Source organism: Cytobacillus sp. IB215665 (assembly GCF_033963835.1).
In the GTDB taxonomy this organism is placed as follows: domain Bacteria; phylum Bacillota; class Bacilli; order Bacillales; family SM2101; genus Nanhaiella.
The window spans coordinates 115,344-196,165 of sequence record NZ_JAXBME010000010.1 but is presented as its reverse complement, the minus strand read 5'-3'; the positions used below and the strand labels follow the sequence as shown (position 1 = coordinate 196,165).

At 33.0% G+C, this 80,822-nt stretch carries 68 protein-coding genes (1 of these 68 only partly in view); 20 read left to right on the top strand and 48 right to left on the bottom strand.

Annotated elements, in window-relative coordinates:
• Positions 1-297: 297 nt before the first annotated feature.
• The 3 genes from SLH52_RS13575 to SLH52_RS13565 all read right to left on the bottom strand — a co-directional run bounded on the left by SLH52_RS13575 (position 298) and on the right by SLH52_RS13565 (position 1,654).
• Complete coding sequence (locus tag SLH52_RS13575; RefSeq protein WP_320209812.1) at positions 298-615, bottom strand: DUF3221 domain-containing protein; 318 nt, start codon at positions 613-615, stop codon at positions 298-300.
• 31 nt (positions 616-646) lie between these two features.
• Positions 647-1,081: a dUTP diphosphatase gene (locus SLH52_RS13570; RefSeq protein ID WP_320209811.1), complete on the bottom strand. Its 435-nt coding sequence runs from the start codon at positions 1,079-1,081 to the stop codon at positions 647-649.
• A 186-nt stretch (positions 1,082-1,267) separates the two neighbouring features.
• Positions 1,268-1,654: a YbaN family protein gene (locus tag SLH52_RS13565; RefSeq protein ID WP_320209810.1), complete on the bottom strand. Its 387-nt coding sequence runs from the start codon at positions 1,652-1,654 to the stop codon at positions 1,268-1,270.
• Positions 1,655-2,410: 756 nt separating this feature from the next.
• On the opposite strand from SLH52_RS13565, the gene SLH52_RS13560 reads away from it, so the two are divergent.
• Both SLH52_RS13560 and SLH52_RS13555 read left to right on the top strand, forming a co-directional pair.
• On the top strand, positions 2,411-3,136 hold the full coding sequence (locus SLH52_RS13560) for a sulfite exporter TauE/SafE family protein (protein WP_320209809.1): 726 nt from the start codon (positions 2,411-2,413) through the stop codon (positions 3,134-3,136).
• A 256-nt stretch (positions 3,137-3,392) separates the two neighbouring features.
• Positions 3,393-4,586: a PLP-dependent aminotransferase family protein gene (locus SLH52_RS13555; RefSeq protein ID WP_320209808.1), complete on the top strand. Its 1,194-nt coding sequence runs from the start codon at positions 3,393-3,395 to the stop codon at positions 4,584-4,586.
• Positions 4,587-6,540: 1,954 nt separating this feature from the next.
• Here the strand turns inward: SLH52_RS13555 and spoIIP are convergent.
• The 9 genes from spoIIP to SLH52_RS13510 all read right to left on the bottom strand — a co-directional run bounded on the left by spoIIP (position 6,541) and on the right by SLH52_RS13510 (position 17,152).
• Complete coding sequence (gene spoIIP, locus SLH52_RS13550; protein WP_320209807.1) at positions 6,541-7,686, bottom strand: stage II sporulation protein P; 1,146 nt, start codon at positions 7,684-7,686, stop codon at positions 6,541-6,543.
• A gap of 1,247 nt (positions 7,687-8,933) precedes the next feature.
• Positions 8,934-9,914, bottom strand: a complete 981-nt coding sequence (locus SLH52_RS13545; protein WP_320209806.1) for an NADPH:quinone oxidoreductase family protein — start codon at positions 9,912-9,914, stop codon at positions 8,934-8,936.
• A gap of 17 nt (positions 9,915-9,931) precedes the next feature.
• On the bottom strand, positions 9,932-10,711 hold the full coding sequence (locus SLH52_RS13540; RefSeq protein ID WP_320209805.1) for an enoyl-CoA hydratase: 780 nt from the start codon (positions 10,709-10,711) through the stop codon (positions 9,932-9,934).
• Positions 10,712-10,745: 34 nt separating this feature from the next.
• Positions 10,746-11,525 (bottom strand): SDR family oxidoreductase, encoded by a 780-nt coding sequence (locus tag SLH52_RS13535; protein ID WP_320209804.1) that lies wholly within the window; start codon positions 11,523-11,525, stop codon positions 10,746-10,748.
• 234 nt (positions 11,526-11,759) lie between these two features.
• Positions 11,760-12,539 (bottom strand): enoyl-CoA hydratase, encoded by a 780-nt coding sequence (locus SLH52_RS13530; RefSeq protein WP_320209803.1) that lies wholly within the window; start codon positions 12,537-12,539, stop codon positions 11,760-11,762.
• Complete coding sequence (locus SLH52_RS13525) at positions 12,539-13,423, bottom strand: 3-hydroxyacyl-CoA dehydrogenase family protein (RefSeq protein WP_320209802.1); 885 nt, start codon at positions 13,421-13,423, stop codon at positions 12,539-12,541. The genes SLH52_RS13530 and SLH52_RS13525 overlap by 1 nt, the downstream gene beginning before the upstream one ends.
• A gap of 76 nt (positions 13,424-13,499) precedes the next feature.
• Entirely contained in the window at positions 13,500-14,066 is a 567-nt protein-coding gene (locus SLH52_RS13520) for a TetR/AcrR family transcriptional regulator (protein ID WP_320209801.1), read from the bottom strand.
• A gap of 447 nt (positions 14,067-14,513) precedes the next feature.
• Positions 14,514-16,124, bottom strand: coding sequence for a long-chain fatty acid--CoA ligase (locus SLH52_RS13515; protein ID WP_320209800.1), 1,611 nt, complete (start codon positions 16,122-16,124; stop codon positions 14,514-14,516).
• A gap of 569 nt (positions 16,125-16,693) precedes the next feature.
• Complete coding sequence (locus SLH52_RS13510) at positions 16,694-17,152, bottom strand: SRPBCC family protein (RefSeq protein ID WP_320209799.1); 459 nt, start codon at positions 17,150-17,152, stop codon at positions 16,694-16,696.
• A 507-nt stretch (positions 17,153-17,659) separates the two neighbouring features.
• Here SLH52_RS13510 and SLH52_RS13505 point away from each other — a divergent pair.
• The gene (locus tag SLH52_RS13505; protein ID WP_320209798.1) at positions 17,660-18,055 is read left to right on the top strand and encodes an RDD family protein; all 396 of its coding nucleotides are present in this window, start codon (positions 17,660-17,662) and stop codon (positions 18,053-18,055) included.
• 351 nt (positions 18,056-18,406) lie between these two features.
• On the opposite strand, the gene SLH52_RS13500 is transcribed toward SLH52_RS13505, so the two are convergent.
• The 3 genes from SLH52_RS13500 to SLH52_RS13490 form a co-directional block, all read right to left on the bottom strand.
• Complete coding sequence (locus SLH52_RS13500; RefSeq protein ID WP_320209797.1) at positions 18,407-18,985, bottom strand: DUF6944 family repetitive protein; 579 nt, start codon at positions 18,983-18,985, stop codon at positions 18,407-18,409.
• 283 nt (positions 18,986-19,268) lie between these two features.
• The gene (locus SLH52_RS13495) at positions 19,269-20,606 is read right to left on the bottom strand and encodes a lipase (protein ID WP_320209796.1); all 1,338 of its coding nucleotides are present in this window, start codon (positions 20,604-20,606) and stop codon (positions 19,269-19,271) included.
• Positions 20,607-20,930: 324 nt separating this feature from the next.
• Positions 20,931-22,322, bottom strand: coding sequence for a hypothetical protein (locus SLH52_RS13490; protein ID WP_320209795.1), 1,392 nt, complete (start codon positions 22,320-22,322; stop codon positions 20,931-20,933).
• A 752-nt stretch (positions 22,323-23,074) separates the two neighbouring features.
• Here SLH52_RS13490 and SLH52_RS13485 point away from each other — a divergent pair.
• A complete protein-coding gene (locus SLH52_RS13485; protein WP_320209794.1) occupies positions 23,075-23,974 on the top strand; it encodes an ABC transporter substrate-binding protein in 900 nt (299 codons plus the stop codon).
• A 34-nt stretch (positions 23,975-24,008) separates the two neighbouring features.
• Here SLH52_RS13485 and SLH52_RS13480 read toward each other — a convergent pair whose 3' ends face one another.
• The 4 genes from SLH52_RS13480 to SLH52_RS13465 form a co-directional block, all read right to left on the bottom strand.
• The gene (locus SLH52_RS13480) at positions 24,009-24,233 is read right to left on the bottom strand and encodes a hypothetical protein (protein WP_320209793.1); all 225 of its coding nucleotides are present in this window, start codon (positions 24,231-24,233) and stop codon (positions 24,009-24,011) included.
• A gap of 616 nt (positions 24,234-24,849) precedes the next feature.
• A complete protein-coding gene (locus tag SLH52_RS13475) occupies positions 24,850-25,017 on the bottom strand; it encodes a hypothetical protein (protein WP_320209792.1) in 168 nt (55 codons plus the stop codon).
• Positions 25,018-25,062: 45 nt separating this feature from the next.
• Positions 25,063-25,695: a phosphoribosylglycinamide formyltransferase gene (gene purN / locus SLH52_RS13470; RefSeq protein ID WP_320209791.1), complete on the bottom strand. Its 633-nt coding sequence runs from the start codon at positions 25,693-25,695 to the stop codon at positions 25,063-25,065.
• 499 nt (positions 25,696-26,194) lie between these two features.
• Positions 26,195-26,917, bottom strand: a complete 723-nt coding sequence (locus tag SLH52_RS13465; RefSeq protein ID WP_320209790.1) for an AAA family ATPase — start codon at positions 26,915-26,917, stop codon at positions 26,195-26,197.
• A gap of 426 nt (positions 26,918-27,343) precedes the next feature.
• Here SLH52_RS13465 and SLH52_RS13460 point away from each other — a divergent pair, with 426 nt between their 5' ends.
• Positions 27,344-28,786 carry a flavin monoamine oxidase family protein gene (locus tag SLH52_RS13460; RefSeq protein ID WP_320209789.1) on the top strand — a complete coding sequence of 481 codons (1,443 nt, stop codon included), beginning with the start codon at positions 27,344-27,346 and terminating at the stop codon, positions 28,784-28,786.
• Positions 28,787-29,131: 345 nt separating this feature from the next.
• Here the strand turns inward: SLH52_RS13460 and SLH52_RS13455 are convergent, their stop codons facing one another.
• Entirely contained in the window at positions 29,132-30,712 is a 1,581-nt protein-coding gene (locus tag SLH52_RS13455; protein ID WP_413785527.1) for an FAD-dependent oxidoreductase, read from the bottom strand.
• A 198-nt stretch (positions 30,713-30,910) separates the two neighbouring features.
• Between SLH52_RS13455 and SLH52_RS13450 the strand changes: the two genes are divergently transcribed.
• On the top strand, positions 30,911-32,137 hold the full coding sequence (locus SLH52_RS13450; protein ID WP_413785526.1) for an MFS transporter: 1,227 nt from the start codon (positions 30,911-30,913) through the stop codon (positions 32,135-32,137).
• A gap of 102 nt (positions 32,138-32,239) precedes the next feature.
• Here SLH52_RS13450 and SLH52_RS13445 read toward each other — a convergent pair whose 3' ends face one another.
• Complete coding sequence (locus SLH52_RS13445; protein ID WP_320209788.1) at positions 32,240-32,698, bottom strand: SRPBCC family protein; 459 nt, start codon at positions 32,696-32,698, stop codon at positions 32,240-32,242.
• Between the two features lie 130 nt (positions 32,699-32,828).
• Here SLH52_RS13445 and SLH52_RS13440 point away from each other — a divergent pair, with 130 nt between their 5' ends.
• The 3 genes from SLH52_RS13440 to SLH52_RS13430 all read left to right on the top strand — a co-directional run bounded on the left by SLH52_RS13440 (position 32,829) and on the right by SLH52_RS13430 (position 36,340).
• On the top strand, positions 32,829-33,629 hold the full coding sequence (locus tag SLH52_RS13440) for a helix-turn-helix domain-containing protein (RefSeq protein WP_320209787.1): 801 nt from the start codon (positions 32,829-32,831) through the stop codon (positions 33,627-33,629).
• Positions 33,630-33,811: 182 nt separating this feature from the next.
• On the top strand, positions 33,812-34,018 hold the full coding sequence (locus SLH52_RS13435; RefSeq protein ID WP_214482319.1) for a zinc ribbon domain-containing protein: 207 nt from the start codon (positions 33,812-33,814) through the stop codon (positions 34,016-34,018).
• Positions 34,019-34,213: 195 nt separating this feature from the next.
• Positions 34,214-36,340, top strand: coding sequence for a HelD family protein (locus tag SLH52_RS13430; protein ID WP_320209786.1), 2,127 nt, complete (start codon positions 34,214-34,216; stop codon positions 36,338-36,340).
• Between the two features lie 452 nt (positions 36,341-36,792).
• On the opposite strand, the gene SLH52_RS13425 is transcribed toward SLH52_RS13430, so the two are convergent.
• Positions 36,793-37,503, bottom strand: a complete 711-nt coding sequence (locus SLH52_RS13425) for a DNA alkylation repair protein (protein WP_320209818.1) — start codon at positions 37,501-37,503, stop codon at positions 36,793-36,795.
• Between the two features lie 232 nt (positions 37,504-37,735).
• Between SLH52_RS13425 and SLH52_RS13420 the strand changes: the two genes are divergently transcribed.
• Complete coding sequence (locus SLH52_RS13420) at positions 37,736-37,906, top strand: aspartyl-phosphate phosphatase Spo0E family protein (protein ID WP_320209785.1); 171 nt, start codon at positions 37,736-37,738, stop codon at positions 37,904-37,906.
• A gap of 137 nt (positions 37,907-38,043) precedes the next feature.
• Here the strand turns inward: SLH52_RS13420 and SLH52_RS13415 are convergent, their stop codons facing one another.
• The 6 genes from SLH52_RS13415 to SLH52_RS13390 form a co-directional block, all read right to left on the bottom strand.
• On the bottom strand, positions 38,044-38,208 hold the full coding sequence (locus SLH52_RS13415) for a hypothetical protein (RefSeq protein ID WP_320209784.1): 165 nt from the start codon (positions 38,206-38,208) through the stop codon (positions 38,044-38,046).
• A 333-nt stretch (positions 38,209-38,541) separates the two neighbouring features.
• Complete coding sequence (locus SLH52_RS13410) at positions 38,542-39,120, bottom strand: DUF6944 family repetitive protein (protein WP_320209783.1); 579 nt, start codon at positions 39,118-39,120, stop codon at positions 38,542-38,544.
• 559 nt (positions 39,121-39,679) lie between these two features.
• A complete protein-coding gene (locus SLH52_RS13405) occupies positions 39,680-39,883 on the bottom strand; it encodes a hypothetical protein (protein WP_320209782.1) in 204 nt (67 codons plus the stop codon).
• Positions 39,884-39,949: 66 nt separating this feature from the next.
• Positions 39,950-40,102 carry a hypothetical protein gene (locus SLH52_RS13400; RefSeq protein WP_320209781.1) on the bottom strand — a complete coding sequence of 51 codons (153 nt, stop codon included), beginning with the start codon at positions 40,100-40,102 and terminating at the stop codon, positions 39,950-39,952.
• Positions 40,103-40,620: 518 nt separating this feature from the next.
• Complete coding sequence (locus tag SLH52_RS13395; protein WP_320209780.1) at positions 40,621-41,052, bottom strand: hypothetical protein; 432 nt, start codon at positions 41,050-41,052, stop codon at positions 40,621-40,623.
• Between the two features lie 1,067 nt (positions 41,053-42,119).
• Positions 42,120-42,992: a LysR family transcriptional regulator gene (locus SLH52_RS13390; RefSeq protein ID WP_320209779.1), complete on the bottom strand. Its 873-nt coding sequence runs from the start codon at positions 42,990-42,992 to the stop codon at positions 42,120-42,122.
• Between the two features lie 106 nt (positions 42,993-43,098).
• Between SLH52_RS13390 and SLH52_RS13385 the strand changes: the two genes are divergently transcribed.
• The 5 genes from SLH52_RS13385 (at position 43,099) to SLH52_RS13365 (ending at position 47,272) form a co-directional block, all read left to right on the top strand.
• On the top strand, positions 43,099-44,019 hold the full coding sequence (locus SLH52_RS13385) for a PhzF family phenazine biosynthesis protein (RefSeq protein ID WP_320209778.1): 921 nt from the start codon (positions 43,099-43,101) through the stop codon (positions 44,017-44,019).
• Positions 44,020-44,265: 246 nt separating this feature from the next.
• Positions 44,266-44,709, top strand: a complete 444-nt coding sequence (locus SLH52_RS13380) for a DinB family protein (RefSeq protein WP_320209777.1) — start codon at positions 44,266-44,268, stop codon at positions 44,707-44,709.
• 199 nt (positions 44,710-44,908) lie between these two features.
• Positions 44,909-45,826, top strand: coding sequence for a DMT family transporter (locus tag SLH52_RS13375; RefSeq protein WP_320209776.1), 918 nt, complete (start codon positions 44,909-44,911; stop codon positions 45,824-45,826).
• A 258-nt stretch (positions 45,827-46,084) separates the two neighbouring features.
• Positions 46,085-46,558, top strand: coding sequence for a GNAT family N-acetyltransferase (locus SLH52_RS13370; protein WP_413785525.1), 474 nt, complete (start codon positions 46,085-46,087; stop codon positions 46,556-46,558).
• A gap of 282 nt (positions 46,559-46,840) precedes the next feature.
• Entirely contained in the window at positions 46,841-47,272 is a 432-nt protein-coding gene (locus tag SLH52_RS13365; protein WP_320209775.1) for a hypothetical protein, read from the top strand.
• 47 nt (positions 47,273-47,319) lie between these two features.
• Here SLH52_RS13365 and SLH52_RS13360 read toward each other — a convergent pair whose 3' ends face one another.
• The 11 genes from SLH52_RS13360 to tagD form a co-directional block, all read right to left on the bottom strand.
• Entirely contained in the window at positions 47,320-49,254 is a 1,935-nt protein-coding gene (locus SLH52_RS13360) for an endonuclease MutS2 (protein WP_320209774.1), read from the bottom strand.
• 1,294 nt (positions 49,255-50,548) lie between these two features.
• A complete protein-coding gene (gene helD, locus SLH52_RS13355; RefSeq protein ID WP_320209773.1) occupies positions 50,549-52,903 on the bottom strand; it encodes an RNA polymerase recycling motor HelD in 2,355 nt (784 codons plus the stop codon).
• Positions 52,904-53,293: 390 nt separating this feature from the next.
• Positions 53,294-54,115 (bottom strand): teichoic acids export ABC transporter ATP-binding subunit TagH, encoded by an 822-nt coding sequence (tagH, locus tag SLH52_RS13350; RefSeq protein WP_320209772.1) that lies wholly within the window; start codon positions 54,113-54,115, stop codon positions 53,294-53,296.
• A 203-nt stretch (positions 54,116-54,318) separates the two neighbouring features.
• Positions 54,319-54,594: a hypothetical protein gene (locus SLH52_RS13345; RefSeq protein WP_320209771.1), complete on the bottom strand. Its 276-nt coding sequence runs from the start codon at positions 54,592-54,594 to the stop codon at positions 54,319-54,321.
• A 485-nt stretch (positions 54,595-55,079) separates the two neighbouring features.
• The gene (locus SLH52_RS13340) at positions 55,080-57,173 is read right to left on the bottom strand and encodes a CDP-glycerol glycerophosphotransferase family protein (RefSeq protein WP_320209770.1); all 2,094 of its coding nucleotides are present in this window, start codon (positions 57,171-57,173) and stop codon (positions 55,080-55,082) included.
• Between the two features lie 28 nt (positions 57,174-57,201).
• On the bottom strand, positions 57,202-58,380 hold the full coding sequence (locus SLH52_RS13335; protein ID WP_320209769.1) for a CDP-glycerol glycerophosphotransferase family protein: 1,179 nt from the start codon (positions 58,378-58,380) through the stop codon (positions 57,202-57,204).
• Between the two features lie 29 nt (positions 58,381-58,409).
• Positions 58,410-59,435, bottom strand: coding sequence for a ribitol-5-phosphate dehydrogenase (locus SLH52_RS13330; protein ID WP_320209768.1), 1,026 nt, complete (start codon positions 59,433-59,435; stop codon positions 58,410-58,412).
• Entirely contained in the window at positions 59,428-60,144 is a 717-nt protein-coding gene (locus SLH52_RS13325) for a 2-C-methyl-D-erythritol 4-phosphate cytidylyltransferase (protein ID WP_320209767.1), read from the bottom strand. The genes SLH52_RS13330 and SLH52_RS13325 overlap by 8 nt, the downstream gene beginning before the upstream one ends.
• Positions 60,145-60,382: 238 nt before the next feature.
• On the bottom strand, positions 60,383-61,189 hold the full coding sequence (locus SLH52_RS13320; protein WP_320209766.1) for an ABC transporter permease: 807 nt from the start codon (positions 61,187-61,189) through the stop codon (positions 60,383-60,385).
• 70 nt (positions 61,190-61,259) lie between these two features.
• Positions 61,260-62,432: a CDP-glycerol glycerophosphotransferase family protein gene (locus SLH52_RS13315; RefSeq protein ID WP_320209765.1), complete on the bottom strand. Its 1,173-nt coding sequence runs from the start codon at positions 62,430-62,432 to the stop codon at positions 61,260-61,262.
• Positions 62,432-62,827 carry a glycerol-3-phosphate cytidylyltransferase gene (gene tagD, locus SLH52_RS13310; RefSeq protein WP_320209764.1) on the bottom strand — a complete coding sequence of 132 codons (396 nt, stop codon included), beginning with the start codon at positions 62,825-62,827 and terminating at the stop codon, positions 62,432-62,434. The genes SLH52_RS13315 and tagD overlap by 1 nt, the downstream gene beginning before the upstream one ends.
• A 771-nt stretch (positions 62,828-63,598) precedes the next feature.
• Between tagD and SLH52_RS13305 the strand changes: the two genes are divergently transcribed.
• A complete protein-coding gene (locus SLH52_RS13305; RefSeq protein ID WP_320209763.1) occupies positions 63,599-64,330 on the top strand; it encodes a WecB/TagA/CpsF family glycosyltransferase in 732 nt (243 codons plus the stop codon).
• 91 nt (positions 64,331-64,421) lie between these two features.
• Here SLH52_RS13305 and SLH52_RS13300 read toward each other — a convergent pair whose 3' ends face one another.
• The 3 genes from SLH52_RS13300 to SLH52_RS13290 all read right to left on the bottom strand — a co-directional run bounded on the left by SLH52_RS13300 (position 64,422) and on the right by SLH52_RS13290 (position 68,143).
• Entirely contained in the window at positions 64,422-64,640 is a 219-nt protein-coding gene (locus tag SLH52_RS13300; RefSeq protein ID WP_320209762.1) for a DUF1272 domain-containing protein, read from the bottom strand.
• Positions 64,641-65,086: 446 nt separating this feature from the next.
• Positions 65,087-66,025 (bottom strand): S8 family peptidase, encoded by a 939-nt coding sequence (locus SLH52_RS13295; protein ID WP_320209761.1) that lies wholly within the window; start codon positions 66,023-66,025, stop codon positions 65,087-65,089.
• A gap of 684 nt (positions 66,026-66,709) precedes the next feature.
• Positions 66,710-68,143: an alanine/glycine:cation symporter family protein gene (locus tag SLH52_RS13290; RefSeq protein ID WP_320209760.1), complete on the bottom strand. Its 1,434-nt coding sequence runs from the start codon at positions 68,141-68,143 to the stop codon at positions 66,710-66,712.
• A 287-nt stretch (positions 68,144-68,430) separates the two neighbouring features.
• Here SLH52_RS13290 and SLH52_RS13285 point away from each other — a divergent pair, with 287 nt between their 5' ends.
• The 3 genes from SLH52_RS13285 to SLH52_RS13275 all read left to right on the top strand — a co-directional run bounded on the left by SLH52_RS13285 (position 68,431) and on the right by SLH52_RS13275 (position 71,099).
• Entirely contained in the window at positions 68,431-69,069 is a 639-nt protein-coding gene (locus SLH52_RS13285; RefSeq protein WP_320209759.1) for a pyridoxamine 5'-phosphate oxidase family protein, read from the top strand.
• Positions 69,070-69,844: 775 nt separating this feature from the next.
• Positions 69,845-70,285: an SRPBCC family protein gene (locus SLH52_RS13280; protein WP_320209758.1), complete on the top strand. Its 441-nt coding sequence runs from the start codon at positions 69,845-69,847 to the stop codon at positions 70,283-70,285.
• Positions 70,286-70,655: 370 nt separating this feature from the next.
• Complete coding sequence (locus SLH52_RS13275; RefSeq protein ID WP_320209757.1) at positions 70,656-71,099, top strand: YtoQ family protein; 444 nt, start codon at positions 70,656-70,658, stop codon at positions 71,097-71,099.
• Positions 71,100-71,227: 128 nt separating this feature from the next.
• Here the strand turns inward: SLH52_RS13275 and SLH52_RS13270 are convergent, their stop codons facing one another.
• Together SLH52_RS13270 and SLH52_RS13265 are read right to left on the bottom strand one after the other, a co-directional pair.
• Positions 71,228-72,016 carry a GNAT family N-acetyltransferase gene (locus SLH52_RS13270; protein WP_320209756.1) on the bottom strand — a complete coding sequence of 263 codons (789 nt, stop codon included), beginning with the start codon at positions 72,014-72,016 and terminating at the stop codon, positions 71,228-71,230.
• Between the two features lie 450 nt (positions 72,017-72,466).
• Entirely contained in the window at positions 72,467-74,158 is a 1,692-nt protein-coding gene (locus SLH52_RS13265) for a phage head spike fiber domain-containing protein (RefSeq protein WP_320209755.1), read from the bottom strand.
• A gap of 516 nt (positions 74,159-74,674) precedes the next feature.
• On the opposite strand from SLH52_RS13265, the gene SLH52_RS13260 reads away from it, so the two are divergent.
• Entirely contained in the window at positions 74,675-74,848 is a 174-nt protein-coding gene (locus tag SLH52_RS13260) for a hypothetical protein (protein WP_214482290.1), read from the top strand.
• A gap of 565 nt (positions 74,849-75,413) precedes the next feature.
• Here SLH52_RS13260 and SLH52_RS13255 read toward each other — a convergent pair.
• The 4 genes in view from SLH52_RS13255 to SLH52_RS13240 are tightly spaced (at most 31 nt apart) and all read right to left on the bottom strand, a layout consistent with a single transcriptional unit that may run on beyond the window.
• Entirely contained in the window at positions 75,414-77,555 is a 2,142-nt protein-coding gene (locus SLH52_RS13255; RefSeq protein ID WP_320209754.1) for a beta-galactosidase, read from the bottom strand.
• A 16-nt stretch (positions 77,556-77,571) separates the two neighbouring features.
• Positions 77,572-78,189 carry a YesL family protein gene (locus SLH52_RS13250; protein ID WP_320209753.1) on the bottom strand — a complete coding sequence of 206 codons (618 nt, stop codon included), beginning with the start codon at positions 78,187-78,189 and terminating at the stop codon, positions 77,572-77,574.
• Between the two features lie 29 nt (positions 78,190-78,218).
• Positions 78,219-80,159, bottom strand: a complete 1,941-nt coding sequence (locus SLH52_RS13245; protein ID WP_320209752.1) for a glycoside hydrolase family 2 TIM barrel-domain containing protein — start codon at positions 80,157-80,159, stop codon at positions 78,219-78,221.
• Positions 80,160-80,190: 31 nt separating this feature from the next.
• Positions 80,191-80,822, bottom strand: partial view of a carbohydrate ABC transporter permease gene (locus tag SLH52_RS13240; RefSeq protein ID WP_320209751.1) — the 3' portion only. 217 nt of this gene lie beyond the right edge of the window; 632 of the gene's 849 nt are visible here — the last part of the coding sequence; its start codon lies beyond the right edge, outside the window — the gene reads right to left on this strand; it ends in the stop codon at positions 80,191-80,193.

Genomic DNA, 80,822 nt, shown 5'->3' with positions numbered 1-80,822 from the left:
GCAATTGCAGGACCGGTTCCAATAGCATATAAGATGAAATCGAACACTAAATCACTTACTTTAACAATGCTACCATCCTCGTTTATTAGATATTAGAAAATAAACTACCTTTTCCTCCTATAGTAAAAAGTTAGTTTGCATTATCAAATCCACTAATAATTTCATTCATATTATTTGTTTGAGGCGACTTATTTTCTCATCCACCACTTGCATGGGAAGTTTGCTTCTACCACATTCCATGAGTTTTATGTAGAACTAATCTAACTTAATATTCATTGTCTTATTAGACCAAGTATGTTAATCATAAACTTCAATCTTTCCAATAGTTGCTTGCATTGGGCTACTATCTAAAACTTCACCATCTATCCATACTTTAAACTTCTTACCCTTTTCCAAGTTGCTTTTATCAACCGACTTTCCATAGCTTAGAATAATATTTCCAGTGTTTCCTTGTTCAAAAAAAACACCTTGTTTAACTTCCATTTCTATTGTTTGATTATTAAACTTTATTATTTCCCCGATAAAGTCTGATTCGGCTGCATATTCTTCATTACTGTTACACCCTGAAAGCAACATAAAAATAGTAAATATCAATAGTGATATCCTTAATGTCATTATTGGACACCCACCTATATATTCAATCTATTTAACTCGTTCCAGTAGATCCGTGGCCACCTCTATTTTCATTATTTAGAACGGCTACTTCCTTAAAAGTCACATGCTTCATTTTTTTTATCATTCTAAACTGACATATTCGATCGCCAAATTCAATCTTTGTATCTCTCAGAGCATACGCTGGAAAAAACCATTGATCATTATCACCTTTATACGACTCATCAATTATACCCATAGAGTTTGTTTGGATGATACCAAAATTTTTAAATGTACTTGATCTAGGTACTACATGCGCTTCATGCCCATCAGGGAGTTCCATCGCAACACCAAGAGGAATCAAACAGAATTCTTCTTTTTGTATTTCAACAGTTTCAGCTGCACGCAAATCAATCCAATCCCCAACTTCTATTTTATTGATTTTTGGCAATTGTTTATTAAAATATTTTATTTTTATCGTTAATGACATTTATGTCTTCTCCTCTACCATGGATTAATTTATAGTAAAAATAAAGATGCTCTCAAATTATTGACCATACTCTAATAAGTAAAAACAGTTTTAGAATACGAATGCTGTCTGAATTATTCATTGAAAGTATTTATCATTATGCGATATTGTAACAACCAACAAAAAAGATGCATAAATGCACCCTCTCTAAGCTGTTATGTCACGTTTCAACGTTTTAATTGATAAAATCAAATAAGTGATTACAACTGCACCAATAAAGAATATAACTTTAAGATATATTCCGGCTGACAAAAAGAAAAATGTATAAAATACTGAGCTCCAAATAATCAAAATCCCTATTATTTTGGGTTTCATAGGGATCGCTTTATGCTCTCGATAGTTTTTTATATACTCCCCAAGTATTTTATTATTCATTAACTTATCATATAATTTTTTCGATGATTTAGCATAACAAAAACCCGCTAGTAATAAAAAAGGTGTAGTCGGTATTAAGGGTAATATGATACCTATGACACCACATATTAAAGCAACTGTTCCTAATCCAATCAATACGGTTCTTTGAAGTGTTTTCATAACCGAACTCCTTGCTGCTAGATTAATTAATTATATTTATCCACAAAATATCTAAGTATTTTTAATTAAATTGTCTAGAGATAACATTAGCAACATTATAACACCGTAGATAAGGAAAAGCTAACCGTCGATAGTATGCAAACTAAAATTATCTTACATTGTTTCCATTAAATATTTATCTAGACTCTTATTCCTTGTTGATATGTTACTACTGCTATTAGAGTTTTAAACTGCTAGTCATTGTAATTAATAAAAATTCCCATGAAATATCGTTGTTTTTCTCATTATTTTTGATCTCGTTGAGCGTATATACAATCGTATTATTTGGATTTATTTCATTATTTTCGTAAGGTGGTTTTTTCTAACTACTTGTAGTTACATTGTTCTTTTCCTCTTGGAATACATTTATTTCATCATTTAACCTCCAGCCAAATAATTTTCTACCAAACTGTCTATTAAAATAGCTTTCTCTAAAGTTGTTGCCACAAGTTTCACCCTATCTTTTATAAAGGATCATTACATATACTTTGTTGCTATACCACGCTAAGAAATTTTATTCAATTTTCATTTTACATAAGAGAAAATGCCACGAATTCTAGTTGTGTAGTGTTTATTTCTAACAACAGATATTAAAGACAGCCTCTATAGCACATAAAAACAATAAGTTTTACTTATGTTAAGTAAGCGTTTATTCATATTTTAATTATAAACAAATGGGTTATATGATAAAAGATATGAAAGGAGGAATTTATATTTATGATGATTATACTAATATTAATAGGATTCTGTGCATCGTTTATTGGTACGTTAGCCGGTAGCGGTGGACTTATCAGTATGCCAGCTCTACTTTTGCTTGGTGTACCTATTCATTCAGCTATCGCTGCCGCTAAATTTTCAAACATATTTAGTTCATTTTCTAGTTTTTATACGCTGTTTAGGAAAAAAGAGGTTACTTTCTCTTCAGTAGTGGTTATTGTTCCTTTGGCCCTACTTGGAGGAATTACAGGGGCACTTTGTGCATCTGTATTATCAGAGCAACAAATGACGATGATTGCAATTGTATTACTCAGTTTTGCGTTAGTCGTAAATATCCTAAAAAAACTACCAAAAGAAGAAGTAGTAAATAACATCATTCCTAAAAATACACGCCCTCTGTTATTCTTCAATGGAGTGTATGACGGTTTATTTGGCCCAGGACAGGCTACCATATTAATGTATACCCACTTATACAACGGATTGTCTTATATTAAAGCAATGGCTTTTACACGTTTTCAGACCTTTGTGAGCTGTATCGGCGCATTTTTCACCTATTTCTTTGCTGGTTATTTTGATTGGCAAATCTCGATATTGCTAGCTACAGGTTCACTAATTGGTGGTCTCATTGCTGTAAAAGTTGCTACAAAGCTCTCAACAAATCACTTAAAGAACCTTCTGAGAATAGTAACTTCCATACTAATTATTCAACTAATAATAGGTATATGACCACCTGAATTTGAGACTATCCTTATATTAAAACACGAAAAACGTGGCTACACTTCCATTATTGAGAATTAACTAACAATGTAAATATTAAAAGGTTATAGACCGTGTTCAGATGCTACCCCTATGAAAATATCGTTCATCAACTATTTTTATAAAAAACAATAAACTTTTGTTAATCCTATTGACAATTTAAATTATCGTACTATGATTAATCATAAGTTTTTGAAAATTCGATAATTTATAAGGTGGCTACAATATGAAATATGGATTTGCTAAACGAGTTCAACATTTACAAGGCTCAGAAGTTCGAGAGCTATTAAAAATCATTGAGAGCGGTAGTGTAATTTCTTTTGCTGGTGGTTTACCTGATGAGAGTTTATTTCCTATAAAAGCTGTTGAAGATGCTTTCGAAAAAACATTTTTATCAGGAAAAAAAGCTCTTCAATATGGTGTTACTGAAGGCTTTACACCACTACGTGACTTGATTGTTGAGCTTATGAAAAAACAAGAAATAGTAACAACTACTAATGAATTACTGTTAACGACTGGTTCGCAACAAGCGATTGACCTTTTTTCAAGGATAATGTTTAACCCTGGTGACATCATACTAACTGAAAATCCAACATACTTAGCAGCTCTTCAAGTATTCAAATCCTGTGAGGCTAAAATTTTACCTGTTTCAAGTGATGAGCACGGCATGTTACCTGATGATCTTGAATATAAAATTAGAAAATATAAGCCGAAATGTATTTATGTTGTGCCAACATTTTCAAACCCTACAGGTAGAGTATGGTCTATGGAACGTAGACAAAAGTTACTAGAATATGCGAAAAGGAAAAACGTCATTATATTTGAAGATGACCCTTACGGACAAATAAAGTTCGATGACCAAAAATACTTACCTATTGCAGCACTAGACCAGAGCGGGACTCAAGTTGTTTATACAAGTACGTTTTCTAAAACCGTTGTACCAGCACTACGCACAGGATGGATTAAAGGTCCTCACCAAATTATCAGGATGATGACACAGGCAAAACAAGCTGCAGATCTTCATTCCAATTCTTTATCACAACAAGCACTCTATCACCTTTGTACAGACTTTAATCTTGATAATCATATTAAAGAAATTCGAGCTGTATACCATAATAGGATGAAAATCATGCTGGAGTTGTTGGATTCAGCTAATATACCAAACATTTCTTACAATATCCCGAAAGGTGGCATGTTCTTTTGGGTAACTCTCCCTGAAAACATTGATGCTACTAAATTATTGACAGCTTGTATCCAAAAAGGAGTTGCCTACGTACCAGGCAAACCATTTTATGTTAGCTCTCCTGAACTAAATACTCTACGCTTAAACTTTTCTCACTCAACTCCCGACAAGCTTAGAGAAGGAATGAGCACATTAGTCGACGTGTTCGCAGCTGAAAGCAAGCTTCAAAATGTTTAAATAAACATCTTACCTGTACCTGCAAAAGTTTATTTGTTCTTTACCCGTTTGACTTTCAATCCAATGAATGATTTATAATGTTTAAAAAGGATTAGAGATAAAGACTTGTGATGAATATTTAATTAGTTTGCATTCCTGAACGATTTATTTCCTCTACAATGGCACTAACATAAAGCTTTATCGCCATTTTTCAACGAATGAAAATAAAGTTTGTATAATATATCATCACCATAATTGCAACAGTATCCTATCTTCTCATCGTCCAAGATGGTAATCCTTCTGCAGTCATCACTAGCACATTTGTTAGTGATGACACAGGAGTATTACAAAACCTTTATTTCAGTAATAGCTAAAGCAATTAAGTATGAATGGAGACTAAGCCCTTGTTGAATAGTTCATCTTAACCGATTTTTCTTATAATTACAGCTTTTCAGCATTGTAATAATTAGGAAAAATTTATTGAGCTATAACATAACAGCTAGTTAATACGAACAGCTCTTGTTATTTCAATGAAGTAGCCATTGGGAACATTCCAGCAATGAACATAATCTGAATATGTATATAAATATTCATTAAATCTTCAACCATTGCTACCACTACAGTTGGAATCTATTAAAACAATGCACTCAGAGCTTTATCTTCACTAAAGGCAGCTGTTAACTCCTTTCCATAACCCCAATCATGATGATACCAGCTTTTTCCTTTGTCATCACCATCCCTATGAATCAAATAAGCATCTACTATGTTAAATAGATCATTCCAAATTAATTGAGAATGCTTTTATCCCACGTAATTTTGATAAATATAGAAGGTAATATCACCTACACTAAATATGCACATAAACGATGGTAAAGAAGTTTAGTGGTATAGTATTGCATTACACTTGCGGCCTTCCTTTTTTTAAACTTTTAATCTTCAGACTAATAAATCTCGGTCGTTCTTCACACTCAACCCACTTCAATACCTATAGGCTAAAGTGTGATTTACACTAAATGAATAATCAGGTTTAGAAGTATAAAGGATCTAATCGCTACTTGGTTGAAAAATAATAAGTTCGTTCATGAAGATTGTGTAATAAAGCTCTCTGAAATTAGATTTGGTAATCGTTGTGTAATCCAAAAATGTTGTGAGCGTTTATCTCAATTGGAGTGACTTAATAAGATGACAAAGGGCCACGAATGACAGACTTATATGTGGACATATATGATAGTAAGTTTGTAAGAAAATTTTTGTATTTTATTACAACTTTTTTGTAATCTTATTCGTCTGTATATATAAAGGCTAAAAAGGAGGGCATTTTTAATGAAAATACAAATCAAAAAAATTTTAGCAACACTTATAATAGTTCTTGTTTTTATTGAGTTAAGTAGCATAGCATTCACGGATCATATATTTACACCTTTCCTTATTATAGATGGAAATATTAGTCTTTTATATTTTATTTTTTCTTACGCAATCATTACGTGCATAATTTTACTTGGCTGTATGTTATTCATAAATATTATGATATCTACTTTTTCTCTGAAAAAGTAAATCTAGCTACTCTACTAAATTTGCTTAACTAAGGAAAAAAAGCCTGAGTATAGTATTTTCTTGATTATATTTCCTATAATTGATTAGAAATTATAATTTTTAGTATTCATATGATCGTTAAAATGCCTTTGTTTTTTTCACTACATATTTGAGATAAAAAATAACAAAAAGATACTCCATGTATTAAGTAGATAAAAACCAAACCATCAAAACTAAACGGTTTGGTTTATTGGTAAGTAGCTTATCTATTCATTCTTCCGTTTATTGAAAACTTTCCTACTTTCTTTGTATTATAGTTTGAAAATATTTTATCTGGGAGCTAATGTTTAACGGAGGAATCCTAGTTAGTTATTTTAGCACTAGCATATAGTCTCATTGGAATAATGTAACATGCTATGCTAACTAGTAATTTTTTGACTCCTTATCCATTTACCTCTATCGTTTCACGATCTGCCCAATATAGCTCTGAAAAAATTTCTGAGAAAGCGTCAACACTTCTTTCAAGTTCTTCAAATGTATTGTCTACACCGCCTATTTCTAGCGTGATAGCTTTACTAGAAATATCCTGATTATATATTCCATTTCCATCTTTTTTTGATTTTTGATATATTCCTCTACTAATACCAGGGTACCTTTTATTAAGCTCTGTATTCAGTTTATCGACAAATTGTTTATTTTGCTCATAATTTTCATTATCTGTTCCTAATACAAAATATAATGTTGCATATTCAATTCCATTAATCACCTTAGTTGTAACATCTCTACGTGCCGAATCCCGATGTATATCAATATAGTACTCTATATGATTATTGTTATTTGTGTTGACCTCTAAAATCTCACGAGACAAGTTATATGACATTGTTGTTTTCCATTCTTTCTCATGCAACTTTGCTGTCATATTCGTTTGATCGTGATGTGCTCCGATCCCTTCTTTAAGAAGATTAGCTGATAAGCGCTTACCTAGTGCAACGACATTCACTCGATTATCATTACTGATTGCATGATTCGGACTGCTAGCATCTTTTATATATGGTAGGAAAGATTCCCAACTATGCGTCTGATAGATATATACAGTCTTATTTGGAATTTGATTATCGAGATTATTTTCATCTAATGTTATATTTTCATCTTGTTTTAGTTTTTCTGTTGCAACTTCTCTTTCTTTTAATAAAACTTCAATTGGTGGTGCCGATTCAAATACGTACGCCGTTTCTTCGGATATACTCGTTTTGTTTATGGAGGAAGTTATGCCTGGTAATTCTCCGCCAAAAAATGTTGTTGTATCACTTAGAATAATATTTGTTCCAAATTGTAGTATAGATTCTGTTATATTCTTAATAGAAAATAAATCATTCTCACTTTCTTCTTGAGAAAAATGTTGATTTTCTGCCTTCAGAAAATGAATTAGTAGATCTTCTGATTCTACATTTCCTAACGCAGTATCAATAAAGCTAGATTCATATTTTATGTTTAAGCCAACGATTAGTGTTGATATGAAGAAGATGAAAAATACTAGCATTGGGATACTAGAAATGAGCAATAACCTCTTGTTTCTATACAGCTTCATATATATAATCCCCCCTATGTTAATCTATATGCATAGACAGGACAGAATATATTTATTTAACAAAATAATATAAAGAATAGTAGATTATACTCCTTATTCTCATTAACACTATTTAGTACAGGTGGTCGGACCAAGTGACTGTACATTACATATTTTATAAAGAAATAGCTTCCTAATTGGAAACTTATATATTGCGTATAAATTCAGTTTAGCAATAAAAATAGGACAAATCGGAGGAGATCATACCTTAAACTTTTCATAGTAGAATGTGACTACTGTGGATATTTTAATTGTTAATGCAGTAATACGAAGGATTTCCTGTTGCCGAGGATCTTTAGCATTTTGAAACAAATGACCTTAAGATTTTACTTTAGTAGTTTTAGCGAAAAAAAAGACATTGTAAAGTTGATCAACCAATTGAAAACAACAGTAGTAACAACTAGTGAAAGTTCGAGGAGCAACAAGAAGGTTATTAGACATTTGAAGCAGTTCTCGGTAAGAAGCCATTGTTTTGACTCGTTTATGAATGTGAAGAAAAAAAATAACCCTTTCAATTTATGTTGTTAATGAACCCTTTTCCATTAGCAACTCATTTATAAATTCACTATAACAAACAAGTTGTTTTATATCCAAGTACTTGCTATGTTAAACTTTTCATTCTTATAATGTTTTTCACATGCCTAATATGAGTTTTCTTAGGTATTTTAATCAATTTTTTGTTTTCTTGTCATTTTCCTACACAACTTAAAACCATTAGCATAAAATATTCTATCTTACTATATAGTATGATTTACCCTTTTAGCAGAACAATTGACTTTTTGCAAAGATCATCGTTGGAATTTACTATTTTGACATCCAGTGATAAAAAGCTAATGTTATGATAATAAGCTTAACAACAAAATATGGATTATATAATCAACCCCAAATACAGGAAAGCATCCTGTAATCGAGAAACAGCTGAATTGCTATTACACTAATAATCTTCCTTCTTATAAAGTTTAACAGAGTGGTCAGAGCCACTCTGTTTTTTATTTTCACTCTATTCGTAAACGTTGTTGCTATAGTTCTTAAACTTGAAGATAAAAATGTCGTTTACTTAACATTCACCGTTTTATAGAAGATACTTCGAAATCTAGTTGTTTTCGTGTTTAATGTTTAGTACGAAGTTCAACAACCTGTGAATATAGCTTTTATTTATACATTAGCGTAAACCTTTATTACCACTTTCCCACATTAACGCATTGGGGTCAGGTCCCCGGCACTAAAACAATTTTTCCAGTTGTTTTTCTTGCTTGTAATAGTGTATGTACGTTTGCTGCTTCTGCTAGTGGGTATACCCCTCCGACTGTTAATTTCAATTGGCCTGTTTGTACGTATTGGAGTAATTCAATTAAGCTGGATTGGAGGAGCTGTGGTTTACGCATAATCTGTGGTAAAAAGAAACCGATAACCGATTGGTTACGTCTCATTAACTCTGCTGGTTGCATAGTGCTCATTTCTCCACTAGCTACACCATATATGATTAGTCTACCAAATGGTGCTAAACAACGTACTGTTTTATTAAATATATCTCCTCCAGCCATTTCAAGTGCTACATCAACACCTTTACCTTCTGTCGCTTTCTTTACTTCTTTATCCCAGCCGTCAAGAGTGTAGTTTACAGTTACGCCAGCTCCCATCTCTTGGGCGAGTGCTAACTTCTCATCAGTACTAGCTGTTGCTATTACTTTACCTGCACCAAATAACTTAGCGAGCTGAACGGCAAGTAAACCGACTCCACCAGCAGCCGCATGAACAAGGACTGTTTCACCTTCTTCAAGGCGCCCCATTGTTTTTATAATATGATAGGCACTTAATCCTTGTATTGGTAGAATAACAGCATGGTTAAAATCAACCCCATCAGGTATCGGTATGACTGATCTTTCATCGACCATCGCAAACTCTGCATATCCACCTGATTCCATAATTGTCACAACTTTTGAACCTATACTAACAGAAGTAACATCTTCCCCAACTGCAACTACAATACCAGCAACTTCGCCTCCTAAAACATATGGTAATGTTGTCTCAACTACATATTGTCCTTCTCGTCTCGCTGTATCAGCATAATTTACTCCGATGGCTTTTACTTCAATTAATACTTCATTTCCTTTAGGCATTGGTTTATTTAAATCAACATATTGTAAAACTTCTGGTCCACCAAATTTTTCTATTTGTACTGCTTTCATAGTCATATTCCCCTTTTCTATTTACCTTTAAATTGTGGTTTTCTTTTTTCTTTAAATGCGTTAACGCCTTCTAAGTGGTCTTCAGTATGAATCATCAGCGTTTGTGTAATTCGTTCTTGCTCCAAAATATCATCTAATGATGACTCATAAGACCGATCAATGATCTTCTTCATCATTCCATAAGCTTTACTTGGTCCATGGGCAATCTTCATCGCTAGCTTTGTAGTTTCAGATTCTAGGCTTTCAAGTGGAACAACTCGACTTAATATACCTAGTTCCCTAGCTTGGTCAGCAGATACTGTTTCTCCACTAAAGAATAATTCTTTAGCACGATATGGTCCTACTAATCTTGGAAAAAAATAGGATCCTCCTCCGTCTGAAATTAGTCCTACTTGTGAAAAACTAAAGACAAATTTACTGTTGTCAGCTGCTATAATAAGATCACAAGCCAATGCCAAATTAAACCCTGCCCCCGCTGCAAAACCATGTACTGCTGCAATAATTGGTTTAGGTAAATCTTTCATTAGTTTTATACATTCATTTAGCTTACCAATATGATCGTAAATTTCTTGTGACGAGGATTCGCCCATGGATTTTACATCTCCACCTGCACTGAATGCTCTACCCGCCCCTCTAATGACCACCGCTCGAATATCATCATTTTCTCTAGCTAATTCCATTGCCTCTAATAAACCTAGTATCATATGTGAACTAAACGGATTAAGGCTTTCTGGACGATTTAACGTTAAAACCATTATAGGGCCTTCGATATTAACAATTAGGTGCTCATTTTCCATTTCTATCAGTCCCCCTTATTACAAATTTCACAGCTTATGAAATAAGCCAGCCACCGTCTACAACGATATCTGATCCAGTCATATATGAAGCTTCAGATGATGCCATGAAAGCTATTACATTGGCTATTTCTTCTGCTTCGCCTACTCGACCCATAGCTGTACTTCGCTCAATTGTTTTCATAAATCGTTCACTTTCAAGACTTATTTCAGTCATAGGTGTTTTAATAAAGCCTGGTGATACTGAGTTCACGCGAATTCCAAATTGTGACAGTTCATGAGCAAGTGTTTTAGATAAATTTACTACAGCTGCTTTTGCAGCACTGTAATGAGGTAAAGTTGGCGCAGCTTTATGCCCTGATAATGACGCGACATTGACAATTGTTCTGTCTTTTCGCTTTCCTTCATCCTTTTCACTACTTTCCGCCATCAGTTGCCCTAAATATTTGGAAACGAGAAACACACTTTTTAAATTTGTTTCTTGAACAAAATCCCAGTCTTCTGCTGATGTATTAAATAATCTAGAAACGGGGGATCCTCCTGCATTATTTATTAAAACATCTAAGTGACCATAGTTTTTTTGTACAAAAGTAGCTAACTCTGTAATACGTTCTTCATTTGTTACATCTGCCACAAAATATTGAACAGCATTTCTATTCACCTCTTCATTAATTTGTTTTGCTACTGTTTCTAATTTAGATTGAGTCCTTCCTACTATTAGTACATCAGCGCCCTCTTTTGCTATTCTATGAGCTACTGCCTCACCTATTCCACTACCTCCACCGGTGATAGCTACGACTGTGTCAGAAAATCTCATACATATTCCACTCCTTTTTTATTTTCGCTCTTTTCGAAAAGATTGTTGCTATTGTAAGCAGCTTAGTACTATAAAAAGTAGTTTATTATTGTTTGTCATCGCTGTATAGAAGATGGATGCAACGAATTCTAGCTGTATATTATGTGTTTACTTCTCAATGCAAAAAGCACGATTTTACATAAAGTTTCAAATAATCAAAATATTTTAAGTTCACTTTTGCAATGATACTTTCAGTTATTTATGTGTAAATTTTGGTTTGCGTTTTTCTAAAAATGCTCTTACACCTTCTTTTATATCCTCAGTTTGAAACATTTCTTCAAATAATTCCGCTTCCCTTTTTAGACCATCTTCAAGCGTTAATTGTACACCTTCTTGAATGGCTTGTTTACTTCGTGATATTGCAGCTAGTGAATATTGACAAATGGTCATTGCCATCTCCTGTGCAGCTAATAATCCCTTCCCACTTGCCACTACTTTATTTACAAGACCAATGCGCCAAGCTTCTTCCGCATAAATAGGTTCCCCAGTGAAAATCATTTCCTTTGCTTTAGCTTCCCCTATCAATTTAGGGAGTCGTTGAGTACCTCCTCCACCGGGAAAAAGACCTAGCTTTATTTCTGGTAATCCTATTTGCACGTGATTTTCAGCAATTCTAATATCACATGCTAGTGCTAACTCACACCCTCCACCAAATGTTATGCCATTAAGAACAGCAATCGTGGGCTTTCTAAATGTATCAATATAGTTCAGCACGTGATGACTTTCCAAAAATTTGCTTTTCAATTCAGTTTTTCCTATTAAATTAGGAAACTCACGAATATCTGCTCCAGCCATAAATGCCTTTGAACCAGCACCAGTCAAAATAACAGCAACCACTTCAGAATCATCTTCAAGCAATAAAAATGTTTCAAATAATTCTTTACTTACTGAGCTATTCATAACGTTTAACGGTGGGTTATTAATGGTTACTGTCGCTACACCATTTACTTTTTCACATCCCACGTATGGCTCCATTATTGCTTCACCTTTTTGCTTGAATAATCATAAAAGCCTTTTCCTGTTTTTCTTCCTAACAAACCTGCCTTTACCCTTTCTTCAATAAAAGCTGGTGGTTTATCTTTTGGGTTACCAGTTTCAGCGAAGCGCTGCTGCATAACATAATAACCTACATCTAATCCCGATAAATCCATTAATTCAAACGGACCAATAGGATGTTTCAACGCTTGTTTTACAATCAAGTCGATGTCTTTATAATCAGCGATACCTTGTTCATATAAATACATCGCTTCTTTTTGAAGAGCAATGAGAATTCTATTTGCAACAAACCCAGAAATTTCTTTACGTAGTAGAATTCCTTTACGGTTAATTTTTTCGCAAACATCTAAAGTAATTTGTGCAGTTTCTTCTGAAGTTTGCTCACTCATTACTACTTCAACACAATCCATAACAAGAGGCGGGAAAAAGAAATGCATGTTACAAACCTTTTCAGGACGTTTTGTTGCACCTGCGATAAGTGAGTTGACGATTGTCGAACTGTTCGTAGCTAAAATAGCATGTGGTGGTGTATACTCATCTAACTTTTTAAATACTTCGCGTTTTATTTCAAGTTTTTCTACAATTGCTTCAATGACAAAGTCCGCTTTCGAACTTGCCTCTTCTAAACTTTCAGTAAATGACAACCTTTTAAGGGCTGCTTCTTTTTGATCCTCAGCTATTTTACCTTTCATTACCCATTGTTCCATAATCGACTCAAGACTTGTCTTAGCTTTTGTTAATGATTGTGAATTCACATCTTGAATTGTTGTTGCAAACCCACCTAATGCGCATAACATTCCTATTTGATGCCCCATTTGTCCTGAGCCGACTACACAAATATTCTTAACATCTTGAATATTCATAATATAATCTCCTTTATACTGACTAGTTAGTATGTTAATCTTATTCAAACCCTAGCAAAACTAGAGTAGACTTAACTTATTCTATTTGTATACCACGTAAAATCATGTCAATATATATTTCTGCAACATCATGATCGGATTTTGTACCTGTTGGATCGAACCATTGATACGTCCAATTGGTTACACCTAATATACCAAAAGTAATAATGTCTATTTCAAGGTCCTTACGAAATTCTTCCTTCGCGACACCATCTGCTAGTAGTTGCTCGATATTCAGTCTGAATTTGTCACGTTTCGTAAGAATTTTTTGAAGATGTTCATTAGTTAAATTTCTTAGCTCTCGTAAGAACACTCGTGCACTAGGCCCTTGTTCTTTTATATCCGTAATAAGCAATAACACAACATCTCTAAGCTTTTCCTTACAACTTTTTTTATTATCTACTAAAATTTCAAGTTGATGTTGTAGCAGGTCGTCGATGTAATGTAGATGAATATCCATTAATAGTTGTTCCTTACTTGAAAAATAATAATAGAAAGTTCCTTTTGTTACTCCTAGAGCATCAACAATATCTTGAATAGAAGTCTCAGTAAATCCTTTTTTCTCAAACAGAAGGATGCTCTGCTCTTTAATACGTTGTTTCAAAGTTATATCCTCACATTCTATATTTTTTAATGGAATTATAACACAAAATATCACCCCCAATTTCTTTATTAGATTAATCTAGGTTTGATTAATATAGTTTCATTAGGCTGCATTCGCAATGATTGTTGCTTTTCGTTCTAAGGTATAAGCATGTATACAACTAGTGTTCTTAACATCTTCATACTTTTTAATTATTGAGTTCCTTTAAAACTTATCACACAAACCATTATTAGTAATAAAAACAAGTTTACGAAAGAATATTTTATTTATATACTGTGCCCGGTGGTATTTTAGAATTCTGTTGTTATAATATCGGAAAAACATTATATACAAAAAACTCTTTTATCGGTGTTTCTATGATAAAAAAGAACGGAAACATATCTTTAGACAATATGTATCTTAGTGAATATGCTCCCTGTTCGTCTTGAATCATCTTTCAAAAAGATTTTACGTAACATTATTCTCCCGCAAAGCACGCCTTAATATTTTACCAACCGTCGTTTTCGGTAATTCACCCTTGAATTCTACAATTGTTGGTACTTTGTATGAAGCCATATGATCTTTGCAATAGTTAATAATATCTTGTTCATTCGTTTGTTCCCCTTGCTTAAGAACGATAAATGCTTTTACTGTTTCACCCCTATATGCATCCTGTACTCCAACCACTACAGCTTCTTGTATAGAAGGGTGTTCATAGAGAACTTCCTCTATATCACGCGGATAAATATTGAAACCGCTTGCAATAATCATGTCTTTTTTTCGATCAACGATATACAAGTATCCATCCTCATCCATTCGAGCAATGTCCCCTGTATATAACCAACCATCACGGAGAGTGTGCATCGTTTCATCAGTCATGTTCCAATATCCTTTCATGATCTGAGGTCCTGAAACGATCAGTTCACCAACTTCCCCTACTGGTACCTCTAGCTTGCCATCTGCAATGTCAACGATTTTAAAATCAGTTGAAGGGTATGGAATACCAACACTTCCTGTTTTTCGCTCAGCGAATAGTGGATTAGAATGTGTAACTGGACCTGATTCAGACATGCCGAACCCTTCAACTATTTTAGAGCCAGTTTTTTCTTCAAATGCTTTTAGTACTTCCACAGGCATTGGTGCTCCTCCACTATTACAAACCTTAATACAATCAATTTCAAAGTCAGTGGCATTAGGATGGTTTAAAATAGCAATAAACATTGTCGGTACTCCTGGGAAAATCGTTGGTTTTTCAGCTTTTATCGTATGCAATACTTCCTCAACATCAAATCTTGGTAGAAGGACCATTGAAGCAGCATTAAAAATTGAAAAATTCATACATGCCGACATACCGAAAACATGAAAAAATGGTAGAACTATTAAGCAACGCTCTTTACCCTTTTCTACATCATTTTTGAAAAACTCTTGTGCTTGAACATTATTTGCAATTAAATTACGGTGTGTTAGCATAGCTCCTTTTGGTCTACCAGTCGTTCCTCCAGTATACTGTAGGACTGCTATATCATGCTCAGGATCTGTGTCAACTGGACTAACAATTCCGTTTCCAACTTTTATAAACTCATAGAAAGATAAATCTGGTTTGTATGATTGATCGTTTGGTTGCAGACTAACAACTATAATATTTTTTAATCCTGTATTTTGTTGAATCGCTTTCACTCGAGGGTATAACATATCTAGGACAACAACAGTTTGCGCCCCAGAATCTGCTAAAATATATTGTAGTTCTCGCTCTACCAGCATCGGATTAATTTGTGTAACGATTGCACCTGCAGCCAACACCCCATAAAATGAAATCACGTATTGAGGACAATTAGGTAGCATAATTGCAACACGATCACCTTTATTAATTCCTGACTGTTGTATTGATGAGGCAAAAGCTTGAACAGACATATTTAATTCTTTATATGACATCTTTTGTTGGTAGAATAAAATAGCATCATTTTGTGGGTATTCCTCTGAAGTATTTTGTAAGATTTGTGGTAATGTTGTGTTAGGAATTTCAACATCTGTTGAGATATCATCTGGATAATGGTTTAACCAAACATGCTTATCAGTCACGAAACAACCCCCAAGTTATTATTTTTTCTAAGTTAACCCTCAGATGTAAGACAATTTATTCTCACGTATCTAACAACTTACTTTTATGAAAAATAATTTTGATAGGGTATTTGCTGCATTTCATCCATTAACGAAAGATAATATATTGTTTTGATGATTTTTTGTTTTTACAATTTATGCGTAGTTTTCAATATTCATGATAGATTCACATTTTTATACTATCACCTCCAATACGATAACGATTGATAAATGTCTAGTCATTTGTCATTTAATAACCATACAGAACTTTAAAAAATATTCTATAATGACTATGTTATTAATAATTATATAATTGGCCTATGACATAGACATGTAATCAACTAGCCTTCGTGTAAGCTTGTCAAAATTGGTAATTTATATAAAATAACTTCTAACTATTCTAACTAGAGAAATAACAACAAAGCTTAGGAAATGTGTTTTACAACTGTATGAAAGTTTTAGAAACCTCACATAGATATAGATTCTTTAGTTATATAGAAAAGAATGTCCTTTAACGAATTCAAGTTCATTTAAAGGAGTTCAATTGTAAATTAAGATGACTTTTCAAGCTCTTGTTTAAGCTTCAACATACCCTTTTCTGCTCGATTTTTAATTATTATTTTTGCTAGTGGCATAAAGAAAATATTGGCTAACCTCGAATGGTTTCTACTTTCCATTTTCCAAGTTACAAGGGTACTATCTATTGCTTTAGCCGAAAAAGTAACTGTCATTCTTTCCATCAAAGGTGGAAAATCACCATCAGTTACGAACTTTGAATTATGTGCTGATTCAATGACAGTGATTGGTATTGATTTTTTTATATTGAAGGGTAGTCTCGTTTGCTCAGTATATTTTTTCCCTATTTCACCGTGAGCTAGCTTATTATTAGAGGTCATTTCTATTACATTAGGAAACCATTTACCGAAATTCTCCATATTAATTACATAATTATATACATCTTCTATTGGTCTGTTAATTTCTTCTTGTTTTTCTGCTAGGAATATCAACATAACTCCCCCTCATTCTTGTCCTATGTATATTTGAACTAACCGGTTGGTATGTTTGATAATTCTATCATATTATGTAAATCATAGATACGCAAGTTTTTTCACTGAATATTTATACAATATTAAACTACGTAAAAATACACATAAGTCTGTTTTCGTTTTAGCAAATAAACACATACAAAACGAGCGTTCGGATCATCTCTTCTTCTGTAACATGATAACTAGCATTTAAAGCCACTTCTTTAAGTACAAAACTCGTGATAATTGCAATAATATTTACGAAAATATCCTTCAATTATAAGTGGAGTCTTAAACTATACTTGTATTTTTCAGATACTCCCTAAATGTATGCTTGCCTTATGGCATAAGCGAGAGGACAGACTATGATTTACATATGTGACAAAATATAAACATTTGGATATTAAATTTACTCTCCTTATACACCAAGCAGTTATAACTGTAATATGCTATAAAGATGCTGTGACTGTAATAATATTGGGGTGAAGTTAAATGTCCGAAAACTCAGCAGGCTTTAGTATACGTCTTGCCGCATTATTATTTGATTGGTTACTTATTGGTTTACCAATTACCTTTATCGCATATTACATTTTCAATGAACAGAGTTTCCTACTAAACCAATTCGAAGTAATATACGGGACCTTACTTCCTGTTTTTTGGAAGGGATACACAGTCGGAAAAAAAATAGTAGGTATCCGAATTGTTAAAATAGATGGTACGAATGTTCACCTAGTGACTATGGTTTTGCGTGTCATAATTGCAGGAATCGTATATGGTTTAACACTTGGTATAGGCATTATTGTCAGTATATTTATGGTTCTGTTGCGTGAAGATAATCGCGCGATACATGATTTTGTAGCAAACACATACGTGACTTATGATAATTAGCTTATAAATCATCTCAATGATAAAGAGTTTGAACATCGTGGATCAAAAGAATAGACTACATTTACTGTGTGGCTCTATTGAGGAACCTGACTACTAAAAATTTTTGATAAGCCGGAGTGCATTTTCTTTTACTCCGGTTGATTTTATATATACTGTTTACTGTTTTAGCACTAATTGTTGTTTTTTCTAGTAAAGAAAAACACGTACACAACTAAAATTCGGAGAATCATTTCAATATTCACCAGGAGCAACGAAGAATACGAAAAGAGTCAAAGAGGGTTTTATGAAACTTTTTCTTGTTATAAGCAAACTTTATCGATCTCATAAAAATTAGCTAGCTATATAAAGAAATTAACGATTATTGTTTAACGTTTTAGTAAGTGCAATCGCTGTAATAGATGCTCCAATAGCTTGAAGCCAACTACCTAAACTTGACAAAATTCTTCCCATTTTCTCTTTCCCATTTATTATGTAAAGAATACCAATTGCTAACAATGCCGCACCTAAAGATTGAATGCTGTTTCCTAGAGCCAACAGATCTGATGACCTAACAACAGCACCCACTGCGCCGAATGAAGCCCCTAGTGATTGTACACTATTACCAATCACTCCAATTTGCAAACCTTCATCTTCATTTTGTGCCTCCATTATTCCAGCACCTACAGCACTTGCAGCAGACCCTCCTGCTAGTAACCAATTCCCAAAAATAATCAAATCATTACCTTTATTATTTTCAGCTAGTTGTTGTTGTTCTCTTCCTATAGCTCTAAAAGAGTTCCCTACAGCTTTTAAAGAATTTCCTAGCACAATAAGTTGGTCATTAACGGCTTGTTCATCAACCCGTCCAGATTGCCCAATTGCAGCTATGACACTCCCAACAACTTGAATCCACGCTCCAAGAACTTCTAATTCTTTCCCCTCAGTCACCACCCGCCTTGCACCACCGTTCTAAAAACATTGATACATTCATTGTATTCAAGTGATATAAATTGTTATGGAGCAAGGCCTACACCGATCGTATAATTTTTTCATTATGTTTCCTATTATTAATTTTTCTTGTATTTTCACCATAATTGACAGCTAGATGGTAAGTTTATACGACTTCTATCGTTTCACAGACCCAAAAAATCCTTAAGACATATTTTATACGATGATCAACAATCAAGGACATCCTTGGTTAATTAATAAAAGTCTCATTGCTTGGGCATTCTTACTATTGTAATGAGCCTAACAAATCAGCAACAGAACGATACCAACTACGTACATCATATAAGCCAATGCCAACAATATCAATATGATCTGTTGAATTGAATTCACCTAAATAATTCCATATTCCTTTTTCTGGTAATCCTTCGTAAAATACTATCTCGTCTGTTGATCCTAATGTTGGTCCATCCATAGAATTTGTATTGACTACCCCATCATTCTTCCACCAGTCACTATTAATAGTAATACTTCCGTTTTCTGTATATTTCCCAAGAAAATCACTAAGAACGTATAATATTGGGTTCATAAATAATTCAGGTTTATGATTTCCTGACCATATAGATGGGTAAGTTTGTTCCGTGGAAACTGAAAAATAATATGTACTAGGTTGTGCTGAAACCCAGCTGTTTATTTCACTTGCACCTTCTGGGCTGGCATCCCATTCTGCAGTATCTTTCGTATCATTCCAAATAGAACTGTTATATACGCGATTAGCATAGCTTTCAAATGTTTCTCCTTCTCTTCTTTTTAGTCCCCATTGATCTAGCTTAAAATCATATAAAATATTGTCAGTTTTCCCTGTTAAACTAGCAGCTAAAGCTATTATCTCCTTTGTCATTGGAAAGAAACTGTCTACTAACCTTGTAGCCGTAGATCCATCATGTGGTGATGAGATAGTAAACACACTACTAACCATTGAAGCATTCTCTTTCTTAAAAAGAGACGATATGTCGTTTGAATCAGTTAAAGCTAATTCATTTTCGTCACCATGTTCCAAAAGCTGTGTTAATAAACGAATCGTTTGACCACCTAAACTATGACCAACTAAATGTATTTTATTCACCGTTCCGGTAGTGGAATTCACCTCTCCCCATTCAGGATAAAAACCACTATATGTTCTACCGTACCGATCATGACCGTGCTCAAGTGAATGTGCCTCACCGTAATCAACTGTTCCTCCTTTGATTTGAGCATACAACTCACTGGCTCTATCCCAGTTGCTTGAAAATGGCCCAACTGCTGCACTGTATGTTTCATAACCATAGGAATTTAGATCTTTTTCAATATCTGTTAATCCACCCCAATATCGAAAACCTAGTAGCTCATCACGTCCCCATCCTACTAATCCATGAACTAGTACAATTGGGTAATGATTTATCCTAGCTAAGCTTTTTTCACTTGGTAATAGATTTTGAGGAAATGGTTCTGGGTCAGTTAATTGATCACTAAGAGTTGCAAAATTACTATTCTTAAATGAAGAAATTTGCTCAGCACCAACGTTGTAAGGGCTTACAAAAAGAACCAAACTAATAACACAAAAGCCAATCATTCCATATATTTTCATCGCACACCTCTATTGTTTGAATTTTTTTAAAATTTAACATCTTTGAAATTTATAGTCAATAATTACATTAAAATTTCCCTTTATAGAATCGATAGTTCTAGTATTTCTTCTTAAACCAGTAGTCCTATACAACTATGATTATGAATATTTTTACATTAATTATATATTTTTACTGTAACTATTGTGTATATAATGTTGCGTTTGTCTAATTTTCACTACAATTGAAAATATCGTTGTAAGAAGTCAAACATTATTTCGAATTAGTAGTTGTTATGTAAGACTAGAATTGTTAAATACTAGTCTAAGATATCATTAATTAGAAATTTATATTTTCCTATACTGGTCTAACTTGAATGTGATAGGTCCTATGACTTGTGCTTGTGTATTAGCTTCAATGTTTTCAACTGTGAGTATATATGATACTTTCCCTAGCGTCGGTTTTGTATCTACATGAGTAAAGCTATCTATCGCAAAATCATTACCATCCTCATCTAGTTCACTTTTAGCACTGAAGATAAGATTAGAAGCAACGATAGAATTCCTATACACCTTATATAACAAATCAGGATTACCTCCACCTTCTGAAACTTTTGCTCCAACAGTAGCATTTATTACGATCAAGTCGCTCGGTCTTATTTTTTCAAAAGATGAACGTGCCAATTCCAGCGGGCCCATACCTATGTCCATCAAAATACTCTCAGATACATTTGTTGGTAATACGAACTGATTCACATCGACTAGCTGTATATTAGAAGCTAGGTTACATGAGCATTTACCACCTTGCTTTGTTCTAATTTGCTGAATCACAAAAGATAGTGGTCCAATTACAGAAGCTTCGTCATTAAAAGATGTTTCAACCTCAACAGTAAGGATGTATTTTACCTTTCCTAATGTTGGTTTAAGATCTACATGAATGAAGCTATCAATACTAAACTCATCTTGAAGTGTTTCATCTATTTCCGTTCTTGAACTAAAAATGAGATTAGCATCATTAACCGAATTCCGAAATATTTTATACAACAATATTGGACTTTGCATAAGCGCTTCTGTACCTACGGTAGTCATCAAGAGAACAATATCATTTGGTGTTATTTGATCTAAAGATAACTCTGCCAATCTTAAAAACATTGGTCCTACAGGAATCATCCCATCTTTGAAACTTCCAGACTCGTTCGGTGATAAAACTATGTGATTCAAATCTACAACTGTCTGTTTAACGGGTTGAGTACACATGCATTTGCTATTTAGTTCTGCTCTAATTTGCTCTATAACAAAAGTAATAGGACCAACTACAAAAACCTGTTCTTGACTTTGTTCTATAAGCTCAACGGTAAGGATATACTTCACATTGCCAATTGACGGTTTTACATCTACATGAAAAAAGCTATCAATGCTAAAATCATTTTGATTATCATCTAATTCAACTCTACCACTAAATACAATATTGGCTTCACTAATCACATTTCTATAAACTTTATAAATTATATCTGCGTCTCCACTTAACTCTTCTACTCTAGAACCAACAGTTGCATGAATAGATACTTTGTCTGTCATTCTTACATCTTTTAGCTGCAGTTCTGCTAATTGGAGAAATTGTGGTGACAAAGGGATCTCTTTCTCAACACTGCCAGATGTATTAGGATTTAATGTAAATTGTTTTGTATTAATTAATGTCTCTTCAACGCTTTGTATACACTTACATACTTGTTTTCTCATTTTATTCCCCTCATTTATGTCATAATGTATTCTATGAGTCTAAGGTGCTCTTTGGTATGGGGATTATTCTTATAAATAGTGATAAAATAAAGTATAATAATACACACATTCTTTTGAAATGTAACCCTCAACTACTAAAACTTGTTACATAATATCCTAATAGAATTTATTAATCTCTTGTCGAAAACGATGTTGCTATTTTAAATAATGCTCAGATTCCGCATAAATTGTTGCTTTGCGTAATAAAAACTAAACACGTATATTTATTTAATGTTCGGGGCATCTTTTCATCTGTTGCTACTTGAAAAAACATAAAATAAGCATTAGTTCCTTAAATTTAAATGAAAGCGATAAAGTTTTTAAAAAAAGCCTTAACTAATGTTGTTTTCGCATCAAATTAATTGGTGCTTTGCGTAATAAGAGCTGAACACGTATTTATTTAATATTCGGGGCATCTTTTCACCTTTAAAGACTTGAACAATCATAAAGAATACACACCAGTTGCTAATTAAAAAAAGAAATAGTTTTTGAAAAAAACCTTAACTAATGTTGTTTTCACATCAAATTAATTGGTGCTTTGCGTAATAAGAGCTATAAAAGTATCTAAAAAGATGTCGTATGTAAATTGAATACATGTTATCTCTTAAGCATGAAAGCTATCAATTGGTCCAATCCAGCCCTATCAATATGGTCACATCCTAAATACGATAAAGTTTACTAATCAATAGTAGTATTTTGAAAGGAAGATATTTATGAAAGTTGTATCCTGTGTTCCAGCAGCAACCGATATGATTAATACTTTAGGCTTAGATCAATTTATAAGCGGGGTTACGTTTGAGTGCCCATCTTCTAAACCAAAAGTAGTTAGATCGGTATTAGAAGATAACCAATTGACCTCTTCAGAAATTAATGAAACTGTCTCTGAATATATGAAAGAACAAAAATCGCTCTATTATATAGATCAAGAATTACTTGAACAAATTGAACCCGACATCATGTTCACTCAACACGTTTGTGACGTTTGCCAAATAGGAACATCCTATGTAGAAAAGGCTATATACAAATTATCGAAGCAGCCAAAAATTGTACCGCTTATTCCAAAAAATCTTAACGATATTTTTGACAATGTCATAACAGTTGCTAAGGAGCTTGGTTCTGAACAAAAAGGAATAGATGCAGTTAAAGGTTATAAAGATAGGCTTAATCGAATTCAAAGAAAATTGATGGAAAATAACAGAAGAAATAGTCAAGTTTTTTTCATGGAATGGATTAACCCAATTTATAACTCGGGTCATTGGATTCCAGATTTATTACACTTAGCTGGGGGAGATGATATTTTTGCGAATAATGAAGGGCACTCTAACCCCATAAAATGGGAGGACCTTAAGCAATATGATCCCGAAATAATAATTATTTCACCGTGCGGATATGATCGGAAAAAGGCCGTTGAAGAAGTAAAACAACTCCAACAATTAGATGGTTGGAAACAACTGAGAGCTGTAAACAACAATAATGTTTACCTTGTTGATCCAAATCTATTTACACAACCTAGCATCGGTGTAATAGATGGTGTAGAACTTTTGGCAGCTCTTTTTCATTCGGACATAATCTCAATGCCTAAACATCTTACAAAAAAATATATTAAGATATAAATAGTTGGGGTTTATCCCCCAACTGTTCACCACATTAAATCACTGGGGGTCTGACCCCCTCTTGCTGTACTTCTGCCTTTTCTTCTTTTTTAAGGTCTAAATGAAACGGATTTTTATTATTTTGATTCTGTTTATCTACGTCCATACTAACTCCAATTGAGGCACCAGAGTTAGTCGTTGTATCATTTAGAATTCCATCTTGGCTAGTAGGATCTGTATGATATGAATGTTCCTCAAAATTCATTCCTTTTTTAGGCATGGACCCACCTCCTTTACGTATATCATTTGTGTTCTAGGCAAATCTATACAAAATAATATATAAAGGAAGCAAATTAAAGTGACATTCGTTTCTAATAGTAAAAAAACAAGGCTCTTTTCGTAAACCCTGTTCATATTAATACAAAGTTACCCAGTAAAAAAGAAGTGATTATTATCATATTATAGAAGAAAATATGCTTCGAATGATAGTCGGATAAATAAGTATTCATAGTACGAAAAGCACAACATTGATGCGAAAACAGCTATTAATTAATATCGGATACAAAAGAACTGAGCATTAATATCTTAATATACTCAAAAAATAGAGGATAATATATTTATATTGAAGTAACGATACTTTCAAAGCTACAATTACTGTTTGTTCACTTTCACTTAATAATTGTGGACAACTTATCGATCTTTTAATAGTAATTTTATAGTAAGAAATAAATTTATGTACATCCACAACTTACTTTTTTACACTAACTATGTACAACTTTTTCGAGAGGAATAACTGTAGCTCTTACTCTTAATTCAGTATGATAACGTATTAATATCGATATATTTTTCTTTTTAATGAAAGGAAGGATATATTTATAAGTACTAGAGAAATCTCGCTATTCATTGAGCCTTTCATATTCTAGATTTTTGTTTAGTTCACTTAACAATTTATTTTGCTCCTCTTGCTTTTCAATGATTGTCATTAAGTGCTTTTGAACATTACCCATAAAAGATAAGACAGTAAATATAATAACTAGCCATAGTACATATATTACTATTTCCACAATATTCACTTCTCCTTTCTTAAATCCTGTACGATTTAGTTCGGATTAAGGTAATTTTATGTCTCCAAAGTGAATGCTCTGTATGACCTCAGGAAGAAAATGTTTTTCACAATGAAAAACTCTCTTAGCCAAGCTATGTACAGAATCGTGTTTTAATACATCAACTTTACGTTGTGCTAATATTTTTCCCTTATCATAAACTTCGTCGATGATATGAACAGTCACCCCTGTAACCGTTTCTCTAGCCTCTAATACCACTTTATGAACGTTATTTCCATACATACCCTTTCCACCGTATTTCGGTAATAGAGATGGATGAATATTAATAATTCTTCCTGAAAAAGCTTCTAATGTTTTTGGACCTATTTTTTTTAAATACCCACTTAAAATGACAAGGTCTACACTGTGCTTCACTAAGGTATCCCTAATATGTGAATCTAGCTTTGTTGAGTCGTTAATAGTATTGTTGCTAATGTGATATGACGGAATTCCTTCTCTCCTTCCATATTCCAAAGCTTCTGAGTTACTATTATTACTTATTACAACACCCGCGTTTGCTGATAAGTTCCCCTGTCTAATCGCGTCTACAATTGATTTCATATTACTACCACCGTGAGAAGCTAAAAACCCTACTTGTAATAACTTCTTTTCTACCTTATGCTCTTGATTAATTTGCATAATAGATACACCCCACCTAGAAACTTCACATATTCTCATAACGAATTTACAATGAAGAGATTGACTATATGATTCCACTGTTAGTTTACCAGCAATATCCTAGTTTTAACAGGGTATATTTTACTTTATTGGTATATTTGTAGAATCTAAAATATTGCTTTTCGTATTAAGATTTAAACTGATACACTGTATTTTCTCTTTTTCTAAAACGATGAATAATGTATAAAACCACATGTCCCGGATCAAGTTTGATAACAATAGCAACAAAGTTTACGTAAAGAGCTTATGCTTTTAATATAGCTTCATAAAGTTTCTACAAGTACTTTTTGATAAAAACCAACTACAAAAACATTTGATCCAGACACTTGTTCATTAATAAAAAAAGATATGATTTGTGGTGATTGATTAGCTAAAATAGGATATTCGCCTCATAATAAATTAGCGTATTTATTAATCGCAGTTTTTAGATCATCCTATTGATGTACACCTTTATTAGCTATCAATCAAACAATTCCTTAAAATAAACCTCTCGATTTTCTAAAAATCTTCTCGTAATTTGATAATGGCTCGTTTGTTCATAATCAATTGTACTTATTGGTGAAGTGTCAAAAGAAAGAATTTGTGCCTTTGGGAAACCCAATAATATCGGAGAGTGTGTTGCAATTATAAATTGAGAATATTCTTGAAGTTCATGAATAATACTTAATAATGATAGCTGACGTGCAGGAGACAAAGCTGCTTCAGGTTCATCTAACAAATATATCCCTTTGCGATCAAACCGATTTGTAAATAGAGTAAGAAATGATTCACCATGAGACTGTTCGTGTAATGATTTCCCCCCATATCCCTGATAATGAAAAGCTCTATCCTCTCTTGCTAATTGATCTAAGTAACTTGCAAAATGATAAAAGCTTTCTGCTCTTAAAAAAAATCCATCAGTCATTTTCGGAAGCCAAGAAAGACGAATGTATTTACTTAAATGTGACTGCGATGCATCGACCTCATATATATTATTCCTGCTCCCACCTGCAGTATGAAAATCACATTTATCTGCAATTGCTTCAAGCAAAGTTGATTTTCCTGACCCATTTTCACCGACAAAAAAAGTTACATTGCTCTCAAAACTTATTTGCTCAATTGATCTAAATGCTTGTATGTTAAGGGGATAGTTAGTTTCTTCTCCAATTTTCTCTTGTAAGAAAGTTAATTCTCTTAGATACATGATATTCTCCCTTTAAATTATTATATTTTTATATGTGAGAGTTCATTTTACCATAGTGAGCAATATAGAATGAACACAGACAAGGCTTGAATGTACCTGACCCTTGTAACAACAATGGGAAGTTTAACATGCAAGAGTTTTGGTGGACTACTATTCATTTAACTAATTCTTTTAATGATAAAACTTGGTGCGCAAAGGTAATTTTACATATTTTCACATTGTTGTATCCTATTCAATTATATACCGCCGTTTTTCAATTGATTGTTATTTATAGTTCTAAGAAATAAACGCATACTTACATCTTTACCCTTTCACAGATGACTAGCATCGTAAACTACATCTTTCCTCTCAAATATAGAAACAGAGGCACCAAAGCTTACGAAACAACTCTAATTAATAACACTAAGGAGAGAGGGATGTGAATATATGAACCCCAAACTATCTGACGAACAAATGCTTCATATTATATCAGCTGGATTAAAAAAAACACATATGCCTAAACATATTATTATTGTCGGAGCAGGATTAGCTGGGCTTGTTGCAGCATCATTATTAAAAAATGCTGGACATAAAGTGACCATTTTAGAGGGAAACGATAGAGTTGGAGGTCGGGTACATACTTTACGCTCTCCATTTAGCAGTTCTCAATATTTTAATACTGGTTCCATGCGTATTCCTGAAAACCATCGATTTGTCTTAAGCTATATTAACAAGTTTAAATTGCCTACAAACCTATTTATTAATCAAACCCCGTTGGACAAAATTTATGTAAATGGGACCCATACTACCTTGAGTACGGTTAAGTGTAACCCACATATTTTAAACTATCCGTTGAATGAAGCTGAAAGTGGTAAAACTGCAGTAGAACTGTTACTTTCAGCCCTTCAACCAATTGTCGATTTTATTCAGCAAAATCCACAGAAAAATTGGAAAATAGCAGAGAAAAAATACCGAAAATATTCATTTGGTTTCCTCCTACAATCTTATTTTTCATATGGTGCAATTGATATGATCGATACCATGCTTGATTTAAAAGCATTTTCTGGCGTATCTTTAATCGAAGTATTACGGAAAATGAGTTTCTTTACTGCAAAAATGCGTTATTATGAGATAACTGGTGGAATGGATTATTTACCACGAGCATTTCTGACACAATTAAAAAGCGATATTCTATATAATCAAAAAATGATAAAAATCATTAATAAAAAATCTAACGTAGTTATTGAAACTCTTCAACAGAGAAAATTAAATCTAAGCACTTTTACAGGTCATCTTGCAATCGTGACTGTACCCTTTTCAACTTTACGCTTCGTGAAGGTTGAACCTTATGATTCCTTCTCATACGAAAAGAGAAAAGCCATACGTCAACTTAACTATATGCCTTCAACAAAAATTGCTATTGAGTTTAAAAGTCGATTTTGGGAATATGCAGCTCAATATGGAGGTAGGTCAATTACAGATTTACCGATACGTTTTTCATATTACCCAAGCTATGGTATTGGAACGAAAGGACATGCAGTTGTTTTAGCGAGTTATACATGGGCGGATGAGGCATTACTATGGGATAGCTTAAGTGAAGAAGAACGTATTCAATATGCTTTATTGGATTTAGCAAAAATATATGGGCAACAGGTTTTCCTTGAATTCGTTTCTGGATGTTCTTTTAGCTGGAGCCAAAATCCATATTCTTCAGGAGCTTTTACAGCGTTTGATCCAGGCCAAGAATATTCATTAGCTCCCTTCATCTCTACACCCGAAGGAAAAGTCCACTTTGCTGGTGAACATACGACTCAAACTGTCGGTTGGATGCAAGGAGCAATTGAATCTGGGATTCGGGTCGCACACGAAGTGAATGATTTACCTATATAGTTACAACTATATTTCTAGCAAAAGCAATATTTTCCTCCTTCATTTTATCATTTTGATATATAACATTACAATTCTAAATAAGTTTTCCTTCCATTGACACTGCTCAAAAGAAGAATAGATGACATAAATATTTATTACCGTCTTTGGATTGGACTGTTTTCACATTTGTTGTTGCTTTTGTTAATAAGAGCTATACTCAAATATAACTAATGTTCGTCATGTCTAATCAGCTCAAAAGACTATAAAACCAATAGTATTTACTCAAATGTAAGTACAAAAAGCAGCTACGTAAAGAGCCTTAAATTAAGCATAATAAATCGATAGATGCGATTGAGCATGTTATCATTAATAACCAGAATCCTCTGATGTTAGATTGTCAATCATCTTATAATCATACTTTTGTAGCGGTTTTTCAGCTGGTCCTTCAATGACCTCACCAGTATATGAGAATCTCGAGCCATGACATGGGCAATCCCATGAACGCTCTCCATCGTTCCATTCAACTTCACAACCGATATGTGTACAAGTTGTATCTACAATATGTAGCTTACCTGTATTATCTTTATAAGCTCCCTTTCTATGTCCGTTGACTGTTATGACTGACCCCTCACCTCTAGATAAATCACTAGCATCTTTAGATAAGATTTCAAGTTTACCTTTAATTAAATGACCTGCAACATTCGCATTGTCAACTAAGAAGTTTTTCAAGCTAGGATTTAAATGAAATCTAGATGGGCCAAACATATGCTCATCGACTCTTATTTTCTTCAAGAGTATATCTTTAAATAACAAAGCTGCAACTGTTCCATTTGTCATGCCCCATTTTCTATATCCTGTTGCAATCATAATATTTGGCTGACTTAAAGTTACAGCTCCTATGTATGGAATATTGTCTAATGTATATAAATCTTGTGCAGACCAGCGGTAAGCGATGCTTTCTATGTCGAAAACATCATTCCCAAACTTCTCCAAGGCATTGAAATGTGCTAACGTGCTTTTTCCTTCGCCCGTTTTATGCCCTTCACCACCAATAAGAATCATTTCCTCCCCAGCAATAGTTGTCGAACGAAGCGAACGTATTGGTTGATCGGCACTAATATACATGCCTCCAGGGTATGCCTCTTTAGCTTTTACAGCTATGATATACGACCGTTCAGCATGTAATCTCGTAGAATACAAACCTGCACCTTCGTAAAATGGGAAATGCGAACATGACAAAATATAGTTTCCTGTTATACTAGCCCCTTCTCGAGTAAGAACTGATGGTTTATCCCCTGTCTTAATATTGACAGCTGTAGTGTTTTCAAAAATAAGTCCACCCTTCTCGATTATAACTTGTACTAGATAAGCTAAATATTTCACAGGATGAAATTGTGCTTGGTTCTTCATGACAAGCCCATTTGTAATTGTTATATTAAAAGGTATATTATCAACTAATCCTCCTTCAATGCCAATTTTTTCATATGCTAGCGCCTCTTTCTCAAGTTTACGTCTATATTCTTCAGTTGTAGCGTATATGTATGAATCTTGTTCACAAAAATCACAATCGATTTTGTTTTCTTCTACTGTTTCTTTAATAAAAGCTAAAGCATCTTTATTCGCTTTATAATATAATTTAGCTTTATTAATCCCGATGTCCATACTATGAATAAACTTATCGTATATTAAACTGTGTTGTGCAGTAATTTTCGCTGTTGTATGCCCAGTGGTACCACTAAATAATTTATCTGCTTCTACAATAGCTACTTTAAAGCCTTCATTCACTAATAGGTAAGCTGATGTAATTCCTGTAATACCACCACCTACGATAACAACATCAACTTCTGTATGTTCATCTAATGTTGGAAAATCCTTTATATTATTAGTATTCGTCCATAATGACTTTGAAGACTTAGGAAGTTTTGCGTTTTCATCCTTGTAAATCACTTAGAATCCTCCTACTGATATTTTTAATATTAGGTTTACCTACCATTTGATGACTATTCTTAAATATACAAGAAATTAAACTATTTTTAACCTAATCAAATTTGTTTCGTAATGAATGTTTTAATTTTTTGAATACATTGACGGTAATTGCAATCTGCTGTAAAGTAGACAATCATACTATTCGGGAAGTGGAACAATTTGACTACCTTAACTAAATCAAAAACAATGATGATGTCACCCATTTATTGGGTGTTATTTGCAATTAGCGCTGGACATTTTATTAATGACTCCCTTCAAGCAGTTGTCTATGCCATGTTTCCTATCTTAGAACAAAATTTACATTTTTCTTATACGCAAATCGGTTGGGTTGCCTTCATGTTAAATATGACATCTTCGATCATGCAGCCAGTATTTGGATCGTTCGCAGATAAACGTTCTGTTCCTTTTTTATTACCTTTTGGTACATTCCTAAGTTTACTTGGATTAGTGGGGCTTGCACTTTTTTCGAATTTTTTCTTTATTTTAATAGCTGCACTATTCATTGGTTTAGGATCTGCTATCTTTCATCCAGAAGGGTCTAGAGTAACTTCAATGGCAGCTGGGGGTAAAAGAGGACTTGCACAATCTATTTATCAAGTGGGAGGAAATACTGGCCAAGCAATGGCACCTATATATACCGCATTTATACTTATTCCTTTCGGTCAAAAAGGTGGTCTTATCTTTTCTGTCTTAGCAATAATAGGGATTGGTATTCTCTTTCTTGTTTCATCATGGTATAAAAATCAATTAAACCATATGAATTATCACACAATGAAAAATACTCAAGGTAAACGACAGAAGCATAAATTAAACAGCAAAATTAAAACAGCTATGATTCTATTAGTGTTTTTTGTTTTTGCTCGTTCTTGGTACCATGCCGGTATTTCAAGCTTTTATCAATTCTACCTTATTGAAGACTATGGTTTGTCCATAACTGAGGCACAGTTTTACTTATTCACATTTATGATTGCAGGTGCAATTGGCACTTTATTTGGAGGACCACTAGCTGATCGGTTTGGAAATAAGAATATTATTATGTTTTCAATACTAGGCATCGTTCCGTTTACTATTGCATTACCGTATGTTCCTATACAATTTGTTATGCCTATGTTCTTAATTGTTGGATTTATTATGATGACAAGCTTTAGTGTTTCTGTCGTCTATGCGCAGGAGCTTATGCCAAAAAACATCGGAATGGCTTCTGGTTTAATTGTCGGACTTGCATTTGGAATGGGAGCGATTGGCTCTGTTTTCTTAGGTACGTTTGCTGATATGTTTAATATTAAAGTTGTCATGATATTTTGTAGTTTCCTACCAATAATCGGGATTATCGCTATGTTGTTACCTAATGACAGTAAGGTTCGGGAGATAAATCAATCTATATAGATAGCAAAGGCCTAAGCTAATTTTAATCTTAATAATATTGAATAACTGAAGGAGCTGTTTAATAAGTCAGAAATCAGACTTTAACAGCTCCTTTGAAGTAAACTATATTTCCTGTGCACCAAAATCTAGTGTTTTTCCTGATTCTGTATATGTTTTTATATTACTCAAAATCATCCACCAGTGTTGTTGTGCATTTTCATATGCTGGATGATTCTCTGTCCATTGATCATTAACTAATGTTAGTTTTGTGCATTTTCCAACTTGTTGCAATGAAAAGGATACTCTTGATTCAAGTTCTGAATGATTTAGGTGATATGATGGACCAGGGTGTTCAATAAAGCTTAACAACTTATTTGGTTCACATGCTAAAATTTCACCATATACATGCACTGTTTCTTCTCCATCATTACCCGGTCCCACATACTCAAAAGACTCTCCTTTTGTAAATGTTGATCTAAGTTCACTTCCAAAAAACGTACTTCGAGTCCCTTCAGGTGATACAAGTGTGTTCCATACTTTCACTGGTGGTGCATCAATATAAAACTGGTATGATAACTTCATATGTTCCTCCTTATACTCTTTGTATTAGCATTTACGCAACCGTTTAAGTAATGCTAATATGGATTATAATCGTATATACATAACAAGTATTGTAAAAACACGACATAATAAAGAAATGGGAGCGGTTTAATTGAAAGCAAATTCACCTAAACCAAGTATGGGTGTTCTAAAATTTAATGACAGTGTGAAAGATTATACACTTACACGTTATCCACCTTCTAATGAAACTAGCTTCTTTGTTAAACATTATTGGATTGTTAGTTGGGATTTAAAGGAAAATGAACAATTCTTACAAGATGTTATTCCGAATCCTTGTGTAAATTTAATTGTTGAGCAACATAAAACAGGTATCTTTGCTCCTACAACAAATAAATTCTCTTACCTTGTAAAAGGTAAAGGACGTGTTGTTGGGGTTAAATTCAAACCAGGTGGATTTTATCCTTTTACAACAAGATCAGTGGCTGAGTTAACGAACAAACCTTTGAAAATTCAGGATGTTTTTGATATTGAACAGGAGTTCGTTGAGGAAACTGTTCTTTCATGCAAAGAAGAACTTGAGATGATTAAATTTGTGGAAAACATAATACGAAAAAAACTACCGCAACAAGATAATAATGTGACACTCGTAAATCAAATTATTGATCACATTATCTCAAATCATGAAATTACTAAGGTGGACCATATATGCCATCAATTCAACATTCACAAAAGAAAACTACAACGCCTCTTCCAACAATATGTTGGCGTTAGTCCTAAATGGGTTATTAAACTATACAGATTACAAAATGCGGCTGAGATGATTGAGAAAACTCCAAATCTTAATTGGCTTGAACTAAGTAATGATTTAGGATATTACGACCAATCGCATTTTATTAAAGATTTCAAAGCGATCATTGGCAACACACCTGATGAATTTGCCAAGTTATCATAGTAACATATGTTCATTGTAGATTGGAATATTATTTCTCCCTTTTACAACTTGTAAATTCACCCCAACCTACCTGACTGTTCTATTATTTCTAAATAGTAACAATATTTCCATAGAAACAAAACCAATAGTGAAACTTTTTCTTTGGTGCTTACGTATAAATGTATAAGAAAGGGGCTAATGCTATGAATAATAAAGGCTGTATTAAATGTGGAGGAACAGAGGTAGGATCAAAAGAGATTGCTACTTCTGGGACTGGACTTTCCAAATTATTTGATGTTCAACACAATACGTTTAAAGTCGTTTACTGTAAAAACTGTGGCTATTCTGAGCTATATAACACAAATTCTTCTACTGGAATGAATATCATTGATTTATTTTTCGGAGGTTAAGTAAGAGTCTATAATGGACTCTTTTTTACTGCTTTTATGATGGTTGTTGTTTTCCTATCAAGACATAAACAAGAACTTAACGAGTTGTGGATCTGCCCCCTAAATTTCTCTTGTATTTATGCTATTGTTATGATATATTTTGTAATCTCGCCACAAATAAAATTGGCGAATATTCTCACAAGGAGGTAACTGATCTTGACTAAAAAGAATCAAAGTGCCTTTGATAAAGAGAAGCAGCAACTCAGTACAATAGCTGCAGAGATTGAGCGCCAGCTTCACTTACTCAACTCTATACCTCAATATCATGGCAGTGATATCACAGAACAAGCGTTAGAGTATGCAAGAGAGACTAGCCGACAAAACCTTCAAGCGTCTCTCAACGAACCTTATTTTGGAAGATTAGATTTCCAAGAAGATCTCAAACCAAAACTAGAAGAATATTACATCGGAAAAATAGGTATTTCTGATGAACAAACTGGAGAAGTACTTATTGTTGACTGGAGAGCTCCAGTAGCTAGCATGTTTTATTCGTTTGCTGGTAGTGATGACATCGCTTCTTACATAGCACCGGAAGGGCTAATTGAAGGTATTGTTTATTTAAAGCGTAATATTGCTATAAGAAACAAGGAACTTGGTCGTGTTGTTGATACTTATGTAAAAGGACAATCCAATTTTTCAGGAAGCGATGAATTTTTAGTTTATAAGTTAAGTGAACAAAAAGATAATCGTTTACAAGATATTGTCTCAACAATTCAGGCTGAACAAAATACTATAATACGATCACAAATTAATTTACCTCTTATTATTCAAGGAGTAGCTGGTAGTGGGAAAACAACGGTCGCATTACACAGATTAGCTTATTTACTATATCAATATCAACATAATACTAAAGCTGAAAAAATGATAATCTTTGCTCCTAATAATATGTTTCTCGATTACATCTCAAATGTGCTTCCTGAACTTGGTGTAGGACACATTCAACAAACTACGTTTACTGATTGGGCATTAAATATGTTGAATCAAGATGTACAATTGATAGATGCAACCAAATCTTTTTCAATATGGTTCACTCTCCACGATTTAAGGCCAGCAATTAATGAAAATACACCAGGTAGATTTAAAGGCTCGGTTCGGTTTTTAAATAAAATTCAACACTGCCTACAATTCTATGAAAAAAACGTCATCCCTAATAAAGACTTTACTGGCTTAGAGCATTCATTACTTAATGCTGAAACTATTAAACAATGGTTTTACGAAGAATATATAACATACCCATTAGTGAAAAGAACAGAACGTACGATATCTCGCATAAAACGGTGGATTGAGACTGAGCTTCAACACATTGCTGATAAAAATGTCAGAGCTAAGTTAAAAAGAAAAGCTACTCAAGCATTACGGACATATACAAAGAGTTGGAACATCCAAACACCATTATCATTTTACAAACAAATCTTCAACCAAAAGCATGTAAACTATATGCGGGCAAATATTTTTGAGGATATACCTGATGAGATTTGTAATACTACCACCAAATTACTTAATAAAAAACTAGTTGAAGTTGAAGATCTTGCTCCGATCGTTTATATTCACAACTATTTCAACGGGATCGAGAAAGAAAAACGTTATCACCATGTTGTTCTAGACGAAGCACAAGATTTCTCTCCTTTTCAAGTAGCTGTATTGCAGGAAATGACTAGAAAGAATGCTTTTACAATCTTAGGTGATTTATCACAAGGTATTCACAGTTATCAAGGGCTAAATGACTGGCAAGAAATTTTTCAGCTGTTCGGTGAAGAGAGCAAGCAAGGTTATTTTGAACTAAACAAAAGTTATAGGTCAACTATGGAAATTATTCAGTTCGCTAATAAAATTAAAGCTAACAGTTCTCAACCAGTTAATGATGCTGTTCCAGTATTTCGAAGTGGTGATAAGGTAGAATTGATAAATACAACACCATCAAACCGTGTCCAAGAAATCACAAATATCATTCAAAAATATAAAGAAGACAAAGCAAAATCAATTGCCATTGTCGGGAGAACTGAAGAAGATTGTGATCATCTGTATAAGAAACTTAAAATCTATATAAAAGAAATAACACTCATTACAACAAAACAGAATGAATTTAAGGGTGGCATCTCTATTATCCCTATTTATTTAACAAAGGGCTTGGAATTTGATGCAGTCCTTATCACCGACGTGGACGAAATAAATTACGGCTTAAATGATGTTGATGCCAAACTACTCTATGTGGGCTGTACCCGTGCACTACACAAGCTCAGCATCCAATATACAAAAACTAAATCACCTTTGTTGGGGGACTGACTCCTAACACTTTAAAGTAAAAAAGTTTCATGGGCTACCAAAACCGAATGAAAAAATAAATACTCCGAACCTACCAACCGAGGACAAATTATTTTTTCGATAGTTCATATATACATTATCAGACAAGTGTCAGATTTATAATTATGTTACCTTTATGCATTTTTAAAAAGAGAGTCCTTAGGACTCTCTTTTTTCCAAGCTGCTATAACAGCTACTTATTCAGAAACAATAGATTTAGAAGATTTCATACTCACGAATATATTTAATAAGATGATTAAAGATGTTTTCACAATAATTGTTGCTTTTCGTAATAATAGCTAAACACGTTCTACATTTTTTAGCTCTAAAGACTATAAAAACTAAAATACACATTAGTTTTGAAGAATAGCATTAAAAGTTTAAGAAAAGAGCCTTTATTTAGCGTCGTAAAAGGTACTTTAAGTATGTTAAGTCTAACAAATACACGTTTTTCTTTTCTTCCCTATTAACTCTTTTTTCTCCATTTTCTCAATATATTCTTTAGCAAGTGGAACTTTACATGCTGTGTTCCCCATGTTCACCTTAACCTTACCAATAACTCCTGCTATCCGCTTTGCCTCCGCATGAAGTGGTTCATAATATGCTCCAACTGAGATAACAAATCCATTCATCACATAACGAACTCGATTTCTTTCATCATGTATCGTGTGTTCCACTTTTGCTAAAAGCTTCTTTATTTCATCTTGGTCAATTAGTTCATCAGGTGTAATTGATAAATAGTTTGAAAAAACGCTCCACCCTGCACAAGCAATGTTTTCACTTGTAGAGGCAATCCATTCTCTCGCTAGTTCTAACGAAAATTGAGACTCCGCTGTAACTTGAGCTACTGAATATTCACTTATCATATACCAATTTGCTTGCTTCACCCAGTTCTGTAGTTGTTCCTTAGTCATTTGTTGTGGGCTTACACAAAGCCCTGCCAAATACATAGCATCATTATTCCCTGAATTGTATAGTTCTAATGCTAAATCTTGATCCTTCTTCACCTTTTTTACTAGGTGCTTTTTTAAGTCACCTATTTTCACACCATATAGCGGCTCGCTTGCTCCATGTCTTAGCAACGTATTTTTCGTTTGTTCATTTCCAAGTTCCGATAGCTTTGTCATTACTTCATCATATGTAATCAACTTATAACCCCCTTATGAATTTCAGATAGCTTCATTACAACATACCTTCACCATTCACTTTTATATCGTTAATGTTAACCTAACAAATAAATATCAAAACCAACTATTCCCATATATTTTTTTGATAAATCTCTTTAAATTCCTAGTTGTTGGATATATAATATATGTTGCATAATACAGTATTATCCATTATTGCTCTAATCTAACTTTTAAGGAGTTACTATACTAAATGAATATACCAAATTACCAGACTGAACTATTACAGGAAATAGAGGAATTGAGGATTAAAATGATTACTATGGGCATAAAAAAAGGACTTCATCATGATGATACGATATACATTAGTAAACATTTAGATTTGCTATTAAATAAATATCAAACATTGTCAATTCAAAAATGATGAAAGAAAATCTTCTCAACAATTCTACCCACCTTCGACCTCTTATTATGCCTTCCATTTAGTACTTTAGTATGAGTTCTCCTTCAAAGAAAGATAGCTACCTTAGCTGTTATCAATGATAACATGAAGCATGATACCTACGAATCTCTTTGATTAATATTTATTATCTTCCCTTCATCTTGTAACAATTTCTTTTCTATGTTAATTAACTTGTCTTCAACTGAAGAAATTCTGTTATTCATCCTTATCAAAACTGGTGTATACAATAAAACAGTTACTAGAGCTGTTAGAAATATTTCCATAGCTAACTCCCTCCATCATCATTCTTTGTTTTAGGCTCTTGAAGTAAACGTTGTTGCTATAGCTTCTAAACTATAATATAAAGATGTCGTTTTTCTCATCAGTTATCGTCTTATAGTAAGATGACTCGAAATCTAGTTGTATACGTGATTATTTATTCTTACAAAAAACAATAATCTATGCAAAAATAGCTTTGTTTTATGTATAGCTATTGCTTATATATTCTCTAAGATAAGAACAAAATTCCTTCCTAGAAAACATTATTTAATATAAAAAATTAATTTCCCCTCATATAAATAGCTAGTAGGAATATGCATCAACCGCTTTTATTCATTTCAATCCTTAATTGTAATTTGCTTAGTAAATATGATAGCAGAAAGTGTGGCACCAATAGCTTGTATCCAAGTTCCAATTTTAGCTATTTGTAAACCAACTTCATCCATGCTAACTAATAAGTATATGCCACCTATCGCTCCTAGCCCAGCCCCTAAAGATTGCAATATATTCCCTACAACTGCAAAATCTTGCAGAGGAGCTTTAATCATGGTAGATCCAACTGCCGCAAAAGCAGCTCCAAGGGATTGAAATGAACCACCTAAGATACCAAGTTGAGTTCCATCATCATCTTCAATAGTAGTGGCTACAGCACTTGCTGTATTTCCGGATGCCTGTATCCAACTCCCAAAAATAATTAAAGAATCCGCCTCAGTCCCATCACCCTGAATATTCATTGTTCTCCCGATCGGCTTAAATGTGTTCCCAACTGCTTGAAGACTATTTCCAACTCTAATGAACTGATTAGATAATTCTTTATCATTTAAAATAGGTTCAGTTCTGCCAATTGCCGCAATTATGTTTCCGATAGACTGAAGCCATGAACCAATTAATTGCAAGTCAGTTCCTGTCCTTATCACCTCCAAATCCCACCAATCCTGCTTTCACTTATTTAATGTATTGTATTCAATTGGGGGGATATAATTTTGTGAAAAAGCCTAAATTATTTACAATTTATAAATATAGTTCTTTATCGCTAATGAAGAACTCCTATTCCTACACTCTTAGTATGTCTTTCAGATTCACCAAACAATCTTATACCCTAATATACATTAACTTCATTAATTACGAATACAAACTAAGTTGTTGATTTTTGAAAAAAAGGATGGGATATCATTCCACTTCGTGCTTTTCATTAATCTTATAAAAGCGAAGAATTAGCTAATTATCACTAACAAGAAATCCCTTGAAAACTAAAGGGCAAAAACAATCAAAAGAAGTTGATTTCTAAAGTAAGTAAGCTTATTGCTGAACATAATCAACACTATAATTACTAAACAAACAAGAAATGAGAAATTGATTTCTGTAACATATGATCAAGCTACTTTAATTCCGTGTGTAAAAAATGAAGATTTTTTACACGCATACGTCAAGTCCATTTCATTTTATCGGACTTTATTTGCACTATATACCTCTAGCTCACATGTCATTTTCTACATAAAATTTTTCAACTTCTAGATCTATCGCTTTAACTACTTCTGGGTTAGCGTACATATATAAAGTAACACCTTTTGAGTCATCTTCGTTTTCAACTTCTGCTTCAACACTTATCCTAGTTTTTTCCTCGTTAAAAATAACATTAAATGTACCAATTTTTTTATCCTCATGTCTTTTTTTCATCATATGTATTTCTTTGTTGATAAAATTAATATCATCTTCTGTAAAACCTTTATCAAAGATTGACGAAGATTATTGCATAAAAAAAGGTTGTATATCTTCAGGGTCACAATTAAAATCAGATAATAATGGCTCATTGTCATTGGTTAATACTCTCTTTTTATTTAACAGAACAATCATGCTCACTAAAATGATTACCCCAAGACCAAGTATTATAGATTTCATACCCTCAATCCCCCTTTTACAGTTGAACATAATACAATGAATTTTATTATTACCATATATCTTCAACAAATTCCCTTTTTTAAATTAGTAGTCAATCAACTTAATACTAAAATCCACTAAACTCACCAATAAATATTTTCAAATGCTAATTTATAACAAACACAATCATCTATACCTCGTTAATACTCTCCAAAAAATAAAAAAACCCAAATAGGCTGATTAAGGTGTTGTCATTTCTTATAAATAAGGAAATATTTTCTTGTAGTAAAAGACTACATCTATTGGTTACTATAGCTGAAGTGAGGAGTCGTATTTCTTTTTGATAAGGTTGTTTACTCATGGATTGTTGCTTTTCGTTCTTACATATAAGCACGCATATATCTAAAGTTCGTGACATCTTTTCTATCCTGTTCATTTTTACGAAAATAGTAAAAACGTTTACAAAAAGAACCCTTTAGAAACCTATAAATGATTGAAATGCTAAGAAAAACATAATAAAAGAATAATAGATCGAACTATTATTTTTGGTCAGATAATTTTTCACCTACAAGTATTTCAAATAGTTCTGCTGAATTATTCTTATTTAATTGAACGTATTCATTTGCGACCTCTATTACAAGTTCAATATTTTCTTTATTTGGACTAATCCAAAGTTCGTATAACACCGTTTTAGCTTCTATTTCGGGTTTTTTAAATTGAACAACAAATCTGTAATCAGCGGGGTGTGCCATATTTACTATTGCTTTTTTCCAATTAATATCCGTTAATATCTCTTTTACCTTCTGAACTTCTTCTTTAGTAGTAATTATTTTGTAGTCATCGTATTTATTTTTATCATTTCGTTTTTCAAGTTGTATAAATTGTTCTTCATTTTCTATTAAGTTGGAACAACCTGCTAGAAAAATTGAAATTACTCCAATAAAAGCAATCAAATATTTTATTATGTTCAAGATAATCTCCCCCTTTATATATTAGACGTTTGTTATTTAGCAAAGTCTCAAAATCTTCTTTTTTTATTTAATACCAAATTTCTTGAAACTATTCAGCTATAAATTCTCTGTTTATTCTTAAATCCGTCACATTAAAATTGCAGAATGAAGAGAATGAGGTTGTAAAAGTAAATATAATTGTACTTTCTTTAGGATTACTTTTCTTACACAATAACCAGACTCATATAAATAGCTGTTTCTTACTACATATGACTAATTAGAATGTGATACATTTTAGGATGTATTTTCTCGTTAACTATTACTTTGTTTCATCCTTTAGTATTTATTTTAAATAGACTACTTTTTTTGATTAATAAGACAACAACCGTAGCGCTAAGACAAACGTAACGAATATATCGTCTAAAAAGATGAACGACTGATAATTAGGAAGGTAGTTTACTTAACTTGCTTGATATCACGAACTAAACGCTATATGGGAAGTGAAAATCTTAGAAGTGTGAAATCTAGTTGAGGACTAACATATACAATAAAAAAAGGACTAGTGGTAGCCCAGTCCAAATTGTTGTAATAACTATATATCTTAATAAAAAACATATCATAAGATGACAAATGTTAACAATATAGAATTAATGGATAGATAACCATTATTTTCGTAATACTAATTTTCTTGAATATCGTGTTATAGATATAATTACCAAACTGAGCTTATAAATAGAATTAAGTTCGGGTTATCTCATCTAACATCTGATCTAATGGACACTATACTGATTAGCTTCGTACAAAAAAGGATTAGCTATTATTGTGGACTTTACCATCATCAAATGACTACAAATACCACTTCCCTATAATAATTACTTCAATTGCTACTCCCAGAAATCAATATGTGTCTTTAGCCTGTTTAAATTCTTTTTATAACAAGGGTGTTGTAAAATGTATTTGTGTTTCTTGAAATAAAAATAAAGGACCAAATCCAATCGTATTTGTGAGATTTTTTCACATATCTTATTGTGTGGTTACAAGCCATTCTCGCCTTCTACAATATGGTCAAAAGATCTCCGTACCCGAGGTTATTCGGTTTTTAAACACTTCTTAGTCAAATCTACAAACGCCTGTACAACTGGTGAAGCGTGTTCAAACGAGTTTGCAACTAAACCAATAGAGCGATAGTAATTTTCTTCTAATCTTACTGAAGTTATTTCTCCAATACAAACAGCTAAAACCATTTTTGGAACGATACTTATTCCTAGGTTCTGTTCAACCATTGCACTTATTGTAGGATTATCTTCAATTTCACAATATATATAAGGCTTTACATCGTTTTCTTTAAAAACTCTTTTTATCAGGGCATCACACCCACCCTTTGGCATGATAAAAGGATTAGTACCTATATCATGTATACTAATGTTCTTCTTTTTTGCAAATGTATGATCAGTTGGTACAATGACATAGAGGTGGTCATCAACAAGGTTAATAAAGTCTAAATTATCTATTTCTGTTGCTGGTAAAAAACCGATATCCACCTCTCCTTGGAGAATCATTTTTCTAATTTCCTCATACCCACCCTCATAAAACTCTACTCGGATTGCTGGATACAGCTTGTGAAATTTTTTAATAATAAGCGGTAATAATTGAACAGATACGCTACTAAAAGTACCTATACGTATGGTTCCTATTTCAAGGCCATTCATTCTCCCTGCCTGTTGCTTCATTTGCTCAGTTTTTGTTAATATCTGTCTGATGTAATCAATGATTACCTCCCCCTCTTTCGTTAAAGTAATCCCTGACCGATTTCTATATAAAAGGGTTAAGTTAAGTTCTGATTCTAAACCTTTTATGGCGTGGCTAACAGCACCTTGTGTGAGACCTAATTTTTCACCTGCCTTCGTAAAACTCTTTGTATCAACAATTGTCTGAAACACTTCATATTGAAGTAATGTCATCAACAAACTCCTTTCCATTAATATAATTAATATATATTATTATAAACATTCGTTTGATTAATCCTAATCGTTGTAATAAGATTACAGCAAAGGGGGGCAATAAACAATGCAAACTTTAAATTACTCGTTAATAGACGTATTTTCAAATCAAGCATTTGGAGGAAATCAATTAGCTGTTTTTAAAGAAGATGGTATGCTATCAACTGGGACGATGCAAAAAATCGCCAGGGAATTAAATCTTTCTGAAACGGTCTTTATGAGGCCTTCAAAAAGTTCAGCAGCAGATAAAGAATTGCGTATTTTCACACCTCAAATTGAATTACCTATCGCAGGACATCCGACAATTGGGGCTGGTTACGTTTTAGGAATGGACCGAATTACTACTATGAAAAGCGGATTTAATCAATTTGTATTCGAAACGGGTGTAGGCAATATTAATGTAACTGTAAAAAAAGAAAATGATATTATTTCTTTCGTAGAAATGAATCAAAAAACACCAATTTTTGGACCTGTTTTTCATAATGTTAAACGCGTTGCTGAACTTTTAGCAATCTCTACAGAAGATATTGATTCAAACCTTCCTATACAATCAATATCAACGGGTGTACCTTTCTTGTTAATTCCAATCCGTACCTTGTCTGCAATGGAAAGAATAAGCCTTCAAACAGACGTTTGGAACAAGTTTTTTAGTGAAGATAATAATTTTAAACATATTTATGCTTTTACAACTGAGACTATTTATGAAAGTTCAGATGTCCATAGCCGCATGTTTGCCCCAGCAATGGGTATTGCAGAAGACCCTGCAACTGGTATTGCAACTGGAGCATTAGGTGCATATCTCGTTGAATATTCAGTAATTCCAAAATCTGAACAAACGTATAGAATTAGAAATGAACAAGGAATTGAAATGAAAAGACCGAGCTTTATTGACATATCAATTACTAAAAAAGGAAATGTATATGAAAACGTCTCAATTGGAGGTAGTTCAGTAATGATGGGCTCTGGTCAACTTATCCTTGAAGTGTAACATACGGTAACACAATACCTATGAATATTATACAAATGTTATAAATACACATAACCTAGAAGATTTCAGAAAGTCCATGTAAAATCCTACAAGACTATGGTTACTATTGTACTAAACCAAACTTAGTTAAATGAGGATTTATCTGAAGTATAATGCAAAGAATTCCAATGCTGACATGGAAAACAACAGCTTATAGTAAGTTGGTTTCAGTATAGTATTCAAAATATTATAAATAGGAGGAGAATTATGATTTCTACAACTACACAATTAGAAAATTATTTATTATCAGTTCCACAGAATATTAAATCCCTTTCAAACATGGAGTTTAAACCTATACAAACAAAGTGGTCTAAAAAAGAAATATTAGGGCATTTATGTGATTCAGCTAATATAAACCACCAACGATTTGTTGATATTTTAACTACGACGACAGGTTCAGTTTCTATCAATAACTATAACCAAGATTTATTGGTTAAGGTTCATGATTATCAGCATTCATTTAAAACAGGTGACCTCATAATAGTATGGGTTGGCTTAAATACCCAAATTGTCAACCTCCTGAAACATGTTCCGAAACAACAGTGGGAATTACCATGCATATTAGAAAATAAACAACGTGTAACTTTAGAATGGTTAGTTAATGACTATATAAACCATTTGAATCATCACTTAGAACAGATATTTTCATAGTTTGCTCATGTTAAATATACAAAGACATTTGCTCACCAAGTCAATTGCTTCTCCAAAAAGATAAGAGTCGCCTTAAACGAAAGTAATAAGGAAAATAAAATAACACATGTAATTATAAATGGAGGAAACAATTATCTTTTAATACGACTAAATACAAAACCTGTAACCTACTATTTGTAGTTAGAAAGGTTGTGAAAGATTGGAAACATCTAAATATCAATCAACATCGATATATTTTTTACTTTTGTTAGTTCCTCTATTTTGGGGAGGGGCTTTCGGCGCATCTAAACATGTCGTTACTGAAATACCTCCAATGACTGCCGGCACGTTACGTTTTGGTTCAGCAGCAATCATCTTATTATTACTTGTCATCTACCGATCAGAATGGAGTACAGAAAAGCTCAAAAGACATTGGTTCGGATTAACATGTATGGCCCTCACAGGTATCTTTTTATATAATGGCCTTTTCTTTTTAGTAGGCTTGAAATATACATCGGAAGTAAACGGCGCATTAATTATGGCTACAACACCTGCTTTTTTAACAATGGGTGCAGTATTATTTTTAAATGAAAAGTTTAATAGACGTTTAGGCTTAGGCTTATTTCTATCATTATCAGGCGTTCTCATCGTCATCTTTAAGGGCATTGATACGATTAGTTCTCTCTCTTTTAATAAAGGAGATTTATTGTTTGTTGGGGGCTTAATTTGCTGGGTTATTCACGGATTAATCGGCAAAGTTGTTATGAGAGACGTTTCATCAACTTTCACAACCTGTATTACGATGTTAATAGGAACTATTTTACTGGCGGTTTTTTCTATTATTGAAGGTGGTTGGATTTACGTTACAACTATGTCAGCTCAATCATGGATTGAAATAAGCTATATGAGTATCTTTGCTTCGGTCGTTGCCTTTTTATTGTGGAATGAAGGAATAAGACGGATTGGAACTAGTAAATCTAGTATTTATATGAATCTCGTACCTATAAATGCTGCTTGGATTAGTGTAGTTTTGTATGGTTCTACACTTACGGTACACCAAGTTATCGGTATGTTTATCGTAATTTTAGGTGTTTATATTGCTACTTCTAATGAAAGACATATTATCAAAAACTCATAGTATAACAAATATAAAACAACACTGTGTTAATAATTTCATCAGTAGAATTGAGATTATACTAGATCATGCTTTGGTTTTAGTAAAACTCTTTCTGCAGTGAGTTATATGGCCCCCACGCTTGCTTGTGGGGGCTTAAATATCTACTTTTTAAATTCAAGCAATAATAGTTTTGGATAGGAATGTGAAAAAGCATGATAACTTCTTACATTTTTTGTTATGATGAACGTTATAAGAGGTATACTTTAGGAGGATAATACGTTGATTATTAACAAAATGTTATTAAATGAAACATATCATATAAGTAAATGGAAATATGATGAACCATATACGCTATACAATTTCGATGATAGTCCTGAAGATATACAAGAACTAATGGATGGATCATATTTTACAGTTCAATTGAACAACGAATTAATTGGGTTTTTATGTTTCGGATACAATGCCCAAGTGCCAGGTGGAAGAGCTGTTGGGTTATATAAAGATACTGGAGAAAAATCTATAGATTTTGGATTAGGTATGAAACCAGAGCTATGTGGGCAGGGCAACGGCTTATCATTTGTGCAAGCAGGGCTAGATTTTGCAATAATACGATTTAAACCTAAATTCGTACGATTAAGTGTTGCTACTTTTAATAGAAGAGCCATCTCGGTTTATAGTAGAATTGGTTTCAGCAAAGAGCAGACATTTCTTAATGATGAAACTGAATTTCTAATTATGAAATATGTGGTCTAAGAAACCGATTGTTTTAGTGTAGTCTTCATAAAACTCCTTGTAACTATATCAGAACAGCAAAATGGTGGTTTTATTAGATTTCATTGCTTCCGATAAAAAAGATCCTACAAACGTTAATTTCATCTGGTCGATGTAACAATACAATCCAAACAACCTATTATAAAGAACAGGTTTTTAATATTGTCAATACTTGGTAGATGAAAGATGATTCTTATTACACTTGTTTACATTTACATATTTATCCCTTTTCTTAAATATAAAATAATTTATAGGGGGATTGGTGTGCACAAGTCGATTAGTTTTGCTATTTTCTTATTCATTATTGTGTTTACAATTAGTTTGTATGTAGGCATTAGTTGTCTCGTTATCTATTTACTTAGTTTAATTTCTTCATTGGCAATTGAAATTATTAATTGGCATTCAATTATTTTATTTTCTTTATTAAATTTCTTCTGGTTACTACCCTTTGATATTATTAGCAGCCTGTTTAAAGTATCAACTCCAAGTAAAAAAATTAATGACTTTGTAAAATTGTTGGGATTGTTAGTAAATGCAGCAGTTTTTTCACTATTTGTTATTTGGCTCAACGAGACCTTTACTGGCGTTTCATTTTCAATGATAGGGCTTGCTTGCTATATCCTTGCAATGACTATTATTGTTCACCTAACTATGATTGGTGGCACATTAATTGAAGAACAAGATAAAAGAGCCTGACTTCCGTCGTTTTAGCGTTACATTTCCCGGGAGCCAGACCCCACATTTTATTCTTCTGTTTCGATAACTATTCCTTCTATGTGTTTACGGTTTAGGAGGTTATTTTTCTTACGATAGTCTTTGGACTTAAAAATAATATCAAAATCATAGTCTTCGGGATATAGTTCATCTCGTGTTATATACAACTGCATACGTTTATGATTAATTTTTCTTTTTTCGTCCTTCACTTGAACTATATAATTTCCATATTGGTCAGGTCCTTTGTATACTATACCAAGCTCTCCTGTTGACCCGATTTTCACATTATCTCCCATCTCAAAAAGCGTAACTTTTTCCTTTACTTGTTGCGTGTTTTCCTGCTTATCTCTTCTTACATATTTATTTGATGCAATTTGCTTATCAATCTCTCGTTTTTTTTGCAGTGAAGGTTGTTGAGCCTCGTAGGATTTATGTTCTTTATAAGTTATAGAATGAGCTTTTTCAATAATTTTTGGGTGTATCCCTAACTTTAAAGCAATGCTAAATGCTTGGCTGTCACCACCCTCACCTATGATCAAACGGTAAGTTGGACGAAGTGTTTCGATATCAAATTCCATTGATCCATTACGGAAGCCTTCTCTCTCTGTAGCAAATTCTTTCATTTCACTAAAATGCGTAGTTGCAAAAATAGTAGCTCCTTTTTCGTATAATTCATCTAAGATAGAAATTGATAATCCCATACCTTCACCAGGATCTGTACCAGACCCAAGTTCATCAATTAAGACTAAGCTTCGATCATTGGCATTTGCTAGGATGTCAATAACATTTGTTATTCGAGAACTGAACGTACTTAAATTTTGTTCGATACTTTGACCATCGCCAATATCAACGAACATTTGTTGGTATATCGCAAGATGACTACCTTCATCAACTGGAATGAACAAACCACATTGAACCATTAATGTAAGCAAGCCGATTGTTTTTATCGATACTGTTTTTCCACCAGTATTTGGCCCTGTTATAACAAGAGCGTGGTAACCATTTCCTAGCTGAACTGATAAAGGAACAGCTTCTTTTCCAAGCATTGGATGTCTAGCGTTTCTTAAATCGATAAAATGTGATTCATTTAGTTGAACTTTGATACCTCCAATTGCTTCGCTATATTTTCCCTTTGCAAATAAAACATCGTAATGAATCATTGTTTCTAGAGCCAAGCCTATTTCTTGTTGATGTGCTTCAACTAGCCCTGTTAAATAACTTAATATAGCCTCTATTTCAATATCTTCTTCAAACTTCAGACTGTCGATACGTTCTTGAATATTAGCTACTTCAGCTGGTTCTAAATAAATTGTCGAACCCGAAGCAGAAGCATCTACTACGTTCCCTTCAACTTTCCTTTTGTATTCTTTTTTAATTGGAATAACATACCGTCCATCACGTTGACTGACAATTGGCTCTTGAAGATAAGATTGATATTTTTTTGATTGTAAAATGTGTTGAACCTTATCTTTCAATCGTACTTCTTCAATCAATAATTGCTTCCTAATTTTCTGCAACTCCTTTGTTGCGTAATCATCAACTCGCCCATGCTTTATACACCGAATGATTTCTTCAGCTAATTGAGGCAAATCCTCTATTGCATACACATATGTGGTGACTCGCGGTGCAATAAATTCCTTATCCTTCATAAAACGTTTAAGCTTCGTACTGCTGTCTAAAAATGAATATATTTTCGTTAACTGCTCAGTTTTTAAAACAACACCCTTATTCATCTGCTCCATAACCTTTGTAATACCATTTAGTCCATGAATTGGCACTGATGCACTTTTCCGCAAAATATAGACAGCTTCTTCTACTTCATGTAACCAAGCTTCAACTTGCTTCAAAGATATCGAAGGTGATAGTTCCAATAAATGTTTCTTGCCTTCCTCTGTTAATGCATATTGTGCTAACTCATTTTTAATGAAATCAAACTGTAAAGCTTGAAATGTTTTTTCGTTCAATGTTTTCTCCTCCAAATTAATTTATTTATTGTTATCCCTATAGCAATTTCCTCGATTTTAGATTCACGGTATAAAAGCCACTTCATCTTCATAAATTCACCCTTTCCTTACACAAAAAGACCACAACGAACAATGTTCATTGTGGTCTAACTTCATACGAGTCCTATAATCCAATTCGTCTTTTATCTTACATTAAAGTTATAATAGTTTCCTAAAAGTACACGTTCCATATAGATAAATGAACAATAATAATAAATATTCATCTCATCAACATGTCACCTTATATGTTTAGACAGTAATTTACAAAGAAACCTAACTTTAATATACATAAAAAGCTGTGCCAAAAGACACAGCTAAACGAATAAACGGATACTGTATGCTATGACCATTGTTCTTAACATTTCATCCAAAAAGCATACTTAAATAAGCTATCTGAAAATGCATATTCAGCATAGACTTTTTGAATAACCGTATGAAATTACGGATTAGTTAAGAACGACCCCTAACATAAACAGAACTCCTTTGTTAATTGTAATTTTATCAAATAAATAATACATGTTGGTAAAAAATATGTCAAGGGTGTTTTTAGCATAGGACTGATTTTATTAACTATTAAATTCTTTACTTAAGCTGTTTTCATGTTGATTGTCGCTTTGTGTACTATGAGAAACACCGTATACAACTATCATTGGTTCTCTTCTTTATATCCATGAGAATGACTTTTATCTCCTATTGTTAAGGTAATTTCATAAACACAAAGTTTACGAAAAGAGCTACGCTTAAAGAAAGTCATATAACTTTTACCCTATTTTTTCTTTTAAAAGTATTTTCCCTACCTTCCAATAAATCCATAATCAATCGATCTCAAACCAACTGCAATGATTACTAACAAGAACATAATAAACACATTGAACATGCTTTTATATAACGATGGCATTAATGTGTAAAAGTCAGAGTCTTATGAATGTTTGTAAGTCAGTCTATAGACGGACTAGGATGGAACATGTTTACTGAGTGCATCATTTACTATAAATTCTTTATGTACTTGTTTTTAAAGAAATAATGATTAAATCGATTTGCCAGTTTTGTGCGCAGTTTTATTACTAGCAACAAGCGATTATCAAGTTCCTCGAAATCAATAAATCAGCCTGTCGTATTAGTCAAATATAAAAAAGTCAAAAAATTTAATCAAACCGATAAGTTTCAACCTAAAAAGAAAAAGAGTGATTCTCTCCTCAATAAAGAAGACAACCACCCTTACTAATAGTTAAGGTCATGACCATGATATTATACTCTAATGACTATGTTCAATTATATACTTGCTAGGCGAAATGCACGATAAAAACGGGCTCATCTCACCAATAAAGAAAATGTGCAATTTGTGCATTGCGCGTGTACATGCAGTATAAAACAGTTTACGTTCATTTTCATCTAAATAAATAGAACTAGAACCATTAAAAATAATTACAGCGTCAAATTCAACACCTTTTGCAAGGTAGGATGGAATAACAAGTACCCCACTTTCAAATGAATTAGTAGTTTTATTAATAAGTCGGAGAGTTATATCATTTTTCAAACGATCGTATGCCTTCCTACTTTCATCAGCTGTTTTACAAATAACCGCTATTGTTTTATGACCTTCAAGTTGAAGCTTGTGAATACGTTGTTTCACTTTATCAACATGGATCTTGTCATTGTCTACCTTTGTCATGAAAGGTTTATCACCCTCTCTGTTAAATGCATCAATCGCTACATTTCCAACAAGGATCTCTTTTGTGAATTCTATAATTGGCCTAGTTGAACGATAACTACGTGTCAAGTCTATACATTCAGTTTGATTTTCTCCGATCATCTTCGTCAATGATGCAAACCCATCTTGAGAAGCTTGATAGTGAATTGTTTGATTCTTGTCACCAAGAATGGTCATCTTACTATTTGGAAATAAATAATTAATATAAGCAAATTGAAAAGGAGAATAATCTTGAGCCTCATCAATAAAAATGTGTTTAACAGCCGTATTTTTTTTGAAGCCCTCAAGTTGTTCCTTTAAATATAAATATGGTATTGTGTCTTCAAAAGCTAATTCGAATTTTTCTATACGGGCTACTGTTTGATCACACATTTCTCCCCACTGATAATGGATATTTTCTTCAGCTTTTGGCATATTCATAAATTGTTTAGTTGTAAATAGCTGCATATAAATTTTACGGACATCAACAAAACGCAAATGTTCTACTATAGCCAGCAAAGGTTTAAAGTGTTTTCTAACAACTATTGCTGCAAGTAGCTTTTGCTCGCGTCGGTAATCGTCAAATGTGTTATTATACTTGTTGTTATCTCGTTGAAGTTTTCGGTATACCCGGGCATACACATCACGGTCTAATAATTCTATTTCATCTTCGACCCATGACTTCTTACGTTCTGCTTTTTCAATTTTTTTCAGCTCTTTAAGCAACCATTCCACCATTAGCGTTAAACGGTTAGGAATTCGCATAGATGTATTAAACGAATAAAATTGTTCATTTATTTGATCTGCGGAAATAACAACCTTATTTCTAAATGATATATCTTTAAAAATCATGTCTCGTTTTTTCAGTTGATTGATATAATGATCTATTAGTAACATAAAATCCATACTGGCTTTATATCGTATATTGTTCATCCTAACCGAATATCTGGAATCTTTGTTAGCTGTCAATGTATATTCAAGCTGTTCATACTGATCCTCTAAGTCAAATTCTTCACCAAGTTGATGGTCTATATATTCTTGAAGAGTTGTTTGCTGCATATTGTCCTCACCAAGCTCTGGGAGTACAGTTGAAACATAACTGTTGAACATTGAATTAGGAGAGAACAGTAATATTTGCTCTGCTTGTAATGTTTCTCGATATCGATATAACAAAAAAGCTACACGTTGTAGAGCAGCTGATGTCTTTCCACTTCCTGCCGCACCTTGAACAATTAGTAAGCGACTGCTTTCATTACGAATGATTAAGTTCTGTTCTTTCTGGATCGTTGCGACAATACTTTTCATCTGAGAGCTAGATTGATTTCCAAGCACTTCTTGCAATAGTTTATCACCAATCGTAACACCTGTGTCGAACATACTAACGATTTGACTTTCATGCACAATAAACTGACGCTTTAGGTTCATCTCTCCTGAGATTACACCTTCAGGCGTTAAAAATTGAGCTCTCCCTAATGAATAGTCATAATATAAACTCGAAATTGGTGCCCTCCAATCATAAACGAGAAATTGTTCTGACTCTTCATCATAATAAGATCGAATACCGATATAAATGTTTTCCTTTTCACATTCTCCATCTTCAACAAAATCAACCCTTCCGAAATAAGGTGAATCTTTTAATTTATTTAAGGTTGTTATTTGTTGAAAGGCCTGTTTGTGATTCCGTTCCCTTTCAGAAAGCATCTCCGCCTGCTGTTTAACACTAATAGCTGTTTCAGTTGCTTCGTTCGTATTATCTAAATTAACTGTTACATCATCCCAAAAATGCTTACGGATATTAATAATCTCAGCTTTAACATCACCTATATCTTTATTAAGAGATCCAAGTTCTGTCGAAATTTTTTCGACTACAAAATCAACACGATGCTGTTCTCCATGCCATTCCTTGCTAACTTTATTCATATAAGCACCTCTCAAATTAGATATTTTTGACTAAAAGCTTGACAGAAATCTAAATAAATGTTAATATTAAATTGGATAATTATGATTATATATGTTTTTTTATTCTGATCAAATCTTATTCTAACACAACCTTATTTTCGAATCAATATATATATACATACAAAAAGGGGCATTTCTAAGTCAAAATTCGACTTAGAAATGCCCTTTAGTTTGTTATAGTTAGGATTTTGATTTAATTTAAGTCTTAAACTTCATTGCTTTTGTTACTAAAAATACACAGCATAATGTATACTATGCTAGATGTAAACGTGGATTTTATCTTAAAAGGCAAGCAACAATCAATTGTAAAAATAGCCTTAAGTAACAGAGATAAACATTATGTCTGTTAGCCTAGCCCGTAGAGGATGTTTGCGCTTGAATCTGTTTTCCGCTACGTTTTTCATTAAATTTTTGTTTTAATTGTTCTTTTTCTTCCTTTGTCATTTTCTTATAATCTTTTATAAACTTCTCATATTGAGGTATAATATCCTCTTTTAAACCATATGCTTTGATTTCACCTGCTTCTAACCAAAGAACCTTTTCACAGAAGTCTTTTATTTGACCCATAGAATGGCTTATAAAAAAGATCGTCTTGCCTTTTTCTTTAAAGCTATTCATTTTTTCTAAACATTTATCAGCAAATGTTTTATCACCTACTGATAGCGCCTCATCAATTACTAATATATCAGGGTCTATTGACACTGATATTGCAAATCCTAATCGAGACTTCATACCACTTGAATATTTTTTAACGGGTTGATCAATAAATTCCCCGAGTTCAGCAAATTCAATAATTTCAGGAGTTAGTAATTTTATCTCTTGTTTCGAGAAGCCTAACATTAAACATTTCAGCTCAATGTTATCTCTCCCAGTTAATTCATTGTTTAAGCCAGATGCAATTGCAATAAGTGATGCTTCACCGTTTATTTCAATACCTCCTGAAGAGGGTGGTATGACTCCTGAAATCAAGTTTGATAATGTCGATTTTCCTGAACCATTAATACCTACAATACCTATAGTATCTCCCTTTTCAGCTATAAAGTTAATATCCTGTAACGCATAAAAATCCTTCCCATAGCCTTTCGGGAGGACGATATCTAACAGTTTATCTGAAGTTTTTTTATACATTTTATACTTTTTTGCTACATTGTTAAAAATAACAGTGCTGTTCATATTTGCTCCTTCTATTAACCATAAAAATGAATATAGGCGCTTTTACTATTCACAATTTTTATATTCATATTAACATAAATTTTTAAGAATAGATATTTTTAACACCATACTCACCATTATGATTAATATTAGCGGGTTTCGTGCTGCAATCTGATAATAAAATAAAATGACCATACACCAGACTTAATGATTTTTCTGCATATTTATAGTAAATGCGAACACCCTAAAGATGCTAATTCTTCTTCATATTTATCTTTAGGTAAGCCCTTAAAATAATGACTAAGAGGGTTAGATAAATTGTCACTTATTTCTAAAATTTCTAATTCTTCGTAGTATAAAAATGCATCTAGTTTACCTTGAGCTCTCACCCATACACCAGTCTGATCTTTTTTAATTACATCATATTCTTTGCCAATCATTTCGTAAGGTGTAGCGATACCATTTTCATCAGTTATCGAATTTATAACTTTTATCCTCATTTAAAGTCCCCCTTATTCAACTTACGTCTTTACGAACAAATCAATAACCGTCTTACCAAGCTATCAAGCTGTAGGGAAAAAGTATCATGAACGTTAGTTGTTTTTTACATATTATTTCTTCTTATGAAAACAATAATTAGGATAAGCAAAAGCAATATAAATCTTCGTGGTGAATGCTAAGCTGCCCCTGAATGAAGTAATAATGAACAATTGGCATATACTAAGTTTTCCACACACACAATATAAATATAAGTTAGATCAGAGAACTATTTACTTTATTATACGGAAATGATTTGTGAAAAATACAGTAAGCTGTTAAAGATTTAAATAATTTTTTGTAAATACATAAACAGTTCATATATAAAGAATGCCATTGCAAGGTTTTTGTTGTTAGATATATGATACCTAAACAAACTCTCTTACAATGGCATAAATCAGTTATTTATGTTTCGTACATATTCTTTTAAGACAGTAAACTTCCTATGTTATCCCTCTTCAATAACTTCTTTCTCAAGCTCTAAAATCAACTGATCCACGACTCTTGCGCTAGACATACCATCTACATCATCAAAGAAATAGTCTACAAATGGTTTTATTTTATGCATTTCGAAATTTTCATTTATAATTGTCTCAATTAATTCTTTCGTAGAACGCACGAGCGGACCAGGAATAAATGATTGGTACTCAAAGTAAAAATCTCTTTTCTGTACATATTCTTCAACATCATAAGAAAAGAAAATCATAGGTTTATTAAGCAGTGCGTACTCAAAACATACTGAAGAATAATCTGTTACTAACACATCTGTTATAAATAATAAATCATTGATCTCACGATACGATGAAAAATCATAGAAAAAATCACCATATTGATAAGGTATACTAAAATCATTTTTTATAAACGGGTGTAATTTAAACAAAAAAACATATTCATCACTTAAGGATTCATATAGCTTATGTAAATTCAATACTTCCATAGGATAATAAGCGGATTGTTGACCATTCCCTCTGAAGGTTGGTGCAAACGTAATGACTTTTTTCCCTCTTAAAAATGGATAGTCATTGTATAATTGTTCCCTTACTTCCTCTTGATAAGATTTATCAAAAAACACATCTGTTCTAGGTATTCCAGTTGCTACAACTTTTTCCCTATCAATCCCAAAACCCTCTGCATAATATTTCCCAATATGATCAGAACTTACAATTGCTTTAGTATAATTGCGATGATTTTTTGATTTTGGAGAAGGGCCACCAGGTAAACCTATCCGACTAAAACCAAATTTCTTGAAAGCACCCACTGCATGCCAAAGTTGAATGAGTTCAGCATTTTTACGAATTTTCAATGGATAAACCATAGGGTAAAAGTCATCGAGTAAAATAACTTTCGATGTTGCCAAATGATAAGCTAACTCCACTATTTCTCCAATAGTCTTTTTTTCAGCAATGCCCTCTTTAAATAAAAACCTGTATTCCCAATCAAATTCTCGACTTTGCATTTCCTCATAAACGAATTCGAAATTACCACTCATTTCAGTTCGACTATCTGACGCAAACAGCACTTTATTCTTCTGCATTGGTAGCAATTTAAAAATGCTATACAGCCCTCGAAAACCAATCGTTTTTATGATTTTATATATTAAGCCATTACTCTTATTTTTTTCAATCATTAACCTAGAGGGGTCAATATCCATTAACTGTGTAGATCTTAATGCCAAGGTCTTTTCATGTTCATCATAAGATGCTAAAAGATTATATCTCATTTCTTTTCTATTAGAAAAATACTCCATTTTAGTTGTATAAAACTGATGGTCTAAAAATTTCTCTATATTTCCTAATGGAAACATTCTGCTGTACTTTTTGCCATTATAATCTTGAATCTCTATTTCAATAAACATTTTATATAATGCCGCAGGAAGAGGCTGTGCATTTTTAGTTATCGTCGCAAAATTTATCGTCCCGTTAAAGCCTGCCCATTTGTATACATCTACATCAATTTTTTTTGATTTATCAAGGTAAAATAAATCAATCCCTACATCCCTTAATGGGACAGATATTTTTTTCTTCTCTTCATTAATTAATATGAGACGTTTCTTTACTAAATCTTCATCCAGCAAAGGAATATTCTGCAAATAATAATATCCCTTAATATCCATAATCGCACCGTTCCAACTTAGGTTTGTAATCACCCTCCTTGGTATAACCTCTTGCCCTTCATCTATCATCTTCTTTACTATAGGAAGCGTGTCAACGTCGTTATGATTTTCTTCAAAAGTATCAGGTATTATAGGAATGATTTCTTTTCCCACAGCTACCATCTCTTTGACAGCTGAAAGTAGCTCTTCAATAGTTTCATTTTCCTTTACTAACCGATCTTCGTCAGTATAGCTTAAAAGTTCCTCCCTTGATTTTTGTTGATAAGATCCTAAAGGATTTTTTTCTTGTCCCTCATTTGTCAAGGTATGAACAGATGTATGTATTTTATTAGCATTTTTACTTTTTTCTATGAACATAATTTCTTCTTTATTTAAATTAAATTTGTCAGTTTCTATATTGTTATCTGACTTACTATCTGGTGAGTTCATTAAAGTAAACCCCCTTCTTTCTCTGTAATTAATCTGAATGTGTATCTACCGAAAATATGAAATCAGTCACCTTTTTGGATACATGACCATCACTGGTTGGTAAAAAGCGTTGTCTAAATGTTGAAATTAACTGATAATCAAATTCGCCTTCTTTAATCCAGTAAGCGAGTTCTTCGGAGTTACTAAAAAACGGACCTGGGATAAAATTGTTATAAGGATAATAGAAGTCCCGTTCTTTCCTATACTCTTCCAAATCGTTTGCATAAAATAAGATTGGACGTTGTAAAATACTATAATCAAATATAATTGAAGAATAATCAGTAATTAACATATCAGATAATAATAATAGCTCTTCAATACTATAATTCTTCTCAATTTGATAAATAAAACAAGAATGTTTTGGGTTTATTACTATTTTTTCCTGTACATAAGGATGAAGGTGCACGAGAACCGCATAATAATTTCCTAAAATTGAATGTAATGCGTTGAAATCAATTAAATAGTCCATTGATTTCTGATCATAACCATTTCCACGAAAAGTAGGAGCATATAATATCAATTTTTTTCCTGATAGCTCAGGAAATTCTCCAGTAAATCTTTGATAAACTGTCCTATGCTTTTCATAATCAAAAAAATAATCTGTTCGTGGTATGCCGATGGGGTATATTTTATTGGTAGACATATTAAATGCTTCAGCATAAAAAGGAATAACCTCTTCTGCACTAACTAATACTTTAGTGTAGTTGCCGTGTACTTTTATGTATTTTAAATATTCTTTAGATGGGCCATAACTTTTACCAATTGTACTATGTCCAAATGTCTTAAACGCACCTGCCGCATGCCATAGTTGAATAATATCTATACCTTTTCTAGGGCTAATAATATATACAGGAAAAAAATAATCATCTATCACAAAGTATTTTGAAGTAGCCAGATGATACATTACCTTAGTCATGTGTACTAAATATGTCAGCTTCCCTAATTTACTTGCTGAATTCCTTTTAAATAACAATACAAAAGAGAACCCTTTGTTTCTAGCTACTAGCTCTTCATAAACAAATTTTAAATTTCCGCTAATTTCCTCAGAACGACTAGATGCAAAGGTTATTTTATTAGGATTAATCGTATAAAGCAATGCAAAAAGTTGATGTAAACCACCAAAAACAATTTTCACTAATAATGTTGGCAACAGCTTAACATTTATCATTGAAATATCCTACTTTGAATATTAGACATTTAAATCTTCCATTCCAGTACAGTCTTTCCCCAAGATGTAGTTAAGTCTTTTTCAAAGGCATTGATAACATCTTTAATGGATCTAACTTCATTAACAGAGCCAACAAGTGTTTGTAAATAATCCACGATGTCTAGATTTGCCGCTAAAAAATCAACTGTATTCTTAAAGTCAATATAACCACTTCTACTGCTTCCAATGACTGTAATACCTTTTTCTAGAATCATCCTCGTATTAATTTCTACTGGATATTCAGAAACTCCTAAGATTGAAATGGAACCTTCAGGAATAATATAATCAATAATTTGGTTAATTGCATATTGACTTCCAATTCCACCAACACATTCAAAGGCATGGTCGAACTGAACATCAGCTGGTATGTCATTAATATTGTATACTTCATCTACAAATGAAAAGTTGTCAAGCTTATATTGCGTTTTACCGGCTACGATGACATGACAATCTGCATATTTTCTTTTTAGTAAGAGTGCAGTAATATAACCTAAATTCCCATCTCCCCACACACCAAACCTTTTACGACGCGTATGCGACAACCTTTCAAACCTTGACATGGCATGCATCGCAATTGTTATTAATTCAGTAAAAGCAGCAACAAATTCATTAATATTATCAGGCAAAACTACAAAGCGGTCTCTTTTCAGAAAAACATAATCCTGCATAAAACCATCATAACCGCTTGATAAAAACCTACTTGAACGTAGATAATTCTCAGCAATAATTTCATCCTCTTCAATAGGAGAGTTTGGAATCATAACAACCTTCGTCCCAGGACGATATTCACCATAAGGGTCGTACACGATCTCCCCCACTGCCTCATGGATTAATGCCATAGGTAGCTTTTTAGATAATGCAGCTTCCCCCCTAGTTCCAGTATAATACCGTTGATCCGCTTGGCAAATCGATAAAAATGTTGGGCGGACGATTATACGATCAGAATTAATTGAACTATCCTTATATGAAATTTCAAATTGCCTTGGAGATACTAATCTATATACTTGATTAATCATGCTCAATCTTCTCCTGTAATATTGCATTAGCAACCTTTAGATCATATGGGGTAGTAATTTTTATATTAAAAACCTCACCTTTAACTATTTTTACCTCTTCACCATACAATGAACATATTTTGCATGCATCTGTCAGCTGTTCTTTTTCTGCTCGTGTTAATTTATTGTAATAGCCAACAAGTGTTTTTATATGAAAGCTTTGCGGAGTTTGTCCTTGGTACATCATACTTCTATTTGGTATATCAGAAATTAAGTTTCCATCCTCAGATTGAATAATTGTATCAATTGCTTCTATTACTGTATCCACAGCATTATACTGTTTAACTTGTTCAATATTCTCTTTGATGATTCTATGTGTTAAAAATGGACGTACAGAATCATGTGTAACAATATAGTCATCATCAAAGATCCCAACCGTATCTTCGATATAACGGATGCCATTCATAATTGACTCGTTGCGATCTTGACCGCCCTCTAATACTATAACTCGATCATTATCACCAATATACTTACTTATAATGTCTTTCGAATGATGAATCCACTCTCTAGGAGTCATGACTAATATCTTTTCAAAATCTGAATTTAAGATGAATTTTTCAAGTGTATGGATTAATATCGGCTTTTTGTTTAATGGCAGAAACTGTTTTGGCATATTCACGTTACCCATACGAGTTCCTTTCCCACCTGCAAGTATTTCTGCATAAATCATATACGATACAACTCCTTTCATTTAAGGTAGATCTTCGTCCCAACGGTTTCAGTAACTCTGTGAGCCTTCATGTCAACAAAGCAGATAAATGATAATATCTAGGTTATAATTTCTTCTACTAATTTATAATAAATGCATATAAAAGTAAATGTTACCTCTTACTTAAACGAATAATATTGTGCTAATATTTAGAAAAAACTCCTACTAGTATAACTGGCCTTTAGCAAAAGTGGCGCCTCTATAAAAAATCCACGAAACGATCTCTAAATTTAACATGTAAAACAGATCCGATTAATAATAGTATGAAAACAATCCCCCAAAAGTATAAAGTGTAATTTAGATTGTCGATAAAATACCAGTTCAGACCTAAAAGAGACGATCGGTAACCTTCAACAATATAATAAAACGGGTTTAATTTCATAATTAACTGAATAAACTCTGGTAATTTCTCTACTGTCCATAATATCGGGGTTAAATATAATAAAACTCTGACGACTGATTGAACAACCATTTGTACGTCTCGAACAATCGTTGCTAGTGTGGCCGTTATTAAAGATATAGCAATTAATATAGCTATCGTAGCAGCCATAAAATAAGGCAGTTGTAAAAAGTATACCGAAATTGAATAATCGTAGAAAAACAATATGACCATAATAATGCCAGTAAGTATAAGGTGAGAGTAATACTTAGATGCGATAACAAATGTAGGTATGACACTCATCGGAAATTTCATTTTTGCTATGATCCTTACTCTTGAATAAATTGATCTCGAACCTTGTAAAATGGATTGAGAGATAAAAAACCAAACACTAATGCCTGAAAGCATCCAAGGCAAGTAAGCGATGTCACCTACTCCTTTATCACCTCGTATACCTAACCCAAAGACAAACCAAAAGACACTAATTTGAATCATTGGGTTTAAGACCTCCCACAGGATACCTAAGTAGTTATTATTATTTGTACTTTTTAATTCGTATATAGATAAACGTACTATTAAATAGAAGTTGTTAATATGTTCATTAATGATCGTCAATACTGATTTCATGCTGTAATCCTTTCCATATAGCTCACTATAAACTTAGTTCTTAAATGAACTACCACAAGTGTGGAATAAATTAAGTTATTTTGGTTAGTATGTACTGAACAAGTCTGTTTGATGAATTTCCTTTTGAGTGTTCATTCCATCGATTATAAAATTGTAATATCAACTCATCATTAAATGGGTGGGTTAAAATAAATTCGATAATTTCCTCAGTATCATTCGCTATCGGCCCAGGGACAGTAGTTTCGTAATCTTGAATAACCCCCTGTTCTTGTTGATAGATTTTTAAATCATAGGGGTAAAAAATCATTGGTTTTTGTAAAATAGCATATTCAAAAGGAATGGATGAATAATCAGTAATTAAATAATCCGTGATCATCAATAATTCATTAGTGCTTTTATAAGAAGATAAGTCAACAATGAAACCTTTGTATGTTCTCTCATAATCTACATTTACTTTAACCATTGGATGTAGCTTCAAAATTAGAATATAGTCCCCTCGCAGCTTTTCGTAAAGCTTGTCCAAATCAAGCTTAATATTGTAATTATTTAATTGACCATGGCGAAATGTCGGAGCATATAATATTTTCTGTTTATGTTTTAACAGAGGAAATCTAGAATAGAGTTTACCTTTAATTTGACTTGTTAGTTGCTCATCATAAAAAAGATCTGTCCTTGGAATGCCAGTTGGGAGTATATGATTAGCTGAAATATGAAATGATTCCATAAATATATGCGCCATTTCTTCTGAACCAACAACTACCTTGTGAAATTGCTTATACACTTTTCGAAACCTTCTTTGAGCTTTGTTACTCCTTTTACGAACGGATTTGTCTTGTAAACCAAAAGTTTTTAACGCTCCAGCAGCGTGCCAAATTTGTATGCACTCAACATTTTTCTTAAATGTAATTGCCGATAAAAATGCAAAATAATTATCTATAATGATTATTTTAGATGTAGCCAAATGATAAATAGACAAAAGCCAATGAAGTATATTCTTTGATTCAAAAGTATATATTTTTGCTTCTTGAAAAATGTGTTGAAGGTCTGATTTTGTTGACGTTTTACACAATATAATAATATCAATTGACATAGATTGTTTTATCAATTCTTTATATAAAAAATGTGCATTTTCTTCATATGATATAACGAATGTTAATTTTTTCTTCAGCTTAAATTGTTTGCACAAATTAAAGACTAGCTTAAATATAAGTAAATAACTCGATATTATTAATTCCTTAACCATTATTCAGTAAATAACTCCATATTTTTTTTAATCATAGTTGTAGAAATACTCTTTGTTCTTGGTAAATAAATGACATGACAATAATCCTCTAAATAGTTAAATTTGCCCTTCCAATCATCTCCCATAACAAAAATATCAATATTATGAGTAATGATATCAGCAACTTTCTGTTCCCAATTCTTTTCTGGAATTACTTTGTCAACATAACGTATTGACTCAATTACTTTTTTCCTATTTTCATAATTATGGTAGGATTGCTTATTTTTCATCGTATTAAACTCATCTGTTGATAAGCCAACAGTTAGGTGGTCACCTAATTCTCTTGCTCTTTTTAGAAGGTTAACATGCCCCCAATGCAACAAATCAAACGTTCCATAGGTAATAATTTTTTTCATAACGTCTTACATCCCTTCTTTTTAAAAGGCATATTGTAGATGTCGGTATTGCGAATGAATGTATAAACAGGTTTCCACTAGCATTAAAAAACTAATTATAAGATAAACATTGCTAGACAACAATACAAATATTATCGTGAGCTTTTTGTAATAGGTTCTTTTCGTAGCTAGCTGAGTATAAAAACACTTTTTTTCTATAACTAGAGAGGAAAAGGTGCTCACTATGTCAGTTTGTATGCTTGTCTATACTCTTAGCACGAAAACCGTATTAGAAAACTGCTTTTTAGAATGTAGGGATAGCTTCTTAGCAAAGAATAACAAATATACATCTAGTGCAATCTTTTACTAAATTCTGGTAGATAATTTATATTTATCCTCACTCACCAATCCTTACCTTGATGATTATGACATCTATTTTACCAAAGGTTGCAGTATATATTAATTATTTTCTGCTGAATTAATCGTATTTCATAAATATATAATACTCATAATACTAGTATATTTATCCGATTAACCCTGAACTATACAAACATATAATTCGTTCAAAAATGTTAAGAAATCAATAGCTTCACTCAATTCCAAATATTTCGATGAAAGCAAAAAAATGACTTTCATTCCAATTACACTATATTTTTTCTCGAATTTATGCGAAAATAACATTCTAGTGTATCTATATTTTACAAATTCCCTTCGAAATTTATATCTTACCAGTATTAAGGAATACAATTATGGGGTATTTATTTCGTGTGAATATATCGGAGGATATTAAATATGCTTAACTTTGATGAGGTTATGGGATATGAATTTGTTAATAACCGAATGGAAAACTTCATAAAAGAAGTTCACAATAGAATGCAAGTTTCTCAAAAAACCTTTATCGTTACAGCGAATCCTGAAATTATTACATATGCAAAATCAAATCCATCATACGATTTAACCCTAAAAAAAGCTACATACATTATCCCAGATGGAGCGGGCATTGTAATTGCTTCCAAAATCTTAGGTAAACCTCTCAAAGAAAAATTAACGGGCATAGATTTTATGGAACAGCTCTTAATTATCGCAAACAACCATCGTTATAAAATATATCTTTTAGGTGCAAAACCTGACGTTATTGGCCTAACTGTGAAAAGCATTCAACAACAATATCCTCATGTAGATGTCGTTGGATATCACCACGGTTATTTTGATGATAACGATGAGACTATTATCTCTCAAATTAAAGAAACTGAACCCGATATTGTGTTAGTAGGACTAGGATTTCCAAAACAGGAAGATTGGATTGCAAAAAGCATACACAACTTTAATAAAGGGGTATTTATCGGGCTCGGGGGAAGTTTTAATGTATGGGCTGGTGTCGTCAAAAGAGCGCCTAAAATATGGAGAGATACTAATTTAGAATGGCTATATCGGTTAATTAAAGAGCCATCTAGGTTAAAAAGAATGATTGCCATTCCGAAATTTATGATGCGAGTGCTCAAAAGGAAATATCAACAAAGCTAACATAATATTGTTAGCAAATTTTCCTTCCTTTTATAAGAATTTTTTACTGAAATATAAGGTATTTTCCTTTTTTGCTACCTTCAAGTGACCTTCAGCGATTTGAGTTGTTCAACACATTCATAACAGTTCTTAATTTCCCATCTCTTTTCGGTCTCCTGACGAGTTCACCTCCACAGTTCGGACAAACATTTTTGACTTCAGCACTACATTGAGGACAAAATGTACATTCATACGAGCAAATATATGCATCAGCATCCCTTGTTAAGGAAATATCACACCGCTGGCAATCTTTTTTCATTTTTAAACCCACCTTGCTTCATCCTCTCTTTTACATTTTTCATTCATAATTGCTGTTTTACATTGCATGTTCCTTCTCATACAAAAAATATGCATACGAACTTATATCTTTTAAGGTGAAAGTCACATATTTCATTCTACATATAATTTCAATCAAACGAACTTGATAAAGGCTCTACTTGAAAAAACCGAATGTTAAAATCAGCAAATTGATATAATAAATGCTGTTTTCACTTTAATTTTTGAATCGTTTTACTTTTTGATAAACATAAACTACTTTTCAGAATCGCATAATTAGGTCACGTTATTAATCATTTAGCTACAGTTAGGTTTGATGATTTCTGCAACACCGAATGCTCTACTAATAGTCCCAACATTGGAGGAAATATTAGTTGTTTTTACAGCCTCTCTACCTTGTAGTTTCATTTTAGGAAGTTCTGCGTTAGAAAACAAATTTTCTTATTCAGCCAGTTGTTTGTTTCCTAAATAAAGAAGCCCATTCCCTTCAGCATGTCTGCTATAGCCAATTGGTTGAGTATGCTCAATTAAAATATCATATAACTCGTGTTCACATATTTTTCTACCTAACTCTTTTTCTTTCTCATTTAACAACAAGGCTGCTGCACCAGAAACATGTGGTGTAGCCATGGATGTCCCAGACAGCCTTGCATATTTATTATTTGGGTATGTTGACAAAACCTTTACTCCTGGTGCTACTAAATCAATTTCCTCATGTGTATTCGTAAAATCAGCTAGTCTTTTGTCAAAGTCGACAGCTCCGACCGACACGACTTCATCATAATAACCTGGGTAGCTCCTTTCTATTGTATTTACGTTTCCATCCCCCTCGTTCCCCGCAGCACATACGACTAAAATATCGTTATTGACTGCATTTTTGATCGCAGTATGTAGGCTAGGTACATTTTCTGGCCCTCCTAGAGACATGGATATAACACGAACTTTTTCACCATCAGGTCCACGCCAATTTATTGCATATTCCAATGCATCAATTAAACCCTTATAGCTACCTGATCCATCTTTGGATAATACTTTTAAAATCAATAGTTTTACTTCTGGTGCAACACCAACAACGCCATTATTGTTTAACGTGGCCGCTATTGTACCAGCTACATGCGTACCATGATATTGGTTATCATCAAAATTTAATACATCTCCACCATAGTCGTTAGTGAAATTCCTTCCATCTATTATTCTATCTTTTAAATCAGGGTGTTCAATATCACATCCCGTGTCAAGTACAGCAACAACAACACTATTTCCCATATATCCCTTTTCCCACATACTTGGTGCCTCTATTAATGCTACTCCCTGTGGTATTTCGGTTGTTTTGTCAACAATTTGGTCAACCTTATACGGTATTAGTCGAATTTGACTCATTGAAAGTACCTCCTATCGATAATAGCACTTGGCCTGCTTTTTAATTATGGTTCTTTTCGTAAAATGAGCTAGTTGTTATTAATACAAAATTACGACTGTAAAAAGAAGTCTTCTATAATACTCATCATTTTATAGAAGAAAAAGATGCCACGATACTCAAGTTGTATTCTTGTTGATTTAATAGGATGAAAAACAACTATCAATGCGTATAAATGTAGGGCCTAATATTGAGATGAAATAGAATGAATGGATTTTAATCATAGCTTGGATTTTGTATTTATAGAATTTTCAGATAATTAAACCGAGGATTATTCTTATAAATCATAAGTTGTATACACTTAACAATATACCATATTTACCTATTATTTGCTATTAAATAACTTCATCTGTAGGGTTTGCACAATACTATTTTCACAGATAAATAAGCTGTGTAAAGCCTTAAAGTTGATTCATTAAATTTGGCTAATGAAACTACCACATACAGAGAAAGAAGTTTACATGGAGTAGGTTTTCTGCGTATAACAAATAACGGCTATTTAGTAGCTCACTAAAAATGATTTAAATGAAGCATGTTGACTGTTCTCATTAAATAACTAACAACAAATTGTATAAAAGATAACTATACACAAAAAAGAGACAGAATTAAATCCTGTCTCAGCTGCAATGTTGCGCTTAACCTAATTATCACACAGCTTTTTTGTTGTCAATTTTCTCTTCTTCTCCCCAACACTCAACATTCTGCAAACCATCTACGTTTGATACGTGGAATACTGGGTTTTTACCGACTTTGAGTTGAGAGACATAATCATCCAATGTTTTGAAAGCAATTTTGCCTAGAAATGCGATGGCAATTAAATTGGTTATTGCCATTAATGCCATTGATAAATCTGCTAAATCCCAAACGATTTGTACACTTGCTAACGAGCCGAATAATACCATTCCTAACGCTGCAATGCGATATAAGAATAAAACTGTATTATCTTTCTTAATAAACTCAATGTTCGTTTCACCATAGTAATAACTACCGATAATTGAACTAAATGCAAATAAGAAAATTGAAATTGCAATAAATACGCTTGCCCAAGGACCAACATGCGAAACTAATGATGCTTGCAGTAAGTTGATTCCCTCAAATGTTCCTGTTTGATATTCATTTGATAATAAAATAATAAATGCTGTTGCACTACATACGAATAATGTGTCAACGAAAACACCTAGTGTTTGAATAAGGCCTTGTTTTGCAGGGTGAGAGACTGTAGCTGTTGCTGCTGCATTAGGAGCACTACCCATTCCAGCTTCATTAGAGAATAAGCCACGTTTAACCCCATAAGAAATAGCTGCACCAACTGACCCACCTAAAGCTTCATTGAAGCCGAATGCACTAGATATAATTAAACTAAATACTCCAGGTATTGCTTGGAAGTTTGTCACAATAATAAATAGTCCGATGAGAAGATAGAATACCGCCATAACTGGTACAACAACTTGAGACACTTTTGCTATGCGGTTTATGCCACCAAATATTACGAGTGCCGATACCCCAGTTATGATTAATCCCATTACGAGACGACTTGTGCCAAAGGCTGATTCAAATGCAACTGAAATCGTATTTGACTGTACTGAGTTAAAAATTAACCCAAAGCTAATCGTAATGAATATCGCAAAGATAATACCTAACCAACGTGCATTTAAAGCTTTTTCAATATAATAAGCAGGCCCGCCTCTGAATCCATTTTTATCCTTAACTTTGTATATTTGTGCTAACGTACTTTCTATAAAGCTTGTTGCACCACCAACTAAAGCAACGATCCACATCCAAAAAACTGCACCAGGGCCCCCAAGTCCTATTGCAATAGCCACACCGGCTAAGTTACCCGTTCCAATTCTTGTTGCCGCGCCGATACAAAATGATTGAAAGGATGAAATCCCTTTTTTACCGTCTGCTGAGACCGTAGCTTTATCTGTCAACAGCCTAAACATTTCACCTAAAAGTCTAAATTGTACAAACTTCGTTCTAAAAGAAAAATATACACCTAAACCGATTAATAAACCTATTAAAATATAAGACCAAAGATAATTATTTAGTTCGGTAACAATGGTATTGAATAACTGTCCCACTTACTTTCCTCCTCTTGATGCATCACTTCTCCGCTGTTATGTACTAAATTATAAACAACAAAATAGAATATTGCAATAATTTTTTTAATATATCAAAAAATTATATTTATTAAAGTGATTTCATATTTTTATAATTTTTACGGTACTTTCTTAAGTAAACTCCTATATAAATTGTGTATAAGCATTGTATAAAGAAGCTCCAACTCTATTAAACAAAACAATATTCCCTAGTTTTACAATTATTTTTAATATAGTAAGATTAGATTACAAAGGAAGGTGTTTGTATTATGACAATATTAAAAAATTTCAAAGATACTATTACAACTGAAGAGGAATTACGTACAATCATTGGGGAACCTAAACAAATGATTAATGATAAAGTCATTTCTTTTGTTGATGAAAGTTGTAAAAAGTTCATATCACTATCCCCATTTGTATTAATAGGAACAGCAAACGCTGATGGCTCCTGTGACGTGTCTCCCCGTGGTGACGGTGCTGGATTCGTTCAAGTTATTGATAATAAAACACTACTTATTCCTGAGCGTAGAGGAAATAGGAAAATAGATTCATTACGTAACATTCTTTCAAACAATCAAATTGGTCTTCTCTTTATCATTCCTGGTTTAGGAGAAACTCTTCGTGTGAATGGTAAAGCTGTAATTATTAAAGATCAAGTTTTGCTAGAAAAAATGGAAGTGAATGGTGTAATACCAAGTTTAGGTATTGGTGTTGAGGTTGAGGAGCTGTACATACATTGTGCTAAAGCTATGATACGTTCGAAAATATGGGACCATCAATCTTACCCTACGAAAGATGCATTACCATCAGCAGCTAGAATACTTGCAGGTCATTTAAAACTACCAAAAGATGCAGTTGATGATTTACAAAGTAACCTTGATGAAGCTTATGCGAAACGATTATATTAACCCTAGTTAATACATACATAAAACTAAAACTTAAAACGCCTATTACCGTGAGTGAGTTTTGGTGAATACAATGCTCACTCACTATGTTGAATAACGTAAACCGTTTCTTCACTGTCTCTTTACGTAGTCATATATTAATCTTGTTTCTGAAAAAGCAATAATTTTTATTTAGCAGCTCTTCTGTTCCAGGTTCGTAACTATCTAGCAATAGACCCTAACATGTTCTTTAATTTATTTTGCCATAACTGTTCTAGCATTTCTTCTAGTAGCACATTTATTTCACTTTCTACCATTATTAGATCTTACCCTCTTGATTGTATTGAAAGATACCAAAGCAATGCCCTACAGCTATAAAGGAAGCACATACTATTCATCATGATTATGCGACTAGTAATAGCCTTGATTAGCTGTTCATATGTTATGCTACAAATTTATATTCCCTCACCCGATTGAATATCAACTTCTATATTACTTATGATTCCTTACGCTTTATTGATTATTATCATTCTGAATTTTCTATTTGTTCACTTCAAACAATTGCTGCTACTGGAATTGTGATATATTAGAATTAAACAAGCTATTTGTTGCGTGGCATAATTTTTATGGGTTACTATGGTATATATGTTGAGCATAACATTCATAATGAATTGGAATTACTTTTAAAAGATGAGACAAATTTGTAGGCTTTTTTGTATATTTACAGCTAATTGAGGTTTGTATGAAAAACACCAATCAATGTGTAAAAAAGCAAATACTTGTATAGGAGGAAGCGTTGTTGATTGCATTTACAGATCAAATTGTAGTGAGTAAATCCATTGAAGAAACTTTTGATTACGCATCTAATATGGCAAACTCACCTAAAATAATAGCAAATGTAGTTGAAGTAACAAAAATGACTGATGGACCAATCGGTCAGCATACTAAGTTTAAGGAAGTTCGAGAAATTAGAGGAAAAAAAGCAGAGGCCATCATAGAATACGTATCTTTTTCAAAGAATAAATCTTACTCTGCTAGAAGTGCCTTGCAAGGTCTTGAAACGATCTATCATTATGATTTCTCAGAAGCTGAAGGTGGTACTAGAATTGACTTTTCTTGTGAAGTTAACACGAAAGGCTTAAAAATGCGACTTATACGTCCTTTTTTTATAAAAATTTTAAAACAAGAAGACAGTCAACATTTAACGAAATTAAAAGATGCTCTTGAAGCTAATTCTTAAAAAAACCAATACAAGCAAAACACTTTAATGGAGCTTTATAATGGAAAAACTGCCACGCCTTTTTAATGCGCAGTAAAACCATTATGAAAAATAGCCTATTTACATCACAATAACAATTGTAGCACACTAAATTATTACAGTGATTACATGCAATATGCTGTGAATTAATATCCTTTTATAAAAGCTGGTTTGCCAAAGATTGTTGTTTTTCGTACTAAACACGTATAACTAGTACTCGTGGCATTTTTTCTTCTGTTATACGATAACTTTTACGTAAAATGACATCTTTATTTTCTAGTTTAGAAACGATAGCAACAAAGTTTACGAAAAAGCCCTTATAAAAATTAAAATGATTATCGGAGGTATTAATATGGAGTTAACTGTTTATCTTGCAGGAGAAATTCATAGTAATTGGAGAGATGAAATTAAGGAAAAAGCAAAAGCTTTACAGCTTCCATTAACATTTGTTGGCCCTATGGAGAATCATGACCGCTCTGACAATATAGGAGAAGACATTTTAGGTGAACAGCCAAATGCGATTTTCAAAGACGATGCTGCCTCTGATTTTAACAATTTCAGAACCCAAGTATTAATGAATAAAGCTGACATTGTCATTGCATTATTTGGAGAAAAATATAGACAATGGAATACAGCAATGGATGCAAGTGCGGCAATCACTTTACATAAACCACTTATTCTTATACGCCCTGCATCATTGCACCACCCTTTAAAAGAGCTATCTAATAAAGCGAATGTAACTGTTGAAACTGTTAATGAAGCTCTAAAAGCACTTTCTTATGTTTTTGAATCATAGAATGAGTTTTAAGCGTATTTCTACACCATGAGTTTGTACAATAACAAAAGGCTGATGTTGAAATAGACCCAAAGTTCGAAAGGGTCTATTTCCTTTGGTATATCCAAGTAATGTTGTTATCAACCTTTTCAATTACTATTATGGAGAAAAGCGTATACCGGATATGAACAGTTCCTTTCAAATCCTAACTTAGTTGCTAATTTATGTGACGCAATATTATCGTGAGTAGTTTCCCATAACGGAATAAAATTTCTTGCCAATCCATACTCAATTAATTTGGCCCCTGCAACAGTCGCATAACCTTTTCCTTGCTCGTTTTTATCAAAAGTTTCAACACTTATAAAATATGAATCATTATGAACGAAACCATTATTTTTACATATAGCAATGATTTTATTATTCTTTACTATTTTTGACCCAAAACGTGTCTCATTCATTAATTCACATTCCTCTTCTTTATAGCTTGATGTTACAATAGGAAATTGGTCTATTTGACAATCAACCTGCGATTCTATTTGCGTCGTATCAAGTTCTCTAAACTTATCAATATTTAATGTATAAAGAGATTCCCAATGCTTTTTCACAGCGAGATTAGATAAATTTGCGCTAAACTCTTTCTCCCACTCTTGATCTTCACTTTTATAAATTTCAAAAATGTTTTTTTCCTCTATTTTAAGAAACTGCCATAATGAATCAATTATGCTTCCATAAGTATGATTATTAGGAATGTGCCCCTCACAATAAAGCCATCGTCCAAGCGCCCAAACAATCGCAAAATTCGGTTGGAGAACTGAATCAACGAATATCTTACCAGGGTAATTTCCGTAGATAACAGAAAGTGCGGGAATATATTGTTTATGACCTTGAAAGAAATGCTCGACTATTTCATACTGATTCTCGTGTAATTGTTCTAACATCATTTTCCTCCATTTGACTACTATGAATTTCAAAAGGTTTTATGGATAGTATGTCACATTTCGAAAGAAAGAACTAGTTGACAGTTTTGACAGTTTAATAAAATTTTAGTCTCTATACCATAAAATAATGACTAACTATCGTATTCGTTAATGTCCTTCTTAAACGGTATATTTAATAGCTACAAACCACCAACAAAATTAAGAGCTAACAATCCACCATTATGAATATAAAGACCATGTTTACAAGGGCTACTAGGATACCAACCACTATAAAACTATTGTTTTTTCTGATCTCGATAAAGGATTTTCGTCAAATTCGCTAGTTATGAAGTAAAACTGATTCTAAACAGTATATACATTTTAATCACAATCAATATTCTTTTGAATTTTGATCGTTTTTTAACGAAAAAAAACTGTTGTAACTTCACAACAGTTTCTTCACATTGTTATTCAGTTTCCTTCAGTCACCACTACATCTTTTACATAAATTGAACCAGCTTGACCTGTTTGAAAGCCTGCAGGATATATGGTTGCTCTTAGCCATTCAGCATCATCATCAAATGTTTGAGTGATAGTTACCCGCTGCCATTGACCTGGTGCCACATTTACCGTTTTGACTTGATCATTATTTCCATTATTGCCACTATAACCTTTAGCTCTCAAACGAATACTTAACGCTTGTTCCACATCACTTTTCACGAGCATACTATAAGTGTATGTATGGCCGTTTGGATTTAAATTAATTGTATTGTTAACATACCCGCCATTACTTACGGCTGTCAGTTTTAACATTGCCTCTCCATTATCAATGCCGTGCTCTACAACACTGTTAGTCGTGTCTAACACTTGGCTTCCCCACATGTAGATAGTACCTGTTTCACCTGTTTGGTAACCCGCAGGATAGATAGTTGCTCTTAACCATTCTGCTTCTATATCAAAAGCTTGGCTAACTTCAACACGTTGCCATTCATTAGCTTTAAGGTTTACAGTTTGAATCCTATCATTATTTCCGTTACCTCCATTTAAATTACCCTGACTTCTCAAGCGCACACTCACTTGTTGGTCTTGTTCAGACATTAGCCAAACGCTAAAAGTATACGTGCGGTTGTTTGGATTAAGCTGAATTGTGTTATTTACATAACCATTCTCTTCCTTTGCAATAAGTTTTGCAACACGGTCACCATTCAGATATTTCACGTTTTCATCGAATTCAAACGATGTATTATTTCCTTTATTCCATGCATGAGGACTAAATGTATTTAGAGGCTGTTCCCATAAATTATTTACACTGTATTCAAACATAGCAGACACAGGCTTATGATCTGATAGACCTTTCCCGTTGCTATCTAAAAAGTCATCATGAGGAACATCATAATCAGTTACGTTAAGTGTAAGACCGTCACTGCTTCTAAACAAAATTTTATCAATACGCCCACCGGATTCACCAATATCAGGTATTTCACCATTATTTTTTATTTCCGCCCAAGCATCTGAAAAATTAGCATCAACAAATTGCCTTACTCCATCTGTATCTTTCCAATGGCTGTTAAAGTCACCCGTGACAATGACAGCATGATCTTCTGACCATTGTTCAATTTTTGAAAATAATTGCTGAAAATTTTTCTTCCTGACAGTATAATCATCATTACTACCACCAGCATCTGCATGAACATTATATATGTCTATAAATACGCCTTCTGTAACTTCATGCCTAGCAAATGAAAATCCTTTAGGCGTTAAACAATCAGAACCGTCCCCAAACACCCCATGACAGTCATTCCAATCTTCACGTTTAAATTTAGTAAATGGGTATATTGACATTCGATTTAAACCATCTCCAAATCCCATAATCCCTGAATGTGAAGACATATATTCATGTTCGACTGCTGAAATCAAATCACTATGATAATTAAAATCCTCTTGAACTAATACAACATCATAATTATTTAATTTAGGACTGATTTTCTCAGTATTATCTGCGGGGTTAGAAGATGATACAGGGTCCCATAACCCAGCTACATTATAAGTTAACAGCGAAAAACTACCTGTGTTTTCATTGGCTTCTACTACTATATTCTTTTGACCAAAAAATGACAAACAAATGAGCATTGATAAGAAAAGAATAGTTAATAGCTTTTTCATTAAAAATCACCCTTTTGATAGTTTAGTAAATCTGTAAAGAAATTGAGATGAAGTGAAGCATCAATCATCTTAATTCGCTAATTTCTATTATATTTTGATAAATAACAATAATTCTCGAGAATTAATTAAATCCTACCATTATGTTTATATATATGGAAAATTCTGAAATCTGTATTTATCCACTGTAACCTTAAGTTAGATTACTGTTTTCTTTAAATTACTTAATATTTCGAATATTTTAATAAATATATTAATAGTTCTACCATTGCCTTTTTTACTTCCCTCTTTGTAAAGGTTAATCTCATTTTGTATATACATTTTTCACCTTTTGTCCCATTAAGTTTTGGAATTTGTTTTAGTATATCGTTGTAGACGAATAAATTGTAGACTAACTACTCTCATAACATAACAGTAGTAATAGAAGTATATGAACAGAGTATTTGGTAACAATAACATTCAAATATAAGAAGTAATTGCTATTATTAACTAATTCTTAAGAGGATAAGGAGCGGAAAGATGTCGGTGACTTATGTCATGCTTGCTGTTGTTTGGATATTAGGTTCATTGTTTGTTCTAGTAGATGCATCTTATAAGAGAGGGCAAAATCTAGGCTGTTTATGGTCATTAGTAGCACTCACGTTAGGTCCTATTGCAGTCATTGGATATATTTTGGTTAGAAACACCGAATAACTTTGCAATAGTATGTTAAATAACAACAATATTAAGTACATTATATTTACCTTAAGCATTAGATAGTGGCTAGTCAAGTTGGCTAGTTCTTTCGTTCGTATTTCTATTAAACTGTTATATAAAATATTTCATAGAAGGCTGGTTTAAAAGAAAGATCTTTTTATAAACTTTATTGATATTTATCTTATAAATGATCAATATGCTAAGGATTTCCGAATCCCCCAAATTATAAAAATAGCTAAGATGCCCCAAACATTAGATGTAAAAGTGCTAATATTTTAGTACGAAAAGCAACAATATCTGCCAAACAGCCTTTTATAAACTTTGATTCTTTTTTACTTTCATTGAAGTAACTAATGTGGATGTTATGATTTTTATACTGTATAGCTTCTTATTATGAAATGGAACAATTAATGTCAAACAAGCAAAAAGTAAAAAAAAAGGTGACGAAAAGCTGTTTACTTTTCGTCACCCTCCAAAGAGGAATAAGTAGTGTGTAAATACATATTAACACGCTAACATCGACAATTAGTTACAAAAAAGTAACAAATGTCACATTATTGTATTATCCCTTTTTGTTGACTTGAGAGCTAATATTTGAATGCTTGCTGTAATAAAAGTCACAAGGTGCATCAGCTTTAACAGTTTGTCCACGGTATGACACAGCTGGAGTAACGAATGATTCATCGTAATCGTTAATGCCTTTTACTACACATGATATAATTTCTTCGCTTGTTAAAGTGATTATTGCACAACCTTTTGCAGGAAGTGAAATAGATATTTGTTCACCATCTATGCTCAGGTTATGTTCTTTTTCAATTTGTGAATTACTTAAGACATATAATGATTTTTTACCGTCTAGCTCATATAAAAACGTATAACATTCGTCACCAACGACACGCGACTCTTCAATATGAATATTCATTAAATGTGCAAATGTAGGTGAGATTCCACATGATGAGAATGGATTTTCTGGATAATACACTACAATTCCATCTCCATGTTCAACTGTATTGTATCGTTTAGAATCAGTAATTACACTTGCTAAGATATCACATTTATCCATTGCTTCATCGTATTGTGGAACTTCACCGAAGAAGAATAGTTTACCACCGTTATTTACATATTGTAATAACTTCTCCTGTACAGCCCTGTGCATAAAGAAGCCACCTACAATTGAGATTGCACCTTGCTGTTGTAATTCTTCCAAAGAAGCTGTTTCAATATTAACAATCCCAAATTCCCGCTGTTCTTTTAACATCGTAAGCATAAATGATTCCATTGCTTTATAGCCTGAATGTGGTGCCTTCACACCCAATTTTTCAAAATCACGATCCTCAATACCAAATGAAGCTAAGTAACTATATGGTGCATATAGCCCCCACGCGTTTTCATTTCCGCGCTTTCCTTCGGTAATTAGCTGTTCATTTTCCTTTAAATACGAAACTAGGACTTTTAACGCTTCGTATTTCTCCCCTGTTTCACCCTTTTCTGAAATAGGTGAGCAGTCAGGGTACGGACGTGCATGAATTGAATCAAGCTCATCAGTCCACCCGTCAGTAGAAATACCAGTATATACATTAAAGCCTGTAGCCCCAAGTCCCATAGCTAACACTGTTTGGTAAAATGGTACATGGTGATAAATATAACGCCAATCATATAGTGGATCTGAAAAGCCCCAGTTTTCCTCTAGATTTATACCTCTATCACGTTTTACGAGAAGTAAGTATCGTAAAAATGCTGTTTCATCATGAGAAACGACACCAATCCAGTTTGTAAAACCATAGCTAACATCCCAATGTTCTGGTACTACACGTGTTAACCAAAAATCAAAACCTTTTGCCTCATTTAACGGAGGGTTTATATTGTTGAAAACTGGTAATGTTGAATCAATTGCACTACCCCAATTTGTGTATAGATCACCTAAATAACGATTTTGTGTCTCAGCCCAGTGTAAATAAGGTAAAATATCTTTAACATTTTCTTTCGTATGAATATCAAAAGACCTAGGCACAGGGATATCTTGATATGAAGTATAACTTGAACCAAACATGTCATTATACTTGTCAATTGAGCCAAACTGCTTTTGCAATCTTTCTGCATGATATTCTAATCCACTCGGAGAGTAATCATACGCTAAAACACTATGTTGTCCGTCTGAATATAATCCTTCATTTAAAATTTGTAACGCGATTACAGGTCCTGCTGGGTACGTAAATGGCTTAATTACAGTTTCATCACATACTTTATACCAATCCTGCACTGCATTTGTAAAAGCTGGATCAAAAGCAGCAGGTAGGTTTTTATGCCATTTTCGCTCTTTTCCTTCATTATCTAGCATTGCTTCAAACTCTTTACCACCTTCAACAAAATCAGGTAGTCCACCAAAATCAGTTTCAGCATGAATGAAAGGCCCTGGTTTTACAACTGCAAACATATCTTTTTCTTCAACTAGTTTAATAAATGAAAGTACGTCGCGATTCCCTTGAGTTTCCCCAGAAAAATCTATCACATCTTTTCCATCAATCTTTAAATGATGATGTCTCCACGGAACGTAAAATGTAACAACTTCGATTCCTGCTTCTTTTAATGTATCCAGTCGATCTGACCAATTCTCTGGATAGTCTCGGTAGTACGGATAATCTGCTGAAATAAACACAAATGGTTTCCCATCGCGGTATAAAACTCCATCTTTTACATTAATCATTTGGGTATCCCCCATTCTATATTGTTTGTTCTAGTCTGTTAAAGCTTTTATGAAAAGCTACAGTAAAGGTGAGTAACAAAGGCATAATTCCAAACAGCGGTATTATGGTTGGGAAATAACCATAGATAACTCGTATTGACAATATTACGATAAATATCATTAATGTTACTACCGGGTTGGCAACTCCTAATAAAAACGCATTTTTTATCACTTTAAAGGATGAATCTGTTGTGATTGATATTAATGGAAGTGAATAAAAAATCGTTATTAATAAGAACATACTGACAATTACTAGCCCTATACCAAAGATCGTCACTACCATGTTGTTAAATTGCTGTATGATTTGAAAATCGAGATACAACATAAATGAAACAGCTGCCGTTAAAACGCCAAGGATATTTCCTCGAACGAAGTTTTGTTTATATATTGCCCAAAATGTTGAAAAAATAGGGATGTTATCCTGTTCAACAATACGTTTTTTCATAAGATAACAAACAGCTATAGATGCTGGAAAAACTCCAAAAAAAACTAAACCAACGACTGTAAAAAGAAACCATAGTACATTCAGAACAATGAACTGAAATAACATATCAGTAATAAAATAAAGTCGTCGCCCAGCTGAAGATTTAAGCATCTATTTTCTCCCCTTTTTCCCCATTCAACTTATAAGTTTGTTAATTTTTTGTAGTCCCGTTTTAAATGATCAAATACAGGCTTTGTTGTTTTGCGGTCCATCTCAAATAGGCCCATCGTTTGATAAAATTGATTATGGTTTATATACCAGTCATAGACAGTCCAATAATTAATGCCAGCTAAAAAACCCTCGTTATTTTCATGGCCATCTGGTGTAACAGTAGCTTTTTCGAGCAAAGCTCGCAAAGTTTCAGTATAAATGTGTACTTGTTTATCCTTCTCACTGCCATCCTCTCGGGACCAGTATCCGTATTCTGTATTTAAGATAGGCTTGTCCGGCCATGCCTTATGAGCCTGTTCTAAAAAGTTTTTCGTGCCTTCATACGGTGTACTGCCATGAAAAACACCGAAATACATCGTCCACCCTGCAACGTCGAGTGGTTCTACGGATTCATCCCAATATCCTGGCTGGTCAGCTGCTGCGCTCTGCGTAATGAGTCGATGATCGTTATACTTCATACGTAAGTCATTCACTAATCGTTTATTATGCTTCTTTCTTAATACAACCTCAACAGATTCATTTTGCGTACTCCACAAAATAATAGATGGACGATTATAGTTTGATAACACCATTTCGCGCCACATTTGTTGTGCATGAAGCCTAGTTTCTTCAGCCTCATAATGCTCTTTCTCAAATTGCCATAATGGTATTTCACTCTTTGCTGTAAGACCTAATCGATCAAGGATAATGTAAGTGTAAATGTGATTAGGATAATGTGATGTTCTCACAAAATTTATTGATAAGTCTTTCATTTGTAATAAATCATTAACGATACGATCAAAAGAAGCAGTTCTTCCAAAATTAGGCCATTCTTCATGCCTTGCTAAACCAACAAGAAAGATAGGTTTGTTATTTAATGTAATCTTTGTCCCATTAGTGGCAACCGTACGAATTCCAGTCTGGGTAAAAAATTGATCTATAATAGAATGCTCATTAGAAAGCTCAACCTGGCAAACGTATAAATTTGGCTTTCTAATATCCCACAGCTTTGCATTGTCTATTGTTATTTCCGTCGTCCAAATCGCCACACCATTAGCTTCAACGTGCAATGTTTGCTCGCTCGTACCGGAAATATGCTGCCGTTCACCTTTTATATCCTCTGCATACGGCGATTGCAAATAGGATGGTGATTGTTCATTACCTTGAAAGAACTTTAATGAAACTGATATATTTTCTGCTATTTCACTATGGTTTTCAACAACTAATTTCACCTTTACTTTTCCTGATGTATCAACTGGTACAATATCACACCTGCTTATTTGTACAGGAGAAGATGCCTCAATAAATAGGTCATGAATAATGCCTGTATAATTGAAGAAATCGGTTCCTTCTGTAGCTGGAATAATGTCATAGCGACTCCCCCACGGTGGGTTATCAACTCGAATGACTATAGTATTAATTTCACCAGCTCGTACAAAATTTGTAATATTAAATGCAAATGGTGTATAACCACCTTCGTGAACACCTACATACTTACCATTAATCCAAATATCAGCAACATAACTGATAGCGTATGCTTTTAGTATTGCTTCTTTTTCTTCCCAATCCGAAGGGACAGAAAAAGTTCGACGATACCAAACACCATCCTCATACGTTTCCACACCGTGGATACTGGCTTCTCCTGTCATCGCATTTTCAGGCAAAGGTATGCTGTGAGTGTTCAAACGTTCATCATTATACTGGACGTTTGTGATACCTTGAGCATTTTCCTCTGTCGATTTAACCCACTCAGCTGTTCGTTTCGCCATCGTATGTTCATGATTGGCTTGAAATCTCTTTTTTTTCCATTCACCTGCTAAAGAAATTGATTGCCTCTTTTGTGGATCAAAAGAGGGCAATACAGTTCCATTTTGGAATGGAACTTCATGACCTTTGATCGTTTTAAATGACAACGTTGATTGTAAATACATCCTTACCCAACCTTTTCATATACCATATTAATTAACCTTTTACTCCACCAATATTAATACCCTTCATGATGTGCTTCTGTAAGAATAAGAAAACAATAATGAGTGGTAATGCAACCATAACCGAACCTGCAATCATTACAGGGTATAACTCGGCATTCTTATCTGCTGCACTTATTAGTGCACCTAAACCGAGAGATAATGTGTAATTTTCTGGTGTTGTTATAACAACTAATGGCCACATGTAGTTATTGTAGTTCCACATAAATGTGAAAATCCCCAAAATAACAAGTATCGGTTTAGCTAATGGCATCGCAATTTTCCAAAAAATAGTAAACCAACTAGCACCATCGATGATTGCTGCTTCTTCAAGCTCTTTAGATAAACTATAGAAATGTTGGCGCATCAAAAATACATTATATACACTCATCGTAAACGGCAAGATGAGCGCCCAAAGTGTATCATAAAGTCCAAGCTGATTTACAATGATCATATTAGGCACAAGTAATACTGTACTAGGAATCATAAGTGAGACTAGTAGAATTTTAAAAATGACTTCCCTACCTCGAAAATTCAACCGTGCAAAAGCATAACCAGCTAAAGAATTTAAAATTAAGTTAACGAAAGTTGCAATAACCGCTACAAACAATGTATTAAAAAATAGCG

Coding starts and splice junctions, on each gene's coding strand:
- purN (WP_320209791.1), bottom strand. CDS start 25,695: ATGCAAATTAATCAAGAGCATAAGGTAGAAAAGAAGTTATTACAAGTA.
- SLH52_RS13285 (WP_320209759.1), top strand. CDS start 68,431: ATGACAATATTAAAAAATTTCAAAGATACTATTACAACTGAAGAGGAA.
- SLH52_RS13380 (WP_320209777.1), top strand. CDS start 44,266: ATGATTTCTACAACTACACAATTAGAAAATTATTTATTATCAGTTCCA.
- SLH52_RS13345 (WP_320209771.1), bottom strand. CDS start 54,594: ATGAGGATAAAAGTTATAAATTCGATAACTGATGAAAATGGTATCGCT.
- SLH52_RS13340 (WP_320209770.1), bottom strand. CDS start 57,173: ATGAACTCACCAGATAGTAAGTCAGATAACAATATAGAAACTGACAAA.
- SLH52_RS13260 (WP_214482290.1), top strand. CDS start 74,675: ATGTCGGTGACTTATGTCATGCTTGCTGTTGTTTGGATATTAGGTTCA.
- SLH52_RS13275 (WP_320209757.1), top strand. CDS start 70,656: ATGGAGTTAACTGTTTATCTTGCAGGAGAAATTCATAGTAATTGGAGA.
- SLH52_RS13555 (WP_320209808.1), top strand. CDS start 3,393: ATGAAATATGGATTTGCTAAACGAGTTCAACATTTACAAGGCTCAGAA.
- SLH52_RS13530 (WP_320209803.1), bottom strand. CDS start 12,539: ATGGAGCCATACGTGGGATGTGAAAAAGTAAATGGTGTAGCGACAGTA.
- SLH52_RS13315 (WP_320209765.1), bottom strand. CDS start 62,432: ATGGTTAAGGAATTAATAATATCGAGTTATTTACTTATATTTAAGCTA.
- SLH52_RS13255 (WP_320209754.1), bottom strand. CDS start 77,555: ATGATTAATGTAAAAGATGGAGTTTTATACCGCGATGGGAAACCATTT.
- SLH52_RS13320 (WP_320209766.1), bottom strand. CDS start 61,189: ATGAAATCAGTATTGACGATCATTAATGAACATATTAACAACTTCTAT.
- SLH52_RS13510 (WP_320209799.1), bottom strand. CDS start 17,152: ATGTTGATATTCCTAGCAGAAAAACAAGAAGAAATTAACAGACCAATA.
- SLH52_RS13540 (WP_320209805.1), bottom strand. CDS start 10,711: ATGGAAAATGAGCACCTAATTGTTAATATCGAAGGCCCTATAATGGTT.
- SLH52_RS13575 (WP_320209812.1), bottom strand. CDS start 615: ATGACATTAAGGATATCACTATTGATATTTACTATTTTTATGTTGCTT.
- SLH52_RS13335 (WP_320209769.1), bottom strand. CDS start 58,380: ATGATAAATGTTAAGCTGTTGCCAACATTATTAGTGAAAATTGTTTTT.
- SLH52_RS13295 (WP_320209761.1), bottom strand. CDS start 66,025: ATGAGTCAAATTCGACTAATACCGTATAAGGTTGACCAAATTGTTGAC.
- SLH52_RS13495 (WP_320209796.1), bottom strand. CDS start 20,606: ATGAAAATATATGGAATGATTGGCTTTTGTGTTATTAGTTTGGTTCTT.
- SLH52_RS13435 (WP_214482319.1), top strand. CDS start 33,812: ATGAATAATAAAGGCTGTATTAAATGTGGAGGAACAGAGGTAGGATCA.
- SLH52_RS13545 (WP_320209806.1), bottom strand. CDS start 9,914: ATGAAAGCAGTACAAATAGAAAAATTTGGTGGACCAGAAGTTTTACAA.
- SLH52_RS13460 (WP_320209789.1), top strand. CDS start 27,344: ATGAACCCCAAACTATCTGACGAACAAATGCTTCATATTATATCAGCT.
- SLH52_RS13420 (WP_320209785.1), top strand. CDS start 37,736: ATGAATATACCAAATTACCAGACTGAACTATTACAGGAAATAGAGGAA.
- SLH52_RS13390 (WP_320209779.1), bottom strand. CDS start 42,992: ATGACATTACTTCAATATGAAGTGTTTCAGACAATTGTTGATACAAAG.
- SLH52_RS13415 (WP_320209784.1), bottom strand. CDS start 38,208: ATGGAAATATTTCTAACAGCTCTAGTAACTGTTTTATTGTATACACCA.
- SLH52_RS13485 (WP_320209794.1), top strand. CDS start 23,075: ATGAAAGTTGTATCCTGTGTTCCAGCAGCAACCGATATGATTAATACT.
- SLH52_RS13270 (WP_320209756.1), bottom strand. CDS start 72,016: ATGTTAGAACAATTACACGAGAATCAGTATGAAATAGTCGAGCATTTC.
- SLH52_RS13445 (WP_320209788.1), bottom strand. CDS start 32,698: ATGAAGTTATCATACCAGTTTTATATTGATGCACCACCAGTGAAAGTA.
- SLH52_RS13250 (WP_320209753.1), bottom strand. CDS start 78,189: ATGCTTAAATCTTCAGCTGGGCGACGACTTTATTTTATTACTGATATG.
- SLH52_RS13305 (WP_320209763.1), top strand. CDS start 63,599: ATGCTTAACTTTGATGAGGTTATGGGATATGAATTTGTTAATAACCGA.
- tagH (WP_320209772.1), bottom strand. CDS start 54,115: ATGAACAGCACTGTTATTTTTAACAATGTAGCAAAAAAGTATAAAATG.
- SLH52_RS13565 (WP_320209810.1), bottom strand. CDS start 1,654: ATGAAAACACTTCAAAGAACCGTATTGATTGGATTAGGAACAGTTGCT.
- SLH52_RS13330 (WP_320209768.1), bottom strand. CDS start 59,435: ATGATTAATCAAGTATATAGATTAGTATCTCCAAGGCAATTTGAAATT.
- SLH52_RS13490 (WP_320209795.1), bottom strand. CDS start 22,322: ATGAGAAAACAAGTATGTAAGTGTATACAAAGCGTTGAAGAGACATTA.
- SLH52_RS13325 (WP_320209767.1), bottom strand. CDS start 60,144: ATGATTTATGCAGAAATACTTGCAGGTGGGAAAGGAACTCGTATGGGT.
- SLH52_RS13480 (WP_320209793.1), bottom strand. CDS start 24,233: ATGCCTAAAAAAGGAATGAATTTTGAGGAACATTCATATCATACAGAT.
- SLH52_RS13570 (WP_320209811.1), bottom strand. CDS start 1,081: ATGTCATTAACGATAAAAATAAAATATTTTAATAAACAATTGCCAAAA.
- SLH52_RS13265 (WP_320209755.1), bottom strand. CDS start 74,158: ATGAAAAAGCTATTAACTATTCTTTTCTTATCAATGCTCATTTGTTTG.
- SLH52_RS13465 (WP_320209790.1), bottom strand. CDS start 26,917: ATGTATCTAAGAGAATTAACTTTCTTACAAGAGAAAATTGGAGAAGAA.
- SLH52_RS13405 (WP_320209782.1), bottom strand. CDS start 39,883: ATGATGAAAAAAAGACATGAGGATAAAAAAATTGGTACATTTAATGTT.
- SLH52_RS13400 (WP_320209781.1), bottom strand. CDS start 40,102: ATGAAATCTATAATACTTGGTCTTGGGGTAATCATTTTAGTGAGCATG.
- spoIIP (WP_320209807.1), bottom strand. CDS start 7,686: ATGAAGCTGTATAGAAACAAGAGGTTATTGCTCATTTCTAGTATCCCA.
- SLH52_RS13385 (WP_320209778.1), top strand. CDS start 43,099: ATGCAAACTTTAAATTACTCGTTAATAGACGTATTTTCAAATCAAGCA.
- SLH52_RS13535 (WP_320209804.1), bottom strand. CDS start 11,525: ATGAGATTTTCTGACACAGTCGTAGCTATCACCGGTGGAGGTAGTGGA.
- SLH52_RS13525 (WP_320209802.1), bottom strand. CDS start 13,423: ATGAATATTCAAGATGTTAAGAATATTTGTGTAGTCGGCTCAGGACAA.
- SLH52_RS13560 (WP_320209809.1), top strand. CDS start 2,411: ATGATGATTATACTAATATTAATAGGATTCTGTGCATCGTTTATTGGT.
- SLH52_RS13245 (WP_320209752.1), bottom strand. CDS start 80,159: ATGTATTTACAATCAACGTTGTCATTTAAAACGATCAAAGGTCATGAA.
- tagD (WP_320209764.1), bottom strand. CDS start 62,827: ATGAAAAAAATTATTACCTATGGAACGTTTGATTTGTTGCATTGGGGG.
- SLH52_RS13505 (WP_320209798.1), top strand. CDS start 17,660: ATGTCCGAAAACTCAGCAGGCTTTAGTATACGTCTTGCCGCATTATTA.
- helD (WP_320209773.1), bottom strand. CDS start 52,903: ATGAATAAAGTTAGCAAGGAATGGCATGGAGAACAGCATCGTGTTGAT.